This is a genomic window from Sporosarcina siberiensis, from assembly GCF_042681925.1.
GTDB classification, from domain to species: Bacteria; Bacillota; Bacilli; order Bacillales_A; family Planococcaceae; genus Sporosarcina; species Sporosarcina siberiensis.
Window position 1 is genome coordinate 1 of sequence record NZ_JBHUGI010000021.1, and the last position, 107665, is coordinate 107665.

Below are 107665 nucleotides of genomic sequence, written 5' to 3' on the forward strand. Positions count from 1 at the left end.
GGTAGTTAAGCTCTTCAGCGCCGATGGTAGTTGGGGGTTCCCCCCTGCAAGAGTAGGACGTTGCCAGGCACTAAAGAAGTCATTACCTTTAATGGTAGTGGCTTTTTTTGTATTCAAACATGAGTTGCATTTAAGTATATAATTTCATTAAACCTCACAACACTCCGCTCAAGAAAAATCACAACTGGTGATCCCTCCCTAAACAATTGTCTAAGTTTCAGGAAAAGTCATTACTTTCGATAACTCTGTTCAATTACGTTACCTGTGATTGTATTAAGTCTAAGATGTTATCCTTGTAGTTTAGTATGTATTACATACAGAATAGATAATATGTATAATACGATATAGGTGGAATGGGAAGGTGAGTTAACGATAATGAAGATACTTGTTGTAGACGATGACCCGAATATTTTAGAACTCGTGAGCATTCAGTTGAATCAAGCAGGTTATACAGTACAAAAGGCGACTAATGGTTTTCAAGCAATGGAACTTTTGGAAGAAGAGTTGCCTGATTTAGCGATTGTGGACGTAATGATGCCGGGTATGGATGGCTATACTCTAACTAGGAAGATTAGAGCCTACGCAGATATTCCGGTTCTATTATTAACTGCGAAAGGTGAGCTTGAGGATAAGGAAAAAGGGTTTCTTGCAGGTTCTGATGATTACGTTGTTAAACCATTTGAGCCAAAGGAATTACTTTATCGAATCAATGCAATTCTAAGAAGATATGATAAAGCAGTTGATGTATTCATTCAAGCAGGTCCTTTAAAGATTAACCGTCAAAGCTATGAGGTATCTGTTGGAAAGAAAGTACTTCTTCTACCTTTAAAAGAATTTGAATTGCTTTCGGTACTGGCATCGAAGGTGAATACAGTTTTCACGAGGGATATGCTCATTGAACGTATATGGGGATATGATTATGAAGGCGATGAGCAAACGTTGAATGTCCATATTAAAAGGGTGCGGGGAAAATTGGAAAACCTAACTGGAGAGGTGACAATCGCAACTGTCCGAGGGGTTGGTTACAAATTAGAGGTCGCATCAATATGAGGTCCCTTTATGGAAAGTTTATTGGATTTACGATTGTCATTATGTTTATGAGTGCGCTTGTAGCGTTTCTTGTTGTGAATACATATTACCATCAGCAATTGAAAGGGCAAAATGATGAGAAGAATATGCTTATCGCAGAAAGTATTGCTTCATATATCGAATCGACCGAGGGGTTAGATCTTAAAAAGTATTTAGAAACACAATCATCTGTAGGATATAAGCTATATGTTGTAAATGAACAAAGTGAGTCCACGATGTATGGGAAATCGTTTCGTATTGAGAACCTGAAGCAGGATTCGATAAATCAAGTGCTTAAGGGTAACAGCTATCATGGGATGAAAGAGTTGCCGGGTGAAACATTTGTAACAGGATTCTTTTCAGATGAATTAGCGAATACGGTGGGTGTTCCTTTTGATTATAAGGGAGAATCTTATGCACTGTTCTTACGTCCGGATGTAAAATTGCTTTTTACAGAAGTACATTATATTCTAGGTGGAATGGTACTTGTTATGGGTGTTTTTAGCTTACTCTCTATGTTAATTCTTGCGAAGAAACTAATTGAGCCTATTACAAAACTGACGAAAGCAGCAAAAGAGGTTGGTAATGAACAATTTATTGGGACCTTGGATATAAATAGGCGGGATGAAATCGGTCAATTAGCTAAGAGTTTTCAAACTATGGTACATAAACTTGATGAAAATGATCGAATCCGTAAAGAATTTATAAGTGATGTATCGCATGACTTCCAATCTCCACTACTTAATATTAAAGGGTATGCAGAACTACTGATGAATAGCGATCTTGCAGAACAAGAACGAACTAGTTATGCAAAAGTAATCCAGAATGAAACAGAGCGATTATCATCATTAACAAAGCAGTTGCTTTTGTTAACGTCACTGGATCAGTTGACGGCTCCTTTAGAAGTAAAGCTATTTCGTTTGGATGTTCAACTGAAGGAAATTATTCGTAGAAATAGATGGTTGCTTGAGGAAAAGGGAATGTCTTTAACGATGGATATTGATGAGGTCGAATTTAGAGGTGATCCGGCATTTCTTGAAAAGGTTTGGGAGAATCTACTTTCCAATGCGTTAAAGTATACAGAAAATGATGGGTTAATTGATATTGACCTTGTGAAAGAAAAGGACCATGCGGTGATAAGCTTTAGGGATAATGGTATTGGTATAGAAGATAAAGAGCTTACTCGTGTTTTTGATCGTTTTTACCGAGCTGACGACTCTAGAACGCAGGAGATTGGTGGAACTGGCCTTGGTTTATCGATTGTTCAGCAAGTGGTAAGACTTCACGGCGGTATGGTTGAAGTAGTGAGTAACAAAGGAATTGGAACAACATTTGTAGTTAAACTTCCTACAATGTAATCTCCAGTTAATGTTCTGTTCATAATCAACGTATATAATAGGAATATAGCTTAAAAACATAGGAGGAATTCAATATGCAAGAAAAATGGAGTATTCGACTCATTCGTATAGCAGCACTATTTGGTTTACTTGGAACAGTTTTGGGATCACATATGGCGGGATCGGGTTCATATGCATTTAAACCAATTCATGCTCATATTCTACTCGTTGGTTGGTTGTCTGTGTTTTCATGGGGTGTATTCTATCGTATTTACAAAGTACGGGCAATCAAGCTCGTAGCAGTTCAGGGATGGACCGCGATCATCGGGTCAATTGGTCTTACAGGAGGAATGTGGCTTCAGTTTTTGAAACCATTTGATGTGAATCCGACAGTGTCACTAATACTTTATATCGTTGGAGGAACAATTCTCTTAATCAGCTTTGCCTTGTTTGCGGTTATTACGTTCTTAATTGAAAAAGACGGAAAGTACAATAAAAAGTAATAAGCATAAAACAGGATTTAAATTTTGGTGAAATCAAAGTAATTGCTCTGACATAATCAAATCTTGAAACGAGCCCGAACTACTAGACACTTCTAAAAAAGTGTCTAGTAGTTCGGGCTCGTTTTCATTTAAAGATTAATCACGCCTTTTTGTTGGGTAATTAATAAAACTCTATTGATTGCTAACTAATATTGTGCTACTATTCTGTTATATTGCAATATTTTCACTATATTAAAAACGGAGGTGAAGTTAAAATTTGAAAATTATTGATCTTCACTCAGATATTTTTACAGACGTTGCGTTACGAAGGGAAATGGGAGAACAAAATGTTATAGAAAGAATCCATTTACCAAAATTACAAAAGAGCAGTGTGGCTGGAATTATTGGTGTCTTTTGGGTAGAACCAAAATATAAAAATCATAAGAAAAAACGTTTTTTAGAAATCCTTAAATATGTAACAGAAGATTTAAGCGAGAGTTCTAAAATCAAGGTTATTACTACGCCTAAAGATTTAGTAGCAGCCTATCAGGCAGACGACTTTTTTATTTATTTAGGTATCGAAGGTTTAACATTCATAGAGGAATGGACCGGTACCAGTGACGTAGAAAAATTTACGCTTGCATTCGATGAATTAAATCAACAGTCAATTAAGCATTCTATCTTTGCTTGGAATGAGAAAAACTTCATTGCTACAGGATCTGGCAATCCAGAAAATAATCATTCAGGACTTAGTTTACTTGGTAAGTATGTAGTAGAAGAACATCAGAAACACGAATGGATTATTGATGTTTCTCACTTAGATGAAACATCATTCTGGGATGTTTTAGAGATAAGTAATCAACCAATATTAGCTTCGCATAGTAATGCAAAGGAACTTTGTAGTCATAAACGAAATTTGACTGACGAACAAATAAAAGCGATTGCAAATACTGGTGGATTAATTGGGGTTAATGCCTATGGTTCATTTGTTGATTCTAAAGAACCGACACTGAGTAAAGTAGCAGATCATATAAGTTATATAGTAAATTTAGTTGGTATTGATTATGTCGGTTTAGGTATGGATTTTGTTGATTATCTTCAATCTTATGATCTAGGGGATGATTTATCAAATATGACTAAAGGATTGGAAGACGTTGGGAAGTTACCAGATCTATTAACAGAGCTATTGAGTAGAGGTTTTACAACTGAGGATATAAATAAAATAGCATTTTGGAATTTTTATCGATTTTTAACAAAGATCCATCAATTAAATTAAAAGGGGATGAAAGTATTATGGGAAAACGTTTATACATGATGATGTTTTTAGTGTTTATATTAATTCTTAGCGCCTGTTCACAGGACAAGGATACAGATTCATCAACAGAAACTAAACCAGATGCGCCAAAAGAATCGAAAGATGAGAAGACAGGTTTAGAGGATACACTAATTGTATCGATACCGGCCGAAGCAGGGACACTCGATCCAGGAGTATCTATGGATAATGCTTCTTGGAAAATAACGTACCCTGCATATCAACGTCTTGTTGAATACGATGGTGAAAAGACTACAGTAAAACCAGGATTAGCATCTGATTGGAAAATCTCAGATGATGGATTAACGTATACATTTACTTTAGAAGAAGGACATAAGTTTACAGATGGATCAGAAGTAGATGCGGAAGCAGTTAAATTCACTTTTGATCGTACGTTGGAAATTGAAAAAGGGCCTTCCAGTTTGTATGAAATAATAAAGGAAACCCGTGTTATTGATCCATATACTGTGGAATTTGAACTTGAGAATGAATTCCCTCCATTCATATCAACACTTGCGGCGAATTATGGGTCAATAGTAAACCCTAAAGTAATGGAACATGAGGAAGATGGGGATTTGGGACAAAACTTTTTGGCTGCAAATACAATGGGTAGTGGGCCATACCAATTAGAGGAATATGAAAAAGGACAATATTATAAGTTAAATGCAAATCCAGAAAGTAATACAGAGTTACAGTTAAAAACAGTTATATTCCAAATAGCTTCGGACACTTCTGGAGCTCGAATGAGATTAGAAAAAGGGGAAGTGGATATCGTTGAAGGGATTCCAACAGATCAAATTGAAAAATTAGGATCTGTTGATGGAGTTAAAGTAGAAAATACCCCTTCTTTACTTGTAGATTATGTATATATGAACATTGGTAAAGGTATCGACGCAATGCAAAATAAAGATTTCCGTAAAGCAATTAGCCATGCTGTAGACTACGGCTCAGTAATTGATGAAATCATGCAAGGTTACGGCAAGCAGTTTAAAGGGCCTGTACCTGAAGGGCTTTGGGGTCATAACCCAGATGCTGAAATGTATGAGTATGATGTAGATGCAGCGAAAGCTCTTCTTGAAAAGGCAAATGTCGGTGATGTAACATTAGATCTTTTATACTCTGATAACAAACCATATTGGGAAGAGTTGGCTCTTGTGCTACAAAGTAATCTTGCTGAAATTGGTGTGAAACTAAATCTTAATAAAGTTGCCTATGCAACAATGCGCGAACAGATTGACACTGGAGAATTTGATTTGTCTTTAGGAGTTTGGAGCCCGGACTATGGGGATCCATTTATGTTCATGAACTATTGGTTTGACTCAGATAACTGGGGACTTGCTGGTAACCGGTCTTTCTATAAAAATGAGGAAGTAGATAAGTTAGTTAAAGAAGCCGCTTCTATTAGTGACCAGGGAGAAAGGGAAAACCTATATAAAAAAGCACAAGAAATTATCGTAGATGATGCAGTTTACATTTATCTTGCTCAAAAAGACTTCGTATTACCAATGAGAGACAACGTGAAGGGTTTTATTTATAATCCGATGTTGGAAGGTATTTATAATTTACAGGATATGTCTAAATAAAAGAAAGTAAAGTTTGTACTCTATATATATGAGCACGATTCGTATTGAAAAATCATAGGAAGCTCTCTTTTCTAGTATTGGTTATGATGACTCAATTCTTCACAGAAAAGATCTTCCTATTTGCTATTATTTAAATTAAATATTATACACTCTCTAATAAACTTTAAGAAGGTGATGACGAGGCTATGTTAAAAGTCATAAAAGACAGAATGATCATGCTTATATTTGTAGTATTTGGTGTAAGTTTAATTACCTTTACAATATCTAATATAATTCCGGGGGATGCAGCCCGAATGATTGTTGGACAACGTGCGAGTCAAGAAACATACGAAAAGGTTAGAGAGCAAATGGGGTTAAATGATCCGCTATTCACCCAGTACTTTAATTATGTAAAGGGGTTATTTAAAGGAGATTTTGGTACATCTATTCGCACACAACAGCCAGTGATGGATGACCTTCTTAGCTACTTTCCTGCTACCTTGGAATTGGTTGTTTTTGCATTTTTAATCGCCATTTTTTTTGGAGTAATCATTGGTGTTTTAACTGCGGTTTATAATAATACTAAAATTGATTACATTGGAAGAATATTTTCAATTTCGGGCGTATCTACACCGGTCTTTCTAAGTGGGCTTATTGTTATCTTAATTTTTTATGGAAAACTGGGATGGTTTCCTTCATCGGGAAGATTTGACCTTCTTATGGCTCGTCCGCCTACAATAACAGGTCTTTATACGATTGATAGTCTGTTGTCTGGAAACTTTGCAGCATTTAAAAGCGCTGTCTGGCATCTGATTTTGCCGGCAGTTATTTTATCCTATGTGCAATTATCGACGATTACACGTCAAGTTCGGTCGTCAATGATTGATGTTTTAAATCAGGATTATATCCGTACAGCAAGAGCAAACGGGTTATCGAGTTGGACACTAATCATTCGTTATGCCTTGAGAAATTCACTTATTCCAACGATTACAGTAATCGGTGTTTCATTTGGTGCATTATTGGGTGGAGCGGTAATTACAGAAATCGTATTTAACTGGCCTGGTATGGGTAAATATGTTGTGGATTCTATTGGTAATTTGGATTTTCCAGCAATAATGGGCTTTACAATTTTCATTGCAATTGGTTATGTAATCATTAATTTGATCATTGATCTTTTGTACTTAGTACTAGATCCACAAATTAGAGAGTGAGGAGGGTAACTAGTGGAAGCACAAACAGTAGTCTTAAAACAACCATCCCAGCTAAAGTTAAACTGGTATCGTTTTCGTAAGAATCCATTGACCTTAATTGGAGGAAGTGTGCTCGTTATGTTTATCTTCCTCGCTATTTTTGCTCCAATAATAACACCTTATAATCCTGAAATGATTAATATGAAAGAGCGTTTACAACCACCGAGTGCTTCACATTGGTTTGGAACAGATGAAGTCGGTAGGGATTTACTGACGAGAGTAGCTTATGGTGCGCGTTTATCGCTTGGTATGGGTATCTCAGTAGTTGTTATTGCGGGGCTTATTGGTACAGTAATTGGTGCATTCGCAGGTTATGTCGGAGGCAAAATAGGGCAAGTAATTATGAGGATTATGGATGTGATTCTTGCATTCCCTACACTAGTTTTAGCAATGGCGTTAACAGCGGCACTCGGGCCAAGCTTATTTAATGCGATGCTTGCTATAGCAATTGTGAAAATTCCTGTGTTTGTACGTTTAGCTAGAAGTGAAACCTTAGTAGTTAGAGAGAAATTATATGTTAAAGCAGCAAAAACATTTGGACTTTCGGATATGTGGATTATTTCGAGACATATCATCCCGAATGTCATTACACCAGTCATAATTCAAGTCACACTTGATTTAGGAGATGCTATTTTATTAATCGCAACTTTAGGATTCTTGGGCCTAGGTGCGCAACCACCAACTCCTGAATGGGGTTCCATGATACATACTGGATGGGAATACTTCCTGGATCAATGGTGGTATGCAACTTTTCCTGGAATCGCTATATTTTTAGCATCTGTTAGTTTTAATTTACTCGGTGACGGTTTTCGAGACCTTTTAGATCCTAAATCATTAAAATAAGGGGGGTTGTAAATGCTTCTTCAAGTAAAGAATCTGGCGGTCTCTTTTTCAAGTATCTATGGGAATACCGATGTACTAGAGGACGTTAGTATAGAAATAAATAAGGGCGAAATAGTTGGAGTTGTGGGAGAATCGGGTTCTGGTAAGTCGGTAACGGCCCTATCAATTCTGGGGTTGTTAGATAAAAATGCAAATGTAACAAAGGGAGAGATTCTTTATAAAGGAAAGAACCTACTACCGTTATCTGAAAAAGAGCTAGGTTATTTAAGAGGTAAAGAAATCGGCATGGTATTTCAAGAACCAATGGCGGCTCTTAACCCAACAATGAAAATAGGGAAACAAGTTTCAAACGTAATTAGAAAACATCGAAAATTAAACAAAAAGAAGAGCAAAGAAATGACTATTGATGCTTTAAGGGATGTTCAAATTTATAATCCGGAAGATGTATATCATAAATATCCCTTTCAGTTAAGCGGAGGGATGTTGCAAAGGGTTGTCATTGCATTGGCAATGTCTTCACCGCCAGAACTCCTCATTGCGGATGAACCAACCACAGCACTTGATGTAACCATTCAAGCGGAGATTTTAAAGATGATGAAAGATTTATCAAATACAAAAGATACGAGTATTATGCTCATAACACATGACCTCGGTGTAGTTGCGAATATATGTGATCGTGTTTACGTGATGTATGGTGGAAAGATTGTAGAGAAAGGTACTACAGAAGAAGTTTTATATCATTCTGAGCACCCTTATACAAAAGGGTTAATTGAATCACTTCCAGAAGGTAAGCCGGCGGATGAACCACTAAAGATCTTACAAGGCGAATCCTTTAACCCTCGAAATCGACCAAAGGGCTGCGTGTTTTATGACCGGTGTCCAATTCGAACTGACAAATGTATCGTTGCACCAAAAATGAACCAATTAAACGCGGAACATAATGTTGCTTGTTGGGAGGCTGGGAAAAATGCTCGCAATAAAGAACCTATGCAAACAATTTGATGGTCTAAAGGCTGTAAATAACGTTTCCATTCATATAGAAAAGGGAACAACCTTTGGGTTAGTAGGTGAATCTGGATCTGGGAAAAGTACGATCGGCAATATGATCATTGGATTACTAAATCCTACAAGCGGTTCCATTCAATTAGAAGGCTTAGATCTTTGGGACAGTAAAAATAAATTCATAAGGCCAAGCCCAGGGAAAATGCAAATTGTTTTTCAAGATCCTCAATCCTCGTTAGATTCACGTCTAAGTATTCGTAATATAGTTACGGAGCCAGTACGGGCTTTACCATTTAAGCAACGTAAAGAAAAAATGAGTAAGGAATATCTTGCTACTTTAATGAGACAAGTAGGTATGAACGAGGATCATTTGGAACGTTATCCCCATGAGTTTTCGGGAGGCCAACGACAGAGAATAGCGATTGCAAGAGCAATCATTACTGATCCCGAGTTTATTATTTTGGATGAACCGACATCAGCACTTGATGTATCAGTTCAGGCACAAATTTTAAATTTACTTAAAACGTTACAAAGAGAACTAAATTTAACATACTTGTTTATTTCGCATGATATGTCTGTTATTCGTTATATGAGTGATAGAATTGGTGTTTTATTTCATGGTGAAATGGTTGAAGAAGGCGAGACTGAGCAAATATTTAAGTTTCCTAAAGAACAATACACAAAAACATTATTTGCTTCGTTACCACAACTGTCTAAATAAAAGGGAGGTTAACTTTATGTTCGAAGGGAGTAGACTACGGGAAATTCGTTTAGAGAAAAAACTCTCATTACAAGAAATATCCAACATCTCGGAAGTAAGTGTTGGGATGATTAGTCAAATTGAACGTAATAAGTCTGATCCCACAATGACAACATTGTACAAGTTGTGCCAAGGTTTGAATATTACGATTGCCTCTTTATTTGCGGAAACAGAAGAAGCCAATAGGGTTGTTCGTCAGGAAAACCGTAAAACAATGATGCTGCCAAATTCAAAGGTGAAGTATCAGTTACTAACACCTAGTCTTAAAACAGACCTTGAAATGCTCTTAATCGAGTTAGATCCTGGTCAGGAAGACCGCAAGCAGATTACACACCATGGAGAGGAGTGTGGGTTTGTGATTGAAGGACAACTTACTGTAATCTTAGGGGAAGAAGAATACCTATTACATACAGGTGATAGTATACATTATAAAAGTACAATCCCGCATCGTTTCATGAATCACACTGATAAACCATCTATATCGCTTTGGGCTATGACTCCAGCAAGTTTTTAAGCGTAAAGTTTCCTCGCGCAGAGTAATACCAATGTTCAGGTCATGGTCATGGTGCGTATGACAGTATGGATACATTTGTTGTTCGACCCGTTTAGATTCCTTCAATATAAATATTGCTTGGGAAATGGAATTTTTGACGAAACAAATAAAATAAATTAAAGAAGAGACTTAAACAATGAAAAGCATTGTTTAAGTCTCTTCTTTTGTTGAAATAAAGGTAATCGAGTTTCGAAGGAGATGCGTACTAAGAATTACCTCTATGTTGAAAACTTACTTAACCGTTTCTGTAAATTGAATGTTCATCACTTTTTCAGTTTCAATGGAATACTCGATTCTTACAAAGACACCGAATTCATGATTACCATCTTTTAACCAAAGTTTAAACTTTTCAATAACAGAGTGCTCCTTTGTTTCATTACCTTCATGCAGGTAATCAATAATGTTTGCGTGGGGATATTTCAATTGTGTTTCTTTCACGGCTAGTCTTCCCCATTTCGCATAGGCGGGTAATTCTAATTGCGCAAGTTCAAGTGCCGGGAGATCTATTGGCACAGAGTTTGATGTCATAATGATCCCAAGTGCAAGAAATGTTTTATGCAAAACGTTCTCATCTCCTTTGATATAGGATGAGTCGTTTACATAAAATCATTCAAAATAGAAGTGAAAATTTCTTAAAAAGTTAAAACTCGAATTCTAATTTACCATTGACTAGTATTAGTTTCGCATCAAATTTTTTGCCTGCATTTGAGGTGAATCCTTTAATTACATTTGTTTTTCCATTCGTACAAAGAAGTTCGACCTGTTTTGCTGTAAGCTTCTTTTCTAAAAAAATAGATGGGAATGTTTGCTTACAACCGGATGCGTAGGCACTGCATCCGTAAAATTTTTTTCGATCAACAATAACGCCGTTTTTGCATTTTGGACACGGAGCAACATCGCCATCTCGTTTAGGGCGCGGAGTTGCTGTAGTGTTCATAACTATATTCTGTGAGTTAAGTTGTTTTGGTACATCTTCTAGTAATTTGAAAATGAATTTTGAAATGTTTCCAAGGAAATGTTCTGGTGTTCCTTCTCCAGTACCAATCTTACGCAAATATGTCTCCCATTTAGCAGTCATGGAAGGACTCGCGAGAAGGTTCCCCTCAATTGCCTGACATAATACTCGGCCTTTATCCGTTATGGAAACAATATTTTTCTTTACTTGAATATAATCATGTCTCTTAATTGTTTCGATAATCCCACTTCGTGTTGCCTCTGTGCCGAGCCCTTCAATTTCTTTTAGTATATCGGTCTCTTCTTTATCCTCAACAAGTTTTCCTGCGGTCTTCATCATCGCGATAAGTTGGCCTTCCGTATACGGTTTCGGTGGCATTGTTTTTCCTTCTTTAATACCAATATTGCTTTGAACCGGCTCATTTTGATGAAGTGGTGGTAATGCTGTGTCGTCTTTCTCAGATTCTTTTTCCGAGCGAGAAAACAATGCTTTCCAACCTTTGTCACGTTCCGTTTTCCCAGTTGTGAAAAAAGGGAGTCCATTTACATCAGTCGTTACTTTTGTTTCAGTATATAGATAATCTGTATGGAATATAGCAAGAGTCGTCCGAACAACTTCTTCGTATAAGTTCCGTTCATCAGTAGATAATCCGGCTAATACTGCTTGTGAAGGAATTTTCTTCGTCGGAATGATTGCGTAATGTTCTTGTACTTTTGAACTGTCAACAAAGCGCTTTTTCGGAGCAAGGGATGCAACAGTGAAAGGATGATTGATCACTTTCTGATACTCTTCAACTTGTCCCGCAAGATAAGAAAATTCGCTTGGTGTAATATGACGTGAATCGGTTCTTGGATAGGTGACAATTTTCTTTTCGTATAACCCTTGCATAATTTTTAAAACGTTCGCAGGGCTTGTTTTCCACAAACGATTTGCCTTTGCTTGCAACGTCGATAATGAATGAAGTTGGGGAGGTGGCGTGCGTTTTTCGACATGTTTCACTGATGCAACAATGCCTGGTGATTTCGGACTGAGTTCATGTTTTCTAAGAAGCGCAACAATCACATCTTTATTTTGATCTTTCGCTTTTGCTTTTCCTTTATACTGCCCATGTTCTGCTGTAAAAGTTGACTCAATTTCGAAAAAAGGTTCAGAAACAAAATCATCAATATCTTTTTGTCTTTGATAAATTAGGTAAACAGTTGGTGATTGTACGCGTCCTATTGAAAAAACATCTCGCAGTCCACGCTTTTGCAGTAACAGTGTGTATAGACGTGAGCCGTTCATTCCGACAAGCCAGTCACTGATTTGACGAGCCTTTGCTTCTTCGTACATGAGCAGGTCTTTTTGATTATCAAGAAGATTACTGAAGCCTTTCCGTACTTCATCGACCTCAAGTGAATTGATCCAAAGCCGTTTAATCGTCTTGTTTTTTGCACCGGTTTGATTGAAAATACTGTAAAAGATATTAGATCCTTCGCGGTCCACGTCACAACCATTAATGACGGTATCTGTAGCCATTATCAACTTTTTCACTGTATTAAACTGTTTGCTTTTACCTTTGGCCACTTGAAATTCGTAGCGATCTGGAAGAATTGGTAAGCTGGCCAGGGACCATTTTGTCCATTTCGGGTCATATGCTTTTGGTTCTTTAAGTTCCACAAGATGGCCGATTCCCCAAGTAATGTATGCACCAACTGGAAAAATAGGTGAAGGTAATATCTCTAAATAACCTTCGTGGCGCTTAACTTTAAAGGCATCCGCATATGCTTTTCCTTGGCTTGGTTTTTCAGCTAAAATTACTGGTTTCATGACCACACCTCATTTCTTTAATTCTGTATATCTTCATATCTCTAGTATCGCATAATTAGAGTAGGTTTCCATCTTAATCAAGACGATACCAATGGCCATAGTTATTACTTGCATAGAGGGCAAGCAGTTTAAGTCATATTTATTATGGGTATAGACAGATAGTCTGTGGAATTATTAATTTGGTTATTATATGGTTTTTATAAGTGGAGTGTATTACCATAATAGAATGTTATTTATAGTAGTATCTCTATATTGTACAACATAATTAATCATAGGAGGATGGATAGAATGGAAGAGAAGAACTTAAATGAAGGCTATAGAAAATATGAAGGTTCGGAGATCGATATTTTTTATTCGATAGAAAAATGTGAACATGCAGCGGTTTGCGTTAGAGGGAACAAGGAAGTTTTTGACCCGAAAAGAAAACCGTGGATTTTGCCCGACAACGGAGAAGCAGAGCAAGTAATGAAGGTGATTGATGCATGTCCATCTGGGGCGTTGCGTTATATAAAGAAAGAAGCTACTGAAAAGGTTGCGTTTTTAGAAGGCGAGAATCGATATTACTTGGAAAATGCAGAGAAACAATTAATTGCCGAAATTACTTTTACTCGTCCTAATGATCAATTCTTTATTATCGATCACACATTTGTTGATGATTCCTTAAGAGGGAAAGGTATTGCACAAGCCCTTGTAAAAGAAGTTGTTACTAAAGCACGGGAAGAAGGTAAAACGATTATACCTTTATGTCCGTTTGCAAAATTAGAATTTGAAAAGAAAAAAGAATATGCTGATGTGTGGAGACGCTAATCAAGTAAATACAATAAAGTATGGCCCCTTACTTAAACAGGGGCCATACTTTATTGTATTATAATTAGTAATCTGTAGCGTATAATTTGTTTAACAGAGATTGCAGTTGTTGTACCTCTTCTTTGCTTAAATTACTTGTAACGGATTGATGAGCTTCTGTAACCACAGGCAAGACTGTTTTTTTTATCTGAGTACCTTTTTCAGTTAAATAAAGGTAATAGGAACGCTTATCTTGGACATTGATAGTCTTTTTTACAAGTCCTTTTCTCACCATTGATTGAATCATTCTTACGACTGTTGTTTGGTCTTTATCAATGGCTTCTGCTAATTCTTTTTGGGTTGTACCGCTTTGGTCGCAAAGAATACTAATAATGCTCCATTGTTCTGGTGTAACATCATAAGGCTTCAATCTCTTGGTAAAATAATTGGTCATTTTCACATCAGTACGATGAATAAGAAAGCCTATCAAATTGTGTAAATCCATGTAACACCCCAATCGACCAGATTTTATAGAAATCAATCTGTATTTGCTATGTCCTATCTATCAGAACAGGTTATTCATACTACTCATTAATGAGCAATGCTACAATTAATGCAGATACACTCAAAATGCATGTTAAGGTACGCAGGTGATTCAGCAACGTCCAACGTTGTTCAAATCGATCTCTTAGTGGATTCCATTCAGACTCGCTTTTAGGTAGCTCAGCAGAGATAATCGCTTTATTCAGCGGAAGGTTTCCTAAGAAAGTGATAAGTAGAGTAGCGATATAAAAGATCAAAGCGATAGAACCTAAAATGATTTTATCAAATTGCTGCAAGGAAACGGCTACTGCGAGAAAACCAATTTGCGCAATTAGGGCACCATTGGACATGATGAGAAAAGCCGGATTGGCTACTGATGAGGTCAAGTGTCTAATGGAAAGAACAAAGGTACGATCATCCGAATTACGAAGACCTGGCATTACTGAGTTGGCGTATGCAAAGACCGTTCCAGCTACAATACCCGTTGTGAATACAGCAAGACCTGCAAAAACGTTAAGGATCGATGACCAAATATCTTTATCCTGTACATCCTGTTTGCTATTTAGTTCTTCACCCCTGGCACTGGCTTTTAGCATAGCCGTTTCAGGCACGCTGATTTGTTTTGAATTGTTGTCCTGAATCTCGGTGTAGGTTTCATTCACTGAAGCAGCAAGAGCTGTCGATGGAATAAACACAACGCAGAGAACGGCTAAGAACAGAGCTGATCTCAATACTGTATATAATCGAATCATGTGTTTTCACTTCTCCTTCACAGCATACATGCCATAGCATGTACATTATAAGGATTTATGTGACATGTCAACACTCCTACTCTATCAAGTAATAAATTTTCGAAACGATGTAAGAGTGAATTAACAAGTTGTTTCCTTTTTTATCCTCGCTAATTTTATGGAAATGAGGAACAATGAATACTAAAAGGTCGATACAATAAAACTTTTATGAGATAAATGAAGTCCTAGGTAGAAAATATATTCAAGTAAAATTATCATAATATGATAAAGGAGGAGTTCGTATTGTTACAAAAACTTGGATCGGGGAATCATGCACAGCCGTTTAGGGGGCCATTCACAATTACACGAGTTCAACCGGGTGATATTCTTGGCAACGAAACGACGGATACTGCATTTGGACCGTTAGCCATTATTGATCATGCGGTTATGAAAAAGGGTTTAACGGTTAAAATGCATGAACACGTCAATGATGAAATTTTAAGTTACATAGGCTCAGGTGTCATGCAACATAAAGATTCTGCGGGTTTTGAAGCACCGATTGCACGTGGGAAATTAATGATGATGAATGCAGGGGCAAGTTTTTGGCATGAGGAAAAGGTTAATGAAGATGAGGTGGAAATGCTTCAAATCTTTGTCCGGCCGAATGAAACAAATCTTTCCCCAGAAATTCAATTTCATGATAAACCAGTAGACAATCACGATTGGTATGTCATGGTAGGCCCTGAAGGAAGCAAAGCACCACTTTACGTAAGGCAACAAGTCTACATATTAGATGCACATCCTAAAGCGGGTGAGGAGTTGGTAGTTCCGACATATTTGGGTCTTACACCTTTTTTATACGTGATGAACGGAGAAATCAAGGTTCAAAATCTCACAATTGGTAAACAAGAAGCGTTAACGGATTTAGTCAATCCATTACCACCCCTAGTTGCGAATGAAGACACTACAATCGTATTGTTCTTTGTAGATATGAATGCTTCAATGTCTATGGATGGGACAATTAGTGGCTTGAAGAACTAGTAATAGGTAGAGGTGAAATTTTCCCGAGTGACAAATGTTAGAAGCACTTGACGAGGTTAATAACGTAAATGAATACTTGTCAATTAGTTTGGAAGTTGCAAGTAGACAAAATCCACCCCAAAATCAGGGGTGGATTTTTCAAATACCTTTTTAAGAAGATTACATTCGACTATCGTTCTGAAAGTTCAGGTAGAAATGATTATCTTCATCATATACAACAAACGTATATCCTTGTTCTTTGTAAAATTCGATAATCCCTGGAAGTGCCGCCAAAGTTTGTGCCTTTTCGTGCATGAGCACAACTTCTTTGTCGGAGTTTGTACCGCTTTTTATATTCTCTACAATGAGTGCTGGATTATCTTTCAACTTCCAGTCATTAGAATCGATGGTCCAATCCCAAACTTTAATGCCGGCTTCTACGATTTGGTTGCGGATCTGTTCACCCTTTAATCCTGGTGCGGAACCGTAAGGAGGGCGAACCAGATTAGGGCTCTCACCCGTAATCTCATGAATTAAAGCTAACGTTTCGTTCATCTCGGGAACAAACCGAAAGTCCTTATATAATGTGTTGAATTCATGCGTCATACTATGGCCACCGATATAATGGCCTTCTATTGTTGCGCGTTTGACACTTTCTTGTAGATGCTCTTTTTTTAAGTTAGTACCTTGCATGAAAAAAGTTGCTTTTACACCTTGCTCTTGTAAGACATCTAGAAATTGGTCTGTTAGTACGCTTGGTCCATCGTCAAAAGTTAAGTAGACGACTTTACCTAAAGATACTTCTTCTGTATCTGCTTCTGCTGGTTTTTCAGTTTTTTCTTCCTCTTCTGTTGAATCTTTTTTGGCGCTGTTGCTAGCTTCAGAACCTGAATGCTCTAAAGACTCTTCTTCTACATCTGTTTGTTCTGTATCCTGACTGATTGAGGGCTTTTCTTTTTCAATCACATCATGCTTGTTGTTTTTTTCATCGGAAGCATACGATTTCCCAACAATAAAACCAGTAAGAAAAGTTGGGATTAATGTAACAAGTACTAGCATTGTAATTCGTAATCTTAACTTCTTTTTTCTATTTCTATACTCATATAGTGGCGCTTTCATGATTATTAAATCCTCCTGATTTTATTTATAATGTTAAGCATGTTCACTTTTTGTGAATTATGTAAAATAGCAAACGTATGAATGTGTTTGCTACTTGGAATGCAATGAGATTAATTAATATAGGTGTCACTTACCAATAGATCACTCAGAATATCCGAAGGGATCTCGAACGTCACAACTCCCATGCTTCCAGAGGCCACTTCGTATTTATCGAATGAAATGACAAGCTTATGATTCGAAGTAATATAAAAGTTTTGATAGGGTTTAATATTTTCAAAACTGCCTGTAAAAGGATCATCAAAGAAATAAGAAACTTCTTTATTTGCCACTAGCTGCCGTTTCATTTCTCCTGCTATATACGAACTAATGACCTCAATATACTGATCATCTTTAAATAGAATTGGTAGTGTAAGTAAAATACTTTCCTGTTTATCGATTGTGTCGTATTTCACATTTATGGAAGAGGAGCCCATAGTATTTACCTTATAACGTGCAATTGATAGAATACGGGCAGTGTCTGTCATTACATCGTAGCCGGTATCAATTCCAAGGTGACCGTCTCCTGCATGTTTCATTTCATCAACATCATCTTCGAATTCTTTGAAGCTTGCTTTATCTTCCTCAATATACTTGTTATTCAATAAGTTTTGTAACTCTTCATTCTCTAATCCGTTAATTTCAGGGATAGCTAGATTGGCTTGATAAGTCTTTTCATCTAAAGCCAGTTTTTGTACAGTGAAGACTTCCACGATGGCGCCCAATAAGGGAATATTCACCATGGATTGGGCCATAGCTGGGCTCATATTGATACTGCTAATAAACAAAGCGGCTGCTGCAACGACCCCAATCGACCACTGTTTTAGAAGGGGGCGTTTCGTTTGTACCGCTTTTGTGCGACGAATTGAATTCTTTACGATATATTCCAACTCAGATGGAATGTCAATAGTGTCATACTTTTTTATTAATTTATCCATTTTTTTCATAATCTGAAATCCCCTCCAACCTCGATGCGAGCTTTACGGCTGCATGATATAGCCTAGTTTAGCTGTATTGTTATTTTTTAAAGAGGCAATCAACAGCTTCTTCTAGATTCAAATGATTTATCTCATCTTTTAACTGTGGTAAAACCATGTTTTTAAAGTTTTTTTCGTCATGACAAATTATTCACCTTTTCTAATTCTCAATATGTCGCGAACATATTCTATTCATTTAACGGGCCAGCCATCTAAAAAGTTTGATTCACGATCAATAAAATGGTCGTTCGAATACTTTCAGTCCTTATAATTTAGTATTGATTATGTGACCGGTCCCTTTTCCATCTATGACGGGACAATTAGGAGCATCACAATTATTTAATGAAAACTAAAGTGTTGACAGATGAAATCAATCTATGTTATATTTGCCTTGAATCCAAGATGATTAGATTCAAGGTACTTTAAATGCCAATACGAATTAAGCTTAATCTGAAAAAAATTAAGTATAGATAGGATAAATTTTTTTGAACGCATATATCTTGAATTCAAGGTATGTCAACTCGAACTAATAATTAGGAGGAAACATAATGGAACATTTAAAAGGAATTCACCACGTAACAGCGATAACAAGTAGTGCAGAAAAGAACTATGAGTTCTTCACATATATATTGGGAATGCGTCTCGTAAAGAAGACGGTCAATCAGGATGATATTCAAACGTATCACTTATTCTTCGCGGACGATAAAGGTTCAGCAGGTACGGATATGACATTTTTTGATTTCCCAGGTATTCCAAAAGGAACACATGGAACGAATGAGATTTATAAAACGGCTTTTCGTGTCCCAACAGATGCTGCTCTCGATTACTGGTTGAAACGTTTTGATAAGTATGAAGTGAAAAACACAGGTATTGAAGAAGTATTCGGTAAGAAAACCATTTCATTTGTAGACTTTGATGATCAGCAGTATATGTTGATTTCTGACGAATTTAACAAAGGGATTGAGTCAGGAACACCTTGGCAGAACGGTCCTGTACCATTGGAATTTGCAATTACAGGATTAGGCCCGGTTCATGTTCGAATCGCGCAATTTGATAATTTTAAAGAGGTTTTGGAGAAAGCGATGTTCATGCGTGAAATTGCCGAAGAAGGTTCGTTCCATTTATTTGAAATGGGCGAAGGCGGAAATGGTGCACAACTAATTGTAGAACATAATACGGTTTTACCGGAAGGTCGTCAAGGCTATGGTACCGTTCATCACTTAGCTGTTCGTGTAGAAGATGCAAAAGTATTACATGAATGGATTGACCACATGGAAGCTATTGGTTTCAATACTTCTGGGTATGTGGATCGCTTCTTCTTTGAATCATTATATGCACGTGTAGCACCTGGCCTCCTATTTGAGTGGGCAACAGATGGTCCTGGTTTTATGGGTGATGAGCCTTACGAAACAGTGGGAGAAATTTTATCGTTACCACCATTTCTAGAGGCGAAACGTAAAGAAATTGAGTCATTAGTGAGACCAATTGATACAGTGCGTAGCACACTTGAAATAGAAAAAGAGTACTTGTAAGGAGATGGAACAGAAAATGGGATTTTTAAATAGATTATTCGGAACTAAACAAGAGGAGGAAATAACAATGACAAAATCAAATATAGGTATTATTTTAGGATCAACACGTGAGGGACGCGTAAGTCCACAAGTAGGGGCATGGGTAAAAGAACTAGCGGATCAACGCGGGGATGCAAATTACACAATTATTGATATTGCAGAGTTCAAGTTACCACTATTAGGTGAAGCAGGCGGCGATGCATCAGGTGCTGCGGCGTGGTCTGATATTATAGCAAAACAAGATGGATTCGTGTTCATCGTTCAAGAATACAATCACTCAATCTCAGCTTCACTTAAGAATGCATTAGATTATTTACGTGAAGAGTGGAATGACAAAGCTGCAGGTATCGTATCTTATGGTGCAGTAGGCGGGGCTCGTGCAGCAGAACATTTACGTGGAATTTTAAGCGAATTATCTATCGCGCATGTTCGTGTTCACCCAGCGTTATCATTATTCACAGACTTCGAAAAAGGTACAGACCTCAAACCAGCTACTGTACAAGCAAACTCAGTAAATCAAATGTTAGATCAAGTGATTTCTTGGACAACTGCGTTAAACACAATTCGTAAATAAATTTAATGTATGTATGTAAATCTCTACAAATCACAAAATGTGCATGAGCACATTTCGTGGTTTAATGTATAAATTTATCTAATGAAGGAGAATAAAATCATGAAAAAACAAACGGCAGGCATTCATCATATTACGGCAATCGTTGGTCATCCACAGGAAAACATTGATTTTTATGCTGGAATATTGGGTTTGCGTTTAGTTAAACAAACAGTGAACTTCGATGATCCTGGAACTTACCATCTCTATTTTGGGGATGGAGGAGGAAACCCAGGAACAATCATTACATTTTTTCCTTGGGCAAATGCCAATCAAGGACAAATTGGAGACGGCCAAGTTGGTGTGACAACGTATGTGGTCCCTACTGGAGCACTAAGTTTTTGGGTCAACCGCCTCGCAACATATGCGATTCCATTTAAAAAAGCAGAGCGTTTTGGAGAACAAGTGATACAATTTGATGATCCACACGGCTTACATTTAGAACTTGTTGCACGTGCTGAAGGTGAACAAAACAACTGGACATTTGGCGGAGTAACACCAGAAGTTGCCATTAAAGGATTCGGTGGTGCGACACTATACTCAAGCAGACCAGAAGAAACTGTTGAAACACTAACGAATGTAATGGGGCTTGAATTTGTTGGCACTGAAGGCGATTATACACGCTATAAAGCTCCAGCCGCGCTGGGTAATATAATCGATTTAAAAATGGTCACTGGTGTAAGAGGCTCAATGGGTGTTGGAACAGTTCACCATATTGCATGGCGTGCAAAAGATGATACAGATCATCTCGAGTGGCAACAACATGCAATGAATCAGGGACAACATGTAACAGAGTTAAAAGACCGAAACTATTTCAATGCGTTGTATTTCCGTGAATCAGGAGAAATACTATTTGAAATTGCAACAGATCCACCAGGCTTTGCACATGATGAAACATTGGAAACAATGGGAACTAAATTAATGTTGCCTGCACAATATGAACAACGTCGTGAGCAATTAATTAAATCGCTTATTCCAATACAAGTGCGTCCATTCGATTAATAAATCGTTCAAAGAAATTTGATCATAATTAATTCGAGGACTTAAAGTAGTGTCAGTCATTCGTTAAATTATGACTGACACCTTTTTATGTCTTGATTTAAGTGAGTCATTTTTAATTCTTACCTGCCCATCCTTTAGGTAGATCTGTGTACGTTGCAGTTTTATTGATACGAACATGTATGTTTAAAAGGTATACACAGTCGGTATAATCTTTATACTTGATATACTAATTATACCTATGTATACTTGAAGTACCAGTTGGAGGTGGTATTTATTAAAATATGTCCTTATTTAGAATCGTCCTTTGAGATTTTAGGAAGGCGTTGGAACGGGCTCATTATTCATTACCTGTCGAATTGTCCCGATTTTACTGCCCATTTTTCCCATATGAAGCGCGATTTAAACGACATTACACCACGCTCACTTTCTTTAAAGTTAACCGAACTGGCGGAACACGGTTTGATTGTAAAAAGAGTTACAGACGGAACTCCAGTCCTGATTTCGTATCATCTGTCCGATAAAGGGCAACAACTAGCTCTAGCCCTAAAACCAATACAAGAATGGGCACAACAACATATTGAACTTGATTTAACCAAATAACAATTAGGAAAAGGGGAATATAAATGGAAACAAAAAATAATATGATTTGTGATTTAGAAACAGGCGTATGTGGACCTGCAGGTGGGGAAGAAACGAATTCAATGGAGTTCATTGATTTCTCAACACCGAAAAATACAGTTGAACTTTATTATGTAACCGATCCAATCTGTTCGCATTGTTGGGCATTAGAACCGGTTCTTCGTAAGTTTGTAAAGCAATACGGGAGCTATTTCAATATGCATACGCTTATGGGAGGATTGCTTGAAAACTGGGACGGCTTCGCAGATGTAAGCAATGGTATTTCCAGTCCCGCAGATGTTGCCGGTCACTGGAGAGAAGTTGGAGATCACTCGCGCATGCCAATCGACGGAACGCTTTGGTACGATAACCCAATCGCCTCGTCATTCATTCCTTCCCGAGTATATAAAGTGATTCAAGAAAAAAGTCCTGAGCTCGCAAACACATTTTTACGTCTTGCGCGAGAAGAACTGTTCGCATTTAATAAAAACATTGCACAGGACGAACTTTTGATTGACCTTGTCAATCGAGTTGGACTTAACGGAGAAGAAATCGTTAAGCAATCAAAACTTCCAGAAGCAAATGCTTTATTACAGGAAGATTTTAAACGTGTTCGTGAATTAGGTGTCCGTGGATTCCCAACAATCGTCATGGTGAATAAGGATCAAAAAGGGGTTCGCATTGTAGGTGCAAAAACGTTAGAGGAATACACGAATGCACTTCAACAATTACTACCAGAGGATACGTTAAAGCCAGAGCAACTTACTGATTTAAATCAATTGCTTCAACAGGAAAAGTTATTATTCTCACGCGAAATCGAAGAATATTATTCAATCGAAAAAGATGAATTCGACGCATTTCTAGAGAAAGATTTACCGCAAGATGCATACAAAGTAAACAGTGTTCTTGGTGAAAAATACGTTCAGGTAAAATAATAAAGAACGCTAACAAAAATCGACTTCCTTATGGATAGTCGATTTTTGTTATATATCAATATTTTTAAAGCCTTAGAGGAATGTTGGATTTATTCACTTACCTCAACAGGTATCATTAATTCATTGATGATCGAGCCGTCCTTTGCACTCTTTTCGAAGAGAAGAATTTTGTAAAGACCTTCTGGTGCGTTTTCGATATTGACGGTAAATTCAAATACTCCCCATCCCGGTGCACCTTCACTTGCAGTTACAAATCCTTGGTCTATAATGAAATGCCCATCTTCGAATGCATAATTGAGCGTGCCTTCAAACACGCGGGCAAGTCCGCGTACTATAATCTGATTCTGGACCTTTTCATTAGGAGACGGTTCAAAAACTTGAAAGGCTTCATTCTCTATAACAACATCACTTTTTTCAACATCTTCAATTTCGGTAGGAGTCTCTGATTCACTTGGTATCTGTTCTTTACCAGGATCTTTTTCTATCTCCACATCTGGCTTTTGAATGTCCTCATTGATATTTGATGAATTGTCATCGGTATTTGAATTCAGACATGCACTTAGCAGTAAACAATAAATCAGTACACTCATCATTGTAAATAAGTTCTTCATTTTACAATTACCTCCCTTGCATACTGTAATAAACTCGTTTTTCAAAGCTGTTTTAGTTTTCCTCTTTGGCAATTGTTAAGCATACAGTCATCAATTACAAAGATGTCTATCCTATTCTATTCAATTCTATATTTAAATGAAGCGGATGCTCATATAGGTGTTATACCCGTTTGTGTTAAAATGGATGCATGCGACAACGTAAAGTATTTTTAGTTTAAGATTAAATGGAACAGCAGTACACATGAATAGATTCCTATTTACACTTATTTGCAAGATGAATCGCTGAATTTCTTTTTGACGAATTCAATCTTTTCGGAAAGGATGTTTTTATTAATGAGAAAGAAAATATTCGGAGTTCATGATGCTAATACGTTGCGCCAGTTTGAAAATTGTTTGAATACTGGGCAAGTAGCTGGTGGTGTTCTTTGCGCGGATGGTCATTATGGCTATAGTCAGCCTGTCGGTGGAGTGATTGTTTACGATGGTCAAATTGCTCCTTCTGGTGTTGGTTATGATATTGCTTGTGGAAATAAAGCGGTACGAACAAATTTGAAGTGGAAGGATATCGAGAAAAGTCTTCCTCTTTTAATGAATGAAATTGCTTCAACAATTTCGTTTGGTATCGGACGTAAAAATCCGGAAAAAGTGGATCATGAGTTATTTGATGATCCGGATTGGCTCGTTTATCAAGAGATTGGCAAACAGGAGCATGACAAGCTTAAAAAGTTGGCGAAGGATCAGTTGGGAACAGTTGGAGCAGGAAATCATTATGTGGATGTCTTGGTCGAACAAAAGACGGGTACTGTGTGGATAGCCAATCACTTTGGCAGCAGAGGTTTCGGTCATAGAACAGCGAGTGGTTTTTTGAACTTGGCAAATGGACGGAAGTTTTCCGATCGCGCACCAGGAGAAAGCATGGACCAAGCACCTACATTGATAGATTTGAATAGTGAATTGGGAGACTTATACTTCCGTGCTATGGAGATGAGTGGAAAGTTTGCGTATGCTGGAAGAAACTATGTAATGGACAAAGTGTTAGATATTCTTGGTGCAACTTCTGATTTTGAAGTACATAATCACCATAACTATGCGTGGAAAGAGACTCACTTTGGCAAGGAATACACTGTCGTCAGAAAAGGAGCAACCCCTTCAGCCCCAGGACAAATGGGCTTTATTGGAGGAAGTATGGGCGACATTTCTGTAATTGTTCAGGGGAAAGATAATGAAGCGAATGCAGAATCCTTTTATAGTACGGTGCACGGCGCGGGTAGAATAATGAGCCGAACACAAGCGGCGGGAAAGATGAATTGGAAAACTCGTACAAGACGGGGTGGGGAAGTTACTCAGGAACGAATGGACCAAGCCATTTTAGAGTACGGTGTGGAATTACGAGGCGGTGGGACGGACGAGAGTCCATTTGTCTATCGGAAGTTACAAGACGTGCTGGATGCACATGAAGACACGATTGACGTCCTTCATGTATTGAAACCAGTTGGAGTCTGTATGGCGGGTGCAAACGAGTTTGACCCGTATAAAGATTAAAAGTTCCAGGTTTTATTAATTAGATTAAAAATTGGAGAGTGTTTATAATGAAGCTATTTAAATGGATTGGAACAGAAGAGGATGCTCAGCGGATAGTTGAAGAATCAATGAATGAAACAATTATTCGTTTGAAAAATCAAGAAGAGACATTGCTTTTAAAAGAGGCGGAAGATGCTGGATTTGAATATACAGAGGCCTATGAAATACTGGACCGAACGGGAGATTTGCAAGACGGCTTTGCAGTTCTAAATAATGTACCTGTTACTGAAGAAGGCAGGGAGTTATTTGAACAGCGTTTTAGCAATCGCGCTGGATTAATTGAAGAAGAGTCTGGATTTCTAGCGATACGGGTGCTTCGACCACTCAGTTCAGATACGTATGTCATTTTAACGATATGGGAAAATGAAGAATCCTTTACAGGTTGGCAGCAATCACAAGCTTATAATAAAGCGCATGCAAAACGTGGAACGGATAATGGCATTGATAAGCGCCCGAATATATTTGCACGTCCGTCATTTGTGACAAAATATCAATGATTTCTTGAATTACTAGAGTATAGCAATAGCTGCAACCGAAGAAATCATCCGCGCAGCTCAAGAACTACCAATTGAGGATGTTTTAAGCCAACTATAAAATACTAAAGGGGTTGGACATAAATGGAGATTGCTCAATTGCTGAGTTTGACTTTATCGATTATTACAATTGTAAACGTTCTCCTTTTAGCAGGAGTTTTATTCCTTGAAAGAAGAGACGTCGGAAATACGTGGGCATGGATTATGGTTTTAGTATTCCTTCCCATAGTTGGCTTCTTTATATATCTTTTTCTTGGACGGAATCTTAAACAGAAAAACTTTTATCAGCTAACAGAAGAAGAGCAGAATTCTATTGCATCGGAAGTAGAACAACAATTGGTGGCAATGAACGATTCCGAAATCCAAAGTTCAGTGTTGTTAAAGAAAAATGCTGAGTTGATTCGGATGAATCTTAAGTCGGCCTCAGCTTTAATTTCCTATGATAACGACATCGTTATCTTTAGCGATGGGAAAGAAAAGTTTGATGCTTTAGTGGAGGATATCAAGTCTGCGAAGAAAGAGATTAATATCCAGTACTACATTATTCAGCCTGACGCATTAGGGAGAAGAATAAGAGATGCGTTGACTGAAAGAGCAAAAGCGGGTGTCAAGGTACGACTTCTCTATGACGAAGTTGGTTCAAAGAAAACATCTCCCAAGTTTTATGATGAATTGCGTGCAGCTGGTGGAGAAGTTGAAGTTTTCTTTCCATCCCTATTTCGATTAGTTAATTTCAGAGTGAACAATCGGAACCATCGAAAATTGGTTATTATTGATGGAGAAGTTGGATATATCGGGGGCTTTAACGTAGGTGATGAGTATCTAGGTCTTGATAAGAAGTTCGGCTACTGGCGGGATACTCATCTTAGAATAACGGGAAAGGCAGTCAACCATATTCAAATCAAATTTATTCTTGACTGGCATCAAGCTGGAAATAACAAGCCTGGAGAATGGGGAGAGTATTCGTTCCATATTGAGAAGAATACGGGTACTTCTCCAGTTCAAATCGTTTCAAGTGGACCTAACTCTGAAACGGAACACTTAAAAAACATGTACATTAAACTTATTTTGTCTGCCAAAAAGAGTGTGTACATTCAAACTCCCTACTTTATTCCAGATAGAAGTTTTATGGATGCCTGTAAAATTGCGTTACTTTCGGGTGTAGATGTACGTATCATGATTCCAAGTAAGCCGGATCATCCCTTTGTCTATTGGGCTACGTGGGCACATGTTGGGGATTTACTCGATTATGGAGCAGAAATTCTTTTATATGAAAATGGTTTTTTACATGCAAAGACAATCGTTGTAGATGAAGAAGTAGCCTCGGTAGGAACGATGAATATCGATTCTCGAAGTTTCCATTTGAATTTTGAAGTCAATGCAATTATTTACGATGAAAAAGTCGCAAAACAACTTCAGGAATTATTTTTGAAAGACATCGAATTAAGTTCAGAACTTACACCGGAACGCTACGAAGAAAGATCTCTTCTTATTAAATTTAAAGAAGGTATTTCACGACTTCTTTCACCAATATTATAGGTTAGGACAATAGATATAGGACAACCGCATTCTGGAAATAGAAAGGGGTTGTCCTATTTATATTTAAGAGGAGATTTTACAGTTTACAGAGCACAAATCAGTCCGATTGTTAGGGATTATGACCATCAAGAGCACGCTATTTCTTGACTTCGGAAGGTATTTGAACTATAATTCCAATAATTCCGAAAGAGATAGAATCTGTATTTTGGAAAATAAAAAACTGTTTTTATTTTAAAGTAAGTATTTTAAAAGACGGTGATAGTGTCAACAAAATAACTTCTAAAATAAATATAGACGATTGTATTGACGTTTCATTCAAACTTGGTTTTACTAGTAGTAGAACAATATATTGATTTGTGTATAATTGTTATAATTTTCAAAGCATGAGATAGGATTTATAAAATACTTAGGATATGGGTTGGTGAGTTTGATGAAGATATTAGTAACTGAAATGATGTGGAACGACGGAATTGAAAAACTCAAGCAAAAAGGCTATGAGGTAGATTACGATTTGGAATTATCAAGAAAGAGAGAAGAACTTCTTGGTTTATTGCCAAATTACGATGCTGTAATTGTTCGAAATGAAACAAAAGTAGATACAGAGTTTTTAGATGCAGCAAAAAAGGCTCAGGTAATTGGGCGTCTTGGTGTAGGTTTGGACAATATCGATACAAAACAAGCAGCAGAAAGAGGCATTCCAGTTATTTCAGCTAGAAATGCAAACGCAACTTCAGTGGCAGAGTATGTCTTATCTTGTATGTTGGATGCTTCAAGACCAATTAGACAGGCAGATGTAGATGTTAAAAAGGGTAACTGGAACAGAGCGCTCTTTACTGGAACAGAGTTAAATGGTCGTGTACTTGGATTAATTGGAATGGGTGAAATCTCTCACCGAGTGGCTAAAAGAGCACAAGCATTTGGCATGGAAGTGGTAGGATATGATCCATTTGTCGCTCCATTCGATCATGTTGTTCAAGAAACAGGAATCAAACAAGTTCACGAGCTTGGAGAGCTGTTAAAGCACTCGGACTTTATTTCCCTACATATTCCATTAACAAAAGACACAAAACATTTAATTAATAAAGAAGCTTTTTCAATTATGAAACCAGAAGCTTACATTATAAATTCAGCACGAGGCGGCATCGTTTCGGAAGAGGATGTAATTGAAGCTGTGAAAGACAAACAAATTGCTGGAGCATACTTAGATGTACTTGAATCTGAGCCGATTACAGATAGTTCACGCTTTGCCGAATCTGAAAACATTATAATAACTCCGCATATCGCAGGGTCGACAGATGAAGCTCAGTCCCGTACAGCGTTGTTAATTGCCGAAGAAATAGATAAAGTATTAAACGGTCAAAAGTCATTGTGCAGAGTGAATTAATTTCCACTCTTAAATAAAAAAACAGAACCCTCTTCTAGAAATAGAAGTTGGTTCTGTTTTTTTATACTATCTGAATATATTCTACATCTGAGAGCAAACACTTTAATCTCTGTCTCTAGCTCTTTGAGTATCTCTAACGTTCTTTTGAACCGTCACTGCTGCGAATATACTTGGAACAACTAAGAATATTGATTTGCTTAAAAAACAGATTATTACATATACATTACGTTGTAATCAAACCGTAAAATACTGCTCATATCCCTTTTAGTACAAGGGGTTGTAGCTTGAAGTTAATGCCCTGGTATTATTTACCTCAGTAGGTATGCAATTATGTATGTTAAGCTCTGCTGAGAGACAAACTAAGAGTTTACTAGGAGGTTCACATGAAAAAGTATTTGATAACATCAACACTAGCAATTGCAATTGGTTTCAGTTCTTTAGGAGGGGCCCCTTCAGCAATTCAGCCGATAAATGCTTCGGCAGCTACGGTAACTGCTCAAAATAATCAACAAGCGGTTGACGCCAAAGCTGATCAGATTACTAGATTTGCTAAAAGTATAATGGGGAAAGCAACGTACGGTTCTAATTATAGTTTTACTGCTCCATATCAATTTAAATGCGCGTCATTTATGTGGTTTATATTTGATGAAAATGGAGTAGATCTTGGAAGTAAAACAGAAGATAAGATGGTGAAGTTAGGGACGCATGTTCCAAAAAGTCAGCTGAAAAAGGGCGACTTGGTTTTCTTCAAACAGAAAACTACAGGAACAGATCCAGATCACATGGGAATGTACATAGGTGATAATAAAATTATTCATATGGCAGACTCAAGACAAAATATCATCATTTCTGATTTAGATGGAAAGTCGTATTATAAAGATTATTACATGACTGCTCGAAGAGTTTTGCCGTCTTTACTTCCATCAGACACACCCAAGCCAACTACACCGGTGAAAGCACCAGTAGCAAGTGTTACATCAGCTGATAAAGTTGTAGATCTAGCTTCGGATCTCGTTGGTAAAGCGAAATTTGGCTATGTTTATGATGAGAAGACGTTAACATTTACAGGAGCTGGTTTTACACATTACATCTACGGGAAACAAGGCGTAGATTTAAAGTTTAAACTGGCAAGTCGTCAGGCACAATTGGGCAAAGCCGTCCAAAAGGCTAACTTGCAAAAGGGTGACCTTCTTTTCTTCTCTACAAATAATGGCGGTTCTAAAATTACACAAACAGGAGTTTTTATTGGTGGAAATCAATATATTTCGCTCTCTACTAACGGGAGTGTAGTGAAAGTAAGCCTCGACTCGGCTTGGTCAAAGAAAAACTATGTTACAGCCCGACGTGTTCTTTAAATTCCTATTAGGAAGGTTTTTCAATCAAAAATAACATATTTAAGAAGCATTAGTTGCCATAAAGCAGCTAATGCTTCTTTTTCCGTACAACCAATTTTCAAGTTACCTAGTAGCGACGATGCAAAATAGCTTCTAAATTGGATTTCTAAGTATTCTTATTAACTGTAGTATGTTTGAGTCTTGAAGTGAAGGCTTATACACAAGTAATTGCTCATATTCAACATAGTATATAGTTAGCAACCGAATTGGAGGAATCAATGAATGAAGCCAATATCAGTGAAAAATATCCGCCAATGTGTGAATGGACAATTAATGCAAGGGTCTGATGACTTCTTAGTTAACGATATTATTTACCATTATGATAAGATAGGGCCGAATAAATTACTTTTCTTAAAACGGAGATTGCAAATTGATTGGGAGAAAATCGCAAAGTCAGTTCCTTGCGTCATCGTAACGGATAAAGCATATGATGGATTAAAAAGTATTGATAAATGTACAGTTATCATGGTTCAAGACATCGAACAGGCATTTTGGGGGTTCGTTAAATTTTATCGAAACCAATTTTCTATTCCCGTTGTTTCTGTAACAGGGACAAGCGGAAAAACGACAACTAAAGATATGATTAAACATATGCTTAGTTTCAATCGTATCGTTACTAGTACCAAAAAATCAGCAAATTCAAGGAAAAATCATCTGACCTATCTACTTTCCATTGAAAAAAACACAGATGCTGCCGTGTTTGAATCGGCAGTAGGGAGTCCAGGGGATGTGCTACTCGCTTCACGGTACTTTAAGCCAACGATTGGTATTATTACGAATATAGGCATTACCCATCTTGATGGATGCAAAACACCGGAAGCTTATCATCAAGCAAAAGCGGAAATGGTTCAAGCTGTAGGGGAAAAAGGCACTCTCATTATTAATGCTGACGATGAGAATACAAAAAAAGTTGGATTAAAGGATTTTCAAGGAAAGGTGCTGACTTTTGGTATAACTCATAGTGCTGACTTTAGAGCAACTAATGTTCAATACGGTTCTAACGGAATGCAGTTTGTACTGATATTCAGAAAAAAAACATATCCCGCTTTTGTCCCCGGTTATGGGCAGCATCAAGTTCTAAATGCACTGGCTGCCTTTGCAGCAGTATATGAAATGGGAATTAGCATAGAAGAAGTAGTGAAACGGATAGAGTCTTTTCGCAACTTACCTTCTCACCTTCAATGTAGCGTAGGAATGGGAAAGTGTATCATTGTCGATGATACTTGGAATTCAAATCCTATTTCTTTAAAGGCTGCATTTCAGGCATTGAATGGGATATCACGAGGGAGAAAAAGGATTGCCCTTATAGGCGATATTAATGCTTTAGGTGAACTAAGCCTTGATCTTCATCGTCAAGTCGGTAAGATGATTGCGGAAAATGGTGTAGACGTATTGATTACAGTCGGTTCTTTGGCAGCCGAGATGGGAAAACAAGCCCAAAAGGACGGACTAAATGGTGAAGTCTACTATTTTCCTGACATCAGTGGTGTGTATGTATTATTAGAGCAGATATTGGATGAGAATAGTATATTACTTATCAAATGTTCTGCAAAGAATGATTCTATTATTAAGCTAAAAACCAGGTTAAAGCATAGCAGGCTTAACTGAGTTGCTATCTTGATTCCTATAAAGAGACCAGTCCTCCAACGTGATAATACGATGGGGACTGATTCATTAGATCGTTACATATAACGGACTCTTTCGGTCAAAATTCTTGACTATGGCTAAACATACTTATGCATGAATTGCGTTCACCAATAGGCGGAATAAATAATCAGGCTGAGCCCTATGACAAATTTCTAGGCCTATTAAAATCACATCCAGATTTTTATCTTTGATGATTACGGGTAGTCCTTTAGCTTTATTGAAATCCGGCCAATATCCAGCTATAACTGATGGGGTTGATGATGAAAAACTTGCTAACACCTCCATATTATCTGTATTTGTATACCATACAGGACGATAAACAAAACCAGTATTCTTTTGCGAATAGCCATTAGTGATTGGATTTTGATGATAATCAACTTGGACAATTGCATTATCATTCCAACCGCTAATATTAATAGTTAAATTTGTTAACTTCAGCATTTTTCGGGCTACTTTTGATGGACCAGCACCTATTGCAATAAACCTTCCTCCATTACTAAGGAAATGGCTTATTGTGTCCCTACACGCATTATATTCGTTATTCGAGGCAAGTACATATTGTTTATAGGGATCTTTCAATTGGCTTTTTAGAAGGAATAAATGCTCAAAACCATTATATATTAGAACATCTAACATCATTAATGTTTTCTTGTTCGTTAATTCCCGTGGATGAATTTCCTTCACTTGGTATCCGAGTTTTAATAAACTCATTTTTAGCCCGGCATGGGATTGTTTATAAAATAGCCCACCATCGTAAATAATACCAATCTTTTTCGTTCTCCAGACTTTTGAACTTTGTATCGCTTGATTGTCAACAGAATTAGCGGAAATCCCAGCAGCTTTAATCATACTTCTAATCCAATCTTTACCTTCATCGTCAATTATAATGTTTCCAGAATTAGATTGGTATATCTTAACGTCATTTAATAGTAGTTTTTGTATAAGGCGAAGACTTTCCATAGAAAATGGGTTTATTTCATATGGACCCGTTTTAGAAATTTGTGATTGATTACTAACATTAAATACTTTTTTTGTTTGAATGGCTATCGGCGATGAAGTCGCAATACTTTCTACTCCCCACAAAAGCGGTAAACACCATACACATAAATCTGTCATCTTTAAAGGGAAATCCTTGTCGCCTTTGAAAAGCAATGTATTTGCAAGAATAGCTTTCGCTTGATTCATGTATATGATATAGGACCCTTTAGGAACAAGTTGATCATCAACTATTATCTTCTTTAAGGTGATGTCTACATCTACTCCATTATAAAGTAAATGTTCAACAAGCTTATTCATCGCGTTACAGTCATGGTCAGGTTTAGGGAAAATATAGGCAGAGGGGAAGAAGTTTTTCGGGTGATTTGGATGTGATTTATTAATCCCGCGCTGAAGAAAAGTATGATAGTCGTATAGAATTTTTTTACGTCTATTCTTCAGATAATGACAAGCCCCTAATATTGCATTTACCATCCATCGGATTCCATCATTTCCCCTTGTAGGTGCCTCTATCGTAATCCCGATTGCACCATGCAACATGGAATACATCGCTGTACTCGTGGGAGAGTAATCATCCCAACCTTTTGATAAATCTCTATAAGGGATACAGACACCTTTTATATCTTTATAATATTTTGATGTAAAATAGTCTTTTTTCTTTTGTATAAACTTTTCCATTCCTTTTGCCATTGGAAGAGCCCATTTAATATATAAATCATACTCATAATTTGGGTTATGTGGGACGGTGCACGGTTCGATTAGACCAATATTATCTTTATCTGTACTAATGTAACCATGAAGATCGAAAAGTATGATTGGGTTACATGTTTTTATGAGTTTAACAATAGCTTGTGTTTCTGGTTGTGTTTGAAAAATGAAATCTCTGTTTAAGTCAAATCCATTTTTGTTACATCTTGTACCATCATCAAGTCCATCAGGATTAGCACAAACAACACAAAGGAAAATAAAACGTTCAAGTAATTCTTGCACCTCAGCTTTTTCAATCGAAATGAGATAGTTAACGAGGTCTAAAACTGCTTGAGTTCCAACTGTTTCATGACCATGAATGGATGCATTTATGACAATAGGGATTTTTCTTTCGCTCATAGAACTAGTACTAAATGGTTTTTTGTTGTTCTTCAGCTCCTCGTACTGATCTTTGCAATAGGAGATTCCATATTTCCTTGGATCCTCGCTAATAACAGCGCATAAGATATCTTTGCCTTGTACTGATTTCCCGATGGCTTCCACATGAACATTCGGGTTGTTTAAATTGTTGAAGAAATTAATGATTTGATCATATGCGAGAGATTGTTGACTCATTTCTTATTCCTCCTCAATTATTAAGCATAAATAACACGGGGATTGATTGGGGGAGAGGGTGGAGCGGGTATTCGCTTAATTCCTTTTGACCTTCAAAGGTCTATATGAAGGCATCCTTTATTTAAAGAAAAAGTTGCGCTTATTGTTGGAATCCAGCAAGGTATTTGGCATATCGAAACGGTGAAGTGACTACTTTCTTATATAGTGCGGGATCGTCTATACGAAGGGGAAAGCGATGGTACGTATCTAGTGAATTCGCTTCTAGAATCCATACCTTCCCTTTGTGATCCACCATGAGGTCAATCCCAAGGTTTCCATAATTGCCAAATTGATCAAATACATGACACATTCGAGAGGATATCTTTTTCAACACCTTTATTTTCTTTTGGGCTTTTTTATCACTCATTTGGAATGTAGACGAAAAGTATCCATTCCGGAGTGAATAAAGCCATTCTGTGAAAAGTTTGTAATAATATTTCCTTTTTGTCCGAACTTCCCAAATATGCCTGTACAATTCCATTGGTTATTTTCGTCTTTTTGCATGATGACTCGAAAATCTATAGGTCGGCCTTCATGCCTTTTTGTTATGATGGCCTTTTGGACAATGTATTCTTTATTTTTAAGCTTAAATAACCACTTCTCAATAGATTTACTGTTTTCCATAAACCTTTCAATATCAATTGTGTTCTATGCGCATATATAGATTAGTCCCTGAATACTCGCGTAATCAGAAAAATACTCGTGGTAATTATTCATGTTTGATAATGTCATTTCATTTAATTGAGAAAATACAATCAAGGCAATAACAGGGCCAAGTCTAAGGGTGTTGTCGGTTCTGTTCAACTCGTAGGGAAGCGTTTCAGGAATGGTGAATCTGTTCTTCCACTGTTCAGGTAACCCGATCATATCTTCTGGGATATCAGTACTTATTATAACTTGTACTTGTTGTTTCCAAGAGCCAAATTCAAATGTCATAATGCTTGTGGTTATTCCATTGTCTATTGCTGATTTAAGAGTCAGATAAACTTGATTTGTCGAACCCGTTATCCATTTTATTTGTATTTTAAATCAATCCTTCAATTTAGATTCTAACTATAGTCTATGTCGTTTTGATTGAAATGCTTGTGTTGTTGATGTAAGAAATGCAAATCATGTCGAATGAACAAACGAAATGTAGAACTCCTACATAGCATAGATAGATACTAAAAAACGCTATAGGTAGGGGGTGATGAACGAGATGAAAAATCACTCTCAAGAGATTATGCTTGGGGATTAGAGTTTTAATCAGATAGATATTGAGGATAAAGAGATGTATACAAAATATATAAAAGACACGGAATATCCTACCGATTTATGGTCATCTAACTTTGATTATCTTTGGGCTGTCTCCAATCCTAGTTAGGTACTTATTTTATGGAAAGTCATCGATAAAATACTATTCACCTTTAAACTTATAAAAAAACAAACTCTTCAATTAGCCTTTCTCCCATTTGGTCGAGGAAACTCTAATAAAATTGTAGAAGGTTTATTACAGTGCATGACTTTTTGTCAACAATGGAACGAAAAAGTAGGTGGGACAACTAGGTTAAGAGTCGCTACTAAGCAGCAACTGGCCTATTTAGAAAAACCCCCTTTATATAGTGGATTATCGGAATTTCTAAATGTCGAATTCGTCCGTGAAATTCATAAATTGAATTCCAATGTAAAGATGATAAATTTAGGAATTGAAAGTGGGATAAAAAGCGGACAACGTGGGTATAAGGATAAGTTTAGGCCCGTATTCATTTCAGGAAGATACCAAATATTTCCGAAATAACAATACTGAATCTATTTAGTTGAGCTATGCGAACCTTTCTTGATTTAATCATAGGAAGGTTCTTTTTTATGGAGTTGTTGATGTAAAGCAGTCAGCATTGACACATAGTGGATTGCCCCTTATTATACTAATAGACCAGTTGTTATAATATCGAGAGGTGTTTTTAGTAATGAATGAAAAAGTAAAGCCGAAAGACGTTCTAATTGAGACGGCATCACGCCTTTTTAGAGTACGCGGATATTGTGGAGTGGGCCTGAATGACATAATTGAAGAGAGTGGGGTCCCCAAGGGCTCGTTGTATTATTACTTTCCAGAAGGCAAAGAACAATTGGCGATTGAAGCGATTAATCATACGAAAAAACTTGTTATGGAGGAAATTCAAACCGTTTTTGGTGGTATTTCTAATCCAATAGATGCTTTTCAAGCTCATGTGTATGAGTTATCCAAGATGTTTGGGGAAGGCGGTAATCCGGTTGGGTCTCCGATTGGAACAATTGCTGGAGAAAAACATTCCACGAGCGAACCGATCCGATTGGCGTGTGAATCTGCTTTTAAGGATTGGCAATCTATTTATACTGAGAAATTTCTTGAAGCAGACTATACTAGGCAACAATCCATAAGTTTAGCCATCGTTTTTCATGCGCTGATTGAAGGCGGTATACTTTTAGCTTTAACTATGAAAAGCGGTAAACCACTTGAAGCGATAGCAGAACAAATTCCATTATTACTTATTAAAAAGTAAATCACATATCGTATCAACAAAGGTCGATTCAGTTAATCAACGGAGGGAACTTTAATGTCTACAATTGCAAATGAACAAAATCACAGAGTTATAAAATCGACCCCAATCTTAATATCCTTTTTAATAGCAGGATTCATCGGATTATTTAGCGAAACTGCTTTAAATATGGCACTTGGCAGTTTAATGAATGAATTGAATGTTGTTTCTTCGACGGTGCAGTGGTTAACGACAGGTTACTTACTGACTATGGGGATACTAATTCCTGTTTCCGCACTATTAATACAATGGTTTAGTACTCGGCAATTATTCGTTGCTTCGTTACTCTTTTCAATCATTGGAGCGATAGTCGCCGGTATGGCACCCATTTTCGGTGTATTACTCCTAGGTCGTGTCATTCAGGCAATCGGAACCGGCTTATTGATACCACTTATGTTCAACACAGTATTGATAATTTTCCCTATTAATAAAAGAGGTACAATTATGGGGTTAATGGGGCTTGTCATGATGGCAGCACCGGCTATTGGACCTGCCGCTGCGGGTTTAATCATTGAAAAATTGAGTTGGAATTGGATTTTTTGGATGACCATTCCGTTTCTTGTTTTTGCATTAGTATACGGACTGGCTTTTATGCAGAACGTTTCGGTTCTGACAAAACCTAAAATAGATGTGTTTTCAATCTTTCTATCGACTGTTGGGTTTGGTGGAATTGTGTACGGTTTTAGTGTCGCAGGAGACAAAGGATGGGGAAGTTCACTCGTAATTAGTACAATTATAATTGGTCTACTTTCTCTTCTCATATTTTCGTTAAGACAGCTGAAACTCGATAAGCCAATGTTAGATTTACGTACTTTTAAATATCCAATGTATACGTTAGGTGTATTTAGTGTATTTGTCACATTCATGATTATTTTATCATCAATGATTCTATTGCCTTTATATCTACAAACTGGACTCGGACTAACTGCTCTTACTGCTGGTCTTGTACTCATTCCAGGAGGTGTATTAAATGGTATCATGTCACCAATCGTGGGGCGTGTATTTGATATGTATGGTCCCAAATGGCTAATTACACCTGGTTTTATCATTATGATCATTATGTTATGGAATCTATCGAATGTAACAACTGAAACTTCTATTCCAATGATGATCTTTTTGCATTCATGTCTCATGATTGGCGTGTCATTAGTCATGATGCCTGCGCAGACAAATGGTTTGAATGAGCTACCCAGAAATCTGTATCCAGACGGAACTGCCTTGTTAAACACATTACAGCAAGTATCTGGTGCAATTGGAACAGCTGTCGCAATTACAATCATGTCTGCTTCTCAAAACAATTTCTTGAAGAACGTTGCGGATCCATCAGATCCATCTGTAGCAAGTACTTCATTAACGGCTGGTATACAAACGGCTTTCATATTGGGAATTGTACTTGCGATTAGCGGGTTAATTATGTCATTTTTTATAAAATCATCAAGAGAGATTTAAAATAGTAGCAAAAAACTTCCACTCTTTAGTAAAGGGTGGAAGTTTTTTATAGCGTAATTATGTGTTTTATAAATAGAATTGGTATTTGTGGTGCTCATAGCTGAAATATTCATCTTATATTCAGCATTTATTTTACTTGTTTAATCTGTCGAAGTATACTGAGTAGAAAGATTATAAGAGTAGCCGAGTTTCTATTAGGCATAGCCGTGAGGACATAATCATTTCATGTTATAAAGTTGAAATTTGGAGGAAAAAATTGAAACCATATAAAGCTGATTTATTGCTCGTTATAGTTACACTCTGCTGGGGATCGTCTTATCTTTTTATGAAAATGGGGCTTGATTCAATCTCGGAGTTTAATTTAATTGCTCTTCGATTTGGATTTGCTTTTATTCTTGCGGGGGCAATCTTTTATCGACGATTGCTGAAAATGAACTTACAAACCTTGAAGTATTCAATGCTGCTTGGTTTTATTTTATTCGTTGTGTTTACGGCAATCACCTTTGGGTTGAAAACAACTACAACTTCCAACATGGGTTTTTTAATCAGTTTAACTGTAATTTTTGTACCGTTAATTAATACCGTTGTCTTTAAACAGAGATTAGAAAGAAAACTCCTTGTGAGCATTCTACTCGCAATCGTCGGAATTTCATTTCTAACCCTGAAATTTCCTTTTGAAATAACAATGGGAGATCTACTATGTATATTCGCGGCATTCTCTTACGCCATTCATATTATTGTGGCGGGCTTTGTAACAAAAAAAGTAGATACGTTAAGTCTTGGGATTACGCAGCTGGGCTTTGCGGCTCTTTTTGGTTTGATATTTTCCTTTATCTTCGAAACCCCTGCATTTCCGAACTCTACAGAAAGTTGGATAGCGATTCTAGTTCTTAGCATTTTCTGCAGTGGCGTGGGATTCATCCTACAAATCGTTGCACAGAAATATACCACTCCCGTTCGAACGGGACTTATTTTCACATTAGAGCCCGTTTTTGCAGCTATATTAGGCGTTATTTTTCTACAAGAAGTCATTTCCTCTACAGGATATATTGGTGCAGTTCTACTGCTTCTCAGCATCGTTTTATCCTCTGTACAAATTAAGCGAACAACATTAAGGTCACGTACAACGATGTCGTAGAGTTGAGAATCAGAGATTTATACAACAACAACAACAACGTTACTTTACTATGTTTATAAAAAGTCTCACTCATTTGGGTACATCCAACTGAGTGAGACTTTTTGCTTTGAGTGGCCTCTATTTTTTCAGTTATGCGTGTAACCATAATAGTGGCAATGTATTCATATACTTAAGGTAGTGGCATGGGATAGATAATCTTATTCCTTACTGTGGTTTAAGTGAAGACACCAGAAGGGGAAGGGGATTTTTTTGATTGAAAAAGCGCTTTTGACGATAATTATATTGAGGATTTTTTCAGGAAGTGTAGATATCACAGCAGCACTGTTGATGTACCGATTTAATGATTTAGAAAAAGCTTTTTATATCAATACTTTACTGGCTCTGGTGGGCCCTGTTGTGTTAATTATTACAACGGGAGTTGCGCTATTAGGATTGGCAGAAAAGATATCTATCATCCGTATGGTTTTTCTTTTTTCTGGGATTATCCTCATCTTAATTAGTCTGAAGATGGAATAATACTATTGTTTTAAAGTCCATTAACTTCGAAAATAAATCCAAAGAATGTGTAACCATTCGGTCAGATTGCCCGAAGAGTTTGATATTCATTTCTTATTACGAGCCTTTAAAAGTATTACAAGTACAAAGGAGATGAGTAGGAAAAAAGTAATTAACGCAATAACACCTTCCCAACCAAACTTGGACCAAAGAAACCCTCCTGCAGTTCCACCGACACTTGATCCGAAATAATAGAAAAACAAATATAAGGAAGAAGCTTGTGCTCGATCGTGTTTGGCGCGATAACTTACCCAGCTACTTGCAATAGAATGGGCTCCAAAAAAGCCGAATGTTAGAATGGTAATTCCGATAATTTTGAGAAACAATATGCTATTTAGTGTAATAAGAGAACCGATAAGCATAAGAGCAATTCCTGAAAGCAATATCCTTTGACGTCCGTGCTTATTTGCCAAGTTACCAAACCATGTCGAACTAACAGTGCCGACTAAATATACGATGAAAATCCCACCAACAATTGTTGTACTTAAGGAATAAGGAGGGGCGAGTAATTTAAAGCCAATATAGTTATACAGCGTAACAAAGCTCGCCATCAAGAGAAAACCGATTCCGTACAACTTAAGCAAAGTAGTGTCTTTTAAATGTGAAAAAAGTGAACTTGTTAAAGAGCCGAGCTGTAGTTTTTGTGGCTTAAAATGTTTGGACTGTGGCAGTGCTGTAACGAAATATATGCTGATTAGTAAACTCAGTACTCCGATGCAAATCATTCCAACTTGCCAATTGAAAAGGTCCGTTAAAGTTCCCATAATAATACGACCGGCAAGTCCACCCACGGAGTTTCCACTAATATAGAGTCCCATTGCCATTCCAAGGTCTCTTGAATTCATTTCTTCACCCAGGTAGGCCATTGCAATTGCTGGAAGACCCGCAAATGCTACGCCTTGTATAATTCGTAATACGAGCAACACTTCAAATGTGGGTGAAAATGCAATAGCCAAAGTTAATATAGAAGCTGTGAAGATAGAAATCGTCATCATACGTTTACGTCCCCATGCTTCTGAAAGAGAACCGACAATAACAAGACTTACCGCTAAGGAAAACGTTGTAAGTGATAAGGATAAACTTGCAAATGCAGGGGATACATCAAACTCTTTAGAAAATAAAGGGAGAATTGGCTGTGTAATATATAAATTCATAAATGTAATAAATCCAGCTGCAAATAATGCCCAGTTCGTGCGACTAAATTCGGGCGTGCCTCTTTGAATATAGTTCATCTCCACGTCTCCTAAACGAAACAATAGTGCACAGAATATGTACTTGAATATGTCGTCCATTATATATAGTAAGGGTTAAAAGAGCAATGCCTATTAAGCATTCAGAAAACGATACTGTTTGTATGAACTGCGAGAATTTGGTATATTATAAGTAATATAAAATCTTTGATGTGGCCGAGTAAATAAGAAATGTGAAACAGAGAGTATAGCGAATTGCTGAAAGCTATATCACCACTCCTTATTGAAACCTTCCACTGAGGCGTTATGACAACATAACCGAATCGTTTTCGTTACAAAACGTATTAGAGGGCTTAATTTTATTTGAGCTGAACTAAGGTGGTACCACGTCCATATAACACAAAGACGTCCTTATATTAGGGCATCTTTGTGTTTTTTTATTATAAGGAGGAAAAAACAATGACAAATCTACAAAAGAGTGACTTTTCAAAATGGTATATTGATACAATTCAAAAAGCAGATTTAATGGATTATACACCAGTTCGGGGTTGTATTGCTTTTAAACCGGACGGCTATGAAATTTGGGAACACATTCAAGATGAAATGAATAAACGCTTTAAAGAAACAGGCCATCGTAATGCATACTTCCCGATGCTCATTCCTGAGTCTTTTTTTCAAAAAGAGAAAGATCACATCGAAGGGTTTGCACCAGAGCTTCCTTGGGTTACGGAGGCGGCAGGTGAAAAGTTAGAAGAGCGTCTCGCACTGCGCCCTACTTCGGAAACAATGATCGGTCACTTATATTCGGATTGGATAAAGAGTTACCGTGACCTTCCAGTGTTAATTAACCAATGGGCGAACGTATTTCGCTGGGAAAAGAAAACATTACCCTTCATTCGTACGTCTGAATTTTTATGGCAGGAAGGGCATACTGCTCACGTAGATGAAGAAGAAGCACGTGCTGAAACGATGCAAATGCTCAATATTTATAAAGAAGTGGTAGAAGATCTTTTAGCAATTCCGGTATACGATGGCCAAAAAACACCATCGGAACGTTTTGCAGGGGCTATAGATACGTATTCAATCGAGGCAATGATGAAAGATGGAAAAGCTGTTCAAGCTGGAACATCACATTACTTAGGGACAAAGTTTGCAAACGCTTTTGATATAAAATATTTAAATAAAGAAAACAAACATGAATTTGTGCATACGACTTCATGGGGAACGTCTACAAGGTTGATCGGTTCTGTCATTATGGTACATGGTGATGAGCAAGGACTTGTATTACCTCCGAGAGTTGCCGCAACTCAGGTTGTGCTCATTCCGGTTGGTCCGTGGAAAAAGAATCCTGCAATTATGGAAAAGTTGGATGAAATCTTTGCTTCATTGAAAGAAAAAGGGGTTCGTGTACGTTTGGATGATTCCGACCAATCCCCAGGATACAAATTCAATGAATGGGAACTAAAAGGCGTTCCGGTACGTGTGGAATTAGGGCCACGTGACTTGGAAAAAGATCAAGCACTTATAAAAGCGCGCGATGAAGGCGAAAAAGAAGCAGTGGAGCTTTCAGGGCTTGTCGCTAGAATTGAAGAAGAATTAGTGACGATGCAAGCTCGCTTGCTTACAAAAGCTCGGGCATTCCGTGAAACACATTCTCATACACATATCGATTCACTTGAACAATTATCGAAACATATTACGGATTCTGCAGATAGCGAAGAAATCCCTGGATGGGTTCTCGCGGGTTGGTGTGGAGATGATGCCTGTGAAGAAAACGTGAAAGAAACTACCAAATTCACAACGCGCAACATCCCATTCAACCCACCAGCAACGAAGTCCGCATGCATTAATTGTGGAAATGAATCCAAACATACCGTGTGGTTTGCAAGGGCTTATTAATTGTTAAAGGGTGCTCATTCCTGAGGAATTGCATCTGGAAATCAATTATGGTATGCTTATGGAACGCCAAAAAACTAGTGAGTGATAATTATGAGTGCATTTATAAATTTACGTAAACATAATATGAAAACCCAAAAACCCTTGACTGGAATCAGTCGAGGGTTTTTGTTGCCTGAGGGAAAGAATAAATTTGGAGGTGGAGTGTTATGAGTAAGGAAATTAAGCCAAATGCTTCAATAATAGCTGTCTGGATTAGTTTAATTAGCAATATACTACTCACCATCCTAAAAATTACTGTTGGGACTCTTTTTAACAGTCCGGTATTGCTTGCCGATGGTTTTCATAATGCGGGAGATGTTGTGGCATCTGCTGCAGCGCTCACATCCATGCGCATTTCCAAACGTCCGGCAGATGAAAATCATCCATATGGACATGGTAAGGCAGAAGTGGTCGGTTCGGGTATTGTGGCAATTATTTTGGCATTGGCCGCAATTTACATTGCTTTTGAGGCTGTATCTGCGATTTTTGAAGAGCCCGCGAAAGCCAGTTTTCTAGCATTACTCACCGCAATTCTCTCGCTAGTGTGGAAGCAAGCTTTATACATATATACAATAAGAATAGGAAAATTGACGAATAGTAAAGGGTTGATTGCGACTGCATATGATCATCTTGCGGATGTATATGCATCGCTCGCGGCAGTTATTGGTATTGGTCTCGCGCTTTTAGGGGATGCTTTCGAGATTCCATTTCTTTCGTACGGAGATCCAATTGCTGGTTTTATAGTCTCCATATTGGTATTTAGACTTGCTTACCAAATCGGGATTGAAGCGCTTGATACTCTTATGGAAAAAAGCGTTAGTACGGAGAAGTTGGAGGACTTTTCCTTATTAATTTTATCGATTCCAGAGGTGAAACGAATTGATCGGTTGCGTGCAAGAGAGCACGGACATTATATATTGGTGGACCTGCGAGTGGCGATTCTAGGTGATTTAACAATTCAAGAAGGGCATGACATATTACGAGAAATTAAGAGAGTAATTATGGAAAAGCATTCTGATGTAGATGAAGTACTCGTTCATTTAAATCCTTGGTATGAGATAGAGGAACAAAACTCGGAAATAGTCAAGTAAGATAGGTATCTTGTGATTAAATAGACATACTCATAGTAACAAATGGGTAACATTGGTATATCGTGTAGACTTATGCCGCTGATAAATGGTAAGTTTAGGTCGAAATACAATAGGGATTATTGAAAGCGAGGTTATTCTAATGAGAAGTACAAAAACTTTTACACTAGGATTGCTGTTTGCCTTTTCTCTTGTAGTGATTGTCTTAATGGCAACCCAATTGATGAGCAACACAAAAAAAACAACTGATCAGGCACCTGAAACGCCTACTGAAAACGTACCACCATCTACTGATGTCGCTGGAATTGCACACAATCCACCATCAATGGACGATGTACCCGAAGGACCGCTTGGAGAAGCAATTCTCAGAGGGTATGAACTAACAAATGACACATCAAACGTTTTACGATCTGAAGCAGCTACTGTTGAGGATGGTGAGGCAAGAGTCAACGAATTATCTTGTACGAGTTGTCACGCTGGAGCTGGACTTGAAGAAGAAGTATCTTCGCTTGTTGGTATGACTGCTGTTTACCCAATGTACATTGGACGTTCGGGTTCTATAGTTACACTTGAAGAGCGAATTAACGGCTGTATGGTCCGTAGTATGGACGGAGAGAAGTTTGCAGAAGATGACGAAGATTTAGACGCCATGGTTGCCTATTTCACGTATATATCTGAAGGAATACCTGTTGGTGCAGAACTTCCTTGGCGTCATCAAAGTAACCTTGATGATATGCCCATTCCGAGTGTAGCAGACGGAGAAGTGCTTTATCAGAAATCATGTATCGCATGTCACGCAGGCGATGGTTCTGGAACCGGTTCAAATACTGGGCCAAAGCTTTGGGGTAAAGGGTCATTTAATGACGGTGCAGGGGTTGCCCGATTGTCTAAAATGGCAGGTTATATTCAAAACAATATGCCTATTGGAGCACCAAATACATTGTCAGACCAGGAAGCAAGTGATTTATCAGCATATATCTTGTCGCATGATCGACCAGAGTTCAAAAATCACGCAAAAGATTGGCCGAACGGCGGTCGTCCTAGTGATTTAATGACAAAAGAACTTCGTCAACAATTGAATGATGGAACAATCGATTGGGACGAAGTACTTGGTAAAAATAAATAAGCTTGTTGCATAGATTACGTGAAAACCTTCCGACAAAAAGTCGGAAGGTTTTTCGTTTTTAAATTTAACTATTTGTTCTTAAATTCAAGGATTCTTGCATCACGCTTAGCAGTTCAATTGCTGAGATTAGATTTTTTCCAGCGCCTTGAACAAAGGCGTCGCTTCCGCCACCTTTTCCATCGATTAGAGGGAACACATTAGCAGAAACCTGTTTCATACTTATGGAATTTAAAGCACCACGTGCAGCGACAAAATGCAATTGGCGTTCGTTTTCAGAAACTAGAAAGATGTAGACATCTTCTGTTTCAGTTACCAAAACTCTAGCCAGTTTTTGCAATTCTTGGGCGTTTCGATTTTCGTATACTGCCTTTATAACGCCATGTTCTTGGGTAGTCAATAACGCTTTTGCTTCATATGCTAAAATTAGTTCTTTTGATTCTTTCAACATTTTTTCATGGGAATGATTTGTCTGCAATAGCTTTTCTATAGCGATAGCTACGCCAGCTTCAGGAACACTTAAAAGCTTCGATGCAGTTGTTAACTCTAGGTTCTTTTGTTCTAGTTGTTGAAGTACACGTTCACCACAAACGAAATGCACTCGTACTTTTTGTTTTTGTTTTTCGGTATGTAAAATCTTGATCATTCGAACTTGTCCAGTTGAAGAAGGATGTGTACCGCCACAACCGTTCGTATCATAGTTTGGAATGATTACAAGTCGGATTTCATCTGTAACAGCAACGTCTTTTCGCAATGAGTAATCGATAAGCTCGCCCTCAGAAATCCATTTTGTTTCAATAGGCCTGTCTTCTAAAATAATATCATTTGCCAATAATTCAGCTGCATTCAATTGTTCAATGGTAATACTTTCTACATCTATGTCAATTGAAACAGTCTCGCGGCCTAGATGGAAACTGACAGTGGGAAAATCGAACAATTCTACAAATGCTGCGGTCAAAATATGTTGTCCCGCATGTTGTTGCATATGGTCAAATCTTCGCTCCCAGTCAATCTCACCTTTTACTTCATCTTCGCATTCAAGACTTTCTTTTATGAAATGACGGATTTCTCCATGCTCTTCTTCAACATTAACGACATGAATTCCATTTAAAGAACCGGTATCATGAGGTTGTCCACCACCTGTGGGATAAAAAGCGGTGTTTTCCAATACGACATACGGGTTGCCTTCTGTATCTTTTGATTCTTTAATTACGTTTGTTCTAAATTGCTTTTGATAGGGGTCCTCATAATAAAGGCGGTTTTTCAGCATAAAATGAACTCCATTCTATAATTTCTTCAAAAATAGAGAATCCAAAACCTATGGGTTTGGATTCTCTATTCATTTAATCTAATTTCACAATCTTATTTGGATTCAATAAATTATCCGGGTCTAGTGCCTTTTTAATTTTTTCCATTACAAGCAAAGCAGCTCCATGTTCACGTTCTTGGTACTTCTGTTTTCCGATACCTACGCCGTGTTCACCTGTACACGTGCCACCACGTTCAAGAGCGTACAATACAATGCGTTCATTTAAATCATCGGCTTTTGCTCTTTCTTCGGAATCACTCATGTCCATCATTAATAATACGTGGAAGTTTCCATCTCCGACATGACCAACAATGCCGCCGATTAATCCGAGTTCGTGAACAATTTCACGTGCATATTCAACGGCACCTGCAAGTTCTGAAATCGGAAGACATACATCCGTTACCATCATTTTTTTACCCGGATATCCATGGATAAAAGCATAAGCCAGGTTATGACGGGCTTCCCAAAGTCTATTTCTTCCAGCATTATCTGTTTCAAACTCAATACCTTCACAATGATGGTCTGCCACAATCATCGTTGTAAAATCAACATCTGATTTCAATCCCGCTTCATTACCGTGGAATTCCAAGAAAAGGGTAGGTTTTTCTATATAATTTGTCTCACTATAAATATTTGTCTGTTTCATTGAAGGTTCATCAACTAATTCTACACGTGCAATGGGAATTCCAGCTTGTAAAATAGAAACAACAGCTTCAACCGCGTCATTTACTGTAGGGAAAGATGCTCTAGCAGCTGTAATATGTTCTGGAATTCCATGAACGAGAAGAGTTAATTCGGTAAAACAACCAAGTGTACCTTCAGACCCTACGAATAAACCGTTTAAGTGATATCCAGATGCAGATTTTGCAGCTAAATTCCCCGTATGAATGATTGTACCATCAGCCATAACAACTTCTAAATCACGGACTTGGTCTCGCATCACACCATATTTTACAGAAGTCGTTCCGCTAGCATTTGTTGCAGCCATTCCGCCAAGAGTTGCATCTGCTCCGGGATCTACTGAGAAAAACAAGCCATGTTTTTTCAATCGTTGGTTTAACTGAGTACGCGTTACACCTGGTTGAACGGTAACGAGGAAGTCGTTTTCTTTAACTTCTAATATTTGATTCATCAAAGAGAAATCAATTGTAATTCCACCCTTCAAAGGGATAACATGACCTTCTAAACTTGAACCAAGTCCAAAAGGAATGACAGGAATTTGGTGTGATTTTGAAACAATCATTATATTGCTTACGTCTTGCGTCGATTCTGGAAACACAACAATATCTGGGAGCTGCTGAGCATGGTACGATTCGTCGCGTCCGTGAAGTTCGCGAACCGTTGTATTGACTGTTACTTGGTCGTCTTTAAGAACTTTTTTTAAAGCATCTGTTATGATTTCGATTGAGTTTGTCATTTCTTTTAGCTCCTTATAAACGAATGATGTTTTTTTCTAGTATCTATTTACTTATGCTATAAATTCACACTACATACTAGTATACGTTTTAATGTCGACAATTCAACATAGCATTAAATAAAAAAGCTTCTCACTTATTCATGTGAGGAGCTTTTTCTTCTTTTTTTTGCATAAATTGAAATTTGGGTACTACTTGTTCATATTTATCAGGCCATATATTTTTTATAATAATAGCGACAAAGAGTAAAGTAAGTAGTATGAGTGAGGCAGTCATTACTATTTGAAAGAATGGAGCATCACCAGAATTTTCATAACCGAACTTCAAAATTGCAAGACTACTAAATAGGGTAATGGAAGCAACAGCCAAAAGACAAACTAAGTAGTCCACATTTCTTCTAATAAGAAAACGCGTTAAGAGGAGACATATAAAGACAATGAAAATCAAGTATGTAAAGAGTATGAGATAATCGAATAGAACGATTACTTTGTCCTTTTCCATTTAATATCCTCCTTTTAAAATAGTAAATTACCATAAAAGGCAATATATTAATCTATACCCTTTTAACCTTGTAAATATGCATTCAAACACAAAAGTAAAGCAAGGGATTGTTATAACAATCCCTTGCACAAGTATTACTCTACAATTTCAAAACTTTCGAGCATATGATGGAATCTTGCGCCGTGACCCTCGGCGGCTTCAAGGAAGTAGTTTTCTCTAATAACGTAACTTCCTTCTTTTCCGTTGCTGATCACATAGAGGTGAACAACAACGGAATCCCAGTTATTTCCGTTCAAGCCGTGTAGTAGAAATCCTTTGACCGGCTCAGTGACTGTTTCAATTTCACGTAGCTCTGGAAAATCTGTTTTCAGATCCGCTTCTATTTTCTTTACAAGATCTTCTGGTTTTTCATCTGCAACTTGCTTAATTTCCATAGTAACCTCCGGAAATTTTTCTGGAAGAGGTTCAATTGTGGTTACTATATCTGAATTTTCACCAGGTATCATCTTGTAACGTGTTTCATCGATATAAATGACATATTCTGAGTCTTTTCCTTCATTTAGATTAACGTCAGTAGGTTCGTCTGTTCCTTCGATGTTTTGAATGATTTCTTTTTCTGGGACAAACATATCTTTAATACCTTTTACAAAGGCCATTCCAGGTTCTGTTTGTAGAGAGAATGCAATGGCGATGGCTGCAGCGGCTGTAGCAATTATAGGGATAACCCGATTTTTCTTTTTCTTATTCACTTTCTTTACATCCTCTCCTTTAGTGGATTCTTCACTAAATAATTCGTTTTCTAAATTTGACCATATTTCATCTTGTAACTGCGACACATCTTCTTCTATATGTCTTTTTAGATCTTTAGCGATTTGCTCATCCAAATTACTCATTTCTCACCCTCCTCGCCAGTTCGTTCCAACTGTTCTTTTAGTCTTTTCCGACCTTGGAACAACCGTGATTTTAGCGTATTGTGATTTAACCCTAAAATGTTCGCAATTTCGATTTCAGTAAATCCTTTTATATATTTTAAAATAAGAGGGATTCTATGTGAATCGTCTAAGGCTTGAATCGTTTCGTACAAATCGGATAACTGATCAAAAGATTCCTCTACAAGTGTTGGATCATTTTCAAGATTAATATGTCCTCCTTTGGATAGGAGAGCTTCTTTTTTTAATAATCGAAGGCATTCATTTGTTAAGATTCTGTAAAACCACGGATCGAATGGTAAATCAGGATTGTAGCTCCCTATTTGACGGAAGACCCGAATGAACGTTTCTTGTACGGCATCTTTTGCCATTTCGGTGTTCCTTGTAATTGCAGAAGCTGTTCGAATTGCATAATTCGAATATGCCTCATAGAACTGTCGAAACGATTCTTTATCTCCATTTTTTATTTTTTCAATCCAATCATCTTGCATCATAGGGCACTTACTCCTTTCCGGACAACGATAACTTGACCGCTCTTACTATATATACCCTTAAAACGATAGGAAAGTTTTCGGGAGGTGCAAATAAATTTTAATATAAGATATTTTAATAGAACTAGCTATAGAAAAAGGCTAGTCATGCTATGATTAGATAAATTTAATTACAAGGAGTCCTACGATGATTAATTCGGTAAAAAACCAAATCTTGATTTATGGTGATGCGTTCATCGATTATATAGCTAACGATGAAACAAACCTTACGTATACCAAATTTCTTGGTGGAGCGACAGTAAATGTAGCAGCAGGCGTTTCGCGGCTAGGGGCATCTTGTTTTTTCATTACAGTGACTGGTGATGATCCGGCCTCTGAATTTGTCCGTAAAAGACTTCGAGAGGAAAGGGTGAATTTGGATTATGCAGTACTTGTCCCTAATAAACGTGTCAGTGGTGTGTATATTCATTTGGGGGAAACAAATGAGCGTATCTTCCATAAATATATAGATGAAACACCGGATATCCAAGTAGAATATGAAGATTTAACAAAAGCAGCATTTCGTGAAGCATCTATTTTTCATTTTGGATCGGGAACATTATTTCAGCAAACGGCACTTGAAACAACACAGAGGGCTGTTGAGCTAGCGGTTGAATCAGACGTACTAATTTCGTTCGATGCAAATATACGACCACTGCGTTGGAAGAATGAAGAGCTATGTCGTGAAACAATTGGTTCGTTTCTTAGTAAAGTCGATTTATTGAAACTTACCGAAGAAGAACTTTCTTTTCTGACGGAAACAAAAACAATTGAAGATGGAATTAGACAGCTCGAAAGATATGGCATTCCAGTTGTACTCATTACTGTTGGGGCTAAAGGGGCATATGTAGTAATAGATGGAATACAAACACATGTAGGGGTTGAGGCTGTAGAGGCTGTTGATACGACAGGTGCAGGTGATGCATTCATTGCAGGTATTCTTCGTCAAATCCACTTAAAAGGAAAACCCGCATCATGTAACGAATGGATTGACTATATTGCATTTGGAAACAAACTTGGTGCTCTTTGTGCAACGAAACAAGGTGCGCTTTCCGCACTGCCTTATCTTGAAGAGATAGATGAATAAAAATTAAACCTTCCTATAAATCGGGAAGGTTTTTTCTGTCATAAACAGAATAATTATGCCTTCTAAGTCGTTTTTATATGTATTAATAAATAAGGACTGTTATATGAATGATAGAACAGTTGTGATATAATTTAATTATCAGTTACAATTGAAAGGTTGTGAGGGTATGTCGCAGTTTGCAAATGTTCCTTGGAATTTAATTTTACCCATTCTTATTTTGCAACTCGTTTTAATGGTTGTGGCATTAGTCGATATCATACGTAATCAAAGGACGAATGGACCTTTTATTATGTGGATTATAATCATTGTTCTCGGTAATCTTATTGGACCCATTCTGTATTTCATTTTTGGGAGGCGACAAAGTTGAATCCAATTTTACAGGTGAAAGATTTAACAAAGTTTTATGGTGATTTTAAAGCTACAGAAGGAATCTCTTTTGAATTACTTAAGAACACTTCAACTGCACTTATTGGTCCAAACGGTTCTGGAAAAACAACAACATTGTCAATGCTCACTGGGCTTGTCGAACCGTCAAAAGGTGCTATTAAATTCTATAATCATACATCACCAGATATCCGGTCAATTATCGGATTTCTCCCACAATATCCAAAGTTTTTTCCGTGGCTTTCGGCATTTGAATTTGTTGAGATGGCCGCAATGCTAAGTGGAGTGGAAACAAAAAATGCATCAATTGAGGCAAAAAAAACATTGGGGTTTGTAGGTTTAGATGGTGATTTAAAAAAGAAAGTTGGAACGTTCTCGGGCGGCATGAAACAACGACTTGGTCTAGCTCAAGCCATCGTTCATAAGCCGCAACTGTTGCTTCTTGATGAACCCGTGTCGGCGCTGGATCCGGTCGGTCGGCGCCAAATCCTGAATCTCCTTAAAGAATTGCAACAGAAAACAACGATATTATATTCTACACATATATTAAATGATGCAGAAGAAATGACAGATCAACTTCTTTTCTTAAAAGAAGGGCGGCTTGTCGAACAAGGATCTCTTAGCGATGTTCGTAACCGCTATGCAGAACCAAAAGTCATTATTGAATTTGATGGAATCGAAGAAGTGCGGCGTTTTCTTCGAACGTCTCCTTGGAATACGAGTGTAGATGGATTGATTGTGTCTATAGACGTGCGTTTAAATGAGGTAGAAATGTCTTCTATATTGATGAAGCTATCTAACGAGAAATTTCAAGTTCGAAAGGTCGAACGACAAACAGTGAGCTTGGAAGAGATTTTTATGAGAGTGGCGGTGATTAAATGAATTCTTTTCGTATACTGCTAAAAAAAGAAGCACGTGAAAACATTCGCAACTATAAAATTGTATGGATTCCAATCGTTTTTATTCTTTTTGGTATTTTGGAACCAATAACAAATCACTTTCTTCCAGAAATCATGAAGAGCGTAGGGAATATGCCTGAGGGTGCAGAATTTATTTGGCCTGAGTTACAAGGAGAGGATATTTTCATATCCCTTCTAGGACAATACCAATTTATTGGTCTGCTTGTTATTATCCTTGCCTTTATGGGGTCGATTTCAGGTGAACGAAAAAGTGGAACCGCTACGCTATTGTATGTGCGTCCAATTTCATTTTGGAGCTACTTTTTGAGTAAGTGGATCGTTATCAATGCCATTGTTCTTGGAAGTGTATGGCTGGGATTTATGGCCAGCTGGTATTACATTGAAGTGCTTTTTAACTCAGTAGACGTGCGACATGTTTTACTGTTTCTGACTACGTATAGTCTTTCGATACTATTTGTTGTTACAATCGTTTTAGTGTTAAGTGCATCGCTTCCAACAGGTGCTGCAGCTGGTGTTGCTATTGTAATCACTTTAGTGTTTCAAATTATAGATTCACTTTTAGGCCGGTATTGGTGGATTTCGCCTTGGAAACTGCCGTTATATGCAGCTCAGTGGTTTCAAGGCGATATCAATATGCAGCATTTCTGGTTGACTATTTCTGTGACAATCCTTTTAATAATAGGACTCATCCTATTTGGAATTACTATGTCAAAACATAATTCAGCAAAAACTACAGTTTGAATATAGAAACAAAGTCGCGATTTTTCAGAATTAAACCTAAACTTAACCTTGAGCATATAGTATGAATACTAGATTTCAAATTTTATAGAATGGAGATGATAATTATGGAAGCAACAGAGATACTTGGAGAAAAACAAGTAATGGATTCGAGAAGTCATGTATCACCACAGATGTCAGTAGGTGCTTGGATATTAACGTTTGTCATTTTGATGATTCCTCTAGTAAACATTATCATGATGTTCATATGGGCTTTCGATGCAACGAGTTTAAGACGTAATTTTGCACGCGCTTACTTAATAGTTGCGGGAATTATGATTGCATTATGGATTGTTGGTATAATCATTTTAGTGGCATTAGGTTCATTTTCAGGGATTTTTACGAACTTCACACAATTCAATTAATATGTTATAAATAACATCTAGGTTACAATACAAATTATAGTAGGATGTACTTATTGAAGGTATTTGATTTTTTGGGGAAGAGGGTCAGTCACGTGAGCATTCGGAACTCAGAACGTTTTTTAACGGCCTATAATCGAATTGAAAAATCTATGGAAAAAACGATTGGATTTTCAGGTTATATGCCGTTTTTTAAATTAATTGATAGAGCAAAAAAAGTGAATGCAATTGTAAGGAAGTTTGAAGATGATCTACGTGAATATGCTGGCTTACGTAATGCGATTGTGCATCATCGAACAGAAGTAGAATATGCAATTGCAGAGCCTCATGATGATATTGTTGAGTTAATTGAGTATATTGATAGGGAACTCTCAAAGCCTAAAACGGTTGGCGAGATGTTTCAACGGAAAGTTCACACACTGCGTGCGTCAGATACGCTAGATAAGGTTCTTAAACTTATTCTTGAAAAAAGGTTTAACCAAATCCCTATTTATGAAGACCAAAAATTCATCGGGCTGATTACGTCTGAAGGTATAACGTATTGGCTTGCAGATCAGTATGCAAAAGGTGACATTTCCCGGGAAATACCGACTTTGCTCGACATGTATTGTCATGAGAATAAAAAGAATACGTATCGCTTTATTAATAAAGAACTATCTGTTTATGAAGCGGAGGAAATTTTCAAAGAATCTGTCGTAAAAGGTAAGCGTCTAGATGCACTACTAATCACCGAAAACGGCCTAGTTGAAGAAAAGTTGTTAGGAATTATAACCCCATTAGATCTTATCAAAATAGATTAAAAAACGAACGTATGCAGTTTAAGCATACGTTCGTTTTTTCTATTAAGAACCAGGTGATCTTTCTGCACTTGATGAACTATTTTTTGTTTTATGGTGTAATTTTTCATCTTCTAATTCCATGCGTAAGTCTTCAAGAGGTATGGAATCGACAGTTTGTAAATCTTCATGCATATCGTAAATACTTTCTTTATCTGTACGCAAATTTTCGGGATTATCCATATACGATCCTTCAGCATCTTTTCGATCACGCTCTGTGAATACTTTCTTTTTCGTCATTTTCCTCACGTCCCTTTCGTTGTTAATCTATGATTCATTGTCTATGTATACTTCACTCTTTTCTGAAAGTTAAACATGAAAAAGATTCTTATGTTTACTCTTCTTTTGGAAAGGGTAAATTAATGGAAATATAAATGATTAAAATTAAAGTAAATAGAATGTGAGGAATTGATTTCTTATGGAAAAAAGGCAGTATGTCGGGACATATCATTCAATCGATAGTGTGCTCAATAAAGTAACAGAACTATTGGCACAAGGATATTTGGAAAGTGATTTGTTTGCAGTTTCACGAGAACAGGATAATTTGTCTATGTTACATGGTCAGACGGGTATTGATTTAATTGGTGGTCATGGTGCCACTTGGATAGAGCGTTTCAAGGTGTATGTAAGTGGGGACGAACCGGTTCTTAAGGCACTCGTTCAAATGGGTTTTTCAGAAAAAGAAGCCGAAATATATTTTGATGAAGTGAGGAATGGAGGTATTGCACTATTTATCGACGAAGCATTAGGGAAACAAAATGAAGGGATGGATAGCAGCAGAGAACCAGATCGTAGTGGCCAGGAAATGGAGGATATTCATTTAAACGAGGAAAGCGATGGTGTAACTCCTCGAATCAATACGCAGAATTTGTAAAACAAAAAGGAATCAACCCTAGTCTTAGGTTGATTCCTTTTTGTTATTTGTTTTTGTCATGTGCTTTTTCTTTTAAATCGCCAATCTTTTCTTGTGCTTGACCTTTTAGTTTATCAAGCTTACCTTCAGCTTGCAGTGAAGTGTTATCTATTGCGTTACCAATATGATCTTTCGCTTCACCTTTCATTTTATTTACTGAACCTTTAAGCTTGTCTGAGAATCCTTTGTCCGTCATTATAAAACCTCCATTTTTTATTTTCTAGTTATTAATTACCCTTATAGTAATGTTTTAAACATTTACTGAAATATAATACGGGTATATGGAACTGAGAAAGACTTAAGAAAATGAATCTAAACGATGTTGCGAAAAATGTCGAAATATAATATACTGAATATTAGGAAATCTAAAAAGGGGGCGATAGTATGATAAGAAAAGGCCGTTTTGCGATATGGAATAATGAAGAATATGAACTTTTTTCTTATCAACGGCAATATTACTTAAAAACGAGAAATCAATTAGCGTTATCAAATGGTTTTGTGAAAAGTCCTAAGGATAAAAATATTTTCATTAAAAAAGTAAATGTGAAAGAACTTGAGGATGCATACGAAATTATTTCGTACGTCATGATTTTGAGTTATCGTTTTGCTGTTGAAGGATACAACGATGAAACGGGAACAGTAGCACTTGTTACGAATAATCCATTTGTACAGAAGAAGATTAATGTTCGTCCATACGGAAAGGATGAATTTATTATTGAAATCCCGTACGGAGAAGTTCAAATAATAGAAGAACACATTCCGATACTTGGATTTGAAAAGCATCTTACGCAGTACTGAATACATAATAGTCTCTAAAAACAGACAGCTACCTAATTCCAAATTAGATAGCTGTCTGTTTTTGTTTGTGTTAAAAGATTAGTTTGTTACTTTATCATCCAAGTCAAATTCCTTCTGGAAAATATCACAGTTGTCTTGTATGAAACCACGAAGTAATCGCCATGCTTTAGGATAGTAATAACTATTAACAATAAACAAAGAAGATACATTTAAAAAGGAGGCATGTGTTATGGGGGGTATTGCAGCGATTGGTGTTCCAGGGTTAATCATCATCCTAGTCATTGTGCTTATTCTGTTTGGGCCAAGAAAACTGCCTGAAGTAGGATCTGCGATAGGAAAGACGCTTTCTGAATTTAAGAAGTCCGCAAGAGATATTATCGATGACGAAGAACCAGTCCCTAAAGAATCGACAAAAAAGGAACTTTTATAAGCGGGTGGTAGTATGGATCCAAATGAAGAGTACAAACGTCAAGCAATGAGTCCACTTAATGAAGAACTGGAAAATAATATACAGCTGTCGGAAAACACGGATCTGGTAGAGAAATCAGGGGATGGGAAGGAAGAAGATTCTTTGTTATCTGATCCATCACTTGTTGATCATTTGGCGGATTTAAGAAAACAACTAGTTAAAAGCGTTGTGGTATTCCTGCTCTTCTTTATTGTTGTTTTTTCTACGATAAACTTCTGGTTTCCTTATGTAACACGTGGGCACGAACTCATTGTCCTTGGACCGTTAGAAGTAGTGAAGTTTTACATGTCTATTTCAACAGCGTTAGCTTTGGGATTAGCATTACCGTTTCTCTGTCACTTTCTTTGGCAGTTTGTAAAGCCTGGATTAAATGAACGGGAGAGTCAATTTCTTAGCCTTTATTCCCCAGTAATGTTTGTTTTGTTTTTAATGGGCATTTCATTTGGGTACTTTGTTGTGAATCCTTTAAGTTACAACTTTTTAGTGTCTTTAGGTGCTATGAATTTCAAAGTGATGGTATCAGCTCATGAATATGCAAGTTTTTTATTAATGACAACGATACCTCTAGGCTTACTCTTTGAGCTGCCAATCGTTGCAATGTTTCTCGCGTCAATTGGATTATTAACAGCGGATACAATGAAGAAAGTTAGGAAGTGGTCTTATGTAACATTGGGTCTAATTTCGGCTTTAATAACACCACCTGACTTTATTAGTCAACTGCTTGTATTAATTCCGACGATTATACTATATGAGGCAAGCATTCGTATTGTTCTATACACAGAGCGTCGAAATGCAATTAAAATGGAAACCGAGGTCCCATAAATGAGGCCTCGGTTTTTCTTGGTTTTCAACGTTTAAGATGGATTGAATGTGTTACCCGATTCTTTTTTTGAAGAAGGTCCTGACATGGCTTCAAACTGTTTCATAAGTTTGCCACGAGCATCCTTATTCCTCATTAAATACGCTGCGCCAATACCAAGAGCTGCCATTGCAAATTTATTCATATGTCTTTTTGTCCTCCTTCAATTTATAATTTGGTTCGTTATAATATGCCCAAGTTACGAAAGGCTAACCAAGATGATTATTTTATTGGAAAAATTAATATTTCGGAGAATGAATATTATGAAACTTTAATCGACACCAAACGTATAACAACGTATACTTAAACTAATGGTGTGTAAAGGAAGTGTGCGTATTGCTGAAAAAATTATGGTTTCAGGTTGGAGTAGGAATATTACTTTCATTGTTAATAATTAAGTATTTCGTGTCCATTATATGGGTTTTTGATCCTCTTGTAATTATAGCCAAAGTTATTTTTATACCCTTATTACTCGGCGGAGTTCTTTATTACATAACAGAACCTTTGCAACGAGTTCTTGAGAAAAAGAATGTGCCGCGATGGGGAAGTATTTTAGCGATTCTTCTAAGTCTGATAGGAGTTGCTTGGATCTTTGTAGCAATCATCGGTCCTCCTGTGACAGATCAGGTGAATAACTTAGTTGAAAATGCACCTAGGATTGCAAAAGAAATAAATCTTTTAAAAGATACTGTTTTGCAAGAAAAAGAGAACTTACCAGAGGAATTTCAAAAGTCGATTGATAGTGCCGCCAATTCCTTACAGTCGATAGCTGTACTGTTTGGGAAATGGATTATTCAATTTTTACAATCTTTCTTTCAAGCAATGTTCTTGCTTGTGCTTGTTCCTTTTTTCTTTATTTTTATGCTGAAAGACCATGAGAAACTGAGCCCCTTTATTTACAATTTCTTCACGGGTACCCGACGTGAGTGGATAAAGAAAACACTAGGGGACATTGATTCAGTTCTTCGTTCATATATCCAAGGACAGTTTTTAATAAGTGCAATTCTAGCAATGCTGCTGCTCATCGGTTATTCTATTATAGGTTTGGAGTACGCTTTATTACTTGCCATATTTGCTCTCTTTATGAATTTAATCCCGTTTATTGGGCCATGGATCGCGTTTATTCCAGCGCTTATTATCGCCTTCGTTCAGGATCCGAAACTGGCCATTTGGGTAGGATTGATTACACTTGCGGCCCAACAAATTGATAGTAATATAATTACGCCAAACGTTATGGGGAAAACACTTGATATTCATCCACTAACAGTTATCACTGTAATTTTGGCTGCAGGAAATATTGCTGGCTTTCTTGGAATTATTATTGCAATACCAACGTACGCAGTTAGTAAAGCAGTTGTGAAAAACATCTACGCAACCCGAAAACAAATCTCGGAAGCGGCAACGAAAAGTGTTTAAAGGAATACAGACAAAAACCCGCTAGATTCATTTTAGCGGGTTTTTGTTACTATAAAATTTTCTGTGTAAACACTGTACACTTACTCTTATCGAAATATGAATGAGTACTTTCAAAGTGGATAACCTAATAAGAAAAGGATGTTTTCCATGACGAATGAGTTTCCTACAATTCATACAAACGTTTGGGATGCTTTTTGGGCTATACCGGTTATTTTGCTAATAATAATTATCTTAAAGACTGTTTTTAAACTCTCTGAAAGCTGGTTTTCAACAGTTGCGACAGCAACCGGACTTCTTATCTCTATATTCATTAGTCATAGAGGCAGCTTACCTGCCGGAATATTTATGGGTTTTTTCTATGGTTCAGCTGCAATGGGTACGATTTACTCAGTAAAGATTTGGTATATGAACTATCGAAAAGATTAGGAATGTCCTTACTTTAATGGACAGAATCCGCACTGCATCAGACCTGGAACATCTTTTGAAAAGCAACATGTTGTTCGAACTTGAGTGTTGAGAAGTGCAGAAGGATCACGTCCGTTTAAGTAAACGGCGAATAGGGAACGTGCTGCTATGCCTTCCCAAAGCGCATCATTCTTTAGTAAATCTAGGTCTACTCGTGCTGCATCAGCAGTGCTTGGATCTGATAAAAGAACGTGGTATTGCCATAGAAGAAAGCCGAAGATGTTCTCCCATAAAGTTAAGGATGAAACGGAAGAAACGGTTCGGATTTGCTGAATAACGTCCGCACATTCATCTAACAAAATATGTCGAATCACATCTTGTCGATTGCTGTCGCTTACATCTTGCCAATCATCGGCGTGTGCAAATATACTGACTGCAAGGTTTCCGAATTCTGTTTTTGCGCCAAAAGTTAGTCGACTCTTTTTCCCTTGCCATACTTCATCGTATGTAGCCAAATTATAAAACTGCATCGCGGTAAACATGCCCAATCGACGCATAAAGTAAGATGCGGCAACAGTTTTATTTGGGCTTCCGCTGACGATTTGAATGGCATCAAGTGCATCGGATGTCTGTTCACCGAGAAGTGTCTCTAATGTAAATAGTTTTTGTTCAGGGGGTTCCGTGTACACGCTATACATATTTAATTGGATAAGTTGGTTGCTCGTTAGTTTTGACATACTTCTATTATAGCGTTTTATAACTTGGTTTGTTGAGCAAGCGCTCAGTTTGTTATATAATGAAGGATAGATAAATTACGGGAGTGTGAATAAGTTGACTAAAGAACTGTCTAACGATGAGTTCATTCGATTAATAGATAAAGAAGCGGATATTATTATACCGATTGCTAATGGTGAGCCTCACCGTTTGCTTGATATTTTGGAAGAGAACTACTTGAAATTGCAGAATGTTAAAATCCATCAAATGCTTGCTCTTCGGGAGCGTGACTATATAGTGGGGAAAATGAAAAATCATTTATCCCATACTTCGTATTTTTTAAGCGGTGCAACTCGTAGCGCATATCATGCTGGAGAAGTTGAATTAGTACCGAATCTATTTCATAATGTACCTACTATGTTAAGAAAAACGACAAAACTTTCCATGATATTGGCCGTTGTTTCTCCGATGGATAAACACGGTTATTTCTCTTTAGGAACACAGGCGGATTATATTTCAGAATTCATTGGTAAAGTTCCATTCGTTTTGGAAGTCAATAAGCATATGCCGCGTTCTTTCGGCGAAAATCAGATTCACAGTAGTCAAATTGCTGGCTATGTTACGAATGATTTACCGTTATCCGAAGAGAAAACGCCGATAGTTAGCGAAAAGGATAATAAGATTGCAGAAATCGTAACAAATTATATAGAAGATGGAGATACGCTTCAAATCGGTATTGGAGCAATCCCGAACGCTGTCATGAGTTTATTAACATCGCGTCGTCATATTGGAATCCATACGGAAATGCTTACAGATGGTATTGTGGACCTCGTTGCGTCGGGTGCTGTCGATGGCACTAAAAAGTTTACTAATAAAGGAAAAATTGTTGCTGCATTTGCGTTTGGAACACAACGTCTATATGATTTCATTCATGAAAATCCGTCAATAGAGTTTTTACCAGTCAGTACTGTTAATGATCCCCGAGAAATTGCGAGGGAAGAACGTATTGTGTCGATAAATGCGACGACAGAGGTAGATTTATATGGGCAATGTGCTTCCGAAACAATTGGAGGACGGTACTATTCTTCGACAGGTGGACAAGCTGACTTTGCACGTGGTGCACACTTAGCGAAACATGGAAAAGGCTTCATCTGCATGCACTCGACAGTGAAAAACGATACCATATCTCGGATTAAAGTACTGTTGACACCAGGGTCAGTAGTTACGACGTCCAAAAATGATGTAGATACGATTGTTACTGAATACGGTATCGCCTCTTTATACGGTAAGTCTTTATCCCAACGGGCAAAATCACTTATCGCAATTGCACACCCAGCCTTTCGTGAAGAATTAGAATTTGAAGCGAAGAAAAATGGGTTTCTTTAAATAGTAATAAACGAGTGTCCTTTATAAGGGCGCTTTTTTTCTCGAACAAAATTGTTGCGAATTTATACCCCTCATGGTATATTTGGTGAAAGAATATATAGGGGGCAAATTATATGTATTTTAAATCATTTACGGATCCAAACTTGGCACAAAATTCATATTTGATAGGGTGTCAACGTACAGGTGAGGCTATTATTATTGACCCACCACGTTCTTTTGATCATATTATTGAAGATGCTGAAATAGAGGGCCTTCGCATTACTACAGCGGCAGATACACATATTCATGCAGATTATGTATCAGGTGCACGTCAATTAGCCGTAGAACACGGTGTTAAGTTGTACTTATCTGATGAGGGCGACGAAGAGTGGAAATACGGTTACACGGACGGTATTGATGTAGATCTAGTGAAAGATCAGTCAACGTTTTCAATCGGTAACATTGACTTTGAAGTATGGCATACACCGGGGCATACCCCTGAAAGCGTATCGTTTATTTTAACCGATCGCGGTGGCGGTGCAACTAAACCAATGGGTATTTTCTCAGGAGATTTTGTGTTTGTTGGGGATGTAGGACGTCCAGATTTACTTGAAGCTGTCGCAGGGAAGGAAGGTACGGCTACAAGTGGTGCACGTGATATGTACCGTTCACTTAAACGTTTTAGTGAATTGGAAGACCATGTAATTGTTTGGCCAGGTCACGGTGCAGGTTCTGCATGTGGTAAATCACTCGGTTCGGTACCTATCTCCACAGTAGGATATGAAAAACAATTTAATTGGGCACTTCAAATTGACGATGAAGAAGATTTTGTCAAAGAATTACTTCATGAACAGCCCGAAGCTCCGGTTTATTTTGCTGAAATGAAGAGAATAAATAAAGTTGGACCAACAGTTTTACAGAAGCAGACTATAGAATTAATCAAAACGATTGATGAATTAAATCGAGTTGTATCAGAGGAAAAGGTACTAGTAATTGACACAAGACCAGCAAAAACTGCTGAGGCAGGTTTATACACAAAATCTGTTAATATTCCCTTGAATAAATCGTTTGCAAACTGGATGGGATGGATTGCAAAGTATGACGAAAATCTGGTTGTTATTGCTGACGAGGAACATCATGAGGAAATTAAAACAACACTACAATCGATTGGCTTAGATCGAATTCGTGCATTTGTGAATCCTGCAATTCTAGCGGATGCAGAGTTGCACACATACGAAACGATAACTGTAGATGAATTTAATGATGAAATGAAAAATGACAATACATTCGTTATCGATGTTCGAAATGACATTGAGTGGAAAAATGGACACTTACCTAATGCAAATCATCTCTTTTTAGGTAAATTAAGAAACACGGAAATACCTTTAGATAAAGAGTTACTTGTTCACTGTCAGTCCGGTGTACGATCAGCGATTGCGTCGAGTATATTGAAAGCTCGTGGATTTAAAACTGTGAAGCAAATGGCAGGCGGTTACGCAAAATATGAACAAACAGCATACGAAACGATTCGTTGAAATGGGGGGAATAAATGATGGAATGGATACTTGTAATAATCGTAGTAGGGTTAGTTGTTTGGAAGATGAAGCCGGCGAAAGGTGTAACATCCATAACTACAGCAGATTTAAAAGGTATTTTGAAGGATAAGTCAAAACAATTTATTGATGTCCGAACACCTGGAGAATACAAAGGGCGACATATAAGCCAGTTTAAAAACATTCCTTTGAATACGCTGAGTACAAAATTAGACGGTTTAGATAAAACAAAAGAGACGTTCGTAATTTGTCAAAGCGGGATGCGTAGTTCCCAAGCAGCGGGCATATTGAAGAAAAATGGATTTACAAGCGTTACGAATGTTAAGGGCGGAATGAGTTCTTGGCAAGACTAAAGTTGAATAGAAAAGATCGTCTTACAGACCTAGAGTAAAGGTTTGTAGGGCGATTTTTTTATTGTTAAATATGGTTTATCGAAATGATTTAAGTGGGTAACGGGCTGCAAGAGTTATGAAATCGAAATCGAAAACTGTCGAAACGTCTTAATTATATGTCGTCCGCCCAACACACTTGCCTACACTTTCACATACAATTTATATGAAGAGGTGGTGACCATTGAGTAAAGATAAAGGTGCTGTTCGACACGATCCATTCGAGGTAGAACAGCGTGAATGGAAAAAAAGGCAAGTAAATGAACGTTTAAAAAGAATGTTAACATTCGCTTCGCCTTTATTTCTTCTTTTATTGTGGGAATTTTTGTCGAGGTCTGGATTGATTGATATTCGATTCTTCCCTCCACCTTCCTCTATACTCGGAACATTTTACGGATTACTAACGAGCGGCGAGTTGGCCGGACATATTGGTGTTTCACTGTATAGAATATTGGTTGGATTCCTGCTTGGTGTAATACCTGGTATCGTTATCGGATTGCTTATGGGCCTATACTCACCAATTAGACATTTTGTTTCTCCAATTGTAATGGCCCTTATGCCAATACCGACACTCGCTTTACTTCCGATTATTATCATTTTATTTGGAATCGGGGATTTATCGAAGGTAGTGACGATTGCAGGTAGTGTGTTTTTTCCAGTTGTAATAAATACAGTTGCTGGTGTTATTAATATCGATTCTATTTATTTAGACGTAGCGAAAAATTATGGTGCGGGAAGAGTGAACTTTTTCATGAAAATTGCATTGCCTGGCGCTTTACCGGTTATGTTGGAAGGGATTCAAATGGGGCAGGCGATTGCACTTTTAACAATTGTTGCCGCAGAAATGATGGGGGCCACGTCAGGTATTGGGTTCTTAATATGGACTTCATATAAAGCCTTTCTCCTTCAAGAAATGTATGTTGGGCTCATTCTCATTTCATTTTTCGGTTATATGTTTTCACTCTTGCTTCGCGCAATTCAGAAAAAGATGTTGCCGTGGAGGTGAATAAGTGAGCAGAAAAACAAAAATTGCAGTAAATAATTTGACGAAAGCTTTCTACAAAAAGCAAGGCAGCGTTACAGCTTTGGATGACATCACGTTGAATATCGCAGACGGTGAATTTGTTTGTCTTGTGGGTCCAAGTGGATGTGGAAAAACAACGCTTTTACGAATACTTGCTGGGCTGGAAACACCGAGTATCGGTGAATTCACGATTTCTACGGATGAGGGGGGCCGACCTCTTCAGTCAATGGTTTTTCAAGAACGTGGCATTATTCCATGGTTGACGGTTCAACAGAATGTCGAATTTGGCCTAAAAATGCGACATACACCTAAAGATATTGTTAAAGAACGAACAATGTATTATTTAAAAAAGACCGGATTGGATAAATTTGCAACACTCTACCCGAAAGAATTGTCAGGCGGAATGAAGCAACGAGTGAGCATTGCGAGGGCATTTGCAAACGATCCAGAAATTCTTTTAATGGATGAACCGTTTGCTGCGCTAGATGAACAAAATAAGTTTATATTACAGGAAGAACTGTTATCGATATGGTCAGAAACCGGGAAAACAGTCCTTTTTATTACTCATAGTATTGATGAGGCCCTGCTCCTAAGCGACCGAATTCTCCTTATGAGTTCACAGCCCGGAAGAATTATACAAGAAATTCACGTTGATGTGCCCCGACCCCGAAAGATGGAAGATATACGGAAAAACCCGATTTTAGCTGGACAATTTATTGAGATATGGAAGCATCTACAAGAAGAAGTGCAGCGGTCTAGACAAGATGAGGAATAAAAAAGGAGAGGTCCCATGGCAAAGTTGCTTAAAAAAGGATGGTTGATTCCACTATTTGTTTTGGCTCTAGTTATTGGTGCTTGTGCCCCGAAAGAAACAGTAAAAGTAAAGCCTATTGAAAACAAGCCTGAGGTTGTGGAAGTTTCCAATCCTTCCGGTGATTTGGCGCCTCTAGCGGAACGCGTAACTGTAACAATTGCTGAAGACGGTGCTGCTTCAGGTGCTGGTTTTTACATCGCTACTGAAAAAGGTTATTTTGCAGATTATAATATCGATGTAAAATTTGCTCAGTTTAATAATAGTGACGAAATGTTACCAGCTCTTGCTGCTGGTGAAGTGGACATTGCAGGTGGAGTTTCAACGGCGTCGTTCTTTAATGCGATTGCTCAAGGAATTGATGTGAAAATCATTGCCGATAAAGGGCATAACAACGAAGGTAAATCTTACTTCTCTTTTGTAATTGGAAATCATATGGTTGATGAAATCAAAGAGTATAAAGACTTTAAGGGAAAGAAAATCGGCGTTTCATCACGCAATTCAATTGACGGTTATATTTATCAGGAAATGCTTAAACATGCGGGACTCACAGAAGATGATGTCGAGTTTGTTCTGATGTCGGACTTCGGTTCGATGCTCGGTGCAATTGATGGAGGTGCGATTGATGCGGCACTCAATATTGAACCATTGATTACAACGGGTGTCGAATCTGGTTTTCACGTTCGATTTGGGGATACAACCGATTATGCGCCGGAATCCCAGATTGCCTTAGTTCTTGGATCACCGAACTTCATGAATGTTGAGCAAGAAGTTTCACTTCGATTTATGATTGCGTATTTAAAAGGTGTGCGGGATTACAATGATGCATTTATTAAAGGTGAAGGACTAGATGAAGTTATTGAAATCATGATGAAGCATACGGCAATGAAGGATGCGGAAATGTGGAAAAAAGTTTATGTTACGGGATTAGATCCTGATGGAAAGATGTTTATCGATGACATCCATAAACAATATGATTCATACAAAGCGAATGGAGCAATACGAGGAGACGTCGATTTTGACAAAGCAATCGATACTTCAATAACGGAAAAAGCATTGGAAATCATAGGTTTGTATGATCGGGATTGATATAAGGATATTGTATGAAATTTAAAAACAGAAGCCGCTTGAAAACTCCTTCAAGCGGCTTCTGTTTATTTTTACAAATATTTACGCGCGTTCTTCGAAGAGTTTAACTGCTTCTATAATAACGTGAGTTGCTTTTTCCATATTATCTACAGAAATATATTCATATTTACCGTGGTAATTTTCACCACCTGTGAAGATGTTTGGCGTCGGCAATCCTTTATAAGATAGTTGTGAACCATCTGTACCACCACGAACTGGAACGATGTTTGGTTCGATATTAAGCGCTTTAAAAGCATCGGAAATAATATCTACTATCTCCATAACAGGTTCAATCTTTTCCTTCATATTGAAATACTGGTCCTCAATTTCGATTGCAACTGCCTGTTCGCCGAATTCCTGTTTGAGCTTATCGGCCGTTTCAATCATTAACTGCTTTCGTGCCATAAATGTTTCTGTATCAAAATAGCGGATAATATAATTGAGTGTAGTTTCTTCAATTGAGCCGTTAAAACCCATCAGGTGGACGAAGCCTTCGTAACCCTCAGATTTTTCCGGAATTTCATCAGCGGGCATTGCTTGCTGAAACTTCTGTGCAATTAAAATAGAATTCACCATTTTATCTTTTGCTGAACCTGGGTGAACACTTGTCCCGTGAAACGAAACTTTTACACCGGCAGCGTTGAAGCTTTCGTATTGTAATTCGCCTAAAGGTCCGCCGTCCATTGTATATGCAAATTCAGCTCCAAATTTATCAACATCAAATTTATGGGGTCCTCGACCAATTTCCTCGTCCGGAGTAAAAGCAATGCGCAGTTTCCCATGCTTAATATCAGGATTCTGAATTAAGAATTCCATTGCGGTCATAATTTCAGCAATACCAGCTTTGTTGTCCGCACCAAGAAGTGTCGTTCCATCTGTTGTAATAAGAGTGTGCCCTACATAGTTTATAAGCTCTGGAAAATTGGTAACACTCATTAAAGTCGATTCATTTAATTGAATGTCTTTACCGTCGTACTGTTCAATCCGTTTTGGAGAAACATTTTTCCCAGTGTAATCCATTGCTGTATCGACATGTGCTAGAAACCCAATAACCGGTACATCGCGGTCTGTATTCGCGGGTAAAGTTGCAAACAAATATCCGTTTTCATCTAGTGTAATATCGTCCATTCCGATATCGGCGAGCTCTTTCTCCAATAAATGAAGAAGGTCCCATTGGCCTGGTGTTGTCGGGCATTCTGTGCCGCTCGCATCAGATTGTGTATCAATTTTCGCATATCTAATTAAACGTTCAATTAATTGTTCTTTCATATTTAAATACCTCCAAGATAAATGTAATAACTATTCTATCCTATCAGATTCTTTCGGTTAACGGAATACTTCACCACTCGACTTCCAATACTTGCAGCGATGAAAATCTGAGCCGCGTAATATGTAATCATAACAAAGGCATCGCGGTATGGGACGTCAAATACAAAACGATCAATTGCAAGAACAGAATCCGAAAATATGAATAAAAATGCACCTGTGATTGCTAATTTGAGTCGCGTGCGAATGGCCATCCAACCCATCAAAAAGATAATGAAAATATATGCGATGATGGCACTCCCAAGTATGTATTCCCCGATAGAAAACTGTGAGCCTGCAATCCAAATGGCCATACCCACGCCATATACTAGTAAAAGAAAAGCAACAAAGCGGGGTACAGATTTTCTACTGGCATGGCTGAAAGCGAAAATATAAAAGATATGTCCAACGAAAAATGTTACAAGGCCTGCAAGAAACCAATAAATAACACCATCTGCAACCATACATACAAGTAAGCCTGAAATAATAATCTTCTTGTATGTAGTGGTAACCATGGACCTTGTTGTAATTGCAAACAGAATAATAAGTGCCATTGGTATTAATTTCATTGTTATTTTAAAGCTGACAGGATCGTTTGGAATGAAAAATATATAAATAATGCCCATAGTAATAATTGTAGTAATGAGGATTCGTCGAACCATTCTAAAAACTCCTTTCAATTAATACCATTCGTGACACTAAACTATAAATCCTTCTCTGAAGTATTATTCAAATAAAAAAACCCTACACTCCAGAAATTATCTGATGTGCAGGGCGGCTCTTATACGACTGAATAATTTTTATGTGAAACAACTGTCATATTGGAAGGAGCTCCAATAATCTCGGCATCCTTTGCTGAAATTGCAACAATTACGGAGTTCTCTAAGATTTTGTAAATTGTACCGTTAACTTCATGATCATTACGGACAAATGAAATCTCTTCATCGATTCTGCGTGCTGCAACAAAATCGGATACTTGTTTTTCCTTACGTGGAAAAGCCATTTGAATTCCCCCTATTGTATATTCTTTTCTTCAAAATCTACATATAAATAGCTTCGAAAGAATCCAAGCCACAATAGACGAAGAATTGGAAACAACCAATCGTAAACTACTTCGTGCCAATTGTCTAGTAATAGTATACCACAATTTGACGAAATATGCCGCTCTTATGTTTGGACAAAGACTCATCCTCTTTGACTTCATACCTGACGGGGTATATAATAGGTGTATAGTATTAGAGGAATGGAGTTGAAAGTTGTGGAGTATGATGACAAAGTTAAAAATAGATTAAAGCGAATTGATGGACAAGTAAAAGGCATTTTAAGAATGATGGAAGAGAATAAGGATTGTAAAGAAGTAGTAACTCAATTATCGGCAGTTCGCTCTGCGATTGACCGTACGATGGGTGTTATTGTAAGTACAAATCTTGTTGAGTGCATTCAACAAATGGATGATACAGATTCAAGAACACAAGAAGATATCGTGAAAGAAGCAGTAGATTTATTAGTGAAAAGCCGATAAGTTGTAAACCTACAAAAACATCTGATCCCTTGATTATATTAGGAGATTCAGGTGTTTTTTTGAATTAAAAAAGGTTAATAAATAAGTCCTTGGATAGAGTATTCGCAATTATCGTTCTAACGTTTCTTTTTAATCAATATATTGTTATTATTTAGTCCAAGGTATATTGGACAAGAACGTTATTTTTAAAAGGGAAGACTTAATAGTGGGGGAGATTGAATGCATACAAAAGTAGAGAAAGAAAGATATTTACGTGATCGGGAAGCTGTAATTAAATTAACGACAAAACTCGTTCGTATTCCGAGCGTTTACCGTGAAAACGATCCCGAAGCTAACGAGACTAAGGTTGCCTTATACGTTGCACAGTATTTAAGAGATATCGGGATTGAAACGTATATCGAAGAAGTCGTTCCAGGTAGGCCTAATGTAATTGGTATAGTCGATTCAGGAAAACCTGGTAAAACGCTTCTGTTTGAAGGACATACAGATGTTGTAACGGAGGGGGATATAAATCTGTGGACACACGACCCTTTTGAGGCGGAGATTGTAGATGGGCGCATGTATGGTAGGGGTACGAATGATACAAAAGGGAATTTAGCATGCATGATTACGGCTGTGCATTCACTTATGCAAGATAAAGAAACGTTTTCCGGAAAAATCATTCTTTGCATACCAGTAGATGAGGAAGGCTTAATGTTGGGGATTAAACACTTCATTCAACAAGGTTGGGCAGATGGTGTAGATGGAGCCATTATTTGTGAACCCGAGGAAAATAACGTTTGCATCGCCCAACGAGGCGCTTTGCGTATACGAGTAGATATCTACGGAAAGATGGCTCACGGAGCAATTTCGTGGAGCGGCATTAATCCTAATTGGCGATTGGCCAGGCTTATAGTAGAATTGGAAAAGTTAGAGAAGACAGAACAGGACCGTTTTGGTGAAGATCCATATTTAAAGTGGCCATCCATAACTCCTACAATTATACAATCACCCGCGAAAGGGGATGCACAGATTAATGTGATACCCGGACAATGCATGATGACACTTGATATTCGGACCGTTCCTGCGCAAGATCATGATGAATTAGTCAGTAAAATCAACACTATTATGGATGAATTAAAGAAAAACGATGCAGATTTCAATGCGGAATTGACCATATTAGACAATCGACCCTCGACGATTACACCAAAAGAAGATCCTGTTGTACAAGCAATATACGAAGCGGTTCAATCGGTTACAGGAGAAGAACCGATATATAATGGTGTACCGGGGGCGACTGATGGAACTTTTCTTCATATGCATGGTATCCCAATTGTAACGATTGGTGCTGGTGATCGAGATATTCCGCACCAAATTAATGAGTATATTGATATTGAAGAGCTGGCTGTAACAACTGCTATTTATAGAGATGCTGCGTTACGCTTTCTTAATGTGAAAATCTAACGTAAAATCAGTTCATGTCTAGAGTTTAGTGAATAATAAAGTAAGTAGTAGTATTAGCTAAAGAGGTGAACGTATGCATAATCCACAAATGGAAAAAGAATCTTCAATAAAACCTTTGGATACTATATTATTGGATATAAAAGGATTGAAAACGTACTTTGATATTGGAAAAGGTAGATACGCCAAAGCGGTTGACGATGTGAGCTTTTCAATTTATAAAGGTGAAACCGTCGCGTTGGTTGGAGAGTCCGGAAGTGGGAAAAGCATAACGTCCCTATCCATTATGAGGTTAATTCCGAGTCCGCCTGGAAAGATTTTAGAAGGCTCCATTCTTTTAGAAGGTAAAGAGTTGCTGACGCTGTCTGAGGATGATATGAGTGAAGTTCGTGGAAATGATATTGGAATGATTTTTCAAGAACCGATGACCTCGCTGGATCCAGTTTTCACGATAGGAAGCCAAATTGTTGAATCGATCATGAGGCATCGAAAAATCAAAAAGAGTCTTGCTTATGAATTAGCAACTGATTTATTAAAAGTTGTAGGTTTTGCCCGAGCTGACAAAGTGATTAAAGAATATCCTCATCAGCTATCAGGAGGAATGCGACAAAGGGTTATGATAGCGATAGCAATGTCTTGTAATCCAAAACTATTAATTGCAGATGAACCAACTACGGCACTTGATGTAACGGTACAAGCACAGATTTTAACACTGATGATGGAAATGAAAAACAAATTGGATTCCTCTATTTTATTAATTACTCATGATCTGGGTGTTGTTGCGGAAGTGGCGTCACGAGTTCTTGTCATGTACGGAGGTCAAATTGTTGAGGAAGCATTTGTAGAGGATTTGTTTTTAAGACCAAAACATCCTTATACAACAGCCTTATTGAAAACAATCCCCAATATAGATCTTGACTTGGATAGATTGGAGTCCATTCCTGGAACAGTTCCGCCGGCTCATCTCTTCCCAAAAGGTTGTAGATTTGCTTCGCGTTGTGAAAGTGTCATGCAAATATGTCATGAGGTGAACCCTGATCTCATAAATATTGACTCTACTCATAAAGTCAGATGTCACCTTTATGAGGAACAAGGAGTGAATATGTGTGATTGATAAAGAAAGAATTCTAGAAGTTAAAAACCTGAAAAAACACTTTCCTGTAAAGAAAGTTTCTTTTAGAGAAAAAGCTGGATCTATCAAAGCAGTTGATGGTATTAGTTTTCACGTCTACAAAGGAGAAACGCTTGGAATCGTAGGTGAATCTGGATCGGGTAAATCGACTCTTGGCCGAACGATTCTCAGATTGATGGAACCTACAGAAGGTGAAATTATATTTGAAGGTCATAATCTTGTTGGTATGAGTTCTCGAAAACTTACGGAACATAGAAAAAATATGCAAATGGTTTTTCAGGACCCCTTTGCATCTCTAAACCCAAGAATGCGTGTTCATCAATTAATTGGCGAACCTTTAGCTGTTCAGAAGATACTTAATAAAGAAGAACGAACTAAAAAGGTACTGGATTTACTTGAAAAGGTAGGGTTACCAAAAGAAGCTTTAACAAAATACCCACATGAATTTTCCGGGGGACAAAGACAACGAATCGGAATTGCGCGTGCACTTTCCATGAATCCTAAATTCATTATTGCAGATGAGCCAGTATCGGCACTTGATGTTTCGGTACAATCGCAAGTACTGAATCTAATGATGGATCTTCAAGATGAATTTAATCTCACTTATTTATTTATTTCTCATGATTTAAGTGTTGTAAAACATATAAGTGATCGGGTAGGCGTTATGTATTTAGGACGTATTGTTGAAATAGGCCCTAAAAAGAATATATACGAAAACCCTATGCATCCATACACAAAATCTCTTTTATCAGCAATACCTACTGTGAGTTTTGGTGTAAAAAAAGAAAGAATACACTTAGAAGGTGAACCGCCAAGTCCCTCTAACCCACCTTCTGGATGTACATTTCATACGAGATGTCCACATGCATTTGACCGTTGTAAGATTGATTCTCCGGAGTTAGTTGAACGTGTAGATGTACAGTTCGTAGCTTGTCATCTTTATTCGGAGGATTCTATATAAATGTTTTTCCTAATGAAGGAGTGTAGTTGTGAGCTGTGGAAATATTACAGATGTTCCAGGTATAAAAGTTGGGCATATGGAAGATCTAGTTGCGCTAACGGGTTGTACAGTTATTGTTGTTGAAGAAGGTGCTGTTTGTGGTGTAGATGTCCGAGGGTCTGCTCCCGGTACACGTGAAACAGATTTGCTTGACCCTATTAACAAGATTGATGAAGTGCACGCAATATGTTTATCCGGAGGAAGTGCTTTCGGTTTAGACTCAGCTTCGGGGGTCATGCAATACTTAGAAGAAAAGGGAATAGGCATCGACGTAGGTGTTGCAAGGGTGCCAATTGTACCAGCCGCGGTCCTATTCGATTTGGCTATAGGCAACCCGAGAATTCGTCCAGACAAAAAGATGGGTTATGAAGCAGCTCAAAAAGCGGGAAAAGGTGTCTTTTCGTTTGGAAATATTGGAGCAGGTTGTGGAGCAACTGTAGGTAAAATAACGGGTCCTGAAAACTGTATGAAAGGCGGATTAGGCAGTGCCTCAATTTCGCTGCAAAACGGGCTTGTTATTGGGGCTATTGTTGCAGTAAATGCCGTCGGGGATATTCGGGATCCAGCGAATAGAGAAATCATTGCTGGACCGATTGATCCTAAGACTGGAAAGATTATTGACAGTATTATGCATTTAGAAAACGGCAGCAAAATGAATGTACTTCCAGGAACAAATACAACTATTGGTGTGGTTGCGGTGAATGCCAAGTTAACAAAAGCCGAAGCGAAAAAAGTAGCTGAAATCACTCAAAATGCACTTGCTCGAACGATTTATCCCGCACATACGATGCTGGACGGGGATACCGTTTTTGCGCTAGCAACGGGTGGTGAATCGCATTCAGTCGACTTGATAGGTAATATGGCTGCTAAAGTAATGGAAGAAGCAATCCTCGCTGCAATAAAAGCGGCCGATGAGATTGAAGGGGTACCGAGCTATAAGAGCTTCAATAAAATCTAGTGGATTCATAGTTAACCTAATAAAGGGGGAATGTTGGATGAGGAAAAATAAGTCTTGGTTTGCACTTACGACGCTTGTTCTTGCTTGTGTACTTGTTATCAGTGGGTGTTCTAAAGAGAAAGAAAAAACAGACGAGAAAAAAGATGTCGCACAAGAGATTAAAGTTAGAATCCATGATGATCCGGATTTTCTTGATCCACATTTGGCAACGGCATCCATCTCATTTCAAATGATTTTAAATATCTTTGAAGGACTTTTAGCTCCGGAAACCGATGGTACTTTGAAAGAGGCTGTAGCCGAAAGTTATGAAGTATCGGACGATGGATTGGTTTATACGTTTAAAATTAGAGAAGGTATTAAGTTCCAAGACGGAAATGCAGTTACAGTTGAGGATGTCAGATACACATTCGAACGGTTGATGGGAACAAATAATAATGAGCCATTATCATCCAATTTCGATAAGGTTAAAACAATTGACGCTCCGGATGAAAAAACATTTGTTATAACACTTGAAGAGCCAAATTCAAACTTTTTATATTCTTTAACGGCTCTGCAGTCAGCGATTATTCCACAGTCAAACGATGGTAAACACAATGATCATCCGATTGGAACAGGTCCATTTAAATTCGTGAGTTATAGTCCCAATGCTGAAATGGTTTTAGAAAAAAACAAAGAATATTGGAATGAAGGCTTGCCCCACTTAGATAAACTTACTTTTGCATTTCAAACAGATGACCAGTCTGCATTTATGGCATTACAAGGTAATGAAATAGATATTACAAGCATACCTGCGCATCGTATTCCCGAGGTTGAAAATGACTTTAATATCAACAAACAGCAAAACAACTCGGCTTTAGTCGTTACTTTCAATCATGAAAAAGAACCTTTTAACAACTTGAAAGTTCGACAAGCCATCAACTACGCGATTAATAAAGAGGACATCATTAATTCCGTGTACTCAGGGTTTGCAACTGAATTAGGCTCGAATATGAGTCCTGCAATGGGTGAATATTATTTAGACGGTTTACAAGATAAGTATAAGCGAGATATAACTAAGGCAAAAGAATTATTAAAAGAAGCTGGTTATCCAGATGGATTTAAAACGAAAATTTCTGTCTCATCACATAACTCAATGTACTCAGATGTGGCACAAGTTACGGCTGAGAATTTGAAAGAAATCGGCATAGATGTTGAAATAGAAGTCGTCGAATGGGGTATTTGGCTGGATCGCATTTATCGTGGTCGAGACTATGAAATGACAACAATCGATTTAACAGGAAGACCATCTGCTTATGAAGTTTTGAATGATTATATTTCTAATAATGACAGTGAGAATTTCTTTAGATTTAATAATGCTGAATTTGATACAGTAATGGAAGATGTATTGAAAGAATCAGATCAAGATAAGCAAGTTAAGTTATATCAACGTGCCCAAGAAATACTAGCCGAAGAAGTGGGTGCTGTATATGTAGCAGATTACCAATTTATATGGGCGGTAAACAAGAGATTAGAAGGCCAAAAATTTTATCCGTTCTGGTTTCATGATATGTCTGAAATGAGAGTTATTCAGTAGAAGGGAAAGAAAAATATGGCCTATCTCATTCGAAGAGTCATCTTATTATTTGTCACTTTGATATTAATATCTCTGATTACATTTGCCGTTTTTCAAGTAATGCCAGGGGACCCAATACGAATTATGTTAGGTCCTGATGCTGACGAAGTACAAGTAGAAACATTGACGAAACAACTTGGTTTGGATCGCCCCCTTCATATTCAATATCTGGAGTGGGTGAAAGGTTTGGCGACGGGGGATTTAGGCCAGTCCATTCGGTTTTCAAAACCTGTTTCAGAATTGATTTTGGATCGTTTACCAGTAACTCTATCTTTGGCCGCTATTACCTTAACGATTGTGGTCGTAGTGGCAATTCCTTTAGGTATGTTTGTAGCCAGAAGAAAGAACAGTTTAAGCGATGTAGTCGTATCTTCAGTAACCCAATTGGGAATGGCCATTCCCTCTTTTTGGTTGGGAATGTTACTGATTTTATATTTGGGAATGAATTTTAGTTTCTTCTCAATAAGTGGATATGTGCCTTGGTCAACAAGTATTTCAGGTGCTTTTGGTGCATTGTTATTGCCGGCACTCACTATTGCAATTCCTCAAATAGCTGTGAAATTTCGATATGTTCGAAATGCTATATTGGAGCAGCTCCAGCTGGATTATGTACGTACAATTAGAAGTAAGGGAATAAAAGAAAGAGTTGTGATGTATAAGCATGTGCTTAGAAACTCTATGATTCCAATCTTGACGATTTTTGGTTTAATAACTGCTGAAGTCGTAGCAGGAACGATTATTGTTGAACAGGTTTTTGCTTTACCGGGTCTTGGAAAACTTCTAATCACGTCAATTAGTTCCCGTGACTTTCCCCTTGTCCAAGGTATTGTAATGTACATCACGCTCGTTGTAGTTGTTATTAACTTTATGGTTGATGTCTTATATTCAGTTCTAGATCCTCGAATACGGTTAACATAAGGGGGGCATAAAATGAAATCACTATCCAGTTATGGGAAAAAGATAAACAGCATTTTAGGCCTCCTTATCATTTCGGCATTTTTACTAATAATGATTATTAGTTTCTTTTATACACCCCATGATGTCACAGCCATGAATATAGCAAATAAACTAAAAGGCCCGAGTAGTACGCATTGGTTTGGGACGGACGAATTTGGTAGAGACATCTTTAGTAGAATTATGCAAGGGACGCAAACTGCATTTTTTGTAGGGACCGTAACGGTTTTCATTGGAGTTGTATTTGGGACTTTAATTGGCGCTATGGCAGGTTATTTCGGTGGTTGGGTGGATGAGGTATTCATGAGGTTGATGGATGCACTTATGGCTTTTCCAGGAATTATTTTGGCACTAATGTTAGTAGCTGTTTTTGGTCCCGGAATGCTCAATACATCAATTGCATTAGGAATCATTGCAATCCCAAGTATCGCAAGAATCGCAAGAAGTGGTTTTATCCAACATAAAGATTTTGAGTACGTACTTTCTGCTAAGTTAATAGGAGTAAAACCATTCAAAATTATGTTTAGACATATCCTTCCGAACGTATCCTCTCCATTAATTGTTGCAGGTTCGGTTTCTTTTGCAGTTGCGATGTTGGCAGAGGCGGCGCTTAGTTATTTAGGTCTTGGTGTTCAACCTCCGGATCCAAGTTGGGGACGAATGTTGAAGGATTCCCAGTCTTTTTTAGTCAGCGCACCTTGGTATACATACGCACCTGGTATTGCGATTACACTTATGGTTTTAGGGTTTTACATGTTGAGCAATGCAATTAGGGACTTCATGGATCCCAGGTCTACATGAAATAAGAATTACAAAAAGGGAACCCTCATCGATGAGGGTTCCCTTTTTGTGTATTTATAGCTTGAAAGTATAATCTTAGAGACTTGGTTTTATAAATTTACGATTACGCCGACTTCTTGTTTCAACGCTTTTTCATAAAAGTATTTTGCGATTACGATATCAACGATTGCAACGCCAACAGATTTAAAAACTGTGATTTCTTCATCGTTCTCTCTGCCAGCGAATTCTCCGCTAATAATTTTTCCGAGTTCCGCATGTAATTCATTTTCTGAAAAAACACCTTCTTGGATTGGTATTTGCAAATCGCCAGATTCCTCAAGGGCAGCCTCCATAGATTCAACGACAACTTTAGAAGCTGACGTAAGTGCATGGGATGGTATCTCTTGCATAGTTGGTTTAAATGAGCCAACTGCATTTATATGAGTTCCAGGTTTAAGTGGTGCGGAAAATACAGGTGACATTGATGTTGTTGCGGTAACGAGAATATCAGAGTTTTGAACAACTTCGTCTGAAGTTGCACAAATCACAACTTCTTTACCAAATGTTTCTTTTGTAATTTTGGCAAACTCCTTTGCCTTATCTTCGCTCCGATTAAAAACGAAAATAGTTTCAATGTCTCGTGCAGCTAAAACAGCTCTGCAAAGTCCATGTGCCTGTTCTCCTGTACCAATAATTCCTAGCTTTGTAGCATTCTTTTTTGCTAGATACTTAGTTGCGACTCCAGATAATGCACCCGTACGGATATTTGTTAAATAGGAACCTTCTAATAGAGCTAAAGGTTCTCCTGTTTTTATATCCGAAAGAAGAACAACACCTTGTATCACTTTTTTATCGATTTTTGCATTTCCTGGTACTACAGTGACATACTTTAAACCCATGGCTTTTAAATCTTCTGCAACGGATGGCATAACGAGCCCTAAGTTACTTTCCCCGAAAGGTAAAGCTGTCCGAATAGGCGTGTCCGTTTTTAATGCGGAAAATTCTTTCAAAGCAATCTCAACGTATTCCATAACTTCATTCATATCGACTAAACGCTTCTGTTCATCTGCACTTATAATCATCATAAACTATAGTCATCTCCTGTCTGAAATTAGCCCGACATGTAAAACAGCTTGTCCTTGGGCGTCTAAAGTTGAAATACATTCTTTTAGAAATGTATTTCCTAAAGTCTATCACATATTAAACAGAATTTTGTTAGAAATTAACTTAAACAGTTTCAACAAGCAAATTTCTATATCGTTTTAATGCTAAATACAGAAGTATGCATTGTTCGAAAGAATGTATATCGATTTCTAGTATTTCCTCTAATTGCTTCAATCGGTATAACAAAGTGTTGCGATGAATAAATAGTTGTCTGGCGGATTTGCTCATATTGAGTTGTTGTTCACAGTATGTAAGGAAACTTTCAATTAATGCATCCCCATTTGGGTGTGCTTTAAGTTTACCTATATGAGATATGAGTATTTGTTCCGAAGGCAATGTCACATTTTGCGTAAGTGATAATGAAAGAATACTCCAATCGGATATGGAGTATATGGAATCTGTCAAATTATTTTGTTTAGCAATACCAGCAGTCATTTTAGCCTCATTATACGATTTACTAATGCCTTCAATTCCTGAGTAATCAGCCCCATAGGAAATTAAAATACTATAGGCTAATTTTTTTGATTTAAAATAACGATTTAATGATTCAAGTGCTATATCACAAGCGGAATTCATTTTGTGAGTAGTGTTGGATTGAACATGTTTTAGAATTACCCATTGATTTTGATTTAACGGGGCGACAATATCTGATTCACTTTCTTTAAAAAGGTTATTCATCAGTAAAAATAGCTCGCTTTGTACTATTAAACTATTTTCATCTAAAGGGGTAAAACTTATTAAAATACAATGCCTAGGAGTATTAAATTGAATGCCTAACATTTCGCTGAAACTCAAAAGTCTGCTTGCATCTGTATTGTTTTTGTATTCAATAACTTGATGAATAAAGTCTCTCATTGTTTCCATTTGTAAAGAAGTTGTTTTTGCTTGAAACTTTTTTATAAGCAGCATTTCAATATGACTTTGAACAAAATGTATATAGCGTTCTACTTCCATTGGGTTACCGATAATACCTAAGACGCCAACTGTTTGTTGTTGAAATCGAATGGGCACCGCAACTCCTGGAAGAACATTATCCAACTGCATGATTTCCTTTTCTGTGAAATGCATAATTTGATCTGCTTTTGTTATATCTGGAGTAGCAACATGATGTGAACCAAGTCGTTCTCTATCCATACATCCAATTATGGTACCTACATTATTTGTAATACTAATTGGAATGTTTAGTACATATGAAGTTTCTTCTACTATCGATTGTGCAATGTGCTCAAAGAACTTTATTTCCCTCACCTCTCCATAACAATCATTTTTCTAATATAAATGTACTATTTAACCATTCATTGAGGTTAATACTATCAGAACTTTGTGCATATTGTAAATTGTCTTATGTTATATCTAGTTTATACTTAGATGAATATCCAGAAAAGTTAGTATAAATTTTCTAATCGAAATTAACTAATGATTCTAGTGACAAATTGAATTGAAGGGAGACGAGTTATATGGAAAAAGCAGATGTAATTATTGTTGGTGGAGGAGTAATGGGCTCAAGTACTGCTTATTCCTTACGAAAACTGGGCCACGAAGGAAGAATTGTAGTTTTTGAAAAAGATTCTACATATAATCAATCTTCTACATCTTTAAGTGCCGGTGGAATTAGACAAGTATATTCTCAGGAAGTAAACATACAGTTAAGTCGTTTTAGTTTAAAGGCTTACGAAAAGTTCCCGGATGAAATGGCGATTGATGGTGTTCGTGCGGAAATCGACTTTAAGCAACATGGTTATCTATTCTTGGCAACAGAAAGCTCTTTTCCTGCTTATGCAAAGCAAGTCGCCACACAAAACAAAAATGGCGTACTATCCGAAATGCTTTCAAATGAAGAGTTATTAACAATTATTCCCGAACTGAATACTGAAGATCTTGCCGGTGGCCTATTTTCTAAAGAAGACGGTTATCTAGATCCTTACTCTGTATTGCAGTCTTATCGTAAAAGTGCACAATCACTCGGCGTTGAATATATTTCTGAAGAAATAGATACTATTTTAACAGAGAGAAGCAAAGTAACTGGTGTTCTTCTTGCAAACGGTTCCACATATTCAGCACCAATTGTCATTAACTGTGCAGGCGCATGGGGAGGTGCATTAAGTGAAAAGATTGGAATGGCACTTCCGATAGTTCCTTTAAAGAGACAAATTTATACATTCGATACAACGGAACATTTAAAGAAACCATTGCCATTAACAATTGATCCTACAGGCGTGTACTTTAGACACGAAGGTGGACAAGTTTTATGTGGCTTTTCAGAAGACGTCAAACCGGGAATTGACTTTAGATGGAGACGCTCATCATTCGATCCATTGTGGCCTATACTAGCACATCGTGTTCCAAACTTTGAAAGTTTGAAATTGGAGTCCGGTTGGGCAGGTCTTTACAATCACAATACAGCAGACCAAAATGCCATTATTGGGGAACATCCGGAAATGGGTGGATATTTCGTAGCACTCGGTTTTAGTGGACATGGAATGCAACAAGCACCCGGTGTTGGTCTTGGACTTGCAGAACTAATCTGTAAAGGGAAGTTCGAAACGCTTGATCTGACTCCTTTACGAGTAGGTAGATTTAAAGAAAATGACTTGGTGATTGAGGATGCGATTGTTTAATAAGCATCTTACAATAGAAGGTAGTTAAATTCACTAATTTTCTCACTACTTATATATTTGTCGATGTAATCGCATACATATTGTTAGGGGGGGATTAGAGCGAAGAGGGACAAGGGTGTTGGAATGCTCTATGCCTTCACTGCTATATTTTCAAATCCTGAATACAGTTGTTGCATTTCTTGCAAGTTTCGCAGGATTTACAAAGCTAGTAGGAACGCTATATCCAATAACAGGGTACTTGGGTTTCATATTAATTGGAGCGATAGTAATCAGTGCATTTAGAATGAAAGCAATTAAAAAAAGTGTGAAGACAAAAAAGTTAGCAGATGAGAACTTGGTAATTATAGAGGGAAATTAACAAATATGTACTTAATTTCAAAAAAAATGAATTAAAAATTCAGAAAGTTGTTGAATTTAATTCTATTAAAGTCTATAGTTACTTTAATGTAGGGGTGGAAGCGTTTTCATATGCAGATTAAATAAAAGGGGGAATGGGTATTTTGAATAACATCGTTATGATCGAGTTTGTATTGTATTTAGTTTTAATGATTGTAATTGGATTTTTAGTGAGTCGTAAGTCAAAGAGTCACAAGGACTTTCTACTAGGTGGAAGACAATTACCAGGTTGGGCATTGGCATTTTCTGAACGTGCTACTGGGGAGTCAGCTTGGTTATTGCTCGGATATACAGGATTTGTTTTTGCAACAGGACTTTCATCGGTTTGGGTAGCAGTAGGGATTGTTACCGGAGTTATTGTTTCTTGGTTATTTTTGGCAAGACGATTTATGGAAGAAGCAGCAAAGTATGATGTTATCACGCTGCCGGGTTATTTAGCAGCTCGTTTTGGAAAACATGCGAAAGTTATTCTATGGCTTACTACTGTTCTGATCTTTAGCTTTATGATGTTCTACTTCGGCGCACAATTGGCAGGTGCTGGAAAAACGTTATTCGCAGTATTTAATATTCCACCAATGGTTGGTGTTCTATTAAGTTTTGCTGTAGTAGTTTCACTTGCGTTTATCGGAGGGTTTGTTGCAGTTGTTTGGACGGATATGATTCAAAGTATAATGATGCTCGTGACGTTGGTAGTTCTTCCAATCATTGCACTTGTGAAAATATCAGCAAATGACTTATCAATTAGCGCGGCACTAGCTGCAACAGGTCCAACAATGGATTCTTGGACAGGTGGGGCAATCGGACTTGCAATTGGGCTATTGCTCTTTAATAACTTTGCTTGGATGTTTGGTTTCTTAGGTGGGCAACCACAATTAAGTGCACGATTTATGGCGTTACGAAATAAAAAAGAAGCGAAAACGGGAAGTATTGTTGCAATCTCATGGACAATCTTAGCTTATGTTGGGGCGTTTATGATTGGTCTAACAGCCCTTACGCTTTATCAAGGTGAAGCGTTTGCGGATGTTGAAACGATTTTACCGTTTATGATTCTTGATCTATTTCCGCCATGGATAGCAGGGATTTTACTTGCAGGAATTCTCGCAGCTATTATTTCAACGGCCAATTCACAATTAATGGTTGTTACAAGTTCAATAAGTGAAGATATTGTAAACAATGCGCTTAATATGAAATTATCACAAAAACAACTTGTTAATGTTTCTAGAATTGCAATTGTTTTAGCGGGGCTTGTAGGTTTAGTAATAGCTCTAACAGCAGAATCACTTGTTTTCAGTGTAGTCAGCTGGGCTTGGGCAGGTGTTGGAGGTACGCTATCTCCTGCTATTATCTTGACGTTTTTCTGGAGAAAGTATTCAGGAGTTGGTGTAATTGCGACAATCTCTGTAGGTTTCATAAGTACAGCTGTTTGGATTACATCACCGCTTGAAGCAATTATATCTTCAAGATTCACTACATTCTTATTCGCATTTGCTGCAGGGATTATCTTTAGTTTACTCTTCCCAGATAAAGGACCGGATGTTGATGCTAAGGGCGATAAAAAGATTGTTAGTGAAATTAAAGAAGAAGAAAAAGCACCTGTTGGAACTGTCTAAATTCGAATTAAATTACAATGAGAGTAATTGAATGACAATGTGTTTGGACTCTTCTGATAAAGTCTAATAGTTGAATAATATTGCGATTCTATATAACTAGTTCTATAATGTGATTGGATGAGTAATTAATACTCGCTCATTCACTTTGCTAAAGCATATGCGACAAGCAGTGTTCACAACAGGTATCTATTGCACTTTAAATTGAAAGGGGAAATATTTCATGAAATTAAATAACTACATTAATGGTGTATGGCAAGAAGAAGGCGGAGCTGAGTATACAGCAGTTCTTAATCCAGCAAACGGAAAAGAGCTCGCACAGGTTAGACTTTCAACTAAAGAAGATGTTAACTCGGCGGTAGAGGCTGCGAAAGTTGCTCAAAAGAAGTGGGCACTTGTTCCCGCACCAAAACGTGCAGATTACTTATATGCAATTGCGAATCTAATGATTGAGAAGAAAGAACATTTATCACAAGTTTTAACAGCTGAAATGGGTAAAGTAATTGAAGAAGCCCGTGGAGAAGTACAAGAAGGAATTGACATGGCATTTTACATGGCAGGCGAAGGACGTCGTTTGTTTGGTCAAACAGTACCTTCCGAGCTGGAAAATAAATTTGCGATGAGCGTTCGTGCACCAATCGGCGTTGTTGGTCTAATTACTCCATGGAACTTCCCGATTGCGATTGCTACATGGAAGTCATTCCCTGCAATTGTCGCAGGAAACACATTCCTTTGGAAGCCTGCAACTGAAACACCGATGATGGCTTATGAATTGGCGAAGATCTTTGAAGAAGTTGAATTACCAAAAGGTGTTGCAAACATTGTATTTGGTGCAGGTTCAACAGTTGGAACTACAATGATCGAACATCCAGATGTGAAAGTAATTTCATTCACAGGTTCAACGGATACAGGTCGTGGAATTGCTGAACTGGGTGGACGTCACCTTAAAAAGATTTCACTCGAAATGGGTGGAAAAAATGCCATTATCGTTATGGATGATGCAGACGTAGATTTAGCTGTAGAAGGTATTTTGTGGAGTGCATTCGGAACAGCTGGACAACGTTGTACTGCTTGTAGCCGAGTAATCGTTCATAAATCTGTAAAAGCTGAACTAGAACAAAAGCTAGTTGAGTCAATGAAGTCACTTACAATCGGTGACGGAGCAGATGAGTCGAATAAAATTGGTCCTGTTATCAACAAAGGATCTCTTGATAAAATTGAGAGCTACGTTCAAATTGGTAAAGATGAAGGTGCAACACTACTTGCAGGAGGAAGCATCCTTACTGATGGTGATCTTGCAAATGGAAATTACTATGCACCAACACTCTTCACAGATGTGAAGTGGGACAGCCGTCTTGCACAAGAAGAGATTTTTGGCCCAGTTATATCACTTATTGAAGTTGAAAGCTTAGAAGAAGCAATCGAAGTAAATAATAGCGTAGAATTTGGACTTTCAAGTGCGATCTTCTCACGTGATGTTAACCGTATTTTCCGTGCTCAGCGCGATCTTGACACAGGAATTGTTTATGTCAACGCTGGTACAACAGGCGCGGAAATTCACCTTCCGTTCGGTGGAACAAAAGGAACTGGTAACGGACACCGTGATTCAGGAGTTGCAGCTCTAGATGTTTACACAGAGTGGAAAGCGATTTATGTAGATTACAGTGGAACGCTACAAAGAGCACAAATCGATAATAACTAATTAATTCATATAAATGGAACGAGCCCTTTCTCCAAAGAGAATAGGGCTCGTTTTTTTGCTAGTTTAAATGGTCATAGTTAAAAATACCGTTTTAAGTACAGTATTATATTCGTGAAGTGCATGAGAAACACATTTGCAAACAAATAGTGTTGCAAAAATGGGACACTTTAATGTAGGATTCGAGAATTGTTCTATTTGTTAGAAAAAACATGTTAATTATTCATTGCGATTGAAGAATATTCAATTTAAAAAATAATTTAAAAAACTTCTCGTTTCACTATTGAAACACTTTGCGATAATGTGTATACTGAGTGGAGCGAGTTGTCGCAAGATTTACTTTTGGTCGATTATTAGAATCAATTTCTTTTTTCACTTTTGGTTATTGCGAGTATATAACTCAAGAGGGGCGTTAGTAAGTGATTGTAAAAGAAGTGATGAAAAAAAACTTGGTTAAATACTATGCAAATGATTGTATTTTAAAAGTTACAAGTGATGTTATGGAAAGAGATGTAGAAGGCGGACTTGTTTATAATGAATCAGATGAGTTGGTTGGTTGGTTTACATACAAAGAACTACTGAATGGAATTATACAGAACTACACTGAATTAGATGAGGTCTGTATTCGAGATTATCTTCTAATCGATGAGAATAGTGCAATAAAGAATTTAGATTTTACAACATATGGTCTTTTCCCCGTATTGAATGTTGAAGAAAAGATAACGGGTTTTATAACAAGAGGTGTCTATTTGAATGCGGTTGCAAGGTTGAGTCAAATTGAAAAAAATAGATTAGATGCCATTTTCAATTCAGCCCATAACGGTATTCTTTCAATAGATCTTGAAGGTCGAATAACTGCCATTAACCCTCCAGCTGAGCGAATGGCACTGACTACTAAGGAGAAGGCACTTGGTAAGTTTTTAAATGAAGTCGTTATACCAAGTGGTTTATTAAATGTTATTCGAACAGGTAGAGGACATACAGAAAAGTATAAGGTCGGAAATCGAATGTATTTGGCACACAGGTCTCCAATATATGATGGTAAGAGCCTAATTGGAGCTGTTGGGGTGTTTCAAGATATTTCTGAAATCGAAATTGTCTCCAGTGAGCTGGATTCTGTTAAGCAATTAGTGAATGAAATGGATACAATAATTAACAATTCCAGTGATGGAATATGTATTACGGATACTAAAGGTAATATTATTAATAGAAACATAAAGTTTGATGACATCTATTACGGCAACTTAAGTGAAGAAGAAAAAAATAATGGCTTTCATACGATGATTGAACAAGTTGTAGAGGAAGGCACTCGATACAATTTAATGGAAACGAATATAAGAAATAATAGTTCATTAATCATTTCCGCAATACCAGTGAAAAACAGCGATAACAAAATTGAACGAATCGTTGTAAGTGTGAAAGATGTTGCAGAAATTGATAATCTTCGTCGCGAGCTTGAAAAGACTCAGTTCATTCTTAAAAACATGCAAGATGAACTAGGTGAAAAAGAATTTGTTGCTTCTTCACAATCTATGAAAGATCTAATTTTAAAAATTGATCAAGTGGCGAAAGTGGATGTAACCGTTTTACTAACTGGTGAGCGGGGTGTTGGTAAAAATGAGTTAGCAAGTTTAATAAAGGAATCAAGTTCTAGAAAGAATAAACCATTTATTAAAGTAAATTGTGATGCCATCCCAGAAGATTTAATGGAAGCAGAGTTGTTTGGACGTCTAAATGGTACTGAAGAAAATGGTTATGCTGGATTTTTCGAGCATGCAGACGGCGGGACTTTATTTTTAGACGAAGTAGGAAAAATACCTCTTCACTTGCAAGTAAAGCTACTGAAGGTGTTGCAGGAACAAAAGGTTAATAGGATTGGTTCAAAGGAATCGATAGAAGTGGATGTACGTATTATTGCGGCAAGTAGTGAGGATTTATTAAGACTTGTCAAAGAGGGTACATTCAGGGAAGACCTATTCTATCGAATAAATGTGATTCCACTAGAGATACCTCCGCTTAGAGAACGATTGGAGGATATTCCGCTATTAATAGAAGAGTACTCGAATCTGTTTGCGAATAAATATAAAAAAAGAATTGATTTTTCGAGTGAAATCATTGAAACAATGAAGAACTATGAATGGCCTGGAAATGTGCGTGAACTGATTAACATACTAGAAAGAGTTTATGTAACATCTTCGGAAAAAGAAATTACAGTTGAATCTATGAAGTACATTATGGGTGAAAGAGAAAAGTTGGATTTAGCCCACCAAAAACCGTTTATCATTAATAAGGTAATGCCGTTGAAACAAGCTGTTGAAGAATTTGAACGAGAATTGATTGCCAAAGTCGGTGAAACTGAAAACTCTTACAGGAAAATCGCTAAAATTCTTGAGGTAAGTCCATCAACAGTAATGAGGAAATCTAAGAAGTTGGATTAAGAATCGTCCACGTGAAAGGGGAAAAACATGAGTAAGCTAATAGATAAGTCAGAATTTCTACAATACATTAACGACGGGGATACGTTGCTTGTCGGAGGGTTCGGTCTATCGGGTACGCCGCTAACATTAATTGATGAACTAGCTGCATCTTCAAAAAAGAATTTAACAGTTGTTAGTAATAACCTCGGAGAAGAAGGAAAAGGTCTTGGGAAATTGCTAGTAGGCGGGAATTTGAAAAAAGCAAAAGGATCTTATTTTACAACAAATCGGGATGCGGTAAAAGCTTGGACGGATGGCGATCTTGAAATTGAGCTAATCCCACAAGGTACTCTAGCAGAAGCTGTTCGATGTGGTGGAGCTGGGATTGGTGGTTTTTATACAAAAACTGCTGTTGGTACAAAGCTGGCTGAGGGTAAAGAAGAAAAGATCATTGATGGAGAAAAGTATATTTTGGAAAAGGCCATTAAAGGAGATGTTTCTCTAATAAAGGCATTAAAAGCAGATACACTTGGTAATTTAATCTACGATCATACAGGACGTAATTTTAATGCGGTAATGGCGACAGCGAGTAAGATTGTTATTGCTGAAGTGGATGAAATTGTTGAGGCAGGAACATTTGCACCCGTTGAAGTACAAACTCCGCATCTGTACGTAGATTATATCGTACTAGGAAAGTATGTAAAACAAGGAGGTAAATACGTTGACCCAGGAAAAGAGAATTAAAATATCAAAACGTATTATTGAAGAATTTAAAGAAGGTGAAACTGTAAACCTTGGTGTTGGAATTCCAACGCTCATTCCAGACTACTTGGGTGACAAGAAGCTTTATTTACAATCTGAGAATGGTTTACTTGGTATTGGGCCAACCCCTCCAGAAGAAGAAATTAATATGGAGCTAATAAGCGCAAGTAAAAAACCGATTACGATGGACTTAGGAGCGTCATTATTTGATAGCTCAGATTCGTTTGCTATGATTCGTGGCGGTCATATAAATGTCGCAGTACTCGGAGCTTTGCAAGTGGATGAAACGGGTGAAATTGCGAACTGGGCAGTACCTGGAGCAACAATTCTAGGTGTTGGTGGTGCAATGGATTTAGTTGCAGGTGCTCAAAGAATTATTATTGCCACATTGCATAATGCGAAAAATGGCGAACCAAAGATTGTTGAAAAACTAACATTCCCGAGTAGTGGAGTACGGAAAGCGGATATGATTGTTACTGAACATGCTGTATTTAAGTTCAAAGACAACAAGATGGAACTGGTAGAAATATTATCAGATGTAACACTTGAAGAACTTAAAGAACTCACTGGAGCGAAATTCTCCCATTCATAAGTTAAGTGAAAAGGGATCAAACATAAAATGGAAGGAATGAATACATTGCAAATTACTGTTGTAGGTGCTGGCGTTATGGGAAAAGGAATTGCATATAGTTGTGCTGTTTCTGGACATAAAGTGTATTTAAATGATAAAAACGAAGAGGTTTTAGCGAAATCTAAAAGCGATATTGAAGAATTGCTGAACTCTAGTTTTGAAAAAGGGTTTTTACAAAAAGATGTTTATGAAAATGCAAAAGAAAACCTGAAGTTTGAAACGGATTTAACAGTTGCAGCAAAAGATGCAGATTTAGTTATCGAGGCTGTTCTTGAAAAAATGGATTTGAAGATTTCCATCTTTCAACAGCTAGACAAAATTTGTAAACCTGAGGCAATTCTTGCTACAAACACATCAACAATGAGTCCAACTGAAATTGGTGCCCAAACATCACGTCCAGATAAAGTGGTTGCAATGCATTTCTTCAATCCGGTACATAAAATGAAATTGGTTGAAGTAATTAGAGGTTTAGAAACTTCGGATGAAACAGTTCAGGTAGCAAAAGATGTTTCGACTTCACTGAATAAACAAGCTGTTGAAGTGAATGAATTCCCTGGATTTGTTACATCTCGTATGAACTGCTTGATTGGTAATGAAGCGATGAATTTGCTGATGGAAGGTGTAGCATCAGCTGAAGACATCGACAAAGCAATGAAGCTTGGTCTAAATCATCCTATGGGTCCTTTAGAACTCGCAGACTTGGTAGGACTTGATACAAGACTCCGAAATATGGAGTATTTGTACCAAACACTTGGTGAGAAATACCGTCCATGCCCATTGCTCATTAAGTATGTAAAGGCAGGTCGTCTTGGTAAAAAGAGCGGCAGCGGATTTTACGATTACAACTAAGGAGTTGTGTTAGGTGGAAAACTTTGTGAATCTACTTGTAGAGAAAAAAGAAGGCATTATGTGGCTCACACTTAATCGCCCAGAAACAAGAAATGCTCTGGACGCACAAACGCTGAATGAAATTGACGCAGCGTTCCTAGAAGCAGAATCGGATAGTTCGGTTAGAGTAATTATTGTACAAGGCGCGGGTGGCAAATCGTTTGCGGCTGGTGCAGATATTAAGCAGCTTCATGAAAGAGAAGCATTAGCGGCTTTAATTCCTGGTATGCAAGGTTTGTATACTAAAATTGAAAATTCCAGCAAAGTAACAATTGCTGCTGTGAATGGCTTTGCGCTTGGTGGAGGCTGTGAATTAGCACTTGCGTGTGACATCCGAATCGCAACGAAAAAAGCGAAATTCGGATTGCCTGAATTAAATCTAGGAATTATTCCTGGTGCAGGTGGAACACAACGTCTTTCAAGAATTGTTGGTAAAGGTCGAGCGTTAGATATGATCCTAACCGGCAAAATTATTGACGGGGAAGAAGCAGAAAGAATCGGTTTAGTAACGTATTTCACTGATGAAGAAAGTTTAGTTGAAAAAGCTGAATCGATTGCATCGGATGTAATGAAAAAAGGACCAGTTGCTGTTCAACTCGCTAAGTTTGCAATCCATAAAGGATTTGATGTCGATTCAGACACAGCAATGTGGATTGAAAAGTTATCACAAGCAGTCGCATTTGGTACTGAAGATAAAAAAGAAGGTACGTTAGCATTTTTAGAAAAAAGAAAAGCAGAATTTAAAAACAAATAAGAGGAGAGATTTATAATGGATTTTAATTTACCTGAAGAAATTGAGTTTTTAAAAACGACGGTTCGGAAATTTATTCGTGAAGAAGTAGAACCGGTAGCAATGGAAATTGAAGAAAATGATAAAATTCCTGAAAGAATCGTAGAGATGTCAAAAGAAATGGGATTATTTAGTCTTGGTATCCCTGAAGAGTACGGTGGCCTTGGTCTTGATATGGTTGGTAAATGTGCGATTTATGAAGAGCTTGGAAAAACACATAATGGTTACACAACACTTATCGGAGCACATACGGGTATCGGAACGGTTGGTATCGTAGATTTAGGAACTGAAGAGCAAAAACAAAAGTACTTGCCGAAAATGGCATCTGGTGAATGGATTGCTGCATTCGCACTAACTGAGCCAAGTGCAGGATCAAACGCTTCCAACTTGAAAACGACAGCGGTTAAAAAAGGCGACAAATATATTATTAATGGATCAAAGCATTACATCACTAACGCGGTTGACGGTCATGTATTTACTGTTATGGCTGTAACGGATGCCTCTAAAGGGGCAAGAGGAATCACATCTTTCATCGTAGAGAAAGACTTCCCTGGATTTATTCTTGGAAAAGTTGAAAAGAAAATGGGTCTTAAAGGATCTCACTCAGCTGAACTGTTTTTCGACAATATGGAAGTTCCTGTAGAAAACGTTTTAGGTGAAGTAGGTCAAGGATATATTAATGCGCTTAAAATTCTAGCGAACGGTCGTGCTGGACTTGCTGCACGTAACCTTGGTTCATGTGAAAGATTATTAGAACACTCACTTGATTATGCACACGAGCGCGAGCAATTCGGTACACAGATTGTTGAAATTCAAGCAGTTCAACATATGCTTGCAGAAATCAGTATGCAAATCGAAGTACTTCGTTCAATGACGTACCGTGTTGCGTGGATGACGGATCAAAATGTTCGTGTTGTAAAAGAAGCGGCAATCGCTAAATTATTCGGTTCAGAAGTGTATAACAAAGTTGCGGATCTCGCACTTCAAATCCACGGTGGAATTGGTTACATGAGCGACTATCCAATCGAAAGATATTACCGTGATGCACGTATCACGAAAATCTATGAGGGTACTTCAGAAATCCAAAGAAATATTATTGCAAGTGAACTTAAGCGTGGTTACAAGAAAAAGGAGGCATAATTGATGCGTAATTCATATATTGTCGAAGCTGTTCGAACGCCAATTGGTAAAATGGGTGGAACGATGAAAGACATTACCGTTGATCGTCTTGGGGAAATCGTCATAAGAGAATTATTAAAACGTACTGGTAAAGAAATTCAAATAGATGAAGTTATTTTAGGCTCTGCGAAACAAAGTGCAGATACGTCTAATATGGCACGTGTCGCTGCTTTAAGAGCTGAAGTTCCTGTAGAAGTGCCTGCATATACAGTTCACCGTCAGTGTGGATCTGGATTGCAAGCAATCAATAACGCAGATCAGCAAATTAGACTTGGTCTAAGTGATGTTGTTATTGCGGGTGGTGCTGAAAGTATGAGTACAGCACCTTACTATATCCGTCATGCACGCTATGGTTTCGGTGCAGGAAATGGCTTACTTTTAGACCCGAACACGGAAAGTCAGCCATGCTCTCAGCCACAAGAAACATACGGCAACTTAACGATGGGTTATACAGCTGAAAATCTAGCTGAGCAATATAACATTTCAAGAGAAGAGCAAGATGAGTTTGCGATGAGAAGCCAGGAGCTTGCTGCTAAAGCAATCGAAAACGGTCTCTTCAAAGATGAAATTGTACCTGTTGAAATTAAAGAGCGTAAAAGCAGCTTTATGTATGATACGGACGAGCATCCACGTCAGTCATCAAAAGAACAAATGGCTAAACTACGCGCAGTATTCAAAGATGGTGGTTCAGTAACTGCTGGGAATGCTAGTGGTAGAAATGATGGGGCGTCTGTAGTTCTAATGATGTCTGAAGATAAAATGAGCGAATACGGTTTGAAGCCAAAAGCTAAAATAATCGCACAAGCTTCAAGCGGTGTATCTCCTGAAATTATGGGAATTGGACCGGTTGCATCAACTGAAAAAGCGTTGAAGCAATGTGGCCTGACAATTGATGACATTGATCTAATAGAGTTGAACGAAGCATTCTCTGCTCAAGCGTTATCTGTAATTAAGGGTTCGAAGATGGACATTGATAAAGTAAACGTTAATGGTGGAGCAATTGCACTTGGTCACCCAATTGGTGCTACTGGTGCGATTCTAATGACAAAGCTTCTTTCAGAAATGAAACGTCGCGATTTGAAGTATGGTCTTGTTACGTTATGTATTGGTGGCGGACAAGGAATTACAACAATTGTAGAAAACATGCAATAACAAATAAATAATACTAATTGGATAAGATCCTGTCATGGGATTTTATCCAATTAGTTCTTAAATAGAGAGGAAGTTGGAAACTCTTGTCTTTGAACATAGTTCAAATCTTGCCTATGTATCACCCTGTCGGCGAAGAAACATTAAACTCACTCGCAAACGTGAAAAAGTTTGATACCTTCAATGAAGAAGAAATCATTACATATTTAAAAAATAATGATGTTGATGGAATTATATTGAGAGCACCAGCTAAAATAACTCCAGCAATTTTAGATCAGTGTTCAAAAGTGAAAGCAATATCAGGTGCTGGCATTGGGCTTGATAATATAGATGTTGAATATGCTACAACAAAAGGAATAAAGATTTTACATGCACCAAAAATAAATAGTCGCGCTACTGCAGAACACGCCGTTGCACTTTTACTTGCTGTTATGAAAGACATTACCATTTTCGATCGAAATACTAGGTCTGGTAATTTTTCGTATCGAGATGGTAAATACACTTCTGAACTGCAAGGGAAAACACTAGGTATTGTTGGTTTCGGTTCTATTGCACAAACGGTTGCAAAAATCATGAAAAACGGCTTTGAAATGAACATTTTAGTCTATGTAAGAACAATAGATGCTGACAGACAAAAGCTTGCAGATTCTGTAGGTGTAACATTAACAACTTCAATGGAAGATGTATTTAAAGAAAGTGATGCGATTAGTCTTCACATTCCACTTACAGCAGCGACAAGAGAAATTGTCGATAAAAAGATGTTTGCCTTAATGAAGCCAACAGCTGTTTTAATAAATACAGCACGTGGTGGAGTTATTAATGAAGAAGATATGGTTCAGGCACTTAAAAATGGAGAGTTTACAAGAGCTGGCGTAGACGTATTTGCAATTGAGCCACCAGCAGAAAATCATCCATTCTTTGAAATCGAAGAAATCACAATGACTCCTCATATTGGCGGAATTAGTTTAGAAGCAGCTAAGTTAACCTCGGTTGTAATTTCAGAAAACTTAGTAAAAGCGATTAATGGTGAGGAATTATCTGTAATTGCAAATTTAAACGATTTATCACCACTTAAAAAGGAGTAGTGAATAAATGGAAAGTCATTTAGATATTGTACGGGAAGATTTCAAGACAAGTCCATTTTGGGACTTTATTGGTTTACAAATGAAGGAATTGAAAAAAGGGTATGTAGAATTGTACTTACCTTATAATCCTAACTTTAGAAATGTTCGAGACTCTATTCACGGGGGTATCTATGCTTCGGTTTTAGATACGACAATGGGAATGGCTGGAAGGACATTAGGCTCCGATGAAGTGATGACAATACAAATGAGTATTCAATTTCTGAAGCCGGTAGTTGAGGGCGGTATTTATTCTGAAGCATCGGTAATCAGCGAAAGTCGAAGCACTGCATTAATTGAGGGTAGACTTTTTGATGAAGATAAGAATTTAATCGCTCATAGTGTTGGAACATTTAGAGTTGTAAAATCCAGTTAATTGCATAGTAGATTTGATTTTCTGTATAGAAATAGAACTTTGGAGGGAGGACTTCTGTTGAAAATAGGGATTTTAGGCAGTGGCTCGGTTGGCTCCTTTTTCGGAAGTTTTCTATCCGAAGCAGGTCATGATGTTACATTTATTGCTCGTGGTGCACATCTCGCTGAAATGAATAAAAAAGGTTTATTGATTAAGAGAGACAACGATGAAATCACGATTCACAATACGTTTACTGAAGATATTTCAGCACTTGCAGAATGTGAACTCGTATTATTTTGTGTTAAATCTGGAGATACGAGAGAAACTGCTGAAAAGCTTGTTGGAGTTTTAAACAAGTCGGCATCTGTAATGAGTTTTCAAAACGGTGTGAGCAATGAAGAAGTTCTCGTTGATGTGTTCGGTGAGGATCGTGTATTGTCAGCAGTCGTGTTTGTACAAGCTGCAATCAAATCTCCCGGAGTCGTTGAGCAATATGGAAGTTACGGTCTCGTAATTGGTGGTCTAAGTGAAATCGGAATGAATGCAGCAGAAAAAATTGCTATCGTACTGAAGGAAGCTGGAGTACCGGTGAAGTGCACGGATCAAGTTATGCTTAGAAAGTGGAAAAAGTATTTGTTTAGCCTATTATTTAATCCACTAACAGCGGCGATTGACAAGACCATCGGAGAAATACTTGAAGACCCGCATCTTAAAAAGATTGCATGGTCGATTGGTTTGGAAACGGTACAAGTTGCAGCATTATGTGGTATTCCATTAACTGAAAAAGACATTGAACAAGCTTTTCAAAATGCTGAACTTGCAAAAACACATGCTACATCTATGTTGCAAGATATCCGTAAAGGAAAAGTTACAGAAGCGGATGAGTTAGTAGGTTATGTTTTAGATAAAGCCGAGATACACGGTCTATCGATAGATACATTGAAAACAATTTACTTTATATTAAAAAATAAAGAGAATAATTTACCAACAACATAAGAGGAGGAAAAGAAGATGAAAAAGAAATTAGGATTACTATTTACGTTAACGTTAATGATGCTTGTTCTAGCGGCATGTGGTGGAGATGACAAGAGTTCAGATAAGGGTTCAGACAAAGGTGAAGAAAAAGTTGAAGGCGCACCTACAGAAATTACCTTCGGATCTGCTACAGTAGGCGGATTCTGGTATACATTGTCTGCAGCAATGAGTGACAAGATGGTAGAAATATTCCCGGATTCTTCAGTAACAATTGTTGAGGGTGGATCTGTTTCCAACTTATTAGGATTGGGTGAAGGTACTTTTCAAATTGGTTTTAGTAATGGACAAACAGTTCCGGAAGCAATAAATGCTATCGGTCCATTCAAAGAAAAGATTGAAAATGTAAGCACAATCGCTACTTTATATCCAAACGTATATCACATGGTTGTTCGTGCAGATTCGGACATCTATACTGTTGAAGATTTAAAAGGTAAAAAAGTAAGCCCTGGTATTAAAGGTTACAGTGGAGAACTTGTGTTTCAAGACGTGTTAGATATTGTAGGTATGAGCTATGATGATTTAGGTGGAATTGAATATATCGGTACAGCGGACGGCGCAGATTTAATGCGTGACAAACATATTGATGCAATCGTTGGAATGGTTGCCGCTCCTGTTTCGACATTCCAAGAACTTGATACAACTGTAGGTATTCGAATGATTCCTTTAACGGATGATGTAGTTGCGAAGTTAAGAGAAAAGAATGAAGGTTATATGGAGCATATTGTTGCAGGAGGAACTTACCCTGGAATAAAAGAAGAAGTTAAGACAGTTGCTGGGTACTCTGTACTTCTAGTAAACGATGACTTGATGGATGAAGAAACGGTTTACCAATTAACAAAAATGATGATTGAAGAAAAAGACACTTGGTTGACAATTTCTAACGTTATGGCAGATTTTGATGCTGAGTATTCTGTGAAAAACAACGTAGGAAAAATGCATCCTGGAGCTATGAGATACTACAAAGAAGTAGGGGCAATGGAATAAATTTAATATTCTTTATGGAATGTAGGAGAGTGATAGTGTATGACAGAAAAAAAAATACTGGATTCCATTGAAGTTGTAGAAAACACTGGATACGATGATGATGGTGTATTGAATACAAAACTACGTCCGTTGTTAGGCGTAGCAGGAAAAATAATATCACTTGTGGCAATCCTTATGTCGTTATTTCATTTGTATACAGCGTTCTTTGGAGTATTTGAATCGATTTTACAACGTTCTGCCCATTTAGCATTTGCATTAGTACTGGTTTTTGCAATTTATAAGCCGACGAGCAAAGCAGCTAAGTCAGAGAGTATTCCTTGGTACGATTGGTTATTTATAGTGCTTTCAATAGGAGTGTATTCCTATTTTGTTATCAACGCACAAGAAATATCCTCACGTATGAGCTATATTGAAAAGCTTACAACTTTAGAGATTGCTATAGGAATTATTGCTGGAGTCTTATTAATTGAAGCGACACGAAGAGTAATAGGTCGTGCTTTAGTTATTATTATTTTAGTAGCTCTTGTTTATGGAATATGGGGGCATTTACTGCCTGGTACACTGTCGCATAGAGAATTTACTACAATGTGGTTTATAGATCATTTATTTTATACTACAACTGGTGTATTTAGTACACCGCTTGGAGTATCTGCAACATTCATTTTCTTGTTTATCTTATTCGGTAAGTTTTTGGAAGTATCGGGTGCGGGTAAGTTCTTCATTGACTTATCCGTTGCCGGAATGGGACAGTACCGAGGAGGACCTGCAAAAACAGCGATTATCGCTAGTTCAATCCTCGGAACAATTTCAGGTAGTGCGGTGGCAAATACAGTTACCACCGGTGCATTCACAATTCCATTGATGAAGAAAACAGGGTACAAAAAGGAATTCGCAGGTGCTGTTGAATCTGTTGCTTCTACAGGCGGACAAATCATGCCACCTATAATGGGAGCTTCGGCTTTCATCATCGCATCGTATTTAGGTGTTCCTTATATGGATATTGCTATTGCAGCAATTGTTCCAGCGTTACTATTTTATATATGTCTATTTTACCAAGTCGATTTAAGGGCTGTTCGATTAGGTTTAAAAGGGTTGAATAAAAAAGATTTACCAAGTTTTTGGGGAGTTTTCAAAAAAGGGTTTTTATTCTTTATTCCCCTAATTGTAATCGTCGTTATGCTTGCTTCGGGAAGTTCTCCGATGAGAGCGGGATTGTTTGCGATCATCGTGACCATACTCGTTGCGGGTTTAACAAAAGCGAATAGAATTAACATCGCAACAATATTTAAAGCGCTTAATTTTGGGGCTAGAGCATCGATAGAGACTGCGATCGCATGTGCTGCTTCTGGAATTATTATCGGAGTTATCGGTTTAACTGGAATTGGACTGAAATTCAGTAGTATCATTATTAGTCTTTCTGGTGGAATATTAATTATAGCTTTAATCTTTACAATGATTACTAGTATTGTTTTAGGTATGGGGCTACCAACAGTAGCGGCATATATCGTTCAAGTGCCACTGACTATACCTGCTTTAATTCTACTTGGAGTTTCACCATTAGCTGCACATATGTTCGTGTTCTACTTTGCAGCTCTGTCTGCAATTACTCCTCCGGTTGCATTGGCGGCGTTCGCGGCAGCAGGTCTTGCCGGTGCTGACCCAATGAAAACAGGATTTGCGGCTGTTAAACTAGGTCTAGCTGCGTTCATCGTGCCATTCTTCTTTGTTTACGGTGAGACGTTATTACTAGTCGGTGCATGGCCTGCGATTATTGTTTCTGTAATCACAGCGATAATTGGTATTATTGCTGTCGCGTGTGCTACTGAGGGATGGTTTATCAGACAAGCATATTGGTATGAAAGAATATTGTTATTCGGTGGTGCTGTTCTTCTAGTATTACCAGGAGTGGCATCAGATGTTATCGGAATAGCATTATTGCTAGCGATTTACGTATTCCAAAAGAAATTACATCCTATGTATTTAAGCGGTAAAATGGCTTCATAATTGGAGCCTTAGAATTGAAAGGTGCAGAAGTAAAATGATTGAAACAAAGATCACACAGATGCTAGGCATTCGATATCCAATCATCCAAGGCGGGCTTCAGGGCCTTGGAACTTCTCCTTTAGTTTCAGCAGTTTCTAACGCGGGTGGATTAGGGTTAATCACGGCCGGAAGTTACGAAACAAAGAAAGAAATGCTGGAGGATATTGAACTTACAAAGACACTTACAAATAAACCTTTTGGAGTGAACATTGCGATTGGGATTCGAAGACCAATGGATGAATTCGTTGAAGGTGTAATTGAGTCCGGCGTTAAAATCGTATTTACTTCAGGAAATAATCCTGAACAGTATATGGATGACCTGAAAAAAGCAAATGTAAAAGTTATTCATGTTGCTCCTTCTGTTCGTTTTGCAAAAAAAGCAGAGTCGTTGGGCTGCGATGCAGTTGTGGTAAATGGCTATGAATGTGGTGGACATCCAGGTAAAGAAGATACAACCAGTTTAACTCTTATTCAAAAAGCGGTAAAAGAGCTTTCGATTCCAGTTATCGCTTCAGGCGGATTCTCAACGGGTAAGTCTGTACTCGCCGCTGTAGCATTAGGTGCAGGTGCCGTACAAATGGGCACCCGTTTCTTAATGTCAAAAGAAGTTAGACTCCATCAGAATGTAAAAGATTATTTGGAGAGTTTGTCTGAAACAGATACTGTAATGGTGAAGAAATCGATTGGGAAAACCGCCAGAGTTATGAAGACCAATCATTCTATTGAGTTGGAAGAGTTGGAAAAACAAGGTGCTACCTTCGAAGAGATTTTCCCTTATATAAGTGGGGAGTCGTATAAAGAGCTAATTGATACGGGTAATTTAAATACAGGAGTAATCGCACTTGGGCAAACGATCGGTCTTATCGATGAAGTAAAAACTGTAGCTGAAATCATAGAAGAAATTGTTTATGACTATCGCAATCAATTAAGTTATTTGACGATGAATACAATGGGAAAAAGGTGAAAAACTTTGACTGATTTCACAAATCAAGTAGCAGTTATTACAGGAGCAGGTAAAGGCATTGGTAAAGAAATCGCCAAAAAGATTGGCCTTTCAGGAGGTCATGTATGTCTTTTAGATGTGGATGAAAGTATCTTAAATGCAACGGCTATTGAGTTTAGGGAGATGGGAATTTCCTTTGAAAAGTATGTCGTCGATATTACAGCTGAAGAAGATGTGAAGAAAGTATTTGCAGAAATTAATAAGACACATAATAGAGTAGATATTCTCGTGAATAATGCAGGGATTATACGGGACAACTTACTATTCAAAATGAGCACACTAGACTGGGACCAAGTAATGAATGTCCATTTAAAGGGAGCATTTATTTGTAGTAAATATGCACAAGAACTCATGGTGAAGAATGCGTACGGTAGAATCATTAATCTCTCGTCCGTTTCTGCTTTAGGGAATAGAGGACAGGCGAACTATGCAACGGCCAAAGCCGGTATCCAAGGTTTTACAAAAACATTAGCATTGGAGCTAGGGCGTTATAACATTACGGTTAACGCAGTTGCTCCTGGTTTCATTGTTACCGAAATGACGAAATCTGTGGCTGAACGTAATGGCATAGCATTTGAGCAGTTGGTTGAAGAAAAGGCCAAACAAATCCCTGTGAAACGTGCAGGAATGCCGGAAGATGTTGCTCACGCAGTTTGTTTCTTTGCAAGTAAAGAATCCTCTTTCGTTTCTGGACAAGTTTTATATGTTGCCGGTGGTCCCAAAGCATAAAGTAGAAATTTGAGAAGTTATTGAAACTTATATTAATAAGAAAGAGAGTAGGTGTAACATGATACGCTTTACTCTCATCATGTTAATGTGCTTGACATATATGATAAATGCGTATATTTCCCACCCTTTGATAACTGTTTTGTTTACTATAGTTTCAGTAGCTACTTTTCTAACGGTTGTTTTTTCTATGGAGATCAAAGGAAGGCTGTTCACATTATTTCTTTTTACTACGGGAATGATTATACATTTTATAAATGGCAATAGGGGACTTCAGCTGTTTGAGGGGATTACACAAAACCTTCCACTGCTTGCAATCCTAATATTGGCTCCTCTGCTGTCAATCCCGCTTAGAAGAGAAGGAATAATTGATACTATCGTTTCCGGGTTATCAAACAATAAAAATGATGAACGTAAAACATTTTATAGTATGAGTTCTTTTATGATGCTGTTAGCACCTATATTAAATATGGGTGCGATACGCATCGTGCATGACTTTGTAAAAGATGTTAAAATTGAGCCCAAAATGTTGTCTCGTTCTTACTACTTAGGGTTTACACCTGCCGTTCTTTGGTCACCATTTTTTGCCTCAGTAGGTATTGTAATCTATTTATTAGAAGTTAAATATATGTCCTATATATTAGTAGGAATTACGTTTTCACTTATGCAAGCTGTTGTAGGTTTGTTTTTACTGAGACCGAAAGCGACTACTCATACACTTTTACAAGAGCCTGGACAATTGAAGCCTGATGAGAATGGTTTGAAGAACATATTTTTTCTTATAGTATTTGTTTTAGGGTTGATTCTATTATTGATTAGTATGGAATCGTTGCTTCATAAACCAATGCTGTTATTGGTTAGTTTTATTTGTGTTTTGGTTCCATTTGTTTGGGTTGTTCTGCGTAATAAATGGGCTGTTGTTAGAGAAGAGTATTTGCACTATAAGGACCGTTTGTTAATTGGATCTAGAATGGAAATCTCCCTATTTTTAAGTGCGGGTATTTTCGGGAATGCAATTGCCAATACACCTTTTATTAATGTGCTAAAAAGCGCAATAGAGTGGTCAGTAAATGAATCACTTGCTGTATTGTTTTTGTTTATCCTCTTGTTTGTGACCGGGGTAGCAATGATTGGAGTTCACCAAATCATTTCAATACCTTTAATTTTATTAACGCTTATTGAATCAGGAATTCCATTTAATCCTTTACCTATTGCTTTTATGTGTATTTTTAGTTGGATGCTATCAGCTGCTATTAGTCCTTTAAATGCGATGAACATTATAATAAGCCAGAATGTAAAAAAAGATGGTTTTACCGTTGCGTTTAAATGGAATGGATTGTATTTTCTAGTAATTACTTTAATGGCATTTGGTTACATATATATTATTGATATGTTTTAAAAAGGATGTATTTTCATTAAAAGTAAGTATGCTTAGACTAAAAGTCTTTTTTTAGAATTAGTTTTCAGAAACTTTTAAATAAACACTTGACTTTATATTGCGACTACATCTATACTATGTAACAAGATGGAAAACTGAATACAACAACACTCTTATCAAGAGCGGCGGAGGGATTAGGCCCTACGATGCCCAGCAACCAGCAAGTGACCAACTTGCAAAGGTGCTACTTCCTACAGTTTCGTGTAAACGGACTGAAAGATAAGGGGAGGAATTTGCGAAAGCGTAACCCTCTTCTTAAGCGAAGGGGGTTATTTTTTATTCCTTGGAACCCCCAACGCCTCCGCACTATATTTTTCATCTAAAAAACTACTGGAGGTAATGACAATGACAAACGAAAACCTAAAACCTGAAACACTTCTACTACACGGTGGACAAAAGCCTGATCCGGTGACTGGATCCCGTGCGTTGCCAATTCATAGAACAACTTCTTTCGTTTTTCGAGATACGGAACATGCACAAAACTTATTTGGTTTATCAGAAGCTGGAAACATCTACTCACGAATTACGAATCCGACGGTAGCTGTGTTTGAAGAACGCCTAGCGCTTCTCGAGGGCGGAACGGCTGCGGTAGCTCTTTCTTCGGGAATGGCCGCAATTGCTTTCTCAATTTTGAATGTTGCAGGTACTGGTGATGAGATAGTGGCAGCAAGTAATTTGTACGGTGGCACATATAACTTATTTGCGGTTACACTTCCTCGTTATGGAATTACTGTGAAGTTTGTTGATGTGACGGATCCAGAAAACTTCCGGGCTGCAATTACGGATAAAACGAAAGCGATTTTTGCAGAAACAATCGGAAATCCAGGTCTTCACGTTCTTGATATCGAAGCTGTAGCAGAAGTTGCACATGAAAACGGATTGCCGTTACTGATTGACAATACATTCCCATCACCATATGGTTCAAATCCAATTGAGTTTGGAGCGGATGTCGTGATTCATTCCGCAACGAAATGGATTGGTGGCCACGGTACGACTATTGGTGGAATTGTGGTCGATGCTGGAAAGTTTGATTGGACACAAGGTAGATTCCCAGGATTTACAGAGCCCGATGCATCGTATGGTGGCTTGCGTTACGGAATTGACGCAGCGGCAGCAGCATTCGCAACAAAACTGCGCGTACAGTTATTACGCGACTTTGGACCATGTCTCGACCCTGACAGTGCATTCAACTTCTTGCAAGGGTTAGAAACGCTTCACTTGCGTGTTCCAAGACATAATGAAAATGCGGTTAAAGTGGCTGAATTCTTGAAGAATCATCCTTCAGTGGAATGGGTTACTTTTACAGGTAATACAGATCATCCATCACATGATCTTGCTAAGAAGTATTTGAAGAATGGTTTTGGTTCTATCGTGATTTTCGGCATTAAAGGTGGCCGTGATGCGGGTAGAAAAGTAATTGACAATGTGGATATCTGGTCGCATGTAGCGAACGTAGGGGATGCAAAATCACTAATCATCCATCCGGCTTCGACAACACATCAACAACTAGGTCCGGAAGATTTGAAGAAGTCTGGTGTTACAGAAGAGCTTATCAGACTTTCAGTAGGCCTAGAATCAGTTGATGATATCATTGCAGATCTTAAACAAGCGATTGAGAAGGCAGTTCCAGTGACGGTGTGATTAGAGTATATTGCGAGAGACGGTTTATTCGTCTCTCTTTTGTTGGTGGTACAGCAGATTCCATCTATAATTCCTAGTATCAAATGATGAAAACGAATGCAAAGGGGACTTAAAACAATGAATATAGAAAAAAGAATACCTGTGAAACAGTTGAAAAAGTTTTGTTATGAAGTATTTACAGCTCTCGGTATACCAAAGAATGAATCTGAAGTGATAGCGGATAGTTTAGTCGATGCGAATGTGATGGGAGTAGATTCACATGGAGTTACAAGATTAGCGGATTACATAGGTCGATTAGAAAATGGAGTGATTAAAAATCACACGGAGTTAACGGTATTAAGAGAAACTGAAACAACGACGCTATACGATGCAAATAACGGTTGGGGTCAATATGCAGGGAAAATTGCAATGGAAAATGCGATAGAAAAAGCAAAGAAATATGGTAGTGCATTTGTAGGTGTTAGTAATTCAAATCATTTTGGGACCGCTTCATATTTCACGAGAATGGCAGCCAATGCAGGTTGTCTAGGAATCGCTATGACGAACACGTCGCCAATAATGGTTGCATGGGGAGCGAAGAAACCTACATTAGGGACGAACCCAATCTCTATTGCCGTTCCTTCGAACAATGAGCCCGTAATTTTGGATATGGCAACTAGTAATGTAGCTCGAGGGAGAATTAATTTAGCTGCAAAGAATGGAGAAGAAATTCCAGAAGGATGGGCTATTACAGAAGACGGTCATGATACGACCGATGCACAAGAAGCCCTGGATGGTTTTCTGCTTCCTTTTGGATCTAAAGGGTCTGGGCTGTCGATGATGATTGATATAATGACCGGCGTAATGACCGGAGCCATGTTTGGAGAACATATTTCACAAATGTACAATGACACGAGACCACAACAGTTAGGTCACACATTTATTGTATTTGATATTGAAAGTTTCATGGATTTGGATACATTTAAACAGAGAATGGATGATCGCATTACACAAACGGTCACAAGTCCTCCAAGTGCCGCTCATCAGAAAGTATATATGCCTGGAGAAATAGAACAAATCAAAAGAGAGAAGAGCTTGAAGGAAGGTATTGTTTTAACACAAGCGATTTATAATGAATTGCAAGAGCTTGGGCATAAATATAATATTTCAATAGAAGAGTATCTAACGGATGCAAGTTCAAAATGAATGAATTTCGGAACTTATAGAAATAGACGTGCTTACAATTGAGCAATTCTCTTTAAACAAAAAAACAATTCCTGTTAAGGAATTGTTTTTTGTTTACTTTTTCATTAATTTTAGTTCTTCTTTTAATGATTTCATTAATGCAATTACCATTAAGACTATGACAAAAGAGAAGGGTAATGCTGCGATAATGATCGTATTTTGTAAGGCGGTAAGACCGTTTACAGATAAAAGAATTACTGCGATTGTTGATTGGATGATACCCCAAGTTAGTTTCACCGTGTTTGGCGGAGTTAATGACCCATTTGTCGATTGCATACCTAAGACAAAAGTTGCTGAGTCTGCCGATGTGATGAAAAACGAGATGATCAATAAGATTGCTACAAACGAAAGAATTAGCGATAACGGCATTGTGTTAAACATTTCAAAGACAACAAGCTCTGTGGATGCACTTGCCAAATCTTGAATACCTGTACTTTGGATATTAATAGCCGTTGATCCGAATGCAGAAAACCAAAATGCACCAATAACTGTTGGAACGACGAGAACGCCGAATAAAAATTCTTTAATCGTACGACCCTTTGATACACGGGCTATAAACATTCCGACGAAAGGTGCCCATGCAATCCACCATGACCAGTAAAAGATAGTCCACGCGTCTAACCATTCTCGGTTTTCTGCATTAAGTGGAGACGTTCTGAAACTTAACTCGATAAGACTTGATAAATAACCACCAACTGAGTCGGTAAACGTATTGAAAATGAGTAAAGTAGGTCCGAGAATAACAACTAAAGCAAGTAGTGCAATTGCAAGGACGAGATTTAAATTCGATAAGTATTTAATCCCTTTACTGAGCCCAGACCATGCGGATATGATAAATAATACTGTGACAATTGCAATAATAATGAGCTGCGATTGGATTCCTATTGGGACATCAAATAAGTAATTTAATCCGGCATTTATTTGAACAGCACCGAACCCGAGTGATGTTGCAACTCCGAAGACAGTGGCGAAAACTGCAAGTACATCGACTAGTGTGCCCCATGGACCTTCCATCTTTTTACCGAATAAGGGCTTCAAAGTGGCTGATATCAAACCGGGTTGTCCTTTTCGGAATTGGAAGAAAGCGAGTGACAATGCTACGATTCCATATACTGCCCATGCATGAAAACCCCAGTGAAAAAAGGTTTGACGAAGGGACTCTTTGAAAGCTTCAGCGCTTCCTGGTTCTGCAGTTGCTGGGTTAACAGCAAAGTGGGATAGTGGTTCAGCAGCACCGTAGAATACGAGCCCGATTCCCATGCCGGCAGAAAAAAGCATTGCAATCCAAGTGATTGTGGAAAACTGTGGTCGATCAGTATCTTTTCCAAGCCGGATTTTACCATAAGGACTTAGAATTAAAAATATACTTAAAGCTAATAGAAATGACAGAAGTATTATGTAATACCAACCAAAAGTGTCAGCGATAAAATTTTTAATGTTTGAAGTAACGACTTCAAAATTTTCAGGTGAGAGCGCGCCGTACCCGACCGCTAAAATGACTAAAAAAATTGTAATGTAAAAGACCTTTGATATGTTCTTCATATTTCCCCCTTGAAGTGCTTTTAGTTTTTAGAAACGTTTTCCAACTATACTCGTTCTTTTATATGATTGCAAATCATTCATACATTTACCATTCCCTTTATGGTGTACCTCCTAAACCTAAATTCACAGATATAATAAAAACCTGTAGGAAAAATTCCAACAGGTTTTGTTAATCTTCATCTTTAATATCACGATCGGGGGGAAGTGGTTCACTTCGCCATTCATCGATTTCCTCTTTTATGAGTTCAAGCTGCTTAAAATAAAGGGTGAATTGATCTTTATTAATGAGAAATTGTTCGCCGTCATGAACCGAATGAATACGGCCTTCGAGCACGTACTTCTCTACTTGAGACACAGGCATACGAAGATATTCAGCAATTTCAGGAATGGAACAATACATTGGAATTCTCCTTTAAATGAGCTTTTTGAAGTCTAAGCGTTTGTTTAGGCTGACCATAACAGGTATACCAATCATCATTACTATGAATTCACCAAGAGCCATCGTTAAATAAATCGTTAAGAAAGGGATTCCGTTGAATTCAGGAATGTTTGCAAAGATTTTAAGCTGATATGCGATGATAATCATCAAAACGGAGAAAGTTGCCGTGTTGAAAAGCATACGTTTGACAATCCCTTTAATAAACTTCGCAGAGAAGATAGTGATTGAAAGAGCAATTATTGAATGCAGCACTCCAAAAATAACATCAACGAGTATTGGCGAGAAAAGGAAATTCGCGACAAGGACACCGACTACAATTCCGAAAATGTATTTCTTGTTATAAACGACGAGATGGTTGAACATCTCAGACACCCGAAATTGAACAAGGGTAAATCCAAATGGTAAAACTAAAAATGTGATTGCAACATACAAAGCGGCGATTATTCCACTCGTTGTTAGTGTTTTTACTTTCATTATTCTTTTCCTCCTAGTTTTTTTGCGTGGGATGGTTACGAACCACGTATTGAGAATTTATTTTGTGCAAGCTCTAGTATAACCTAAATCAAACATTTGTGTACTGAATTAATTTCATGTCGTTTAGAATTATTGAAATAGTTTAAAAACCAACTATAATTAAGGGAGTATTCAATAGTTTAAGAGGAGTGAAGCTTTGCCGCAACGTATATCGTACCTATTTGTCCTATTGGGGGCAATACTTTGGGGAACAACAGGTACCGCACAAACATTTATGCCACAAACTGTCCATCCTTTGGCGGTAGGTGCTTCTAGACTTGCGGTTGGGGGATTTACATTACTAGTCTTTCTACTAATCGTGCGGAAAATTGATTTTAGAAATTGGCCCTGGAAGGCGACACTTCTATCGGCTTTGACGATGGCAGTATTCCAATACTGTTTTTTTACTTCTATTCGCTTAACTGGTATCGCAATTGGAACAGTTGTCACAATTGGTAGTGCACCCGCATTTTCTGGAATCGTTGAATGGCTTCTATTGAAACGTCGACCGACGAGAGTTTGGATAATTGCTACATCGCTTGCGATTATCGGGTGTGTGTTGCTGTTCTCAAATACGGGGGGAATTATCGTCAATCCAATAGGAATATCACTTTCGCTAACAGCGGGGTTATTGTTTTCTTTCTATGCGTTGTTTAATAAAGAAGTTCTCGAAAAAGTGGATGCAGTTCCCGCAGTTGCCGTAATTTTCTCGGTTGGTGCAATTATGCTTATGCCCTTTTTATTTATATTTGAAACGGAAGGCTTATTTACTGGACAAGGCATCGCGACAACTGTGTATCTTGGAATCGCAACTACGAGTGTAGCTTATATTCTATTCTCTTATGGACTTAAACGCATTCCATCGTCATCAGCTGTCACGTTATCCCTTGCTGAACCGCTTACTGCGGCGGTGCTCAGTGTATTAATTGTTGGAGAAAGACTAAGCAACACATCTTGGATGGGCATCGCATTGCTGCTTGGAGGGATACTTGTACTCACATTTAGCGGTGGGAAAAAGAGGAAAGAATACTTAATATAATATAATGTCGAAAGCCTTCCTGATATAATTGGAAGGCTTTCGGTGTTATGGGATTTAATATAGAAGGAAGCATCTTATGGCAATACTATCCTCACCTTATATTTACCCATTCGTTGGCGGACGTTGTTGATCGTTCTGTTCTTTTGTGTTATTGGTTTTTTTCACATTCCTATTTTTACCGATGACATCCATATCATCAGCGCTTAGATCAAAGCCATATCCAAACTCTTCACGATCTAAATTATTATCTTTATTATCTTTATTCTTCTTGTTCTTATTCTTGTTATGCTCCGTCAAGAACATTCACCTCCACACCATAAGCATGTTCAAATTGTAAAAGTTTATTCTTGAATAAAAAGCCTATTAAAAATTGATTGTAAATACAAAAGGAATGAAATACAGCTACTAGGAATTTCTTGAGGGTCTAAATATGGGATGAGATCCATCTTATTTTTTGGAAGTCCTATGACCCTGCAAGTGAATCTCGTTATGTCCCCGGAATCCTCTGTGATGTCCTCTCAATCCCGACTTATGTCCGCGCAATTTCCATGGATGTCCTCTGAATCGCATTATGTCCCCGGCATCCTCTGTGATGTCGATGGAGTCCATATAATTGTGTAAATAGGAAAAGGCATTTTCCATTCCTTATGATAAAATGTTTTCAACGACGATAAACATTTAGGAGGAATGGAAAATGGCCT

105 protein-coding genes, 2 pseudogenes, 2 riboswitches and 1 other annotated feature are annotated in these 107665 nt (G+C 37.6%); of the genes and pseudogenes, 79 read left to right on the plus strand and 28 right to left on the minus strand.

The genetic code is table 11. The annotated features are described in order from the left end of the window. Positions 1–375 precede the first annotated feature (375 nt). The 10 genes from ACFSFY_RS07375 to ACFSFY_RS07420 all read left to right on the plus strand — a co-directional run bounded on the left by ACFSFY_RS07375 (position 376) and on the right by ACFSFY_RS07420 (position 10130). Positions 376–1050, plus strand: coding sequence for a response regulator transcription factor (locus ACFSFY_RS07375; protein WP_381536724.1), 675 nt, complete (start codon positions 376–378; stop codon positions 1048–1050). Then, entirely contained in the window at positions 1047–2426 is a 1380-nt protein-coding gene (locus ACFSFY_RS07380) for a HAMP domain-containing sensor histidine kinase (RefSeq protein ID WP_381536726.1), read from the plus strand. Before ACFSFY_RS07375 ends, ACFSFY_RS07380 begins: the two co-directional genes overlap by 4 nt. A gap of 74 nt (positions 2427–2500) precedes the next feature. After that, positions 2501–2908 carry a hypothetical protein gene (locus ACFSFY_RS07385; protein ID WP_381536728.1) on the plus strand — a complete coding sequence of 136 codons (408 nt, stop codon included), beginning with the start codon at positions 2501–2503 and terminating at the stop codon, positions 2906–2908. A gap of 256 nt (positions 2909–3164) precedes the next feature. Beyond that, positions 3165–4163, plus strand: a complete 999-nt coding sequence (locus tag ACFSFY_RS07390) for a dipeptidase (protein WP_381536730.1) — start codon at positions 3165–3167, stop codon at positions 4161–4163. A 17-nt stretch (positions 4164–4180) separates the two neighbouring features. Continuing rightward, positions 4181–5782, plus strand: a complete 1602-nt coding sequence (locus tag ACFSFY_RS07395) for an ABC transporter substrate-binding protein (RefSeq protein ID WP_381536732.1) — start codon at positions 4181–4183, stop codon at positions 5780–5782. 185 nt (positions 5783–5967) lie between these two features. Continuing rightward, the gene (locus ACFSFY_RS07400; protein WP_381536734.1) at positions 5968–6972 is read left to right on the plus strand and encodes an ABC transporter permease; all 1005 of its coding nucleotides are present in this window, start codon (positions 5968–5970) and stop codon (positions 6970–6972) included. Between the two features lie 12 nt (positions 6973–6984). Beyond that, complete coding sequence (locus ACFSFY_RS07405) at positions 6985–7854, plus strand: ABC transporter permease subunit (protein WP_381536736.1); 870 nt, start codon at positions 6985–6987, stop codon at positions 7852–7854. A 12-nt stretch (positions 7855–7866) separates the two neighbouring features. After that, on the plus strand, positions 7867–8856 hold the full coding sequence (locus ACFSFY_RS07410; protein WP_381536739.1) for an ABC transporter ATP-binding protein: 990 nt from the start codon (positions 7867–7869) through the stop codon (positions 8854–8856). Then, complete coding sequence (locus ACFSFY_RS07415; protein WP_381536741.1) at positions 8822–9577, plus strand: ABC transporter ATP-binding protein; 756 nt, start codon at positions 8822–8824, stop codon at positions 9575–9577. The genes ACFSFY_RS07410 and ACFSFY_RS07415 overlap by 35 nt, the downstream gene beginning before the upstream one ends. A gap of 16 nt (positions 9578–9593) precedes the next feature. After that, positions 9594–10130 (plus strand): helix-turn-helix domain-containing protein, encoded by a 537-nt coding sequence (locus ACFSFY_RS07420; protein ID WP_381536743.1) that lies wholly within the window; start codon positions 9594–9596, stop codon positions 10128–10130. Positions 10131–10400: 270 nt separating this feature from the next. Here the strand turns inward: ACFSFY_RS07420 and ACFSFY_RS07425 are convergent, their stop codons facing one another. Next, on the minus strand, positions 10401–10730 hold the full coding sequence (locus ACFSFY_RS07425; RefSeq protein WP_381536745.1) for a DUF3889 domain-containing protein: 330 nt from the start codon (positions 10728–10730) through the stop codon (positions 10401–10403). A gap of 79 nt (positions 10731–10809) precedes the next feature. After that, entirely contained in the window at positions 10810–12933 is a 2124-nt protein-coding gene (locus ACFSFY_RS07430) for a type IA DNA topoisomerase (protein ID WP_381536747.1), read from the minus strand. A 288-nt stretch (positions 12934–13221) separates the two neighbouring features. On the opposite strand from ACFSFY_RS07430, the pseudogene ACFSFY_RS07435 reads away from it, so the two are divergent. Both ACFSFY_RS07435 and ACFSFY_RS07440 read left to right on the plus strand, forming a co-directional pair. After that, positions 13222–13437 (plus strand): annotated as a pseudogene (locus ACFSFY_RS07435) ((4Fe-4S)-binding protein); the annotation flags it as partial. After that, positions 13432–13740 (plus strand): GNAT family N-acetyltransferase, encoded by a 309-nt coding sequence (locus ACFSFY_RS07440; RefSeq protein ID WP_381536915.1) that lies wholly within the window; start codon positions 13432–13434, stop codon positions 13738–13740. The pseudogene ACFSFY_RS07435 and the gene ACFSFY_RS07440, both read left to right, overlap by 6 nt. Before the next feature lie 64 nt (positions 13741–13804). Here the strand turns inward: ACFSFY_RS07440 and ACFSFY_RS07445 are convergent, their stop codons facing one another. Further along, on the minus strand, positions 13805–14224 hold the full coding sequence (locus ACFSFY_RS07445; RefSeq protein WP_381536749.1) for a MarR family winged helix-turn-helix transcriptional regulator: 420 nt from the start codon (positions 14222–14224) through the stop codon (positions 13805–13807). A 79-nt stretch (positions 14225–14303) separates the two neighbouring features. Continuing rightward, positions 14304–15014 (minus strand): anthrone oxygenase family protein, encoded by a 711-nt coding sequence (locus ACFSFY_RS07450; RefSeq protein ID WP_381536750.1) that lies wholly within the window; start codon positions 15012–15014, stop codon positions 14304–14306. A 282-nt stretch (positions 15015–15296) separates the two neighbouring features. Between ACFSFY_RS07450 and ACFSFY_RS07455 the strand changes: the two genes are divergently transcribed. Continuing rightward, positions 15297–16034 carry a pirin family protein gene (locus ACFSFY_RS07455; RefSeq protein ID WP_381536752.1) on the plus strand — a complete coding sequence of 246 codons (738 nt, stop codon included), beginning with the start codon at positions 15297–15299 and terminating at the stop codon, positions 16032–16034. Between the two features lie 159 nt (positions 16035–16193). Here ACFSFY_RS07455 and ACFSFY_RS07460 read toward each other — a convergent pair whose 3' ends face one another. Together ACFSFY_RS07460 and rsiV are read right to left on the minus strand one after the other, a co-directional pair. Beyond that, on the minus strand, positions 16194–17132 hold the full coding sequence (locus ACFSFY_RS07460) for a polysaccharide deacetylase family protein (protein ID WP_381536753.1): 939 nt from the start codon (positions 17130–17132) through the stop codon (positions 16194–16196). A gap of 110 nt (positions 17133–17242) precedes the next feature. Next, a complete protein-coding gene (rsiV, locus tag ACFSFY_RS07465) occupies positions 17243–18115 on the minus strand; it encodes an anti-sigma-V factor RsiV (RefSeq protein WP_381536755.1) in 873 nt (290 codons plus the stop codon). 578 nt (positions 18116–18693) lie between these two features. Between rsiV and ACFSFY_RS07470 the strand changes: the two genes are divergently transcribed. The 5 genes from ACFSFY_RS07470 (at position 18694) to ACFSFY_RS07490 (ending at position 22881) form a co-directional block, all read left to right on the plus strand. Continuing rightward, positions 18694–19677, plus strand: coding sequence for a ring-cleaving dioxygenase (locus ACFSFY_RS07470; protein ID WP_381536757.1), 984 nt, complete (start codon positions 18694–18696; stop codon positions 19675–19677). Positions 19678–19693: 16 nt separating this feature from the next. After that, a complete protein-coding gene (locus ACFSFY_RS07475; protein WP_381536759.1) occupies positions 19694–20290 on the plus strand; it encodes an NADPH-dependent FMN reductase in 597 nt (198 codons plus the stop codon). Positions 20291–20389: 99 nt separating this feature from the next. Further along, a complete protein-coding gene (locus ACFSFY_RS07480; RefSeq protein ID WP_381536761.1) occupies positions 20390–21328 on the plus strand; it encodes a ring-cleaving dioxygenase in 939 nt (312 codons plus the stop codon). Between the two features lie 273 nt (positions 21329–21601). Then, a complete protein-coding gene (locus ACFSFY_RS07485) occupies positions 21602–21928 on the plus strand; it encodes a winged helix-turn-helix transcriptional regulator (protein ID WP_381536917.1) in 327 nt (108 codons plus the stop codon). 23 nt (positions 21929–21951) lie between these two features. Next, positions 21952–22881, plus strand: coding sequence for a DsbA family oxidoreductase (locus tag ACFSFY_RS07490; protein WP_381536762.1), 930 nt, complete (start codon positions 21952–21954; stop codon positions 22879–22881). Positions 22882–22970: 89 nt separating this feature from the next. Here ACFSFY_RS07490 and ACFSFY_RS07495 read toward each other — a convergent pair whose 3' ends face one another. Beyond that, positions 22971–23492 (minus strand): Gmad2 immunoglobulin-like domain-containing protein, encoded by a 522-nt coding sequence (locus ACFSFY_RS07495; RefSeq protein ID WP_381536764.1) that lies wholly within the window; start codon positions 23490–23492, stop codon positions 22971–22973. Positions 23493–23825: 333 nt separating this feature from the next. On the opposite strand from ACFSFY_RS07495, the gene ACFSFY_RS07500 reads away from it, so the two are divergent. From ACFSFY_RS07500 to ACFSFY_RS07525, 6 genes are all read left to right on the plus strand, one after another. Next, complete coding sequence (locus ACFSFY_RS07500) at positions 23826–25034, plus strand: RtcB family protein (protein ID WP_381536767.1); 1209 nt, start codon at positions 23826–23828, stop codon at positions 25032–25034. Positions 25035–25081: 47 nt separating this feature from the next. Then, positions 25082–25570, plus strand: a complete 489-nt coding sequence (locus ACFSFY_RS07505) for an antibiotic biosynthesis monooxygenase family protein (protein WP_381536770.1) — start codon at positions 25082–25084, stop codon at positions 25568–25570. 120 nt (positions 25571–25690) lie between these two features. Continuing rightward, entirely contained in the window at positions 25691–27145 is a 1455-nt protein-coding gene (gene cls, locus ACFSFY_RS07510) for a cardiolipin synthase (protein WP_381536772.1), read from the plus strand. Positions 27146–27575: 430 nt separating this feature from the next. Further along, positions 27576–28529, plus strand: a complete 954-nt coding sequence (locus ACFSFY_RS07515) for a hydroxyacid dehydrogenase (RefSeq protein ID WP_381536920.1) — start codon at positions 27576–27578, stop codon at positions 28527–28529. A gap of 383 nt (positions 28530–28912) precedes the next feature. After that, a complete protein-coding gene (locus ACFSFY_RS07520; protein WP_381536774.1) occupies positions 28913–29884 on the plus strand; it encodes a C40 family peptidase in 972 nt (323 codons plus the stop codon). Positions 29885–30145: 261 nt separating this feature from the next. Further along, complete coding sequence (locus tag ACFSFY_RS07525; protein WP_381536776.1) at positions 30146–31531, plus strand: Mur ligase family protein; 1386 nt, start codon at positions 30146–30148, stop codon at positions 31529–31531. Positions 31532–31657: 126 nt separating this feature from the next. Here the strand turns inward: ACFSFY_RS07525 and ACFSFY_RS07530 are convergent, their stop codons facing one another. Both ACFSFY_RS07530 and ACFSFY_RS07535 read right to left on the minus strand, forming a co-directional pair. Further along, a complete protein-coding gene (locus ACFSFY_RS07530; protein ID WP_381536778.1) occupies positions 31658–33889 on the minus strand; it encodes a M14 family zinc carboxypeptidase in 2232 nt (743 codons plus the stop codon). Between the two features lie 139 nt (positions 33890–34028). After that, positions 34029–34552: pseudogene (locus tag ACFSFY_RS07535) on the minus strand (YheC/YheD family protein). 1322 nt (positions 34553–35874) lie between these two features. Here ACFSFY_RS07535 and ACFSFY_RS07540 point away from each other — a divergent pair. The 4 genes from ACFSFY_RS07540 to ACFSFY_RS07555 all read left to right on the plus strand — a co-directional run bounded on the left by ACFSFY_RS07540 (position 35875) and on the right by ACFSFY_RS07555 (position 39586). Next, complete coding sequence (locus tag ACFSFY_RS07540; RefSeq protein ID WP_381536780.1) at positions 35875–36447, plus strand: TetR/AcrR family transcriptional regulator; 573 nt, start codon at positions 35875–35877, stop codon at positions 36445–36447. 54 nt (positions 36448–36501) lie between these two features. Beyond that, complete coding sequence (locus ACFSFY_RS07545; RefSeq protein ID WP_381536782.1) at positions 36502–37932, plus strand: DHA2 family efflux MFS transporter permease subunit; 1431 nt, start codon at positions 36502–36504, stop codon at positions 37930–37932. A gap of 256 nt (positions 37933–38188) precedes the next feature. After that, positions 38189–39070 carry a DMT family transporter gene (locus ACFSFY_RS07550; RefSeq protein WP_381536784.1) on the plus strand — a complete coding sequence of 294 codons (882 nt, stop codon included), beginning with the start codon at positions 38189–38191 and terminating at the stop codon, positions 39068–39070. Positions 39071–39319: 249 nt separating this feature from the next. After that, a complete protein-coding gene (locus tag ACFSFY_RS07555; RefSeq protein ID WP_381536786.1) occupies positions 39320–39586 on the plus strand; it encodes a YqhV family protein in 267 nt (88 codons plus the stop codon). A gap of 86 nt (positions 39587–39672) precedes the next feature. Here the strand turns inward: ACFSFY_RS07555 and ACFSFY_RS07560 are convergent, their stop codons facing one another. Next, positions 39673–40857 (minus strand): MFS transporter, encoded by a 1185-nt coding sequence (locus ACFSFY_RS07560; protein ID WP_381536789.1) that lies wholly within the window; start codon positions 40855–40857, stop codon positions 39673–39675. Between the two features lie 156 nt (positions 40858–41013). After that, positions 41014–41231 (plus strand) — a binding site (T-box leader). 43 nt (positions 41232–41274) lie between these two features. Between ACFSFY_RS07560 and proS the strand changes: the two genes are divergently transcribed. The 3 genes from proS (at position 41275) to ACFSFY_RS07575 (ending at position 44967) form a co-directional block, all read left to right on the plus strand. Beyond that, positions 41275–42714 (plus strand): proline--tRNA ligase, encoded by a 1440-nt coding sequence (gene proS / locus ACFSFY_RS07565; protein ID WP_381536790.1) that lies wholly within the window; start codon positions 41275–41277, stop codon positions 42712–42714. 206 nt (positions 42715–42920) lie between these two features. Continuing rightward, complete coding sequence (locus tag ACFSFY_RS07570; protein WP_381536792.1) at positions 42921–43844, plus strand: cation diffusion facilitator family transporter; 924 nt, start codon at positions 42921–42923, stop codon at positions 43842–43844. Positions 43845–43983: 139 nt separating this feature from the next. Continuing rightward, positions 43984–44967, plus strand: coding sequence for a c-type cytochrome (locus tag ACFSFY_RS07575; protein WP_381536794.1), 984 nt, complete (start codon positions 43984–43986; stop codon positions 44965–44967). Positions 44968–45031: 64 nt separating this feature from the next. Here the strand turns inward: ACFSFY_RS07575 and ACFSFY_RS07580 are convergent, their stop codons facing one another. The 5 genes from ACFSFY_RS07580 to ACFSFY_RS07600 all read right to left on the minus strand — a co-directional run bounded on the left by ACFSFY_RS07580 (position 45032) and on the right by ACFSFY_RS07600 (position 49612). Further along, positions 45032–46234 carry an alanyl-tRNA editing protein gene (locus tag ACFSFY_RS07580; RefSeq protein WP_381536795.1) on the minus strand — a complete coding sequence of 401 codons (1203 nt, stop codon included), beginning with the start codon at positions 46232–46234 and terminating at the stop codon, positions 45032–45034. A 73-nt stretch (positions 46235–46307) separates the two neighbouring features. Next, positions 46308–47690 (minus strand): FAD-binding oxidoreductase, encoded by a 1383-nt coding sequence (locus ACFSFY_RS07585; protein WP_381536797.1) that lies wholly within the window; start codon positions 47688–47690, stop codon positions 46308–46310. 130 nt (positions 47691–47820) lie between these two features. Next, on the minus strand, positions 47821–48189 hold the full coding sequence (locus tag ACFSFY_RS07590; RefSeq protein ID WP_381536800.1) for a hypothetical protein: 369 nt from the start codon (positions 48187–48189) through the stop codon (positions 47821–47823). 134 nt (positions 48190–48323) lie between these two features. Continuing rightward, entirely contained in the window at positions 48324–49082 is a 759-nt protein-coding gene (locus ACFSFY_RS07595) for a hypothetical protein (protein ID WP_381536802.1), read from the minus strand. Continuing rightward, positions 49079–49612, minus strand: coding sequence for an RNA polymerase sigma factor (locus tag ACFSFY_RS07600; protein ID WP_381536804.1), 534 nt, complete (start codon positions 49610–49612; stop codon positions 49079–49081). The genes ACFSFY_RS07595 and ACFSFY_RS07600 overlap by 4 nt, the downstream gene beginning before the upstream one ends. 184 nt (positions 49613–49796) lie before the next feature. Here ACFSFY_RS07600 and ACFSFY_RS07605 point away from each other — a divergent pair, with 184 nt between their 5' ends. From ACFSFY_RS07605 to ACFSFY_RS07630, 6 genes are all read left to right on the plus strand, one after another. Continuing rightward, positions 49797–50735: a carbohydrate kinase family protein gene (locus ACFSFY_RS07605; protein WP_381536805.1), complete on the plus strand. Its 939-nt coding sequence runs from the start codon at positions 49797–49799 to the stop codon at positions 50733–50735. A gap of 232 nt (positions 50736–50967) precedes the next feature. Beyond that, complete coding sequence (locus ACFSFY_RS07610; protein WP_381536921.1) at positions 50968–51102, plus strand: PLD nuclease N-terminal domain-containing protein; 135 nt, start codon at positions 50968–50970, stop codon at positions 51100–51102. Next, on the plus strand, positions 51099–52001 hold the full coding sequence (locus tag ACFSFY_RS07615; protein WP_381536807.1) for an ABC transporter ATP-binding protein: 903 nt from the start codon (positions 51099–51101) through the stop codon (positions 51999–52001). Before ACFSFY_RS07610 ends, ACFSFY_RS07615 begins: the two co-directional genes overlap by 4 nt. After that, complete coding sequence (locus tag ACFSFY_RS07620) at positions 51998–52780, plus strand: ABC transporter permease (RefSeq protein WP_381536809.1); 783 nt, start codon at positions 51998–52000, stop codon at positions 52778–52780. Before ACFSFY_RS07615 ends, ACFSFY_RS07620 begins: the two co-directional genes overlap by 4 nt. A 104-nt stretch (positions 52781–52884) precedes the next feature. After that, positions 52885–53181 (plus strand): hypothetical protein, encoded by a 297-nt coding sequence (locus ACFSFY_RS07625; protein WP_381536811.1) that lies wholly within the window; start codon positions 52885–52887, stop codon positions 53179–53181. 92 nt (positions 53182–53273) lie between these two features. Next, positions 53274–53978: a CBS domain-containing protein gene (locus tag ACFSFY_RS07630; protein ID WP_381536813.1), complete on the plus strand. Its 705-nt coding sequence runs from the start codon at positions 53274–53276 to the stop codon at positions 53976–53978. 42 nt (positions 53979–54020) lie between these two features. On the opposite strand, the gene ACFSFY_RS07635 is transcribed toward ACFSFY_RS07630, so the two are convergent. Further along, the gene (locus ACFSFY_RS07635; RefSeq protein WP_381536816.1) at positions 54021–54254 is read right to left on the minus strand and encodes a hypothetical protein; all 234 of its coding nucleotides are present in this window, start codon (positions 54252–54254) and stop codon (positions 54021–54023) included. A gap of 178 nt (positions 54255–54432) precedes the next feature. Between ACFSFY_RS07635 and ACFSFY_RS07640 the strand changes: the two genes are divergently transcribed. Further along, positions 54433–54888 (plus strand): YflT domain-containing protein, encoded by a 456-nt coding sequence (locus ACFSFY_RS07640; RefSeq protein WP_381536818.1) that lies wholly within the window; start codon positions 54433–54435, stop codon positions 54886–54888. Positions 54889–54931: 43 nt separating this feature from the next. Here ACFSFY_RS07640 and ACFSFY_RS07645 read toward each other — a convergent pair whose 3' ends face one another. After that, a complete protein-coding gene (locus ACFSFY_RS07645; RefSeq protein WP_381536819.1) occupies positions 54932–55123 on the minus strand; it encodes a CsbD family protein in 192 nt (63 codons plus the stop codon). 188 nt (positions 55124–55311) lie between these two features. Between ACFSFY_RS07645 and ACFSFY_RS07650 the strand changes: the two genes are divergently transcribed. The 3 genes from ACFSFY_RS07650 to tatC all read left to right on the plus strand — a co-directional run bounded on the left by ACFSFY_RS07650 (position 55312) and on the right by tatC (position 57016). Beyond that, a complete protein-coding gene (locus ACFSFY_RS07650) occupies positions 55312–55725 on the plus strand; it encodes a hypothetical protein (protein ID WP_381536821.1) in 414 nt (137 codons plus the stop codon). A gap of 229 nt (positions 55726–55954) precedes the next feature. Next, positions 55955–56155: a twin-arginine translocase TatA/TatE family subunit gene (gene tatA / locus ACFSFY_RS07655; protein ID WP_381536823.1), complete on the plus strand. Its 201-nt coding sequence runs from the start codon at positions 55955–55957 to the stop codon at positions 56153–56155. A 12-nt stretch (positions 56156–56167) separates the two neighbouring features. Next, positions 56168–57016, plus strand: coding sequence for a twin-arginine translocase subunit TatC (tatC, locus tag ACFSFY_RS07660; protein WP_381536824.1), 849 nt, complete (start codon positions 56168–56170; stop codon positions 57014–57016). Positions 57017–57048: 32 nt separating this feature from the next. On the opposite strand, the gene ACFSFY_RS07665 is transcribed toward tatC, so the two are convergent. Continuing rightward, positions 57049–57198: a hypothetical protein gene (locus tag ACFSFY_RS07665; RefSeq protein ID WP_381536826.1), complete on the minus strand. Its 150-nt coding sequence runs from the start codon at positions 57196–57198 to the stop codon at positions 57049–57051. Positions 57199–57389: 191 nt separating this feature from the next. Here ACFSFY_RS07665 and ACFSFY_RS07670 point away from each other — a divergent pair, with 191 nt between their 5' ends. Together ACFSFY_RS07670 and ACFSFY_RS07675 are read left to right on the plus strand one after the other, a co-directional pair. Next, on the plus strand, positions 57390–58469 hold the full coding sequence (locus ACFSFY_RS07670) for an AI-2E family transporter (protein ID WP_381536828.1): 1080 nt from the start codon (positions 57390–57392) through the stop codon (positions 58467–58469). 147 nt (positions 58470–58616) lie between these two features. Continuing rightward, positions 58617–58895: a hypothetical protein gene (locus ACFSFY_RS07675; protein ID WP_381536830.1), complete on the plus strand. Its 279-nt coding sequence runs from the start codon at positions 58617–58619 to the stop codon at positions 58893–58895. Between the two features lie 8 nt (positions 58896–58903). Here ACFSFY_RS07675 and ACFSFY_RS07680 read toward each other — a convergent pair whose 3' ends face one another. After that, a complete protein-coding gene (locus tag ACFSFY_RS07680) occupies positions 58904–59611 on the minus strand; it encodes a hypothetical protein (RefSeq protein WP_381536832.1) in 708 nt (235 codons plus the stop codon). A gap of 94 nt (positions 59612–59705) precedes the next feature. Between ACFSFY_RS07680 and ACFSFY_RS07685 the strand changes: the two genes are divergently transcribed. The 6 genes from ACFSFY_RS07685 (at position 59706) to ACFSFY_RS07710 (ending at position 65819) form a co-directional block, all read left to right on the plus strand. Next, positions 59706–60974, plus strand: a complete 1269-nt coding sequence (locus ACFSFY_RS07685) for an acetyl-CoA hydrolase/transferase family protein (RefSeq protein WP_381536834.1) — start codon at positions 59706–59708, stop codon at positions 60972–60974. A gap of 113 nt (positions 60975–61087) precedes the next feature. Further along, a complete protein-coding gene (locus tag ACFSFY_RS07690; protein ID WP_381536836.1) occupies positions 61088–62488 on the plus strand; it encodes an MBL fold metallo-hydrolase in 1401 nt (466 codons plus the stop codon). 17 nt (positions 62489–62505) lie between these two features. Then, complete coding sequence (locus tag ACFSFY_RS07695; protein ID WP_381536838.1) at positions 62506–62859, plus strand: rhodanese-like domain-containing protein; 354 nt, start codon at positions 62506–62508, stop codon at positions 62857–62859. A 220-nt stretch (positions 62860–63079) separates the two neighbouring features. Beyond that, positions 63080–63901: an ABC transporter permease gene (locus ACFSFY_RS07700; protein WP_381536840.1), complete on the plus strand. Its 822-nt coding sequence runs from the start codon at positions 63080–63082 to the stop codon at positions 63899–63901. A gap of 4 nt (positions 63902–63905) precedes the next feature. Beyond that, positions 63906–64694, plus strand: coding sequence for an ABC transporter ATP-binding protein (locus ACFSFY_RS07705; protein WP_381536842.1), 789 nt, complete (start codon positions 63906–63908; stop codon positions 64692–64694). A 15-nt stretch (positions 64695–64709) separates the two neighbouring features. Beyond that, entirely contained in the window at positions 64710–65819 is a 1110-nt protein-coding gene (locus ACFSFY_RS07710) for an ABC transporter substrate-binding protein (protein ID WP_381536843.1), read from the plus strand. Positions 65820–65900: 81 nt separating this feature from the next. Here the strand turns inward: ACFSFY_RS07710 and pepT are convergent, their stop codons facing one another. The 3 genes from pepT to ACFSFY_RS07725 all read right to left on the minus strand — a co-directional run bounded on the left by pepT (position 65901) and on the right by ACFSFY_RS07725 (position 68166). Then, the gene (gene pepT / locus ACFSFY_RS07715; RefSeq protein WP_381536845.1) at positions 65901–67127 is read right to left on the minus strand and encodes a peptidase T; all 1227 of its coding nucleotides are present in this window, start codon (positions 67125–67127) and stop codon (positions 65901–65903) included. Between the two features lie 35 nt (positions 67128–67162). Then, positions 67163–67825: a lysoplasmalogenase gene (locus tag ACFSFY_RS07720; protein WP_381536846.1), complete on the minus strand. Its 663-nt coding sequence runs from the start codon at positions 67823–67825 to the stop codon at positions 67163–67165. Between the two features lie 119 nt (positions 67826–67944). Continuing rightward, on the minus strand, positions 67945–68166 hold the full coding sequence (locus ACFSFY_RS07725; RefSeq protein WP_381536848.1) for a DUF2187 family protein: 222 nt from the start codon (positions 68164–68166) through the stop codon (positions 67945–67947). Between the two features lie 255 nt (positions 68167–68421). On the opposite strand from ACFSFY_RS07725, the gene ACFSFY_RS07730 reads away from it, so the two are divergent. The 8 genes from ACFSFY_RS07730 to ACFSFY_RS07765 all read left to right on the plus strand — a co-directional run bounded on the left by ACFSFY_RS07730 (position 68422) and on the right by ACFSFY_RS07765 (position 76582). After that, complete coding sequence (locus tag ACFSFY_RS07730) at positions 68422–68685, plus strand: metal-sensitive transcriptional regulator (protein WP_381536923.1); 264 nt, start codon at positions 68422–68424, stop codon at positions 68683–68685. A gap of 219 nt (positions 68686–68904) precedes the next feature. Then, positions 68905–70128, plus strand: coding sequence for a M20 family metallopeptidase (locus ACFSFY_RS07735; protein WP_381536850.1), 1224 nt, complete (start codon positions 68905–68907; stop codon positions 70126–70128). A 73-nt stretch (positions 70129–70201) separates the two neighbouring features. Continuing rightward, positions 70202–71239 carry an ABC transporter ATP-binding protein gene (locus ACFSFY_RS07740; RefSeq protein WP_381536852.1) on the plus strand — a complete coding sequence of 346 codons (1038 nt, stop codon included), beginning with the start codon at positions 70202–70204 and terminating at the stop codon, positions 71237–71239. Then, a complete protein-coding gene (locus tag ACFSFY_RS07745) occupies positions 71232–72218 on the plus strand; it encodes an ABC transporter ATP-binding protein (RefSeq protein ID WP_381536854.1) in 987 nt (328 codons plus the stop codon). The genes ACFSFY_RS07740 and ACFSFY_RS07745 overlap by 8 nt, the downstream gene beginning before the upstream one ends. A 76-nt stretch (positions 72219–72294) precedes the next feature. Continuing rightward, positions 72295–73215, plus strand: a complete 921-nt coding sequence (locus ACFSFY_RS07750) for a P1 family peptidase (RefSeq protein ID WP_381536925.1) — start codon at positions 72295–72297, stop codon at positions 73213–73215. 37 nt (positions 73216–73252) lie between these two features. Then, entirely contained in the window at positions 73253–74788 is a 1536-nt protein-coding gene (locus ACFSFY_RS07755) for an ABC transporter substrate-binding protein (protein ID WP_381536857.1), read from the plus strand. Between the two features lie 15 nt (positions 74789–74803). Further along, on the plus strand, positions 74804–75745 hold the full coding sequence (locus ACFSFY_RS07760; protein ID WP_381536859.1) for an ABC transporter permease: 942 nt from the start codon (positions 74804–74806) through the stop codon (positions 75743–75745). 12 nt (positions 75746–75757) lie between these two features. Continuing rightward, the gene (locus tag ACFSFY_RS07765; protein ID WP_381536861.1) at positions 75758–76582 is read left to right on the plus strand and encodes an ABC transporter permease; all 825 of its coding nucleotides are present in this window, start codon (positions 75758–75760) and stop codon (positions 76580–76582) included. 89 nt (positions 76583–76671) lie between these two features. Here ACFSFY_RS07765 and ACFSFY_RS07770 read toward each other — a convergent pair whose 3' ends face one another. Next, complete coding sequence (locus tag ACFSFY_RS07770; protein ID WP_381536863.1) at positions 76672–77646, minus strand: ornithine cyclodeaminase family protein; 975 nt, start codon at positions 77644–77646, stop codon at positions 76672–76674. A gap of 142 nt (positions 77647–77788) precedes the next feature. Next, positions 77789–78973: a sugar diacid recognition domain-containing protein gene (locus ACFSFY_RS07775; RefSeq protein WP_381536864.1), complete on the minus strand. Its 1185-nt coding sequence runs from the start codon at positions 78971–78973 to the stop codon at positions 77789–77791. A gap of 209 nt (positions 78974–79182) precedes the next feature. Here ACFSFY_RS07775 and ACFSFY_RS07780 point away from each other — a divergent pair, with 209 nt between their 5' ends. From ACFSFY_RS07780 to ACFSFY_RS07880, 21 genes are all read left to right on the plus strand, one after another. Then, positions 79183–80343 (plus strand): NAD(P)/FAD-dependent oxidoreductase, encoded by a 1161-nt coding sequence (locus ACFSFY_RS07780; RefSeq protein ID WP_381536866.1) that lies wholly within the window; start codon positions 79183–79185, stop codon positions 80341–80343. A gap of 130 nt (positions 80344–80473) precedes the next feature. Next, a complete protein-coding gene (locus ACFSFY_RS07785) occupies positions 80474–80701 on the plus strand; it encodes a hypothetical protein (RefSeq protein WP_381536868.1) in 228 nt (75 codons plus the stop codon). Between the two features lie 133 nt (positions 80702–80834). Next, positions 80835–82349: a sodium/proline symporter gene (locus ACFSFY_RS07790; protein WP_381536870.1), complete on the plus strand. Its 1515-nt coding sequence runs from the start codon at positions 80835–80837 to the stop codon at positions 82347–82349. 220 nt (positions 82350–82569) lie between these two features. After that, entirely contained in the window at positions 82570–84048 is a 1479-nt protein-coding gene (locus tag ACFSFY_RS07795) for an aldehyde dehydrogenase family protein (RefSeq protein ID WP_381536871.1), read from the plus strand. A gap of 416 nt (positions 84049–84464) precedes the next feature. Continuing rightward, complete coding sequence (locus ACFSFY_RS07800; RefSeq protein ID WP_381536873.1) at positions 84465–86483, plus strand: sigma 54-interacting transcriptional regulator; 2019 nt, start codon at positions 84465–84467, stop codon at positions 86481–86483. Positions 86484–86510: 27 nt separating this feature from the next. Beyond that, positions 86511–87206: a CoA transferase subunit A gene (locus tag ACFSFY_RS07805; protein ID WP_381536875.1), complete on the plus strand. Its 696-nt coding sequence runs from the start codon at positions 86511–86513 to the stop codon at positions 87204–87206. Continuing rightward, a complete protein-coding gene (locus ACFSFY_RS07810; protein ID WP_381536877.1) occupies positions 87184–87816 on the plus strand; it encodes a 3-oxoacid CoA-transferase subunit B in 633 nt (210 codons plus the stop codon). Before ACFSFY_RS07805 ends, ACFSFY_RS07810 begins: the two co-directional genes overlap by 23 nt. A 36-nt stretch (positions 87817–87852) precedes the next feature. Next, complete coding sequence (locus tag ACFSFY_RS07815; RefSeq protein ID WP_381536926.1) at positions 87853–88704, plus strand: 3-hydroxyacyl-CoA dehydrogenase; 852 nt, start codon at positions 87853–87855, stop codon at positions 88702–88704. Positions 88705–88729: 25 nt separating this feature from the next. Beyond that, positions 88730–89497: an enoyl-CoA hydratase/isomerase family protein gene (locus tag ACFSFY_RS07820; RefSeq protein ID WP_381536879.1), complete on the plus strand. Its 768-nt coding sequence runs from the start codon at positions 88730–88732 to the stop codon at positions 89495–89497. 15 nt (positions 89498–89512) lie between these two features. Continuing rightward, the gene (locus ACFSFY_RS07825; RefSeq protein ID WP_381536881.1) at positions 89513–90673 is read left to right on the plus strand and encodes an acyl-CoA dehydrogenase family protein; all 1161 of its coding nucleotides are present in this window, start codon (positions 89513–89515) and stop codon (positions 90671–90673) included. Between the two features lie 3 nt (positions 90674–90676). Continuing rightward, on the plus strand, positions 90677–91864 hold the full coding sequence (locus ACFSFY_RS07830; protein WP_381536883.1) for a thiolase family protein: 1188 nt from the start codon (positions 90677–90679) through the stop codon (positions 91862–91864). Positions 91865–91947: 83 nt separating this feature from the next. Then, positions 91948–92946 carry an NAD(P)-dependent oxidoreductase gene (locus tag ACFSFY_RS07835; protein WP_381536885.1) on the plus strand — a complete coding sequence of 333 codons (999 nt, stop codon included), beginning with the start codon at positions 91948–91950 and terminating at the stop codon, positions 92944–92946. 7 nt (positions 92947–92953) lie between these two features. After that, positions 92954–93358, plus strand: a complete 405-nt coding sequence (locus tag ACFSFY_RS07840) for a PaaI family thioesterase (protein WP_381536887.1) — start codon at positions 92954–92956, stop codon at positions 93356–93358. A 57-nt stretch (positions 93359–93415) separates the two neighbouring features. Next, complete coding sequence (locus ACFSFY_RS07845) at positions 93416–94333, plus strand: ketopantoate reductase family protein (RefSeq protein ID WP_381536889.1); 918 nt, start codon at positions 93416–93418, stop codon at positions 94331–94333. A gap of 15 nt (positions 94334–94348) precedes the next feature. Then, positions 94349–95356, plus strand: a complete 1008-nt coding sequence (locus tag ACFSFY_RS07850; protein WP_381536891.1) for a TAXI family TRAP transporter solute-binding subunit — start codon at positions 94349–94351, stop codon at positions 95354–95356. Between the two features lie 39 nt (positions 95357–95395). After that, a complete protein-coding gene (locus ACFSFY_RS07855) occupies positions 95396–97360 on the plus strand; it encodes a TRAP transporter permease (RefSeq protein WP_381536893.1) in 1965 nt (654 codons plus the stop codon). Positions 97361–97394: 34 nt separating this feature from the next. Then, positions 97395–98363: an NAD(P)H-dependent flavin oxidoreductase gene (locus tag ACFSFY_RS07860; protein WP_381536895.1), complete on the plus strand. Its 969-nt coding sequence runs from the start codon at positions 97395–97397 to the stop codon at positions 98361–98363. Between the two features lie 6 nt (positions 98364–98369). Next, complete coding sequence (gene fabG, locus ACFSFY_RS07865) at positions 98370–99131, plus strand: 3-oxoacyl-ACP reductase FabG (RefSeq protein WP_381536897.1); 762 nt, start codon at positions 98370–98372, stop codon at positions 99129–99131. A 187-nt stretch (positions 99132–99318) separates the two neighbouring features. Then, positions 99319–100527, plus strand: a complete 1209-nt coding sequence (locus tag ACFSFY_RS07870) for a hypothetical protein (RefSeq protein WP_381536899.1) — start codon at positions 99319–99321, stop codon at positions 100525–100527. A 149-nt stretch (positions 100528–100676) separates the two neighbouring features. Beyond that, positions 100677–100792: riboswitch (SAM riboswitch) on the plus strand. Between the two features lie 119 nt (positions 100793–100911). Beyond that, positions 100912–102207, plus strand: coding sequence for an O-acetylhomoserine aminocarboxypropyltransferase/cysteine synthase family protein (locus ACFSFY_RS07875; protein ID WP_381536901.1), 1296 nt, complete (start codon positions 100912–100914; stop codon positions 102205–102207). 117 nt (positions 102208–102324) lie between these two features. Next, positions 102325–103392, plus strand: coding sequence for an Ldh family oxidoreductase (locus ACFSFY_RS07880; RefSeq protein WP_381536903.1), 1068 nt, complete (start codon positions 102325–102327; stop codon positions 103390–103392). Between the two features lie 93 nt (positions 103393–103485). On the opposite strand, the gene ACFSFY_RS07885 is transcribed toward ACFSFY_RS07880, so the two are convergent. The 3 genes from ACFSFY_RS07885 to ACFSFY_RS07895 all read right to left on the minus strand — a co-directional run bounded on the left by ACFSFY_RS07885 (position 103486) and on the right by ACFSFY_RS07895 (position 105886). Continuing rightward, positions 103486–104973 (minus strand): glycine betaine uptake BCCT transporter, encoded by a 1488-nt coding sequence (locus ACFSFY_RS07885; RefSeq protein ID WP_381536905.1) that lies wholly within the window; start codon positions 104971–104973, stop codon positions 103486–103488. 169 nt (positions 104974–105142) lie between these two features. Continuing rightward, complete coding sequence (locus ACFSFY_RS07890; protein ID WP_381536907.1) at positions 105143–105373, minus strand: excisionase family DNA-binding protein; 231 nt, start codon at positions 105371–105373, stop codon at positions 105143–105145. Between the two features lie 12 nt (positions 105374–105385). Then, positions 105386–105886, minus strand: a complete 501-nt coding sequence (locus tag ACFSFY_RS07895; RefSeq protein ID WP_381536909.1) for a QueT transporter family protein — start codon at positions 105884–105886, stop codon at positions 105386–105388. Positions 105887–105893: 7 nt separating this feature from the next. After that, a riboswitch (PreQ1 riboswitch) is annotated at positions 105894–105938 on the minus strand. Positions 105939–106082: 144 nt separating this feature from the next. Between ACFSFY_RS07895 and ACFSFY_RS07900 the strand changes: the two genes are divergently transcribed. After that, on the plus strand, positions 106083–106964 hold the full coding sequence (locus tag ACFSFY_RS07900) for a DMT family transporter (protein WP_381536911.1): 882 nt from the start codon (positions 106083–106085) through the stop codon (positions 106962–106964). Positions 106965–107066: 102 nt separating this feature from the next. On the opposite strand, the gene ACFSFY_RS07905 is transcribed toward ACFSFY_RS07900, so the two are convergent. Further along, positions 107067–107261 carry a hypothetical protein gene (locus tag ACFSFY_RS07905; protein WP_381536913.1) on the minus strand — a complete coding sequence of 65 codons (195 nt, stop codon included), beginning with the start codon at positions 107259–107261 and terminating at the stop codon, positions 107067–107069. Between the last annotated feature and the right edge of the window lie 404 nt (positions 107262–107665).

Bases quoted from the DNA above. Each gene is read 5' to 3' on its own strand.
- ACFSFY_RS07575 (WP_381536794.1), top strand. From the start codon at position 43,984: ATGAGAAGTACAAAAACTTTTACACTAGGATTGCTGTTTGCCTTTTCT.
- ACFSFY_RS07380 (WP_381536726.1), top strand. From the start codon at position 1,047: ATGAGGTCCCTTTATGGAAAGTTTATTGGATTTACGATTGTCATTATG.
- ACFSFY_RS07515 (WP_381536920.1), top strand. From the start codon at position 27,576: ATGAAGATATTAGTAACTGAAATGATGTGGAACGACGGAATTGAAAAA.
- ACFSFY_RS07395 (WP_381536732.1), top strand. From the start codon at position 4,181: ATGGGAAAACGTTTATACATGATGATGTTTTTAGTGTTTATATTAATT.
- ACFSFY_RS07740 (WP_381536852.1), top strand. From the start codon at position 70,202: ATGCATAATCCACAAATGGAAAAAGAATCTTCAATAAAACCTTTGGAT.
- ACFSFY_RS07415 (WP_381536741.1), top strand. From the start codon at position 8,822: ATGCTCGCAATAAAGAACCTATGCAAACAATTTGATGGTCTAAAGGCT.
- ACFSFY_RS07600 (WP_381536804.1), bottom strand. From the start codon at position 49,612: ATGATGCAAGATGATTGGATTGAAAAAATAAAAAATGGAGATAAAGAA.
- ACFSFY_RS07885 (WP_381536905.1), bottom strand. From the start codon at position 104,973: ATGAAGAACATATCAAAGGTCTTTTACATTACAATTTTTTTAGTCATT.
- ACFSFY_RS07505 (WP_381536770.1), top strand. From the start codon at position 25,082: ATGAAGCTATTTAAATGGATTGGAACAGAAGAGGATGCTCAGCGGATA.
- ACFSFY_RS07805 (WP_381536875.1), top strand. From the start codon at position 86,511: ATGAGTAAGCTAATAGATAAGTCAGAATTTCTACAATACATTAACGAC.
- ACFSFY_RS07880 (WP_381536903.1), top strand. From the start codon at position 102,325: ATGAATATAGAAAAAAGAATACCTGTGAAACAGTTGAAAAAGTTTTGT.
- ACFSFY_RS07490 (WP_381536762.1), top strand. From the start codon at position 21,952: ATGGAAACAAAAAATAATATGATTTGTGATTTAGAAACAGGCGTATGT.
- ACFSFY_RS07735 (WP_381536850.1), top strand. From the start codon at position 68,905: ATGCATACAAAAGTAGAGAAAGAAAGATATTTACGTGATCGGGAAGCT.
- ACFSFY_RS07540 (WP_381536780.1), top strand. From the start codon at position 35,875: ATGAATGAAAAAGTAAAGCCGAAAGACGTTCTAATTGAGACGGCATCA.
- ACFSFY_RS07420 (WP_381536743.1), top strand. From the start codon at position 9,594: ATGTTCGAAGGGAGTAGACTACGGGAAATTCGTTTAGAGAAAAAACTC.
- ACFSFY_RS07595 (WP_381536802.1), bottom strand. From the start codon at position 49,082: ATGAGTAATTTGGATGAGCAAATCGCTAAAGATCTAAAAAGACATATA.
- ACFSFY_RS07570 (WP_381536792.1), top strand. From the start codon at position 42,921: ATGAGTAAGGAAATTAAGCCAAATGCTTCAATAATAGCTGTCTGGATT.
- ACFSFY_RS07765 (WP_381536861.1), top strand. From the start codon at position 75,758: ATGAAATCACTATCCAGTTATGGGAAAAAGATAAACAGCATTTTAGGC.
- ACFSFY_RS07785 (WP_381536868.1), top strand. From the start codon at position 80,474: ATGCCTTCACTGCTATATTTTCAAATCCTGAATACAGTTGTTGCATTT.
- ACFSFY_RS07695 (WP_381536838.1), top strand. From the start codon at position 62,506: ATGGAATGGATACTTGTAATAATCGTAGTAGGGTTAGTTGTTTGGAAG.
- ACFSFY_RS07590 (WP_381536800.1), bottom strand. From the start codon at position 48,189: ATGGAAAAGGACAAAGTAATCGTTCTATTCGATTATCTCATACTCTTT.
- ACFSFY_RS07450 (WP_381536750.1), bottom strand. From the start codon at position 15,014: ATGATTCGATTATATACAGTATTGAGATCAGCTCTGTTCTTAGCCGTT.
- ACFSFY_RS07470 (WP_381536757.1), top strand. From the start codon at position 18,694: ATGGAACATTTAAAAGGAATTCACCACGTAACAGCGATAACAAGTAGT.
- ACFSFY_RS07725 (WP_381536848.1), bottom strand. From the start codon at position 68,166: ATGGCTTTTCCACGTAAGGAAAAACAAGTATCCGATTTTGTTGCAGCA.
- ACFSFY_RS07430 (WP_381536747.1), bottom strand. From the start codon at position 12,933: ATGAAACCAGTAATTTTAGCTGAAAAACCAAGCCAAGGAAAAGCATAT.
- ACFSFY_RS07675 (WP_381536830.1), top strand. From the start codon at position 58,617: ATGACGAATGAGTTTCCTACAATTCATACAAACGTTTGGGATGCTTTT.
- ACFSFY_RS07830 (WP_381536883.1), top strand. From the start codon at position 90,677: ATGCGTAATTCATATATTGTCGAAGCTGTTCGAACGCCAATTGGTAAA.
- ACFSFY_RS07770 (WP_381536863.1), bottom strand. From the start codon at position 77,646: ATGATGATTATAAGTGCAGATGAACAGAAGCGTTTAGTCGATATGAAT.
- ACFSFY_RS07445 (WP_381536749.1), bottom strand. From the start codon at position 14,224: ATGGATTTACACAATTTGATAGGCTTTCTTATTCATCGTACTGATGTG.
- ACFSFY_RS07760 (WP_381536859.1), top strand. From the start codon at position 74,804: ATGGCCTATCTCATTCGAAGAGTCATCTTATTATTTGTCACTTTGATA.
- ACFSFY_RS07460 (WP_381536753.1), bottom strand. From the start codon at position 17,132: ATGAAAGCGCCACTATATGAGTATAGAAATAGAAAAAAGAAGTTAAGA.
- ACFSFY_RS07640 (WP_381536818.1), top strand. From the start codon at position 54,433: ATGGAAAAAAGGCAGTATGTCGGGACATATCATTCAATCGATAGTGTG.
- ACFSFY_RS07525 (WP_381536776.1), top strand. From the start codon at position 30,146: ATGAAGCCAATATCAGTGAAAAATATCCGCCAATGTGTGAATGGACAA.
- ACFSFY_RS07755 (WP_381536857.1), top strand. From the start codon at position 73,253: ATGAGGAAAAATAAGTCTTGGTTTGCACTTACGACGCTTGTTCTTGCT.
- ACFSFY_RS07495 (WP_381536764.1), bottom strand. From the start codon at position 23,492: ATGAAGAACTTATTTACAATGATGAGTGTACTGATTTATTGTTTACTG.
- ACFSFY_RS07475 (WP_381536759.1), top strand. From the start codon at position 19,694: ATGGGATTTTTAAATAGATTATTCGGAACTAAACAAGAGGAGGAAATA.
- ACFSFY_RS07545 (WP_381536782.1), top strand. From the start codon at position 36,502: ATGTCTACAATTGCAAATGAACAAAATCACAGAGTTATAAAATCGACC.
- ACFSFY_RS07500 (WP_381536767.1), top strand. From the start codon at position 23,826: ATGAGAAAGAAAATATTCGGAGTTCATGATGCTAATACGTTGCGCCAG.
- ACFSFY_RS07895 (WP_381536909.1), bottom strand. From the start codon at position 105,886: ATGAAAGTAAAAACACTAACAACGAGTGGAATAATCGCCGCTTTGTAT.
- ACFSFY_RS07710 (WP_381536843.1), top strand. From the start codon at position 64,710: ATGGCAAAGTTGCTTAAAAAAGGATGGTTGATTCCACTATTTGTTTTG.
- ACFSFY_RS07610 (WP_381536921.1), top strand. From the start codon at position 50,968: ATGGTTGTGGCATTAGTCGATATCATACGTAATCAAAGGACGAATGGA.
- ACFSFY_RS07825 (WP_381536881.1), top strand. From the start codon at position 89,513: ATGGATTTTAATTTACCTGAAGAAATTGAGTTTTTAAAAACGACGGTT.
- ACFSFY_RS07560 (WP_381536789.1), bottom strand. From the start codon at position 40,857: ATGAACTATATTCAAAGAGGCACGCCCGAATTTAGTCGCACGAACTGG.
- ACFSFY_RS07580 (WP_381536795.1), bottom strand. From the start codon at position 46,234: ATGCTGAAAAACCGCCTTTATTATGAGGACCCCTATCAAAAGCAATTT.
- ACFSFY_RS07385 (WP_381536728.1), top strand. From the start codon at position 2,501: ATGCAAGAAAAATGGAGTATTCGACTCATTCGTATAGCAGCACTATTT.
- ACFSFY_RS07520 (WP_381536774.1), top strand. From the start codon at position 28,913: ATGAAAAAGTATTTGATAACATCAACACTAGCAATTGCAATTGGTTTC.
- ACFSFY_RS07665 (WP_381536826.1), bottom strand. From the start codon at position 57,198: ATGAATAAATTTGCAATGGCAGCTCTTGGTATTGGCGCAGCGTATTTA.
- ACFSFY_RS07480 (WP_381536761.1), top strand. From the start codon at position 20,390: ATGAAAAAACAAACGGCAGGCATTCATCATATTACGGCAATCGTTGGT.
- cls (WP_381536772.1), top strand. From the start codon at position 25,691: ATGGAGATTGCTCAATTGCTGAGTTTGACTTTATCGATTATTACAATT.
- ACFSFY_RS07530 (WP_381536778.1), bottom strand. From the start codon at position 33,889: ATGAGTCAACAATCTCTCGCATATGATCAAATCATTAATTTCTTCAAC.
- ACFSFY_RS07680 (WP_381536832.1), bottom strand. From the start codon at position 59,611: ATGTCAAAACTAACGAGCAACCAACTTATCCAATTAAATATGTATAGC.
- ACFSFY_RS07780 (WP_381536866.1), top strand. From the start codon at position 79,183: ATGGAAAAAGCAGATGTAATTATTGTTGGTGGAGGAGTAATGGGCTCA.
- ACFSFY_RS07720 (WP_381536846.1), bottom strand. From the start codon at position 67,825: ATGGTTCGACGAATCCTCATTACTACAATTATTACTATGGGCATTATT.
- ACFSFY_RS07790 (WP_381536870.1), top strand. From the start codon at position 80,835: ATGGGTATTTTGAATAACATCGTTATGATCGAGTTTGTATTGTATTTA.
- ACFSFY_RS07605 (WP_381536805.1), top strand. From the start codon at position 49,797: ATGATTAATTCGGTAAAAAACCAAATCTTGATTTATGGTGATGCGTTC.
- ACFSFY_RS07875 (WP_381536901.1), top strand. From the start codon at position 100,912: ATGACAAACGAAAACCTAAAACCTGAAACACTTCTACTACACGGTGGA.
- proS (WP_381536790.1), top strand. From the start codon at position 41,275: ATGACAAATCTACAAAAGAGTGACTTTTCAAAATGGTATATTGATACA.
- ACFSFY_RS07650 (WP_381536821.1), top strand. From the start codon at position 55,312: ATGATAAGAAAAGGCCGTTTTGCGATATGGAATAATGAAGAATATGAA.
- ACFSFY_RS07620 (WP_381536809.1), top strand. From the start codon at position 51,998: ATGAATTCTTTTCGTATACTGCTAAAAAAAGAAGCACGTGAAAACATT.
- ACFSFY_RS07855 (WP_381536893.1), top strand. From the start codon at position 95,396: ATGACAGAAAAAAAAATACTGGATTCCATTGAAGTTGTAGAAAACACT.
- pepT (WP_381536845.1), bottom strand. From the start codon at position 67,127: ATGAAAGAACAATTAATTGAACGTTTAATTAGATATGCGAAAATTGAT.
- ACFSFY_RS07645 (WP_381536819.1), bottom strand. From the start codon at position 55,123: ATGACGGACAAAGGATTCTCAGACAAGCTTAAAGGTTCAGTAAATAAA.
- ACFSFY_RS07635 (WP_381536816.1), bottom strand. From the start codon at position 54,254: ATGACGAAAAAGAAAGTATTCACAGAGCGTGATCGAAAAGATGCTGAA.
- ACFSFY_RS07375 (WP_381536724.1), top strand. From the start codon at position 376: ATGAAGATACTTGTTGTAGACGATGACCCGAATATTTTAGAACTCGTG.
- ACFSFY_RS07890 (WP_381536907.1), bottom strand. From the start codon at position 105,373: ATGTATTGTTCCATTCCTGAAATTGCTGAATATCTTCGTATGCCTGTG.
- ACFSFY_RS07870 (WP_381536899.1), top strand. From the start codon at position 99,319: ATGGAGATCAAAGGAAGGCTGTTCACATTATTTCTTTTTACTACGGGA.
- ACFSFY_RS07840 (WP_381536887.1), top strand. From the start codon at position 92,954: ATGGAAAGTCATTTAGATATTGTACGGGAAGATTTCAAGACAAGTCCA.
- ACFSFY_RS07690 (WP_381536836.1), top strand. From the start codon at position 61,088: ATGTATTTTAAATCATTTACGGATCCAAACTTGGCACAAAATTCATAT.
- ACFSFY_RS07850 (WP_381536891.1), top strand. From the start codon at position 94,349: ATGAAAAAGAAATTAGGATTACTATTTACGTTAACGTTAATGATGCTT.
- ACFSFY_RS07410 (WP_381536739.1), top strand. From the start codon at position 7,867: ATGCTTCTTCAAGTAAAGAATCTGGCGGTCTCTTTTTCAAGTATCTAT.
- ACFSFY_RS07860 (WP_381536895.1), top strand. From the start codon at position 97,395: ATGATTGAAACAAAGATCACACAGATGCTAGGCATTCGATATCCAATC.
- ACFSFY_RS07795 (WP_381536871.1), top strand. From the start codon at position 82,570: ATGAAATTAAATAACTACATTAATGGTGTATGGCAAGAAGAAGGCGGA.
- ACFSFY_RS07585 (WP_381536797.1), bottom strand. From the start codon at position 47,690: ATGACAAACTCAATCGAAATCATAACAGATGCTTTAAAAAAAGTTCTT.
- rsiV (WP_381536755.1), bottom strand. From the start codon at position 18,115: ATGAAAAAAATGGATAAATTAATAAAAAAGTATGACACTATTGACATT.
- ACFSFY_RS07400 (WP_381536734.1), top strand. From the start codon at position 5,968: ATGTTAAAAGTCATAAAAGACAGAATGATCATGCTTATATTTGTAGTA.
- tatC (WP_381536824.1), top strand. From the start codon at position 56,168: ATGGATCCAAATGAAGAGTACAAACGTCAAGCAATGAGTCCACTTAAT.
- tatA (WP_381536823.1), top strand. From the start codon at position 55,955: ATGGGGGGTATTGCAGCGATTGGTGTTCCAGGGTTAATCATCATCCTA.
- ACFSFY_RS07625 (WP_381536811.1), top strand. From the start codon at position 52,885: ATGGAAGCAACAGAGATACTTGGAGAAAAACAAGTAATGGATTCGAGA.
- ACFSFY_RS07815 (WP_381536926.1), top strand. From the start codon at position 87,853: ATGAATACATTGCAAATTACTGTTGTAGGTGCTGGCGTTATGGGAAAA.
- ACFSFY_RS07750 (WP_381536925.1), top strand. From the start codon at position 72,295: ATGGAAGATCTAGTTGCGCTAACGGGTTGTACAGTTATTGTTGTTGAA.